This window comes from Rickettsia australis str. Phillips (assembly GCF_000273745.1).
GTDB lineage: Bacteria > Pseudomonadota > Alphaproteobacteria > Rickettsiales > Rickettsiaceae > Rickettsia > Rickettsia australis.
Genome location: NZ_AKVZ01000020.1, coordinates 1 through 81,386 on the forward strand (window position 1 = coordinate 1; position 81,386 = coordinate 81,386).

Consider the following 81,386-nt stretch of genomic DNA (forward strand, 5'->3'; position numbering starts at 1 on the left):
GTTAAAGGGGTTTTAGAACAAGATGAAAAAAATAGCAAAACTATAAAACAACAGTTTGTAAATTATGGACTAGAAACAACAGATGTTACAAAACTTACGCATGTAATGCCTATATTACTTGATAATCCTGAGTCATTAAAAAAGGTTTTTGATGGATTTATTAAAGGTGATTATACGGGAATAGCTAAAGAATTGGTAATGTTCACTAAGGATAATCCCGAAATCAAAAAATATTTAAACGATAATAAGGAAATATTAACAGGTATTTTAGATAAAACTTTAAAAGATGTACCCGATATAAATAAGCTCGATAAGAAAGAATTATATAATATACTAACACCTATGCAATCCACCGGATAAGTTGGTTCACATCTTAGAAAATATTGAAAATAAAAAATATATTAATGTCGCTACTAGTATAGGTAGTTTAGTTTGGCAAAAAGGTCAAACGCTGAATATTATACAACAAATACCAAATGTCGTTAAAGCGGGAGTTGGTTATTTTAAATCTGAGAAGTACCTGTAGAATTAGAAAATAAAGTTTAGGCTGATGTATTACATCGTCTCAAATTTAAATAGTAAGATTAATATTGTAGGATCTAAAACAAATACACTTGCCATTACTCCTATTTCTAATAATAAAAAGAAAGACGAAATGCATAGATAAACTATACTCGCTGCATCCCCAAATTGGTATCGTCTACCAACTTTTATAGTACCATACGTTTTTTCAAAAATCCTCAATGTCATCCATGCGAAAGCAGGGATCCATGCTAAAAAATCTTTAAAATTAAAGATTTTTTATTAGATCATTTTTTTCAAATAAAGATTTAAGGAACTTTATTTGAGTGGATTCCCGCCTCCACAGGAATGACATTTAATATTTGTGCAAACTCTTCTTTGTTAGAATATTCCAATGTGGTTTTATCTTGTATCTGATTTTTAAACCAAGTAACTTGTCTTTTAGCATACTGACGGGTTCGTATTTGAGCTGCATTTAAAGCCTCATCTAAAGTGAGATTGCCATCTAAATAAGCTAAAATTTCTTGTATTCCTACAGCTTTTAAATTCACATAATCTTTAGGAGCAAATTGCTTTTTTATTAAAGCTATTTCGTCAATTGCCCCTTCTTTAAATATCTTATCTAAACGCTCATCACAAGTTTTATATAAAAATTTTCGCTCAGGATTTAAGAAGATAATTTTGAAATTAAAATCAGATAAAATTTGTTCTTTTGGTAAAGTGTGAAAGGAAAAAATAGATTTACCGGTTTGCAATAATACTTCATAAGCTCTAATTAAACGCTGAGTATCATTTTGGTTTATTTTAGAAGCAATAAGCGTATCAAGCTCCTCTAATTTATTCCATAATTCTATATTACCTATTTCAGTATGTAAGTTTCTTACTTGTTCTCGTAAATCTTCTGATATATCAGGAATATTATTATAGCCGAAAACTAAAGAATTGATATATAAACCCGTTCCACCTATTAATATAGGTAATTTGCCTCGAGCAGTTACTTCTTTTATTTTTTCTGCAGCAAGTTTGAGATATTTTACTACCGAAAAATCTTCCGTAATAGATAGAAAATTATATAAATGGTAAGTAACTTCAGCTGTATAGCTTTTCGGAGGGGAGGCGGTAATAATAGGAATTTTCTTATAAACCTGCATTGAGTCGATATTTATGATTTCGCCTTTATATGCTTTAGCCAGTTTATGCCCTAAATAAGACTTGCCGCTAGCAGTCGGCCCGCATAAAATGATTATGTCTTTAGTTGTCACTGATATATAGTTTAGTCTATAATTGTTGGATTGTTGCATGGTTCGGTTTTCCGTCATTGCGAGGAAATTACAGAGTAATTGACGAAGCAATCCAGTAAAAAATGCTGATTTACAGAATTTTTTTTCTGGATTGTCACGCAGCCTACGGCTGCTCGTAATGACGGGGTGGTATCCACATTGGCAACACCTCGCAATAATGACATCGTACAATTAAACGGTTTCAGTTTCATCAGGGTTAGTATTTCCTAAGGCCTTAGCCTCATCCACCGGTTCACTAAATGTTACGCTACTAAAGTTTTTATCATAACTAATAGTTGGCACACTAAATAAGCCTGCATCCCTGTAGTCAACTCGCAGACTCTTTAAACCGTTAGATGCTGCTACATCATCTTTAAGTTTAAAAACAAGAGAATCATCATTAGTATGCTCAAGGTCATTACGGTTTATTACTAATGGTACCTTCTGGTGAATAATATTAATATTTAATGTATTTGCACTTGGCGTCGGTATTGTAACTAATTTAGTATCAACAGAGTTATCGATTAGGTCTATTGTATATGAGTTTTGACATATTATTTCTCCTTATATTAATTTATTAATATGAGAAAAATATATAAAATAATATTTTAGAAAGCAATAATTCTTTAATTATTAATTAATAGCCCGTATTTTTCAAGATATTTATTAATTATAGCTATTATTTTCTCTAAGCTATTTTTACTAGCTGATTCAGCTCTTGCAACTATAATAGACTCGGTGTTAGAACTACGCAGTAACCACCAACCATGCTCGGTATTTACCCGTACACCGTCTATATCATTAAACTCTATTTTCTCTTCTAATAATTTTTCTTTAATCTCTTTAATAATTTGTAATTTTAACCTAGACGGAACAAATATTTTAATTTCTGGTGTACTATAGCTTTTCGGTAAATCCTCTATTATTTCATCCAGAGTCTTACTTGATTTGCTAAGTAAATCTAAAAATCTAAGTGCTGCATAAATTGCATCATCAAAGCCAAAATATTTATCGGCAAAGAATATATGCCCGCTCATTTCACCGGCGAGTAAAGCCTTTGTTTCAAGCATTTTGCTTTTAATAAAAGGATGACCTGTTCGCCATATTATAGGATTTCCGCCAAATGACCTAATTCTATCAACTATTAACTGACTGGCTTTTACATCGACTATTATGGTAACACTCGGATTTTCCTTTAAAATATCCTCAGCAAATATACATAAAATTTGATCACCGAATAATATCTTACCGCCCCCGCTTACAATACCGATTCTATCACCGTCACCGTCAAAAGCTATACCAAGGTCACAATTTTGTTCTTTAACCACTTTTATTAGCTCTTGTAAATTAGCAGGGTTGGTAGGGTCAGGGTGATGGCTTGGAAAATTACCGTCAATCCTACTATTTATGATTATGTTGTGATTAGTTAAATGCTTTTTTAACTCTTCAGTAATATTGCCCGTTGCTCCATTGCCGCAGTCCCAAAGCACTTTTAACTTTGGATTAATATTTATTCCCTCTAAAATACGTCTTAGGTATTTATGTTCTATATTATGCCCATAATATATGTCATGCCCGCGAAAGCAGAAATCCATATCTCCACTTGTATTAATCTGGATTCCTGCTTTCGTAGGAATGACATAAGGGGTGGTGGGCATGACATGACTATTCAAAACCTTTGCTAATAAATCCTGTATCTGATCACCGAAAAAAGATTTACCGTGTTGCAGCATTTTAAAGCCGTTATCGTCACGAGGGTTATGCGATCCCGTAACCATAATACTACCGGCAGGCATAAATTGTTTATCGACAAAATATAGTACAGGCGTTGGAACTACGCCAATATTTATGATTGCAGCCCCTGCATCAGTTAGTCCTAATTCTAAAGCTTTACAAAGGGTAGGGGAGCTGAGCCGACCGTCTAAACCAATACAGATTTTGCTATTATCTTTTGTGATAGTCATCTCGGCGAAACAAAAGCCGATTTTATAAGCTACTTCTTCTGTTAAATCCTTAAGGCTATTGCCTCTTATATCATAAGCTCTAAAAATTTCTTTGTTAATTTGCATAAAAAACCCTTTATGTCATTCCCGCGAAAGCTGGAATCTAGAAAATAATCTTAATAATTAATAATTATAAACATATAAAAACAAGTTTTTATATGTTTTACTGGATCCACGCTTTCGTGGGAATGACATAAAACGACCCATGCAACAACATCTACGACTACTCGCAATGACGCGTTTGCATAGTATAAAAACTAAAGCTTTCACCTAAATACACTTCCTTAACCTTTTTGCTGTTTGCTATTTCCTTAGGTTTTCCTTCTAGCAATACTTTGCCCTCAAAAATAACATAAGCACGGTCAACTATATCTAGAGTATCACGTACATTATGGTCGGTAATTAATATACCTATATTAAATTCACGTAAATAAGTAATTAGATTTTTGATATCGGAAATAGCAAGCGGATCAATACCGGCAAGCGGCTCATCAAGCATAATAAATTTAGGCCCTATTGCAAGTGAACGTGCAATCTCAAGCCTACGCCTTTCGCCGCCTGATAAGCTAGCAGCGGATAAATCTTTTAAATGAACTATCGAAAATTTCTCTAGTAAATTATGGGTTTTTTGTTCAATTACTTCTTTATCATTTTCAGATATCTCAACTACCGCTTTAATATTATCCTCAACCGATAATCCTCGAAATATCGAAGGTTCTTGAAGAAGGTAGCCAATTCCAAGCCTTGCTCGTAAATAAATAGGCAAGTTGGTAATATTTATATCATTTAAAAGTAATTGCCCTGAGTCCGGTTTCATTAAACCGATAATAATGTTAAAACAAGTTGTTTTACCGGCTCCGTTAGGACCAAATAAACCAACTATCTCTCCTTGTTTTATATTCAGAGATATATCAGTTAATATATTCCTTTTTTTATAGGATTTTGATATATTTTTAACTTGTAAGCTATCCATCTTTTTTATTTGTGTTTTGTTGTTGTATGTCATTCCCACGAAAGCGGGAATCCATTATTCACTTGTATTAAGATGGACTCCTGCTTACGCAGGAATAACATAGGTATCCATGCTGGCAAATGCTACACAATAACGTACTAAAGAACTCTATTTCTTAACAATATCTACATAATAGATTAGTTTATTAGTTTTTAAAACATTATCGTCGCGTTGTAATATTACATTACCAAGTAGAATAAGTTGTTTGTCATCAAAAAAATATTTAACACTATCTGCAAGTAATAATTCATTATTTATTCTTCTTTCTACAGTCAATTTGGTCGGAACAACTATATGGTCAATAGTTTGCTTTTCATCTATTGTTTTATAAAAAATATATAATTCTTTCGTTCTAAGTATCGCATTATCGAAGTAAACGACGACATTTCCAAGATATTCTGCCTTTTGTTTAGTTCTATCAATAATTAAAGTATCAGATGTAATATGTAAATTTGAAATATCTTTATCACTAGCATATATAGATATACTAACAGTAAGAAATACTACAAGTTTAATAATCCGATAAATCGATGATTGTAGAGACATTGCCTTTAAAAATTATAATATTATTTTCATCCCTTGTATTAAAACTATCCGAAGTAATTGCAGAGTTTTTGTAAAATAATTTAGCAGAGGAGTTGCCGGTTATATTCTTATTTACTAAATCAATCCTTGCATTGTTAGTGTTAAATATAATCTCATCAAAAAAAAGTTTTACATCATTTTTTAAATCTAATATGTTTGATCCTTCATCTAAAAAGCCTTCTTGCGCATTGATAATAAGAGTTTGGTCTTGATTTACGTTATAAATAACATTTATTATATCTAGTTTATATTTGTTACCCGACTCTTTTATAGCTCGCTCAGTTTTAATCTTATACGCATTTAAATTTTTATTTACTCCTTCAAAAATTGAATCTTTTAATATAATATTATATTGAAAATCAAAATTTTTAGTATCTTTTAAACTGTTTTTTGTAACGTTAATATTATTTTCTTCATTAATATAACCGCTTTTAATTAATATATACCCTATATACAAAATTCCAACTATTATTAAAAGATATACAGATTTCCAAATTGTTTTTCGCCGTTTATAAGAAGAGGGCATAGATTTTAGTTAACTCCCATACGTAGTAAATCATGAATATGAATAATGCCTATAATAATATTATCATCAACAATTGGTATATTAGTGATATTTTTGGCTTTCATTAAATTTAAAGCCTCTTTTGCAAATATTTCCGATGAGATATAAATAGGATTTTTGGTCATAATACTTGATGCTGTTTTTAGGTGGATTTGATCGTTAATATGACGACGTAAATCCCCATCGGTTATAATCCCTATCAAATTTTGGTTTTTATCCGTGACAAGTGTACAACCTAAACGTTTTTTATTCATAATAATTATAGTTTTGGCAAAGGAAGTATCTTCATATACTAAAGGTATTTCATCACCGCTACGCATTAGGTTTTTAATTTTTGTTAAATTAGCACCGATGGTACCTCCCGGATGATAAATTTTAAAATCATCTTTAGTAAAGCCTCGTTTTTCATGTATAACAGTCATTAAAGCATCACCTAGTGATAACATTATTAAAGATGATATAGTAGGAGCTCCAATTAAAGAAGCTTCCTGGTACTCAGGTAATATTAATAAAAAATCACTTCTTTTAGCTAAAGTAGAATTTTTATTCATTGTCATTGCAGCAATTTTTATGGAAGAGTTCTTGCAATATTCAATTATATTAAATAGTTCTTTAGTTTCACCGGAATTAGATAGCATAATTACTAGATCATTTCTTGTCACCATACCTAAATCACCGTGACTTGCTTCTGCCGGATGTAAATAAAAAGCAGGCATACCAGTTGAAGAAAAGCTAGCAGCTATTTTTCTTGCAATATAACCGCTTTTGCCTATGCCGGTTAGGATTATCCGTCCTTTGAAAGATAATAAAAATTCTATAATTCTGTTGAAGTCTTCAGGGATATTTTCAGATAATTTTTCTAAAGCACTTGCTTCACTAAAAATAACCCTCTTTGCAATGATTTGGTAATTATTTGTGTGGTTCATTATGTGCTCATTTGTGAAAATCGTCATTGCGAGCAATTAAAGGCTTTGTTGTATGGCTCATTTTATGTTATTTTTGTATGAAGACCGATGTCATGCCCGCGTAGGCGGAAATCCAGAAAAATAACTTCAAGTATCGATATAGAAGTTATAAATTTGATGAAATAAATCTAAAAAACAAGTTTTTTATAGGTTTTTACTGGATTTCCGCCTACGCGGGCATGACATCAATTGATCCACACGACAATGACATTTAATTAAAATACTTACGTTCTGTAATGGCTTCAGCAGTTTCAGCATGATTATCTTCATACCAAGCTCGTTTTTTACTAGAATCACGCCGCTCAGGTTCTGAATTTTCCTTAGAATTATTAACATTATCTTTTGGCTTTGGATTATTTGAAGATTTATCCTTATCGGCATTTTTAATAGTTAGTTTTGCTTTGCCTTTATTGTCAAAGCCTATTAGCTTAACTTTTACTATATCGCCTTGTTTTAAAACACTGCTAACCGTTTCTATTCTTTCTTCTGAAATTTCACTAATATGAACAAAGCCATCTTTAGTACCTAAATAATTAATAAAAGCACCGGAATCTAAGACTTTCATTACCGTACCGTTAAATATTTCACCGATTTCAGGCTCAACGGCAATAGCTTTAATTTTATCTAAAGCGACTTTTAGCTTATCTCTATCCGAAGCATAAACAGAAACCGTACCGTCATCGCTTATATCTATTTTAGCATCGCTAGTCTCACAAATTTCCTTTATTACTTTACCGCCCGGTCCTATAATATCTCTAATTTTATCCTTATCTATCTTTATAGTAGTAGTAGAAGGAGCATTTTTACTTAGTTTGCTATTTGGTTTACTGATAACTTTATTCATTTGCTCCAGTATATGCAAACGACCGAGTCGTGCCTGCTCTAAAGCTACTTTCATTATTTTAAAATCTACTCCGGATATTTTGATATCCATTTGTAATGCAGTAATCCCTTCGCTAGTTCCTGCAACCTTAAAGTCCATATCACCGAAATAATCTTCATCGCCGAGAATATCCGATAATACGGCAAATTTTTTGCCTTCTTTAATAAGTCCCATAGCAATACCCGCAACCGGTGCTTTTATCGGTACGCCTGCATACATTAAAGCAAGAGAACTACCGCAAACAGTTGCCATTGAAGAAGAACCGTTAGACTCCGTAGTTTCAGCAACGACTCTAATAGAATAAGGAAATTGTACTTTATTAGGTAATATTGGATTAATAGCACGCCATGCGAGTTTACCGTGTCCGACTTCACGACGACTAGGTGCTTTCATCGGCATTGCTTCATTTACAGAGTAGGGCGGGAAGATATAATTAAGCATAAAACGCTCTTTATACTCACCATCTAAACTGTCAACTAGCTGCTCATCTAAACTAGTACCGAATGTAGTGCTAACTAAGCTTTGCGTTTCCCCTCTAGTAAATAAAGCTGAACCGTGTACGGAAGGTAGCAAACCTATTTCACAAGCAATTTGTCTTATATCCGTAGTACTTCTTCCATCGATACGTCTATTTTTTTCTAAAATCTCGTTACGTAATATATCTGATTCAATAGATTTTAAAGCCGATTCGATTTGATGATTACTATATTGTTTATTTTCTATATCGCTTACAAAATGTGTAAGAACTTTTTCAGGTATTAAATCTAAATTAGTACTACGTTCCTGTTTAGATTTAATCGCAAAAGCTTGTTCAATTTCTTTTACAAATAACTTCTCAATTTCTTTCTTTAATGAGGCAGGATATAAATCTTGCATTTCAAACTTTGGTTTTTTAGCTTCTTCTGCTAGTTCTTTAATTATCTTTATTACCGGCTGGAAGCTTTCAAACCCAAATTTTACGGCTTCTAACATTTGTTCTTCAGAGAGTAAATGAGCTTCTGATTCAACCATCATTACCGAGTCTGCTGTTCCTGCAATTACTAAATCCAGCTGACTTGTTTTTAATAACTCAAGTGTCGGGTTTAAAACAAATGCACCGTTGATTAAACCTACTTTACTTGCAGCAACTATTTCTAGATAAGGAGCAGGGGATAGACTAAGTGCAGCCGATGCACCGATAATTGCAAGTATATCTACTGGAGTTTCAGGATCATATGAAAGAACAGTACAAGTTACATGAGTTTCATTAACAAAAGCCGGATGAAATAACGGTCTAATCGGTCTATCTATTAAACGAGATACTAAAACTTCTCTATCTGATGCTTTTCCCTCACGTTTAAAAAATCCCCCTGGTATCTTACCGGCAGCATATGCCATTTCTCTATAATTAATTGTTAAAGGAAAAAAACCTATACCCTCTTTTGCTTTGTTAGCTACTACAGCCGTACATAATAAAACGGAATTACCCATTTTCACCATAACTGCGCCGTCAGCCTGACGTGCTATTTTACCTGTACTAAGCTCAAGAACTTTCCCATTCCATGTAATACTCTTAGTTATTTCGTTAAACATCTATTTATCTCATTGCATAATTTATATTTTATTTTTTACTCTGAATCTTTTATTATGTCATTCCCACGAAGGCCGGAATCTATTACTTTAAAGCTTTTTAAAAGCTTGATTTATCTTGCTTTATCTTGGATTCCCGCTTCCGCGGGAATGACATAGGTACACTACTTCACCTTCCTAATGCCTAGCTTACTTATTAAATCTAAATATTCGCTAACATTATTCTTTTTAATATAGTTAAGTAATCTACGGCGGCGTCCAACTAAAATTAATAATCCACGTCTGGAAGTATGATCTTTATGGTTAGATTTAAAATGCTCGGTTAAATTATTGATTCTTTCAGTTAAGATAGCACATTGCACCGCACTTGAACCGGTATCATTTTCCGTTATAGCATATTCTTTAATTAATTGTTGTTTACGTTCTGTAGTAATCGACATCGATAATTTCTCCTTAAAATTGTTATAATAAATTAAATACCCGTAAAGAATTAAAGCAACTCTTGTTTAAGCTACCTATTGCAAGCAGAGTACCCTTATAGCGAACCCATAAAAGACTAATGTCGTCTTCATAATCAAATAGGCATTTCTGTCCATATTTAATTTGCTGTGCTTGGCTGTCAGTTGCATCAAGAACCAGGATGTCGTCCAGTATTGCTTCTATCTTTATGCTGTTTTCCTCTAGGAAATTTTTGGTAATTTCGTCAGGCGATTTAATTCGGATAGCATTTTCTTCTTTAAATATTCCAACCTGAGTACGGCGTAATTCTATCACAAATCCTAAACTTTGCAAGGACAATGCCAAATCTTTTGCTAAAATCCTTATATAAGTACCTTTTGAGCATTCCGTATAGTATATAGCGATAGCATTTTTCTTATCAAAATTTAAACATTTTAAATTATAAATAGTTATATTTCGTGGCTTTAATTCTACTTCTTTCCCCTCTCTAGCCAATTTATAAGCTCTTACACCGTTAACTTTAAGAGCTGAAAAAGCCGGCGGTATTTGTGTTACTTTACCGATAAACTTAGAACATACGGTATAAGCCTCTTCTTGAGAAGGGATATAATCTTTCGTTGCTATTACAGTGCCGGCATAATCGCCACTATCGGTTTGCAATCCAAATTTTACAGTAAAAATATAGGTTTTTCTAGCATCAATTAGCAGCTGTATCAGCTTTGTAGCTTCACCTACGGCAAGAGGTAGTATCCCTTCCGCTTCAACATCTAAAGTACCGGCATGTCCTACCTTAACTTTTTTACCGAGTTTTTTTTTACCATGCTAACCAGTTTAGCAGAACTTATACCTACTGGTTTATAAAAATTTAACCAATAATTACTCATTAATATACTTTTATAAAATAAATGGTTAATAACTTGAAACTTTTTCATCATTGTGAGAAGAATTACGTAGTAATTTAACTAAGCAATGACGATATCAACTCTTTTTAGTTAATACCTCAAATTAAACGAGTATATCCTTGACTTAAGTTTAGAAAATCTTTAATATATAACTCTAACCAATAGCAAGATATAGGTTAGACCAAATAATGACGATTAACCCCAGTAGTATAGAAAATTCTTCCTCTAAAATCAATAGCCGTTTTTCCAAACTTACCGATTATATCTGGCCTATAAAACGCCACGAAGTTTCTAAATTTTTATTCATCACCTCATTAATGTTCTGTATTTTATTTATCCAAAATCTAATCAGAGCCTTAAAAGATAGTATTGTTACTACTATGATAGGTGCCGAGACTATCTCATTTTTGAAGTTTTGGGGAGTGATGCCGTCAGCTTTCTTAATGACTGCTATATATGTAAAGCTTGTTAATAGGATAAAAGCAGAAAATATATTTTATCTTATTATATCAATTTTTTTAACATTCTTTGCTTTATTTGCCTACGTTATTTTTCCAAATCATGAAATACTGCATTTAAGCCCTGTAACCGTTCAAAATTTAACGGTAAGCTTACCTAATTTAAAATGGTTTATATTGCTTTTATCAAAATGGAGTTTTTCGCTATTTTATATAATCGCCGAATTATGGCCGAACGTAGTTTTTGCATTACTTTTTTGGCAGTTTGTTAATAATATTACTACCGTAGAAGAATCTAAAAGATTTTATCCGTTATTCGGTTTACTCAGTCAAACAGGTATTTATTTAGCAGGGCAGTTTTTAGAAAATCTAAGTAATATTAATGATTACGTAACTAATAAATTTGCATTGCAATCGTCTTTTCATACACTTTCTATACAAATTATACTAACTATAGTATTAATTTTAGGCATAATAGCTATTAAAACTTTTTGGTTGCTTAATCATAAAGTACTAGACAAAGAGCATATGGCGTTACTCAAATTTAAAGCAAAGAAAAAATCTATGACTATTGCCGAAAGTTTTCAGATGATTCTATCGTCAAGACATATTAGATTAATTGCAACTTTACTTATCTGCTATGGCATTGCCATTAATTTAGTAGAAGGTCCTTGGAAAGCAGCAGCTACTAAAATTTATAAAACTCCAACCGAATATGCAGCTTTTATAGGAAGTTATTTGAGCTACACTGGAGTATTTACTATTTTATTTGTCGTACTTGGTTCAAATATAGTTAGGAGACTTGGCTGGTTTACGGCGGCTGTTATCACACCTTTAATAGTTTTTATTACCGGTATATTATTTTTTGCTGTTAATAACTTTGAAGGATTTGCCGGCTTAATAATAGCAAATTTTATTCTAACTGATCCTGCTTTAATTGCTATAACAATAGGTGCTATTCAAAATGTACTGAGTAAATCAAGTAAATATACCTTATTTGATTCAACAAAAGAAATGGCTTATGTTCCTTTAGATCCGGAAATAAAAATAAAAGGTAAAGCTGCTGCCGACGTGATAGGTACAAAACTAGGTAAATCCGGTAGTGCATTTTTACAATCATTGGTATTTATAATATTACCTTCCACTAGTTACCAATCTATTTCCATCTGTTTAATGATTATATTTATAATTACTTGTTTAACTTGGCTTTGGGCAACTAAAGAACTCAATAAAGCATATAAAAATTCCATTAAATTTTTTCAATAATAATATCAGTTTTTTCTTGATATTACTAAAATCTATATATACTATCCTTGACAGTATAACACAAACTGTGAAAAACGCAGTGTTATTTGTTTTAATGTCATTGCGAAGAAATTACGAAATAATTGATGCAGCAATCTCAGGCAAAATTCCTGAGATTGCCACGCTCCTTTTAGTCGCTTGCAATGATGGCTCGGTATTCACGCGGGCAATAACATAATTACTTACAGTTTGTGCTAATTAATTTTTGGTTAAATTAGAGGTTTTATGAGTAAAGATAATACTGGATATGAAAATGATGAAGAATATGAGTCCGATATAGATGAAAAAAAACAAGAGAAAGCTGCTCCTGCTCAACCTACACTAGATACAGCTGATGATGGTTTTAGCTTTACCCCTGCATCTTCTACTCAATCTACCCCTTCCATTAGTACTTTATCGGACACTATTTCCCATGACGGTCAGACATCAGACCCAATAACCAAGGCTGTAAGAGAAACAATTATACAACCACAAAAAGATGAGATAGCAGAACAAATATTAAAAGACCTGGCAGCCCTTGTAGACCGTGATTTAGCTGAACAAAAAAGAAAAGAAATAGAAGAGGAAAAAGAAAAAATAAAACGTTAAGTGCTTTTTTCGGTAACCCGGCTAATAGAGAATTGATTGATAAGGCTTTAGAAAAGCCTGAACTTAAAAAGAAATTAGAAGCAATAGAAATAGCAGGTTATAAAAATGTTTTCTTAACATATAGTGCCGCTAATGGATATCAGGGTGGATTTAAGCCGGTACAGTGGGAAAACCAAATAAGTGCAAGCGATCTTAGAGCCACGGTCGTTAAAAATGATGCAGGCGATGAACTCTGTACCTTAAATGAAACAACTGTTAAAACTAAGCCTTTTACTGTAGCTAAACAAGACGGTACTCAGGTTCAAATCAATTCATATAGAAAAATAGATTTTCCTATAAAACTTGATAAAGCCGATGGGTCAATGCATTTGTCGATGGTAGCATTAAAATCTGATGGCACAAAACCATCTAAAGATAAAGCAGTATATTTCACTGCTCACTACGAAGAAGGGCCAAATGGTAAACCTCAACTTAAAGAAATAAGCTCACCGAAACCTTTAAAATTTGCCGGAGATGGACCGGATGCGGTAGCTTATATTGAGCATGGCGGAGAAATTTATACACTTGCGGTAACACGCGGTAAATATAAAGAAATGATGAAAGAGGTAGAACTACACCAAGGGCAGAGCGTTGACTTATCACAAACTATAGCTAAAGATTTAACAAAGGTACAAGGTCGATCTCAGGAAACACTTCAACCAATAATAACTCCGAATCAAGAATTAAAATCATCTATTGAAACACCTACCACTACACAAGTACCTCCAATTACTCCTGCCAGCCAACCACTGCAAACTGAGACTGCACAAATGCCACAGTCGCAACAAGTGAATCCAAACCTTCTTAATGCAGCTACAGCTTTATCAGGCAGCATGCAAGATTTATTAAATTATGTAAATGCAGGTTTAACAAAAGAAAAAGATGGTAATACACAAATTGATTTAATTAACGCAGCAGCTACGGCAATTCTTAATAATGAGAAAGAAAAGCAGGCTAATATCATTGTTTTAACTGAAAATACGGTCAATAACAACGCCCTCACACCGGATACAAAAGTAGCTGGAGTAAACGCGGTATTAGAAAACATAAAAAATAATCAGAATACCCCAGACCTAGAAAAATCAAAAATGCTTGAAGCTACAGTAGCTATCGCATTAAATTCAGAGAATCTTGCACCGAAGCAAAAACAGCAAATGTTAGAAAAGGCAGTAGATGTCGGTTTAAATCTTAAAGATGATACAAGTAGAGCTGTGGCAATTGACGGTATTACGGATACTGTAATAAAAAGTAACCTTTCTACTAAAGATAAAGGGACAATGCTTATAGCAGTAGGTGATAAGGTTAATGCCTCTGAATTAAGCAATGCGGAAAAACAACAATTATTAGGTTCTGTATTAAAGAAAGGTGTAGAAACCCAAGTCCTCAGTCCGGAACAACAACAATTGATGCAACAGAATTTAGATAAGATTACAGCGGAACAAACTAAAAATGCCAAAATAACAGAGGTGCAAGGTATTTTAGCTAACCCTGCATTTAATACTATCGCTAAAACTGAAGCAATACAAAATGTTACTACAAAGGTTTTAGATAGTCCGATTAAAGCAGAAATAAAAGGTGAAACGCTTGAAAGTATTACTAAGGTAGTTGCTGAGAGTCCTTTGAACGGTCAAGATAAAGTAGACATTGTTAAAGGTATGGGAGAAGCTATAGCTAGTCATAAAACTATGTCACCTACAGAAAAAATTTCTGCTATAGAATCCGTAGAAACAGGGGTAGCCGAAAGTATAACAGCTTTGGAAGATAAAAAGTTAATGACTAAAGGGTTAGTAGATGGTATTTATGAAGACAAAGCAAATCCTGAAATGACGAAAGCTGTTTCTAGAGGGGTTGATAAGAGTACTGCTAGACCGGAAGATAAACAAGCTCTTAAAGATGCAGCGAGTGAGGTAGCTTTAGATAGAGAAACTCAAAATTTCACTAAAGGGTTAAAAGAACAGAATTTAGAAAAACCTAAGCCTCGCGATGATATATATAATAAAGCTCAAGATGTAGCTGAGGCATTAAAAAATGTTATTACCCCTGTTTTAGATGCGCATCCTGAAAAACGTGAAGTCTCAGAAGAAGAAGTTATGAAAAAAACTTCCAGTATATTAAATGATATCTCTAATCTTACAATTGAAAAAGTTAATAATTTTCGTGCTATGCTCTCTCCAGATAGTAATCTTAAAACTCTTGAAGAAAAAAAAGCTGAAGCAACAAAAAAAGTAGATGAGCTGGTAAAGGAATTTGGTACTAAATCTTCTACTGAAGAACAGCAAAGTTTCATTAAAGCTAATTTAACTGATGATAAAACTTTATCTAAAGAGGTACGTTTACAAACTATAGATAAGTTATTACAAGAACAAGCACAAAAACGAGCAAAAGCAATTGAAAACCCTAATGTTAAAACAGAAGATGTAAGGGTAGTATCAGAACAGTCCGAATTAAAACCTATAAGTAACGATGAGCCGGGTATTGAAAAAACTAAAATGGTAGTAGGAAGAGATCGAGTTAATATTAAAGATAATATAAAAATTATAGGAGCATTAATGAATGCAAGAGATAGCATTATTCAGTCGGAAAATTTAAATAAATCAATACCTATTAAAAAAGAGTCTTCCTTGCCGCCACGCTAATCAAGATTTGTATGCTGTATGTTATAATGGCAAGCAATGTTCATTCCTGCGAAGCATTGTTACGTGGATCGGTTTTACCTCTGTCAATCCCATGGCTTGTCCACGGTATGACATCGAATGCGTTTTGTGGTCCACGCAACAATACCTTTCTGCGAACGCAGGAAGCATGTTTTTTATATGGTTATTTTATCAATGATGGTTATACTTTTGCTAGATTCCTACTTTCGCGGGAATGACATTGAGATAGCTCCATAAAGCTGCTTTTAGCTAAGAAATAATTATATGGACTATTTGGTCGAAGCTTGTGCCCTATGTGTACTTTCAAATCATACTGGCTATGGCTATTTTTTCTTAACTTCTTATATCTCTTTATAAATTCGTTACCAAAGTAACTTCATTATATCTTCCCTTCACCTAAAGGCAAGGGATTTTGTATCCCCCATAGGAACATTAAATATTTTATGAGCTAGCTTTTAGCTTATCTTTTCCGGCTAAACATTTTACTAGATTATTAACGGCTTGTTGTTCTTCCGTGCTATTAATTTTCATAAAATTTCTTGAAACTTCAATGCACATACGTTGATGTTGAGTATGTACAGGCTGCGGTTTATTAGCTTCTTCTAAACCTTCAAAGAAATAATCAATATTCCTATCTAAAGCTTCTGCTATTAGTACTAGCCTTCCTACAGAAATTCTATTAATTGCTTTTTCGTATTTTTGTAATTGTTGATGAGTAACATCAATTACTTCAGCAAGTTGTTGACGAGATAACCCCTTAGCAAGTCTTAAAGAATAAATTTTCTTACCGATAAAACTATCAATTTTTTGTATAATATCGTTTTTTCTACCCATTACTTTCTCCTTGGTTACTAATTATATCTATATTTAAAAATTTTCTTTAAACAAAAATGATATTATCATATATTATTATAAAATATGTGGTTATCAATAATTTTATACTATTAAGCTTATCCAATTGTAAGTAGAAATAATACCATAAATTAATATTATAAGCAACTATAAAATAATATTTTGAAGTTTTTTGTAATCATTTGGTAAATCATTATTAAAGAATCGTGCAAAATTATTTCTTATCAAATAAAAATAGCATAAGAGCTTTACAATTATTTTAAAGATACAATATGAATATCTTATGTTTTAAAAACTTATTTACTGAGGTATAAATTACAATTTATACAAAAATAAATTTTGGTGCATTATAGGAAAAATATAAAACTAATGCAAGAAAAAATTTCATTTCTATATCAATATTTCAAATTAAAGATAAAATATAGTTTCATTTTAATTATAAATTAATTATTTACAGCGAACTTATTTAAGGTTAAATATAAAATTAATAATAACAACTAAAGCTTATAATGAGAAAAATTTTTAATTGTCTTTACGTAGCCTTATTTAGAATAATAGAAGATGATGGCGTTGAACATTCGGGATATATGTCATTCATGATACTTTTATCTATTTTCCCTTTCCTAGTATTCTTATTAGCTTTAACAAGCTTTTTAGGAGCTTCAGAACTTGGTCAAAATTTTATACAAATTTTTCTAGAGAGTCTTCCGGAACAAGCAACAGAATCAATAGAAAAGAGAATACGAGAATTACTAAGTGCTCCTCCTCAAAGTTTAATGAATCTTGCCATAGTAGGCAGTATTTGGACTGCTTCTTCTTTTGTAGAATGTTTAAGGACTATTTTAAATCGTGTATATCAAATAAAATCTCCCCCACCTTATATAAGAAGAAGATTACTTAGTATTATACAGTTTCTTATAATTAGTGCCTTGATTACTTTTACTATGTTTCTTTTAGTGGTGATTCCAATATTATTTACAAAAATTCCGATAATATTAGAGACCATTGAAAAATATAAGATCATTTTAAATTTTACAAGATATTCTTTAATTTTAATTTTATTATTTTTAGGTGCCTCATCTTTGTATTATATATTACCTAATGTAAAACTAAATTTTATTGATGTATTTCCAGGGGCTTTATTAACTGTGATATTATGGGTAATAAGCGGCTATTTACTTTCAACATATATAGTCTACTATAATCAACTAAATCTAATGTATGGTTCCCTTGGTAGTATAATAGTTACATTAATATTCTTCTATATTATAAATATGATATTTATCTATGGTGCGGAATTTAATTATCTAATGAAAAATTATGAAAATATAGAGTGAAGTGCGGCTTAAAACACTTCATAAGTATTTAGTTCTATAAAAATAAAATAATTAATTGAAACAATTTCGGCAGTTTTATATTTAAAACTTTATATCAATCTTTATTTTAGTTGTAAAAAACAATTGTTTTTAGTTTTAGGTTTTATGAACAAAGTACAATTTATTTAAAAAAGTCCGGTTTAAATAACATAAAGCTCTCTTGAGCTGACGCCGGTAATGGAGTTAAATTATATTGCGGATCGAAAGCGTTCCCGTAAATTTTTTCTATTTTTTGGAGCGAACTTGGAGATTTTAAAGCCAACAATATTGACTTTAAAATAGTAAAAATTGCTATATATTGATCGGTTTCGGGAGAAGATAAGCGATGCTCTAAACGTTTGGGAAAAGAATGAGGAGTTCGTACTGCTACGCTTCTATTATTTCCACCGTACGATATATGAGTAGGAGCCATAAATTGTTTATTTATTCGTAAATAATCTAGAGTAGTAGGCATAAAAGCGAGTAGTGTATCTAGCATATAGTGACATAGCCCTTGTGCTGCTAAAATTATATAATAATCATTGAACTCAGGATTAAAATTAATATGAAAATGCATACTATTACCATAATCATCCAAAAATGGCTTAGGAGAAAAATCTATATATCCTTTTAACTGCTGTGCAATTTTTTTTAAAATATTTTTAACCTCTAATATATTTTTTATATATTGTATTAAGTTTACAGAAGGAGGGAGATCTATTTCAAATTGGTTATTGCCTTTTTCTTTTTTTATTTTAGCAATTTTGAATCTAGCTAAGTATTTGCTTGAAAGTATTTCAAATTTAGCTATATCAATATTGTGACTTAAATAAAACTCTATTTCTACGCCTATAATAGGAATTAGGTTATAGTCTTGGTGAAATTGTGCTATTATTTTTTCCAACTGTTTATTTTTTTGTAAACGTTTGGATAAAGTATTAATAAAACTATTATAATTAATATATGGTAGTTTCATGGAAAGATTAATCAACAAATCAGTTTATTATAAAATTTTTGATAAAACATTCAATAATTCTAGTCATAGATATATTAAAAAAAATAACTCTATAAATGAAGCAGAAATAGTTGAAAATAAAAAATCTATTACTACTTATTTTAAAGCACAAGATATTTTAATTTTAAACCAAGTACATAGCAATCAAATTGTTAATGCTGATAAGTCCATAATTGCCGTACCTGAAGCAGACGGCAGCATTACAACTAAAAAAAATTTAGTATTAGCTGTACAATCGGCAGATTGTGTACCGGTACTACTTGCAAGCGGCGATGGTAAAATAATAGGAGCGGCACACGCAGGTTGGAAAGGAAGCATAAACAATATTATTAGTAATATAGTTACTAAAATGACAGAAAAAGGAGCAAAGAATTTAATAGCAGTGATCGGTCCTGCTATAGCTCAAAGTTCATATGAAGTTGATGATGAATATTGTAAAACTTTCTTAAGTAAAGATATTAACAATAAACAGTTTTTTATAAACTCGATAAAAGAAAATCATTATATGTTTGATTTACCGGCTTTTGTAGAGTTAAAACTTAAAGAAGCAGGCGTTAAAGATATAAAAAATATTGCTGAAAATACTTACACAAATCCATTAAAATATCCAAGTAAAAGACGCTCATATCATTTGCAAGAACCTTACAATCAGAATATATTATCAGCTATCGTAATTAAATAACAGTATTGTTAAATAAATATTGATGGTTTGAAAAAGCTACATCATTGCCAGCGGACATAAGCTACGTGGATACCACTCCGTCATTGCAAGCAGAAACTGCAAATTTCGACGAAGCAAGGAAGAAAAAAATTCTGTAAATCAGAATTTTTTAATTATTTTTCTGGATTATCACGTTGCTTCGCTCCTCGCAATGACGATATCTATCTTTATTTAGCAATGCCAAAATAATTCTTATTTATCCGTAGTATATTAATGAATCAAGGGAAACATTACTATCAAATAGTTTATGCACCAAACGATATTTTTAAAAAACAAGCAGAATATATAGACATTGTTGATGATAATATTCGTACTATTGTCGATAAAATGCTTCAGACTTTACATATAGAAAGGGCAGTGGGACTCGGTGCTAATATGGTAGGAATATTAAAGCGTATAGCGGTAGTTGACCTACATGAAAATAATAAATCATCGCCTATAGTTTTGATTAATCCTGAAATAACTTATTTTTCGGAAGCAAAACAAACTTTTATTGAGGGTTCTTTATCATTTCCAGGCATTGAGGCCTCTATTACACGATCAAAAGTAATCAAGGTAAAATATTTCGATTATGACGGTAATAAACAAGAACTAGAAGCAGAAGGCTTTTTAGCTACTGTAATTCAACATGAAATAGATTATTTAAACGGCAAAACTTTCTTAGATTATTTATCAAAACTTAAGCGTGATATGCTCCTTAAAAAGATGCTAAAGCATATAAAACTCCATCCTCCACATATTCACGGTAGTAGTTGTAGTCATTAATTAATTTTTAAAATAATAAAACTTTCTTGACTGTTAATAAAAAGTATAATTTATTTACAATTTTATTTTTTATTAATAGATATGAAGAAAATATTTTATGTATCAACAACAACTAAATATATCTAATCAATATCCGGAAGAATGTTATATAGATCAAGAGGCTGGAATACTTAAAACACCTTGTAATTTATATAATTACTCATTGAAAATCATACATAATACAGAATCAATAAAATCTAGAGAAGGTGTAACAGGAACAATAATATATGGATAGATATGGGTAACAAAAGATTTACAAAAGGCTTTAGTATTTGGAATTGCCGATGCCGCACTACCGCTAGCATATCTTTGTTATAATAGTTTTGGTGATAAACGAAATATAGATAAGGTAAAATTATATATAGCGGTGGGAAAAAATTTAGGCAGTGAAACATGTAAACAACTCATGCATGGTCAAAATAATGAAAACTTTGATCTTAGTGAATTTTTACAAATTAATCCAAAATACTCTCAAAATCTTTTAAACAAAACCAAGCAATTTGCTAGTATATGTAAATCTAATGCAACAAATATTTCTAATGATACTGTATATTATAAATGATACAGTTTTAGAAGCTTACCGTCCATGTCTTAGAGCGGATTTGCTTGATATTTTTAAAATTCATTTAACATTATAAGATAAAATAGTGTATTATGGGCATAGAGGAACTATAAAGTATATAGGAAAACGCGTTATTGCAAAAGTGTCTGATTTTGGTGAAAAAATTCATGAATTTATTGATACCAGTAACAATAAAAATGTTAGTATAATGTCAATACTAGTAAAGTTACCACTACTTTAATAACTACTACTACAATTTATTCAAATAATCATACAGCTTATAAAATTACTGAAATCAGGAACGAACATAATAAATGTTACGATGAAATACGTGAAGAAACAATAACAACCCATATAAAATTTAGATTAAATAAACATTATCCAATAACAATTATAGAATATAGATCACTTTCTCTTCTTGATAAAATAATCCCTAGATGGTCTTTTGATTTTAAATTTGTTCTTAGCAGTCCTAACGGCGATAAGATGGAGGCAAAAGATAATGCGTATCTAGGAATTAATTATAATCTTGAAGGTAAAATATGTAAATTAACTGTACCAAATCCTCCCGTAGTTTCTTAAAACCCTCTTTGGCCTGCTTTAGTCATGTATCATGGTCAAATTTATACATTACCTGTAAATAAGTGGACATTATCACTACTTAGTGCAAAAAGTATATGAACATAGCGGAATGGTAACAATAGGGTATGAAGACCCGCCTTATTCTTTAGAATTGATAGGTTGATATTTTCAGTGTTCTAATGGAAGTATGGCTAAATTACAAAAATGACAGTAAAACAAAAATCATATCTTTACAAGCCTTAGCCAAGCTTCCCAGTCACGTTTGCCTAAATCTTCTTCAAACGATAATAAGTCTTTTACCGTCTGCTTACATATTTCTACGGAAGGGATTATAATCTCTTGTTCTTTTGTAGAATTTAGCAAACATTGTGTTTTACAAGCTTGTTCTAAATGGTAAGTATAAAACATAGCTTCATGAATAGTGTTGCCGCAGGTAATAGCACCATGATTACGAAGTAACATCACATAATTTTGCTTAAGGTCATTAACGAGTCTACTACTTTGCTTGTCAGTATCTAGCACTAGAGAATTATAATCATGATATGATATTCTGTCATAAAAATGTAATGCCCATTGACTGAGCGGTAAAAGCCCGCATTTTAAAGCAGAAACTGCTATACTTGCTGGAGTATGATAATGAAAAACGGCAGAAATATCAGGACGTACTTTATAAATACTACCATGAATAAAGTAACCGGTTTTATTATATTGATATTCTTCCCCTTCTAAAATTTTTCCGTCTAAACTAACTTTTAAAAGATTCTCCGTAGTTACTTCTTCAAACCTTAGTCCAAAAGGATAAATATAGTAAAAATTGGCATTTTTAGGTCTTGCGGATAGATGCGTATAAGTATGATCATCCAGCGATAAATATGCCATTATCCGGTAAGCGGCAGCTAAATTATATTTTATATCCATAATTGTTAAAATCTATATTGGTTTTATGTCATTCTTGCGTGGCTTTGACCTTGTTTATGTCATTCCCGCTTTCGCGGGAATGACATAGGAGCTATACAACAAATCTCCAAAAGCTATTTAAAGGGAGCGTATACTGCTTCTTCCTTTATCTCTATCGTTGCTTCTTTAGGAGCTTTTATACATTCTTGTAAAGATTTTTTCCCTAAATACGGTGCTAGATTATAATTTAATATATAACATTGTAAATTATCTTTCTTACCGCCAAAATTAAATTCTATTTTATTGCCTTGTTCCAATAGCTTTTTAATCTCTGTCGTTTTTTGAATAAAATTCTTTTGTTCTACATTTAAGTGTTTGATTCTTAGTATATTTTTTACTACGGAAAATGTAGAAATAACAAGAAGCAGAAGGAATATAAATAATTCTTTATTACTTTGCTTATTTAAGAAAATACTATTTTGAATATATGAAGCTGCAACCATTCCGATAGCTATCACATAACATCCAAGATATCTAAGTAACGATGCTCCTCTAATTGCCTCTTCATAACTAAAGTTAAAGAAATATAAATATAATCGCCATAAAGCAAAAATTATAAAACATCCAAACGTACTTATCAGGAAAAATTTATATTCTTGCAGCAAATCCGGTTTATATTTATGAATTCCGTACCATGCAGCTATACAAATAGTATATACAACTAAACTGCCTTCTTTTACTAAGAATAACAAGAGAAATTTACCGTAATTTAGTAATAATGCTCTATGCTGTTCATTAAAATTTTCAGCAATATATATCAAATTGCTAAAACTATGTTCGCCTCTGTCAAAAAAATCATGAGTATTTTGAAAATAACTCATCCAAATAAAATTACACAAAATTGGTAAGGTAAGTAGAATTAGATATATAATGTAATCACTTGATTTTTTAGTTTTTTATAAAAAATTGTATAATGAGCTATAAGAATTATCGAAGCAAAACTTGCAAACCATGTTCCAATTTCTCGAAAAAGTGCAAGCAATATCGTAATAGGTAAAATAAGTAATAATGCTTTTTTCTTGTCTTCCTCAAGGATATAAATCGTAAAAATAGCTCCGAACATTAAGCCAATAGTACTATCATTATATATAGAGCGAATTCCTGTCGTATATAATACTACGCTGCAAAGTAAAAGTGAAAACAACATTCCGGTTTGCCAGAGCTTCTTATTTGCGGCTAAAGGAGCTAGAAATGATAAATGTAATAAGAAATGAGCAAATAATACGTTACCGTCCGAATAACCTGAAAGTGAAAGCATAAAGTAATGATAAACGGCAGCACCTCTAGGATAATGTGCATGAGTAGTAATAATAGAAGTGAACGAGTTTTGACTTTCAAAAACACCGAAATATAGCAATTCCTTAGTAAATATCCCCCAGTGCGAGAAATCATCATAAGCATGCAACGATGCTGCCCTTGTATACAGAAAAAATATGAAGATTATTAAAGCGAATATGATGATTTCAATTATATTTTTTCTAGATTCCTGCTTTCGCAGGAATGACATAAAGGGTGAGGATGACATGAAAGCTAAAAATATACCGATGAAATAACTTACATGTGTTGTAGCCGGTAATAGCTTTAACATAGCAAAGCAATACAAAATCGGTACTAATATGCTGATTGTTACGGGAATAGTGAAGGTCAATTTTGTTTTGAAATATTTAGCAAAAAAAGACGAAAACCCAAAAATGCTTAATATCGGTATTATAATCATATTAATTTGTAAATAATTTTTTGGTCATTGTGAGGAGCTATAAAACCCACTCTGTCATCACGTGATCAAGCCACGGGATGACACAGAGTGGAAATTGAGCCAACGAGGGCGAAGCCTTTATCACCCGTGTTTAATCTTAGCTTGTGCTGCGGCGATTCTTGCTATAGGGATACGGTATGGAGAGCAAGAAACATAGTTTAAATTCATTCTATGAAAAAATTCTATAGAAGCAGGGTTTCCTGCATGTTCCCCGCAAGCTCCGAGTTTCAAATTAGCATTACTGCTTTTCCCTCGTTTTATAGCAATTTCAATTAATTCTCCTACTCCTTCTTCATCTAGAGTAGTAAATGGATCGGATTCAAAAATCTTTTCTTCTAAATAACATGGAAGAAAAGAGGCAATATCATCTCTAGAAATTCCATATGTAGTCTGAGTTAAATCATTAGTACCAAAACTAAAATAGTCAACTTCCTTGGCTATTTTCTTACTATCCAGTGCTGCCCTTGGTAGTTCTATCATAGTACCGAGCGTAAAAGAAAATTTATATCTATAACGTTGCTCTAATTCCTCTATTACCTCATAAATATCCATTTTAAGCTTTTTTATTTCACCTACATTGCTAATTAAAGGAATCATTAGTTCTAAGTTACATTCTATATGTTCTTTTTTATGTAGCTCAAAAATAGCCGTAAAAATTGCTTCAATTTGCATTTGGTAAATTTCCGGTGAACATATACCAAGTCTACATCCACGGTGACCGAGCATAGGATTTACTTCATGCATAGCATGAAGACGTTGATTAATCATAGATAAAGGTAGATTTAAGCTGTTTGCCAAATTCTTTTTATCTTCTTCAGTAGTAGGTAAAAACTCATGTAACGGCGGATCAAGTAATCTAATATTTACCGGTTTATCTTTCATTACTCTGAATAAAGCTTTAAAATCCTCAGTTTGCAGAGGTAATAATTTCTGCACGGCAAGCTTTCTACATTCTATATCAGGAGCAATAATCATTTCCCTTACTAAAGGAATTTTATTTTTATCAAAAAACATATGTTCGCTACGACACAAACCTATACCTTGAGCCCCCAATTTTACAGATACTAAAGCATCGTTAACCGTTTCGGCATTTGCACGAACTTTTACGCTACTAATCTCGTCTGCCCAATCTAAAATTAACTTGGATTCCTCACTGAAAGTAGGTTGAATTAACGGCATTTCACCTAAGAAGATTTTACCACTACCTCCGTCAATCGTGATAATATCACCTTGCTTAATAACTATGTCACCTGCTGTTAATATTTGTTTTTTCTCATCTATAGATAAATTACTTGTACCACAAACACAAGGCTTCCCCATACCTCTTGCCACAACTGCAGCATGTGAAGTCATTCCGCCTCTAATAGTTAAAATACCTGAAGAAACATGCATTCCGTTAATATCTTCGGGACTGGTATCATGACGTACTAAAATTACTTTATGATGATGAGATAATTTTTCAGCATCATAAGGCGAGAATACTGCAATACCCGTTGCAGCACCCGGAGACGCAGGAAGCCCGTCGGCAATAGAAGTAAGCCCCTTACTGTAATCAATGCTTGTATGCAATAATTGATTTAATGATTCTGGATCGATTCGCATTAAGGCTTGTTCTTTAGAAATAAGCTTTTCTTCTACCATTTGTACGGCAATATTAATAGCAGCGATGGCTGTTCTTTTTGCAGTACGTGTTTGTAAGATATATAGCTTATTATTTTCTATAGTAAATTCTATATCCTGCACATCTAAGTAATGTTCTTCAAGCTTTTTCGCAATTTGTGATAATTCCTTAAACACTTCCGGCATTATTGCTTGCATAGAATTTGAATCATTTGCAATAATAGGCATAGGTGTTCTAGTTCCCGATACTATGTCTTCACCTTGAGCATTTATTAAAAACTCTCCAAAGAGCTTTTTTTCTCCTGTAGAAGGTGATCTAGTAAAAGCAACTCCCGTAGCTGAAGTTTTACCTAAATTACCGAAAACCATTGCTTGGATATTAATAGCCGTACCGAAACCATCCGAAATATTATTAATTTTTCTATATATAACCGCTCTATTACTCATCCAAGAATGTAGCACCGCTTTAATTGCCGATTCTAATTGTTCATAAGGATCATTAATTAGTTGCTTAGTATACTTAATATGCAACCGTTTGAAATCCTCAATAATTTTTTCTAATAATTCTACGGTAATATCACTATCTTTATGAATATCAGCTTGAATCTTGTGCTTTTCATAAATTTGTTCAAATAGATCACTAGGTATAGATAATACCGTTGAACCATACATTTCTAGAAATCTTTTGTAACTATCAAGAGCAAACCGTTTATCACCACAGGAATCCGCAAGAGCATTACACACTTCGTTATTCATTCCAAGATTAAGGATAGTATCCATCATTCCAGGCATTGAAATCATAGAACCTGAACGCACCGATAATAATAGGGGATTGCTTGTGCTGCCGAAAATTTTACCGGTAGTTATTTCAAGTTTAGTGATAGCTTTTTTTAAGTCGTTTTGAAAATTTTTAGGCAAGTTATTATTATGGGTATAAAAGTAATTACATAGCTCCGTAGTTATTGTAAAACCATCAGGAATAGGGAGTTTTAGATTAGACATTTCAGCAAGACCGGCACCTTTGTTACCAAGTACATTCTTCATGCTAGCGTTTCCGTCACTACCATTACTGCCAAAATAATAAATTAATTTTTTCATATCATATATCAAAATTTGCTAAAAATTTATGTGTTTAGAAGCATTAAATACATATTTATACAGTATGAAAAAAATAGTAGCAATGTTAAATTTAAGAATATCTTTAATAAAATAGTTGAATTTTTAAATTTGTTATTATACTTATTAATTTAATTATATTCTGTGTACAAAAGTCAAATTTTCAAAAAAATCTTATTAATTTTTGCTAAAAAATATCTCAAAATAGCAAATCAATTAGAAACTTTCACAGAACCTAATAAGTGCATTGAACTTCTTCTAGATGTTATTGACTAATTTAAGAAAATTGACCATAATTCTAAACGGTCGTGCAGTTGCGTGATGATATAGCAAAGCTATAGATCACGAGGAAAGTCCGGACTCTATAGAGGTATGGTGCCGGTTAACCTCCGGCAGAGTATTATTACTTTAGGGAAAGTACCACAGAAAATATACCGCTGAATTGTACGTAAGTACTCGGTAAGGGTGAAAAGGTACGGTAAGAGCGTACCGGTAAGTTGGTAACAAATTACGCATGGTAAACCCCACCAAGAGCAAGATCAAATAGGCGTTACAGAACTTATCAAGTTCCCGGGTTATCTCTAGCCGGCTTGTAATGCGGGTAGATCGCTTGAGGTAAACGGTAACGTTTATCCTAGATAAATAACTGCAATGAATTTCTATTCATACAGAATCCGGCTTATAGACCTTATTGTCATATCCGTGGTCCGTATGTCATTGCTGCGAAAGCAGGAATGACATACGAAATGTTCGTACACCATAGGGCAAGACCATGGAATGACCTAGAACTTACTATGACACAAATATTAATGAAAAAGTTATATTATAATCCTATTTGTCCTCTTTCAAGACAAGCTCGTGTCTTCTTAAAAGAATTAGATATAGAATTTACTACGATTAAAGAAGATTATTGGCAATTCAATAAAGGTTTCTTAAAAATAAATCCTGCTGGAACATTGCCTATTTTAGAAGAATCATACGGCTTATTTGTGGTAGGCATTTATCCTTTTGTTGAATATCTTAATAGTAAATATCCGAATTTTAATTTTTTAGATGAAGATATTGATATTTGTTGCGAAATTAGACGATTATTCTTTTGGTTTAACGATAAATTTTATCGTGAAGTTACTAAGATTATTATCGATGAAAAAGTTATAAGATCAATTGCTAAAATGAGCAGCCCACGAACCGAGTTTTTACGTGCTGCAAAAAATAATTTAAATTATCACTTAGAATATATAACTTCTTTACTCGAAAAAAGAAGTTATCTCGTATCGGATTCACTAACTATTACCGATATTGCCGCAAGCTGTCACTTATCGGTACTTGATTATTTCGGTGAGATTTATTGGGATAAATGGACGCTTATCAAACATTGGTATTCACTAATTAAATCAAGACCGACTTTTAGGTTATTATTACAAGATAGAATACCAGGCTTTACCCCTCCGAGCTATTATACAGATTTAGATTTTTGAATATATAATTTAATAATTTAGTTCTTTCCGTATCATGAGCTTTTAGTATTTTACGAATATTATTAAGAGATTGATTTTTTATGAGTGCAGGCTCATGTTCAAGATGAACTCCACTTAAAATAGCTGTTCCATCGCCGTAGGTACATTTTATTATTGCAGGTTTATTATCTTCATAACTTGCTATTATTTCAGTATCTTTAGTATTTTTTGCATCAACAAAATATCCACCACCATTATAAAAAGCATAACAATCCTTAATATTTAAATTAAGTGTTGGATTTATTTTTAGGTAAGCGGCTCTTGCTCCTCTATTTGAATTATAGTAGTAAGGAGCAAGTAATGGCCCTCTAACCGTTCCATTGAAAATCCTTAATTTTCTTTCACCTATAATCTCTATATTTGTTCCTTTAGCAAATGCTAAATAATTGCCGCTATAATAACTACCCGCACATATTCCAAGAAAATTACCGCCATTTTTTAAATAATTTTTTATATTATCATTTCCTTTGCCTTGCAATTTTTGTACATAGTATAAATCTCTTCCACCGAGTAAAATAAGTAATAAGGTGTTTTGAAAACACTTTTCCTCTATAATTTCTTGTGCAGTAATATAATCTACCTTATACTTTGGAGCATAAAGTTTTAAGGTATGCACGCAATGCTTAATACTTTCTTTTGAAACTCCTAAATCATTATAAATTTTTATTTTCATTTTTATATTATTGACAAGAACATTATATAATTCTATTTAGTGTAATTACTTAAAAATAAATTATGAAGTAATTTTATGCAACTTAATTCAATCTCGTTACCGTTAACCAAAAGGCAAGCAATAAAAATAGTTTTAGGAGTAGCATTACTTACTATTTGTTCACAAATAGTAATACCGTTTAAGCCTGTTCCCATAACATTACAAACTGTTGCAGTGCTATTTATCGGGCTTACTTATAATAAGGTCAGCGGTACTCTAGCAGTATTATCTTTTGTAACGCTAGGAGCTGCAGGTGTGCCGATATTTGGTCAATTTTCTAGCGGGTTACCAATATTATTAGGTATTACCGGTGGATATCTAGCAGGTTTCATAGTTGCCGTATATATTATGGCTAGCTTAAAAGATAAAATTTTTACTTCTAATAAATTGTTAAACCAAATTACTTTATGCTTAATCGGTAATATGATTATTATGGGTTTAGGCTGGTTATGGTTATCCAAGTTTTTAGGATTAAAAGAAGCATTTTATAGTGGTGTACTATTTTTTATAATACCCGGAATAATTAAATCAGGCTTATTAATCGGACTTACCAACGTAGTAAAACCAAAAACTCGATGAACTTCTGTATTGCCTAAAAATTTTGATATCATTCCCGCGGAAGCGGGAATCCAGGAACATTTAGTGTCATACCGCGACTTGATCACGGTATCCAGTCTTTATTAATTTTTTTCTGTGTACCCCGTGGTCAAGCCACTGGGTGACATAGTAGGTTTTACTGGATTCCCGCTTCCGCGGGAATGATATCGAGTGTTGATATATAACTCTATTATTCATGCAAAAAATCAATAACAATGCTAATGCCGCATTTTCCGGTGCCGACCTGGAAAAATAATATTAAATATAATCTTGAAAATATAGCAAGACTTTTAAAAGCCTTAGGTAACCCTCATTTAAGGCTTCCTCCCGTCATACATATAGCAGGTACAAACGGTAAAGGTTCAAGCAGTGCTATGCTTAAAAGCATCTTTACGCTTGCAGGTTATAAGGTACATTGCTATACATCTCCTCATTTATTCGAATTTAATGAACGAATCGTAGTAGCAGGTGAGAAAATCTCGGATAATGAATTATGGCAGGTTTGTGAGGGGGTAAGGGTAGCAAGCGAAAAATTTAATATCGAACCTAGCTTCTTTGAAGGTACTACGGCAGCAGCATTTGTAGCATTTGAGAAAACAAGAGCCGATATATTAATTTTAGAGACAGGACTAGGCGGTCGGTTAGACGCAACAAATATAGTAGAACGACCGTTAATTACTTTAATTACACCTATTTCATATGATCATATGAATGTACTTGGGTCAACATTACCCCTAATAGCAGTTGAGAAATCCGGTATTATGAAATCTTGCGTTCCTTGCGTTATAAGTATACAAGCTTTAGAAGTTTATGAAACATTATTTGCAAAAGCCGAAGAGCTAGATGTACCTACTTTTTGTTATGAATATGATTTCGGTATTAAAAAGGCGGAGAATGGGTTTATTTATTCATCACGAAATTTTAGTTATGAATTTCCAACTCCTTCCCTACTTGGTGATCATCAATTAATAAATGCTGCAAGCGTTATTGCTTTAATAAGTTTGATAAATAAACAATTTAATATTAGCAACGAAATTATCTCTAAAGGACTGAAAAATACTATTTGGCGGGCTAGAATCGAAAAAATAGAACCGACAAAATATTCTAGATTAATAGGTGATAATGTTCAAATTTGGGTAGACACAGCTCATAATAATAGTGGGGCTCAAGTTTTGACAAATTGGATTCGTGATAACTTAAAATCACCGATATATTTAATACTCGGTATGACTAAAAATAGGAATATCGAGGAGTTTTGCTCCTACTTTAAGGGTTTGACAATTAAAGGTTACGGTGTTAAAGTTTTATCCGAACCGCTAAGCCATAGTGCAGAAACAATAAATTTGGAAGGCAGAAAGAGCGGTATTGATTTTAGCGAAAGCGATTCACTCGAAGAAGCGATTAGTGATATAAAGAAGATAAACGGTGATAATAAAGCAAATATTATAATAACCGGATCGCTTTATCTAGCTTCCGATTTTTATAAATTGCTGTCTACTCGATGAACTTTAAAAATTGGCTACGTCGTTCTACAAGAACGAGGGTGCTCACCGATTATTATACGCTCCGCTCCTCGTCTTGTGAACTCCTTGCTCTTTTTAGAGTTGAGCTTCGTATACCCAGCAACAACAACAAACCTAAAACCCTATCTAGGAGAAAATAACATGACCTATTGCAACAAATCTAATCAAACCTCATATCCTTTTATCTTACCTGATTTACCTTATGACAAAGAGAGTTTTAAACCACATTTTACTCCTGAGACTTTTGATTATCATCATGGTAAACATCATAATGCTTATGTACAAAATCTAAATAACTTACTCAAAGATAAAGAAGAATTACAAAAAAAAGATTTAGAAGAAATAATAGACTGGTCATCTCAAAACTCAAATGCAGCTATTTTTAATAACGCAGCCCAAATATGGAATCATACCTTTTTTTGGCATTCAATAAAGCCGCAGGGCGGAGGTAAGCCAAGTGGTAAAATATTAGAACAAATTAATAAAGATTTCGGTAGTTTTAAAGGATTTTGCGCGCAGTTTAAGCAAGAAGCAGTGGGGCAGTTCGGTAGCGGCTGGGCATGGCTGGTATATCACGATAATAGGCTACAAGTTATAAAAACTGCTAATGCCGGCACACCTATAGCAAACGGTATGAAGCCGCTTCTGGCATGTGATGTATGGGAACATGCTTATTATATTGATTATCGTAACAAACGACCTGATTATGTTGACATATTTATTAAGCATATGATTAACTGGAAGTTTGTAGAAGATAACTTAATTAACTAAAATTATGAATTTAGAGGATATTAAACAGGCTCAAGAAACTCCTATCGAATATATAGCCTTTAGTGGAGGTGGAGCTAAGGTAGCAATATATCCCGGAGCTTATGAGGCAGCAAAAAAGCCGGTATTTTAGATAATGTCAAGGCGGTAGCAGGGTGTTCTTCTGCCGGTGCTATAACTGCAGTGGTAGCTCTTGGAACACCGCCTGAGCGATTTGAAGAAATTTCTAAAAATACAAATCTGCAAACTTTGCTTGGGAAAAAAGGATTTTCTGCGGGTATAGTACAGTTAAATAAAGACGGTAAACCTTTATATGATCTATTAGAAATTGTTATTAAAGAAAATATAGGAAATTTTTTACAGAGATCAGATATAGTAAATGTTAAAGATGATAAAGCTCTTGATGAATTAAGAGAACGATACAACCACAAAGACGGTAAAATATATTTTAAGGATATAGCGTTACTGCGAAAATACGATCCAGTGCAGTATAAGGATTGAGTAATTACAGCAATGCAGCAAGAGACAAGTGCACTAACTATTTTCAAGAGTTTGATACACCAAATATTGAAATTGCTTTAGCTTGCCGTGCTTCTGCTTCTATACCCCTTGTTTAAGCCGGTAGAAATTGACAGTAAAAAATATGTCGACGGTGGATATAGAGATAATATACCGACCAAATATTTTAAAGACAATGAACCGGAATTTGATACAAAAGAAGTAACTGATAATATGGAGGAAATTACCTTAGCTAAAAAGCAAGGTAGAACTCTAGCTATGGCTTTTGGCACAGGTATGGAAGCTGATGCAAATATTGCTATATATAGTGCAAAAAAATTTGAAAGCCCAAGTGATATCGTAAAGTTTTTAGCTGATGTATTATTTAAGACTCTTGCAAAAGTAGGAGGAAAATTTAAATATACCGAAACTCTAAGAGAAACTAATGAGCAGTTACGTGAAAATGCTTTAAACACTATTGTTTTAGATACTGCCGGAATAGATACTTTGGATTTCAAAGATGCACAAAAATATTCTGATTATTTGCATATTAAAGGATATTGTCAAACTAGAGAACATTTGAATAATCATGACCTTGGCAAAGAAGCAGATAAAACATTTGACCATCAAAAATTTCTACTAAATGTTTATGAAGTTTATGATAATAAAAATCTACATAAAACTTTTGGAACCAAATTATTAGAAATGTTTATTCCGTCAAAAGAAAATAATACTTCTAAATGGTAAGAAGGAGTTATTGAAAATCATGATGATAAAGCAAAAATGTTATTATCATTTTGTAAAACCGGAGCATTAAACGAAAAAGAATTAAATGAAAAGCTTAAAGAATATGTAATTATTGCTGCAACTAGTCGTAATAATACACTAACAACCGATACAAACTCATTGAAAGCTTTGCTGCATACCTTAAACGATCCAGCTGCTTCAAGTAAAATAAAAAATGGTTTTATTGAAGTACTTGGAATAGATAAAAATAAAGATGTACTATTTGATAAAACTAAAACCTTTGATGAAAATATTGCTAAGTTTAAATTTACTAAACAAGATTTAGAAAGCTTTATAACTAAAAGTAAAAGCGAAGCACCAAAAATTCAAAGCAAACATAGTAATACTGTGGCTAGAAGTAATGCAAGTAGGGGATAATTATTGTCATTGCAAGGAGCGAAGCGACGTAGCAATCCAGACAAAATAATAAAAAATTCTGTAAATCAGAATTTTTAACTGGATTGCTTCGTCGAATTACTGTGTAATTCTTCTCGCAATGACTGAAAATCAGTCTACGCAACAATATCCGCTCGCAATGACGATTACTAAAAAAATGAACATCGGTAAATTTAAACTAATTGTTTTTGATAAACTAGACAGTACAAGCTCTGAGGCTATGAGAATTGCTAAGAATTCTAAAGTTGATTCAAACTATGCAGTACTAGCCAAATCTCAAACTAGCGGACGTGGTAGAAACGGCAAAAACTGGCAGTCTAGGTCGGGTAACTTACATGTAAGTTTACTAATAAAGCCTGATAAAGAGCTAGAATTATTACCGCAATTATCTTTTGTTACAGCACTTGCCGTTTATGATTGTATGTCATCCCGTGGCTTGACCACGGGATCCAGTAAACCAACAACCAATGATGCTGTAAGCTGTTTTCTGGATCCCGTGGTCAAGCTACAGGATGGCATTATACAACTAAAATGGCCTAACGATGTTCTCGTGAACGGTCGGAAAATTGCCGGTATACTTCTTGAATCTGTTAAAATAGAAAATAATTATTACCTTATTATCGGTATCGGTATTAATATTACCTATCACCCTGATAATATAGACCAGCCTACTACTAGCTTAATAAGCGAAAACCTACCGCCTATAGAGCTGCAAGCTTTACTTGAAAAATTAATAGAGAATTTTGAAAAATATTATCAAATCTGGCATAATAACGGTTTTTCTTTTATTAGAAAAAAATGGTTAGAACATGCTTATAAGTTACATGAAAATATTAGCGTCAAACATCAAAATGATATAATAACCGGTCTTTTTAAAGATATCGATAATACTGGTAGAATAATATTGCAACTACCTTCCAAAAAAATACTCTCTTTTTCCACTGCCGAACTTTTTTTTAGTAAAAAAATTACTAAATTTAAATTGTAGATTTAATTTTTGTTAACCTCTACTTAAGCTCTAATTTAACAAGGTGATCAATATATGCCCCAAGAGAACAGCGCTCCAAGTTATGCGTCTCAGGCATTTTTAACAAATGCATATGAGCAATTAAAGAAATTTAAAAGTCTTTCTCACAATAATATTTGTACTTTAACACAAAATTTCTTAAAAATTGTAAAAACTTTTAAATGCGTGTTATTTACCGGTAATAATAAGGCATTTAAAGGTTTAATAGAACTATATGACGAAGCAATAAAAAAAATACCTTAGTATGAACTTCAAAATACAAATATAACACGATTTAGAGATATTATGGTCTTAATCGGAAGAGAATTTGAGAATGAAAAATGTATAAATACCTCTTAATAGCCTGCCATGATCATCATAATGATATCCTTGTTAAATGAGCTGTTGCAAATGCTTCTCACCATAAAACGTAAAATTTCTTTGGCAACATGATAGTAAAAAACGTATAGGGATTATCACGCACCTTGCCGAAGATGATCACGGTTTAAAAATGGAAGCGGTGATAAATAATAAAGTCAAAGCAGGAGTAGAAGCGATAGAGCTAATAAAGCAATGAGCAATAGATGGATTATCTATAGGCTTGTATATAAAAAACTTGGTTTATAATGATGCAAGACAGAGAATAATTACCGAAGCAGAGCTTTTAGAGATAAGCATTGTTACTTTTCCTGCTAATCAGAATACTAAAATCTTATATATTACTAAAAATCAAGGTGTAGAATATAACAATAAAATCAATGAATTAGAAGAAAAATTCTATAATATGCAAAATATTTTAGAAAGACCAAATAGTATAAATATAGAGGAACAAGAACAAAAGACGGCTGTCATTAATGATGTGCGTAAAGGCGAAGATAATGGGCTTATGCAAAAGTCATCTCTGAATAGTAGAAGCAGGTGGTGTTTTAATATTACAGACTTTATACAACAGTATCATTAACGAAATAAATACTAAATCATCAATGAGGCAGTTAGCTTCGATTGAAACGATCTCTACAAATACACTTGATATAATAAGCGAGGATGGCAAATTTAGCAGTGGCTGGATTGGTGAGGTAGAAGCACAAGAGGAAACCCCTGCAGCAAAGTTAAAGCAGCAGCGTATTTTTGTTCATGAGCTGGCACAGCCGAAAGCTAGCCAAGCACTACTTGATGATGCGACTATTAGGGTTGAAAATTTGTTAGGTGCAAGATTGCATGATAGTTTCGTTAAAATGGAAAATAATGCGTTTATAAACGGTGACGGTATAAAAAAACCTAGAGGTATTTTATCGCCTGAACATGATAAAATCGAGAAAGTTAAGATGGGTAATAAAATTATCACCGATGGGCTGCTTGATTTTATCAACGCACTTAAGGAAGAATATTTAGCAAATGCAACTTTGCTAATGAATCGTATTACCTTATCGAAAATACAGCAGCTTAAAGATCATCAAGGTCGTTTTATTTGGCAACAATCTTTATCGGATTCCTTTAAACAAACTATATTTGGAGTACCGGTAATTTGTAGCTCCGATATGCCTCCTATAGATAAACAGGGAAATGCTATAGCGGTATGTGACTTTAAAGCAGGTTATAAAATAGTAGATAGAAGCGATATTAATATCATGCGTGATCCTTATACAGAAAAGCCTTTTGTGAAATTTTATGCAGTGACGAGAGTAAGGGGCGATGTTGTTAACCCAGACGCTATTAAAGTTGGGGTTTTTAATTAGATACTGTGTCATCCCGCGACTTGATCGCGGGATCTATAAAAAATTTAAAGACCAAGAAAATGACTTAGCGGCAGATGATTATTCGATTGAGCAAAATCTTTTAACTCTAAATAAAGCATTAAGTAATGCAGAGCTGACGGTAGAATATATAAGCGGTTACGATAAAAACAATATTCCGCACGCTATAAAACACGGGATTATCTTACATATTGCCGAGATGTATGATAGTCAAGCTACAAATTGTATAGGGCTTTCCAAAGAGGTAAAAATTTATATTTGCCTTATCGCAATATACAAATTTAGGAAATACGGTTCTTATAACTGTGTAGATACGAAGTCGTCATTGCAAGGAGCTGTAGGCGACGCGGCAATCCAACAAAAATAGTAAAAAATTCTGTAAATCAGAATTTTTTACTGGATTGCTTCGTCAAAACTTACAGTTTTTCCTCGCAATGACGGAAATTATTTAAAAGGTAAACACATGCAAAAAAACAGTCGTGAAAAATTTTCAGCATCAAATTAAGTTTTTAGAAAATATCGCAGGAGAGGGGATGGAGGAAGATAGATGGGTAGAGAAATTAATAAGCTATGCCGAAATTAAGCCGTTATGCGATAGTAAATTCCTTGCTCTAAAAAATATAAGCTTCGGACATATAATAACGGAAGGGTATTTTCTATTTAAAATAAGATTTATTCAAAATATCACTACTAAAATGCGTATTTTATTTAAAGAACGGGAATTTGAAATATGGATTTTTACTAATGATAAAAATCGTAATATTGCTCTAAGCCTTGCTAGTAAAATAAGCGATAAAATAGAACATCACTCATTTAAAAATGTTGCAGGGATAAAAGCAAATAAAATAGAGTTGCAAGCTAGCAAAGATTTAGTCAATACAAAACTGGTAATGAATTATCAGGCGTTGTTGAAAAGCCCTCTGTGTCATCTAGTAGCGTGACAGGTGTTGTCTGTATGGATATCCAAGTCGTCATTGCGAGCGACCTTTGGTCGTGCGGCAATCCAAAAAAACTTGTAAAAAATTTGGACAAGCTTAGTAAAAATATTAATGTCATTCCTGCGAAAGCAGGAATCCAGTAAAACACACATGTAATTTTAGGTATCTTATGAATTTTCACGATATACGCATGCCGGAATTTGTTGAAAGTTTTGCGGTCGGAAAAATGGAATTGTCTACATGCTATCACTAAATCAGGTAGAGAAGCAAGACATTTAGACTGCAACTATGGCTGTCAGAAATATTTAATCAAAAATGCAAAGTTAAGCAGTACTGAATTTGAGCAATTTAATAGCTTCTTTAAAGCAAGACAAGGCAGTAATTTTGCTTTTAGATTGAGGGATTATGGCGATTATAAAGTAACTAACGGAATGATCGCTAGAGGTGACGGCAATTTAAATAAATTTCAGCTAAGGAAGATATATAGCGATGCTATTGCTCCTTATGAACGAGTAATTACTAAACCGGTTAATAATAGTGTAGTTCCGTATATTAATAACGCAAGGACTATATGGGTATAGTCGATTATAATGACGGCAATATAACCTTACCGAAGCCTTTAGGACAAAATACAACTTTAACTGCTGATTTTATTTTTGACGTAGCAGTGAGATTTAGTATAGATAGTTTTGAATATTCTTATTGTAATGACGGTTCTATAGAATTATCAAACATAGAGTTGATGGAGGTAATTATATGAGTATTGCCATTGAAGAAGTAATAACAAAGCTCTCTAATTTTGTTTATTGTTTTCAAATTAAGTTAGCTAGCGGTGAGGCATTAAACTTAACAAATAGTAATCATGCTATAAAAAGTGAAGAGAGAGTTTTTTCACCGAATTCCGGTTTAGATGTCAAAGAAGCGGAATTTAACGATTCTGCACAGAATCATATAATTTTGGAAGGTATTTTTGAAAAAAACGGCATTATGACGACAATGGATTTAAATAATTCTATTGTTAAAATAATAATATATACTGACAAGCTTTTTGAGCATTTCGTTACATATTATTGCACTTTATATACACAATATGATTTAAACTTTAAAATATATTTAAAACCTGAAACGGTAAAATATAATCAGACTATAATTAACCAATATAGCAAAATATGTAAAGCAGTTTTTGGAAATAGTAAATGCCAAATAGATAAAGCTTTATATAGCGGCATATATAAGGTTAAAGAAATGCTCAAGGAAAGTTTAAGAATACTAGATTTAGATAAAGAAAACTGCTATTATAACGGCGGTCAAATTATATTCGGCAAAAATCATTTTAGCAATAAAGTTCTAAGCAATTTCAGTGATGATTATATTAGAAGATATTATACCAAATTATGCTAAAGATACCGAGGAAGTAAAAATTATTGCCGGATGTGATAAAAATTTTATAAGCTGTTGCAATAAATTTAATAATGCTATAAATTTTAGGGGCAAACCACTAATACCAAAAAAAGATTTTATAAATTTAGTATAATCAATGAAACAAAGCTTTATAAAACTAGTATATGCAGAGCTAAAGAATATAATAAATATGAAAAGCGCCAAACAACAGCAAAAAAAAGAAATGCAATTAATTGATTATTTTAAAATAGTTGAAAGTAATATATTATATACATTTCAAAAAATAAAAAAGGAATATGAAAGAGACTAAACGTTTTTTTAACAAAAATAATAGATTAAATAAAGGTTATGCTAAGACTTTGAGTATCAATGAGCCTGATAATAATTTTTACCGTAAAAAATTTGAACATATATTACCGCCAATTGATTTAATCAGTGAATATGAGAGTATTTATCCCGGTACTTTACAGGAATTAATGCATATGGCACAAAAAGAACAAGCTCATAAGCATGCTATAGATCTAAAAAACTTGAAAATACAGGAAAGAGTCGCTAAATTAACACGAATCTGTTTATTAATATTTGGCATTTGCCTTGTAGTTTCAATTTTTTTAAAACTTTCTAAATAAAATTAAAGATAAAATATTTTATTTACTTGTAATTTTAAATAAAATAAGTTAAATGCAATATATATTTATTTATAAACATAATACGGAGAAATTTTATTTCTAAAAATAATTTTCCTAAGGCTAATAGAGAAATCAGAGCTAAAGAAGTTCGTCTAGTAGGCGAAAACGGCGAAATGCACGGCGTTGTAAATATTAGAGAAGCATTAGATATAGCAGAAAGAGCAGGTCTTGACTTAGTCGAGATATCACCGAATTCTGTACCCCCTGTCTGTAAAATTCTAGATTTTGGTAAGTTTAAGTACAAAAGCAAAAAGCGTTTGCATGAAGCACGCAAAAAGCAAAAAATCGTCGTACTTAAAGAAATGAAATTTAAACCTAATATTAGTATAGGTGATTTTGAAACTAAGCTAAGAAAAATAAAAGAATTTTTAAAAGACGGAGATAAAGTAAAAATTTCTTTATGGTTTAAGGGACGAGAGATTCTTCATAAAGAGGTTGGTCAAGAACTATTTAAACGTATAGAAGTAGGACTCGAAGGACTCGTTAAAATCGATCAGCATGCTAAAATGGAAGGTAAGCAGATGATAATGATAGTTAGCCCTGATATTAAGGTGTGATAGCTACTCAAATCGTTATGAGCTACGTGGCTGTGTGTTGTTGCATGAATCGGTCAAACCTACTCGATTTCATTCCCGCGTGTAGGCAGGGATCCAGTAAAATATATAAAAAACAAGTTTTTTATATATTTGTTTTATCAAATATGTAACTTCTATATTAATATTGAAGTTATTTTACTGGATCCCCGCCTACGCGGGAATGAAATAAAATGAGCCATACAACAACGCCTCCTCGCAATGACATTAAGAACAACAATAATAAAAAATCAAATCTAAACAAATTATGCCGATTAAAATTTTAATGCCTGCTTTATCTCCGACTATGACGGCAGGAAATCTAGCTAGGTGGTTAAAAAAAGAAGGAGATAAAGTTAATCCTGGGGAAGTAATTGCCGAAATTGAAACCGATAAAGCAACGATGGAAGTAGAAGCAGTAGATGAAGGTATACTGGCCAAAATAGTTATCCCACAAAATAGTCAAAATGTACCTGTTAACTCTTTAATTGCCGTATTAAGTGAAGAAGGAGAAGAAAAAGCGGATATTGATGCGTTTATTACAAAAAATAATAATGTATCACCGTCACCAAAAACAGATGCTAACCTTCCAAAACCCCACGAGAATATAGCTAAGCTAGAAGAGCAGGTAGCAGTTATAAAACATGATGCTAGTAAAATATTCGCCTCACCTCTTGCAAAAAGACTTGCAAAAATGGGAAATATTAGACTTGAGAGCGTGAAAGGTAGCGGTCCATACGGTAGAATAGTCAAACAAGATGTCTTATCATATACTCCTAGCACTGTTCATAATAAAATAGTTAGTAGAAATCCTGAAGAATATCGTTTAGTACCAAATAATAATATCCGCAAGATTATAGCCAAGCGTCTACTTGAATCTAAACAAACAGTTCCACATTTTTATTTATCTATAGAATGTAATGTTGATAAATTGTTAGATATAAGAGAAGATATTAATAAATCTTTTTTTGAAGATAAATCAACAAGGATATCGGTTAATGATTTTATTATTTTAGCAGTAGCCAAAGCTTTACAAGCAGTACCAAATGCCAATGCTAGTTGGGGGGAAGATGCAATTAGATATTACAATAATATCGATATTTCAGTAGCGGTAGCGATTGAGAACGGGCTTGTTACGCCGATAGTTAAAAATGCCAATCAAAAAAACATTATAGAGCTATCTCGTGAAATGAAAGGATTAATAAAGAAAGCAAAAGATAATAAATTAACCCCTGAAGAATTTCAGGGCGGAGGGTTTACCATTTCTAACCTCGGTATGTACGGTATTAAAAATTTCAATGCTATAATTAACCCACCACAAAGTTGTATAATGAGCGTCGGAGCTAGTGCAAAACGTGCTATAGTCAAGAATGATCAAATAACTATAGCAACAATTATGGATGTAACTCTTTCTGCCGATCACCGAGTAGTAGACGGAGCAGTCGGTGCTGAGTTCTTGGCAGCGTTTAAGAAGTTTATAGAAAGCCCCGCTTTGATATTGATATAAGCCGTCATTACGAACATTGCCCATGTGGATCAATTTCATCTCTGTGTCATCCCGTGACTTGACCACAGGATCCATAAAAACAACTTAAAATACTAATATTATAGTATTTTAAGATGGATACCGCGCTCAAGTCGCGGTATGACAATAATCAAAACAAATCAAAATAAAATAACATGAGTTTTTCAGATAATTTAGCAAAAATTTTAGATAAATATGAAAATTTAGGCAAAAAACTATCTTCCGGCATTATAGGAGACGAGTTTGTGAAGGCATCTAAAGAATATGCCGAACTTGAAGATGTTGTAGTAAAAATTAAAGAATATAATAAAGCTAAATCTGAGCTTGAAGAAGCAAATAATTTTAAGCTAGAAGTAGGACTTGATAATACCACTTTAGAAATGATTGAAGACGAAATACATACTCTTGAAAATTCGTTACCAAAACTTGAAAGAGCTGTAAAAATTGCTTTATTACCGAAAGATGATGCGGATAATAAAAGTGCTATTATTGAAGTTAGAGCAGGAAGCGGCGGAGAAGAAGCCGCACTTTTTGCTGCCGTACTTTTCAATATGTACCAACGATACGCCGAGTTAAAAGGATGGCGTTTCGAGATATTAGCAATTTCCGATACTGGCATAGGCGGTTATAAAGAAGCATCGGCGTCGATAAAAGGCAAAGATGTATTCTCTAAGCTCAAATTTGAATCAGGCGTTCATAGAGTGCAGAGAGTACCGGAAACGGAATCACAAGGACGTATTCACACTTCAGCAGCAACAGTTGCAGTACTTCCTGAGGCTGAAGAGGTTGATATTAAAATTGAAGATAAAGACTTAAGAATTGATACTTATAGAGCTTCAGGGGCTGGTGGACAGCACGTTAATACTACCGATTCTGCCGTACGTATAACCCATATCCCTACCGGTATTACCGTAGCCTTACAAGATGAGAAGTCACAGCATAAAAATAAAGCAAAGGCGTTAAAAATTCTACGTGCTAGAATTTATGAAGAAGAACGACGTAACAAGGAACAAGAAAGAGCCGATAGTAGAAGAGGGCAGGTAGGTTCGGGAGATCGTTCGGAACGGATACGTACTTATAATTTCCCACAGGGAAGAGTATCAGACCATAGAATAAACTTAACTCTTTATAAGATAGACGAAGTAGTTAAAAACGGACAATTAGATGAATTTGTTGAAGCTTTAATTGCAGATGATGAAGCTAAAAAACTTTCAGAGATATAGAGGCGATGTCATCCCGTGGCTTGACCACAGCATCCAGTAAAAACCATTTAAAGTATACCAAATTATTTTGGCATTTTTAATTGGATTTAGTGATCAAGCGAATTAGGTAATACCGAGATATTTTTTAGTATAAAAAGATGGATACCGTGGTCAAGCCACGGGATGACAATGTAAAATGAAAACACAAGCATCTGTAAACGGTAAAATCTGGCAGCAGAAACTAATTAACGAAGATATAGTCACCGAGTTATGTCGTAGTTTCAAAATTAGTGATTTACTGGCTAGGATAGTATCATTAAGAGTAAATAATCTAGAGGAAGTAGAAAATTTTTTGATACCGAAAATCAAAAATTTATTACCTGATCCTTTTCATCTACTCGATATGAAAAAGGCTGTAGATAGAACCGTTAAAGCTATTTTAAATAACCAAAAAATATGTATCTTTGCCGATTATGATGTAGACGGTGCTACTTCAGCTGCTTTACTTAAAAATGTCTTTAGAGATTTAAATATAATATGTGATATTTATGTTCCTGATCGTATAGCTGAAGGATATGGTCCTACTCCTTTTGCTATGCAAAACATTAAAGATAAAGGTACAGAACTATTAATTACGGTTGACTGCGGTGCTATGGCACACGAAGCCCTAAAACACGCAAAAGATCTTAACCTTGATGTTATAGTAATCGATCATCATATAGCTACGGAAATATTACCGGATGCAGTAGCGATAGTCAATCCAAATCGTATTGATGAAAAAAGCGAATATAAACATTTGGCCGCCGTAGGAGTTGCTTTCTTATTTGCAACTGCAATATTATCGAATTTAAAAAAGCAAAATTATTTCACGCAAACAATACTTCAGCCTAACCTAATGAAGTATCTAGATTTAGTAGCTCTTGGTACTGTTTGCGATATGATGACATTAACAGGCTTAAATCGTGCATTTGTCGCAAGCGGTTTGAAAGTAATGCAACAAAGACAAAATATTGGTATTAAAACATTATATGATATGGCAGGACTTAATGAAATACCGAAATGTTATCATTTAGGTTTTATTTTAGGTCCACGTATCAATGCAGGCGGTAGAGTAGGAAAATCAAGTTTAGGGGCTAATCTCCTCTCTACTAGTTGTTCTAATGAAGCAAGTAAATTAGCTGAAGAACTCGAAAAACATAATAATGAGCGTAAAGTAATTGAGTTATTAATGATAGAAGAGGCAACAGAAATTGCTTTAACTCAACAAGATAGTAGTTTATTATTTATCGTAAAAGAAGGATGGCATCCAGGCGTTATAGGAATCGTTGCCGGCAGATTAAAAGAAAAATTTGATAAGCCGGTAGCGGTTGTGGCTTTAAATGACGGGATTGGTAAAGCTTCATGCCGTTCTATTTTAGGTATTGATTTCGGTGCTGAGATTATCAATGCTAAAAGCAAAGATTTGCTAATAGCAGGCGGAGGTCATGCTATGGCTGCAGGTTTTACCGTAACTGCTGAAAAATTACAAGAATTGCAGAATTTTTTTAATAATGCTTTTAGAATTAGTATAAATAAACTAGAAAATCATAAGCATGCAGAATATGATATTGATTTAACGGTTAATGGTGTGAATTTCCATTTAATGGAGGAATTAAACACTTTAGAGCCTTTCGGTCAAGGAAATCATGAGCCTATATTTAAATTTGATGATTTATTTGTATTAAAAGCAGATATCGTTGGAAGTAAGCATATTAAATGTATACTTGTTCCAAATAAGCGAAGCTTTGGTAATAAAGCCTTATCTGCTATTGCTTTTAATTCGGTAGGAACTTCATTTGAAGATGTTTTATTAAGCCCTAAAGCAAAAAATATTGCCGCAATAGGAACGTTAAAAACCAATAATTGGCAAAATAATTATACTATTCAATTAATTATAAAAGATATACTTCTTAGAGAGTAGATAACGTTGCCCGCATGGATACCTGAACCATCATTGCAAGGAACCGTAAGCGACTCAGCAATCTAGAAAAATAATGACAAAATTCTGTAAATCAGAATTTTTTACTGGATTGCTTCGTTAAAACTTACAGTTTTTCCTTGCAATGACGGTAAACCGATCCATGCAACAAAGCCGAAAATAGATAAGCGATTACATAATAATAACTTAAAAAAACAATAATATTTATGAACGATTCAAAGAAAACAACAATTTCCAAAGACTTAGCAGAAGTACAAGAGCATTATCAAGATTATCCGTATCCTTTCAGAGACCCAAATCAAGAAAAAGAACGTTTACTTGCAATTTGCGGTGAGTTCTTAGGAGAATTAAACCATTTTCTATATAAAGGAAAAGAAAATTTTAATAATAATTTTAGATGCTTAATAGCGGGCGGCGGCACTGGTGATTCAACTATTTATCTTGCCGAGCAGTTAAAAGATAAAAAAAATGCTGAGATAATATATCTAGATTTTAGTAAACCTAGCATGGAAGTAGCACAAAAACGTGCAGAAGTACGAGGACTTAAAAATATTAAATGGATTAATGATTCAATATTTAATATACCTAATTTAAAACTTGGAAAATTCGATTATATAAATTGTACCGGTGTGCTCCATCATTTAGTAAATCCCGATGAAGGTTTAAAAACTCTAAAAGATTCTTTAAAGCCAACCGGCGGTATGGGTTTAATGGTATATGCTAAATACGGACGTACCGGTGTTTATCAAATTCAGGATTTAATGAAAATGATAAATAAAGATACTAAAAACCGTGTCGAAGAAGTAATGAACGGGAAACTAATTCTAGATAATTTGCCTGCTACTAACTGGTATAAAAGAGGTTGGGAGTTATTTTCAGATTACCAAAATTTCGGTGACGTCGGAGTTTATGACATGTTCCTGCACAAACAGGATAGAGCCTATTCCGTTCCTGAGTTATATGAATTCGTAAAAAAAGCAGGCTTAAATTTTGTTGATTATCTTGATCCTTTAGAAAAAATTTTATTGAGACCGGAACATTATATAAAAGATTTTTCACTGCTGCAAAAAGTTCAAAAGATGGATAAAGTAACTAGAGAAGCAATTTCCGAAATACTTACCGGTAATATTATTAAACATTCATTTTACGTATCAAACCAAAAAGATAGTGTAGCCTCTCTTGATGACCTTGATAATATACCGTACTTCCATAATATTGCCAATTTTGCTAAACAAATTTACGAGCATTTGGAATCTAATCCTTCAGCAGTAAATAATGCTATTAATTTTACTATTAATAATGGGATATTAAATAATGTTAACATCTCAATGTCTATATTTAGAAGCACTAAATATATTTTTAAATATATGGTAGAAGAGAAAAGTTTAAGAGAAATATTTGATGCGGTACGTAGCGAACTAAACCAAGAAATAAGTAATAAAGCATTATTAAACGAAGTGAAAAACATTTTTACTCCATTACTTAATTCAAATGTGTTATTATTAAAATCAAATGATTTGTAGAGTATACGTGGATTGGTTTATCCAAACGTCCTTGATGTCATACCGAGGCTTGTCCACGGTATCCAAGAAAATAATAAAATTATTAGTACTTTTATTGTTTTTATGGACCCCGTGCCACGGGGTGACACAGTGAGTTTTACCGGTCTATGCAACACAATACCTGCTCGCAATGACGATTTGAGTTGACAATGTGCTATTACGTTGTTAATATGCTTTTACATATATAAACAGCTCTTATAAGCTAACAAGATAAATAATTCTTCAAACCACAAGAATAAATAAAATTTTCTAAAAATCTAATTTGATTCCTAATTTTAAATAAGTATATTACTTACCTTTAAACTTAATTGCTAACTCAACTTTTCAATTATAATCTATTAATAATAAAATAATGAACACAACTAATAAAGAATCTACAGAAGAACTTAACAATACCGAGTCCAATAATAATCATAATAATTTTGCAGAGAACGGTAATATTATTAATTTAAAACAATTAAAACGTAAATTACCGGAGGAACTACAAGCTCAAGCAGAAGCATTAAAAATCGAAAATATTAATTCATTACTTAAACAAGAATTAGTTTTTGCAATTTTAAAAAAATCTGTAGAGCAGGGAGGTTTAATAGTGGGAGAAGGGGTACTTGAAGTACTACCTGACGGATTTGGTTTTTTACGTTCGCCAGAAGTAAACTATTTAGCAGGTCCTGATGATATTTATATTTCTCCTAGTCAGATTCGTCGCTTTGGTCTGCGTACCGGTGATACTGTAGAAGGTCAGATCAGAGCTCCAAAAGCCGGAGAACGTTATTTTGCTTTACTGAAAGTCAATAGAGTAAATTTTGAAGACCCTTCTAAAGCTTATCATCGTGTTCATTTTGATAATTTAACTCCCTTATATCCTGATGAAAAATTAGGATTAGAACTTGAAAATAATAGTAAAGATAGTAAGGATTTTAGTACACGAGTTATTGAACTTGTTGCCCCTATGGGTAAAGGACAACGTGCATTAATAGTAGCACCACCTCGTACAGGTAAAACCGTATTATTACAAAATATAGCACATGCAATTACAACCAATAATCCGGAAGTATTTTTAATAGTACTGTTAATAGATGAAAGACCTGAAGAAGTAACCGATATGCAACGTTCTGTGCGTGGAGAGGTTGTTAGCTCTACTTTTGATGAACCAGCAAGTAGGCACGTACAGCTTGCAGAAATGGTTATCGAAAAAGCAAAGCGTTTAGTAGAACATAAAAAAGACGTAGTAATTTTAGTAGATGCGATAACACGTTTAGCTCGTGCTTATAATACCGTAGTGCCGTCATCAGGTAAAGTATTAACGGGCGGTGTTGATGCCAATGCACTACAAAGACCGAAAAGATTTTTTGGAGCAGCAAGAAATATCGAAAATGGCGGTTCGCTTACTATAATAGGTACAGCTTTAATTGAAACCGGTTCTCGTATGGATGAGGTAATTTTTGAGGAGTTTAAAGGTACAGGTAATTCCGAGATAGTTCTAGATCGTAAGATTGCCGATAAACGTATTTATCCGGCTATTGATATAACGAGATCAGGAACTAGAAAAGAAGATTTATTAGTAGATAAAATAATATTAAATAAAATGTGGGTTCTTCGTCGTATTATCGACCCAATGGGTAGCAGTGAAGCAATAGAATTTTTACTCAAAAAACTTGAAACTACTAAAACCAACAATGAGTTTTTTGAGATGATGAAGAGTCCTGAACGCCCTAAGAATGGTTTGTAGTTGTCATGAACTACGTATCCGTGTAGGTTTTTTATTGGATAACTCTGATGTCATTCCCGTGTAGCCTTGTTATGTGGACGCCTTATGTTCATTCCTACACAAGCAGGAATCTCCATCATAAAGCGAGATAAATCGAGCTTTTACATGCTTTAAAGTGCTGGATTGCCCGCCTACGCTGGGATGACATCGAATTGGATAACTAAAAAAACATAAGAACCAATGAGTATAACACCTGATTATTTAATTGAAAGAAGACAAATAAAATCTCGTTTGTTAATTTGGAAGCTAGCAGCTATTATTTTAATTGCTATCGTATTCTTACTAGTTGGTAAAGATTTTGTTCTACAAGAAGTTTTACCTATTAATATTAATGAAGACTATATAGCTTCCATATTAATAGACGAAATAATTCTTGAAGACGAAAAGCGTGATAAAAAGCTCAAAAAAATAATCAATGATTCTCATATTAAAGCGTTAATAGTTAACGTAAATTCTCCTGGCGGTACGGTAGTCGGCTCTGAAAAAATTTATACTATCTTACGTAAAATATCCGAGAAAAAGCCGGTAGTAATCGTTATGGGAACAATGGCTGCAAGCGGAGGTTATTTAATCTCTCTCGGAGGCGATTATATTATTAGCCATAACGGCACTATTACGGGTTCAATAGGTGTAATACTACAAACAGCCGAGGTAACGGAGCTTGCTCAAAAATTGGGGATTAAGTTTAATAATTTCAAATCAGGTGAATTAAAAGCTGCCCCAAATCTTACCGAAAAACTGACGGAAGCAGTGCGGGTAGCCATTATGGAAAATATAGAAGATACTTATAATTTTTTCCTTGAACTTGTTTCAGAGCGGCGTAATCTTCCTATCGAAGAAGTAAAAAAGCTCGCAGACGGACGAGTATATTCAGGTCGTCAGGCTTTAAAGTTAAAGCTTGTGGATGCTATAGGCTCGGAAGATACTGCATTAAAATGGTTGCAGGAAGTTAAGAAAATTAATGCTAATCTACTAGTTAAAGATTATCAATTAAAACCAAAACCAAAATTAATGGACATAATACTTGAAGATTTTGATAGTATAGCACCTAGTTTTTTTAAAAATAGTTTTAATGGAATCAAAGCAATTTTTTAATAATGGTTACTAAGAATTATTTAATAGATAAAGTACATGATAAACTGAATTATCTTTCCAAAGAAGATGTTAAAGATTCAGTAGATTTAATCTTAGATTATTTAAGTCGGTCTCTCAAAGAACAAGAGCGTATCGAGATTAGAAATTTTGGTAACTTCTCCATACGCAAACGCAAATTCCCTGCAAGCAATAAATTCTATAATATTGTTTATTACAGAATGCCTAAAAATTTATTTCACTATATGGAGTAGATAAGTTATGGAATGGTCTAAATATAGTGTTATAGAGAAGTGGAAAATAATAAAAAGTATGGTACTACATAATAATATTTTGTCCATGGCTCTTCATATTGAAGATTTAGAACTTTTCAAAAAAATATTATCGATAAACGGACAATTGGTTATTCAAGCACTTAATATAGACCATCTCATGTATCACGATATTATAAAAATATGATTTTTTTGAAGCATTATATAATTAATTAAATGATAGTAAACCAACAATCATGCTTTTAGTATCTAATAAGAAAGAATATTATCATATTTTTGAAGAAGTATGTAATGAATCTTTAAAGGAAAAAATATCATCAATAATGACATATTTAGAAAAAGAATCTGTTGATCACCCTAGATGGGAATATGAAGAAACTTTAGAATACTATTTAGAAACTAGAAAAAATTATGATAAGTCTAAATCTGAACCCAAAATAGAAAAAAGCGAAGAGAAACTTAATTTAAATTATGCAAAATTAGATTTAAAATATTATGAAGAATTTTTAGATTATTACTTAAACGTTATAGGATAGGTTAATAAAATTTTCCTCTCACTTGACATTATAATAATAGGCAACTATCTTAAGTGTAGAATTAAAACAGGGTATTTATTATGATAAGATCTTTAATAGTTTTATTTGCTTCTATAGCTTTAATTGGTTGTACGGGTCAAAAAACTACGAAATCAAAAAAAGTAGTAGAACTTGACGGTGATCCAAGTTATGCAATTATGAAAACAATTGATAGTACTCACAGAAATATTGCTACTACCACCTCATCTCTTCCGGGTACTCCGGTTAGATAGAAATGCTTGTTATTATTTCTTCTGCTAAAACTCTTAATTTTGAGAAGCTAGCTCCCAAAACATGGCTAACTTCTCTTATATTCCCTAATTTAACTAACCAGTTACTTTCTACACTCCAAAGCTATTCTGAGAATCAATTATCGGAAATAATGAATATAAGTACAAAACTTGCACATATAAATAAAGAAAGATTCAAGGATTTTAATAATCAAGAGAGTAAAGCAGCTATTTTTGCTTATGCAGGAGAGGTTTTTAATAATATACATGTAGAAAAACTAACTAATCATGAACTAAATTTCCTGCAATCACATTTGCTTATTATATCAGGTCTTTACGGAGCCTTAAAACCGCTAGATGCTATTAAGCCGTATAGATTAGAAATGGCAACAAAACTAAATGAAATAAATTTAACAAGCTTTTGGCAAGATGAAGTCACTAATTATATTAATAAAATTCTTGCTAAGCATGAAAATAAATATTTACTCAATCTAGCATCACAAGAATATTCATCTGTAATAAACCTAAATAAGCTTAAATATCAATTAGTTAACATTTATTTTAAAGAGAATAGAGACGGAAAATTATCAACAATTGGAATAAATGCTAAAAAAGCTCGGGGGACGATGGTAAAGGTTATTGCTCACAACCTCATTGATTCACCTGCACTACTTAAGAATTTCTCATATTTAGGTTATGCATTTAGTGCTAAGCACTCATCCGATAGTGAATTGGTTTTTATTAAGGAGTAAAATTAATTTATTGTATATTATATCCCTTATAAGGACATCAAAACTATATCTGTCGTTTGATACATTTGTGAAAATACCAAAAACTGGGAAATGGTGGGTGATAGTGGACTCGAACCACCGACCTTTACGATGTCAACGTAATGCTCTACCAACTGAGCTAATCACCCTTAGAGCCATCAGTAAATAAATTTTAATTAGTAATTAAAATTTATTTACTGATGGCTCTAATAATTTTAAATTCTATATTTATTGCATAATGTACTAGATTTCAAGCTTTATTTCCATTATTTATAATACTTTATTATTTAGTCTATAATTTTATGGTGGATTTAAAAACTAAAGTCTTTGATATTTCTAAAAATTTTACTATTTCTCTTGACGGCCCCGCTGCTTCAGGTAAAGGTACTATCGGTTTAATACTGGCAAAAAAATTTTCTCTTCAATATTTTCAGTCAAGTATTGTTTATAGGCAGCTTGCTTTTGACTGTATTAATCAACAAATAGATGTCACTGATATAGATACAGTCATTGCTTTATCTAAAGAATTAAAACTCAATAGTCATCTTGACTTGGAGAATGAGAGTATAGGAAATATAGCATCGCAAATTGCCGTAATAAGTGAAGTGAGAAATAATCTAAATAAATATCTGATTAATCTAGTAAAAACAACACCAAGAATCATTATGGAGGGTAGGGATATAGGTACTGTTGTTGTACCTGAAGCAGATTTAAAGATTTTTATCACCGCAAATCCTCAAATTAGGGCTGAAAGACGATATAAGCAGTTGCAAGCAAAAGGAAAAACATGTATACTCGATGAGATTTTACGGCAAATAATTTTGCGAGATAAAAGAGATAAAGAGCGAAAAGCCGCACCGTTATTACCTGCTTCAGATGCTTTAATTATCGATACTTCAAAGCTTTCGGCTATGGAAGTCGTAGAAGAAGTAACAAATTACATAAAGAATAACATAACTTGAAAAAGTGCTAAGTTATTTTATTCGATTCTATGGCGTTGTTGCATGGATACCTGAAGCGTCATTGCAAGTGACTAAAAGGAACGCGGCAATCCAGAAGATAATTAAAAAAATGCTAATTTTTAGCATTTTTTACTGGATTGCTTCGTCGAAATGACAGAAAATCGAGCCATGCAGCAGCATCCAATTTTATTAACCCTTTAAAAAATCTTATTAGCTTAAGCACTTTAGCTAATATTATGAGAATAATATGTCAATAAAACTAAAACAACGATTTGTTCCACAACTTGCAGCAATTAATCACGAATCTGAAGAAGATTTTTCTAAAATGCTTGAAACCGTTGATACAAGTCATATAAAAGAAAAAACGGTAGTTAAAGGTCAAGTAATCGAAATAAAAAACGATATGATTATTGTTGACGTCGGGTTAAAAAACGAAGGTAGAATACCTAAGTGTGAATTTCTAGCTTTACCTGAAGTTGGAGACGTAGTTGAAGTTTTCATCGAAAAAATTGAAGGACGTAACGGCAGAACGATATTGAGCCGTGAAAAAGCAGTTAAAGAAGAATTATGGGGACAACTAGAAATCATGTGTTCCAAGGGTGAATTTGTCGACGGTACGATTTTTGGTCGTGTGAAAGGAGGCTTTACCGTAGATTTATCCGGTGTAGTAGCATTCTTACCGGGAAGCCAAGTTGACGTTAGACCTATTAAAGATCCTACTTCTATAATGAATATCAAGCAACCGTTTAAAATTTTAAGCATGGATAAAAAGCTTGGTAATATAGTTGTTTCAAGAAGAGCTATCTTAGAAGAATCACGTTCCGAAGCTAGAGATGAGATGCTATCTAAAATTAAAGAAGGCATGGTATTAGAAGGAATCGTAAAAAATATTACTGATTACGGTGCGTTTATCGATCTTGGAAGTGTTGACGGTTTATTACATTTAACCGATATTTCTTGGGGAAGAGTTAACCATCCTTCAGAAGTATTAGAATTTAACCAAAAGGTTAAAGTAATGGTGATTAAGTTTGATGAAAAAACCAAAAGAATATCACTTGGTATAAAACAACTTGATTCTAACCCATGGGAAGCAATTAAAGAAGAGTTCCCAGTCGGTACAACAATGACCGGTAAAGTTACAAATTTTGCTGATTACGGTGTATTTATAGAATTAAAAGACGGACTTGAGGGACTTGTTCATGCAAGCGAAATCAGTTGGTTAAAATCTAATCAAAACCCTAGAAAAACACTAACTATAGGGCAAGAAGTCGAATTCGTAGTTTTAGAGGTTGATACTGAAAAGCATCGTGTTTCTTTAAGTATTAAACAATGCCAAGAAAATCCTTTAATAAAGTTCGCTGAAAATAATCCTGTCGGTACTATAATTAAAGCACCGATTAGGAATATTACGGATTTCGGTATTTTTGTTGCACTCGGTAATAATATGGACGGCATGATTCATGAAGGTGATATTAGCTGGGAAGATAAGGGAACAGATTTATTAAAATCATACAAGAAAGGTGACGAAATAGAATGCAAAGTTCTAGCCATTAATATTGAAAAAGAACAAGTTAGCTTAGGTATAAAACAATTATTGCCTAATCCATATCAAGAAATCAGTGACGAATATAAAAAAGGCACAATAGTTAAAGCCCTTATAACAGAAGTTAAAGATGATGGACTCGAAGTACTATTAAACAATAAAGTAGCAGGTTTTATTAAAAGAACTGAACTATCGGATGAAAAAGACGAGCAGAAGCCTGAAATGTTTAAAATAGACGAAGAAATAGAAGCAAAAGTTGTTTCTATCGATAAATCAACCGGTAGAATTTTATTATCGGTAAAAGCTCATAAAATAGCAGAACGTCAAAAAGCTCTCAAAGAATATGGTTCTAGTGATAATACCACCAATATGGGAGATATACTTGCTAATGCTCTAGAAGATAAGAAGTAAGCAATCATCACTGCGAGCAGGCGCGTTGCCCACGTGGATATCTAATCGTCATTGCGAGCGACCGGTAGGGAGCGTGGCAATCCAGTAAAAGTAATTAAAAAATTCTGATTTACAGAATTTTTTACTGGATTGCTTCGTCAAAACTTACAGTTTTTCCTCGCAATGACGAATTTCAATATCCACGCAGACCACGTTCGCTCACAATGACGAAACATCATATAATCAATCTCAGGAGAAAATATTAATGTCGCATGTACCGATAGTAATTGAGCAAACCTCTCGCGGGGAGCGTGCTTATGATATATATTCAAGATTGCTAAAAGAGCGTATAATCTTTGTATGTAGCACTATTGAAGATCATATGGCAAACTTAATTGTTGCACAATTATTGTTTCTTGAAGCAGAAAATCCTAAAAAAGATATATATATGTATATCAATTCCCCTGGAGGAGTTGTAACCGCAGGTCTTGCAATTTATGACACAATGCAATATATAAAACCTAAAGTGGCCACGCTTTGCATAGGTCAAGCTTGTTCTATGGGTTCATTTTTACTTTGCGGAGGCACGCAGGGGATGCGTTATAGTTTACCTCATAGCCGTATTATGATCCATCAACCGTCAGGAGGTTATAAAGGGCAAGCTACCGATATAGAAATCCATGCTCAAGAAACTCTAAAAATCAAAAGGTTACTTAACGAATTGTATAGTAAAAATACTGGACAAGAGTTAAAACATATAGAAAAAAGTATGGAACGTGATAATTTTATGTCACCGGAAGAAGCAAAGAAATTTGGAATAATCGATAATATAATTTCTTCTAGAGATGCTATGACAATGTCAGCAAAATAAAGAATTGGTATTGCTAACCCAATATAGATTCGTCATTACGAAGCCACAAAGTGGCTGTGGCAATCCAGAAAAATAATAAAAAGTGCTAATTTTAATATTTTCTTACCGGATTGCTGCGTCAAAATTTTTAATTTTTCCGTAGCTCAGATGTTAATTACTAATTAATCTATACTTAGTTAGCAATACTCAAAGAATTTTATAAAAAAATCTTATAGATTTAGTTTTATTATTATAGTATAAGAGAATTAACTTGTTATTGGGGTCATAGCTCAGTTGGTAGAGTGCTTGAATGGCATTCAAGAGGTCGAGGGTTCGATTCCCTCTGGCTCCACCATGTATTATTTCTATTTCAATTTATAAACACTTCAAACAATAAACATATTATAAACTAAGAACTTTTTACTCTTCAAAAAAGTTAGATAATGTTCAATCTTTATCATAATTCCTTTTTAGATTAGTTTTCACTTACTTAGTGAATTTAAGAGGCTATAAAATGAATAAAGTAATTACACAATTATCAGAAATTAAATTAGTTGGTATTACACAGCCCACGCACCTCAAACGCCGCAGAAATGAATGCTGATACTGCAAGAATCGGAACAACAATGTAGTGACTTTTTGCAGACAAATTACAAGACAAAATCCTAAATAGAAGCACTACGGAAAAAATTTTTGCATTTGCAGTTTATACAAATAATGAAAGTGACGCTACCGGGGAATATACTTACTTTCTTGGAGAAGAAGTTACTTCTTTTGAGAACATAGATCAAGAATTTTCAACGCTTACTATTCCAATGCAAAATTTACATCAGGTCCCGATCAAATGCCGAAAGTCGTTATTGATATGTGGCACAAAATATGGAATATGAATACGGCAATGTTAGAAGGTGAAAGAGCTTACATAGCTGATTTTGAAATATATGATAAAAGAAGTAGTGATTTAAATAATGCTATAGTTGATATTTATATTGGTATTCAAAATACTTAACAGTTAAACGAGGCTATATGCTTTATCGGCAAGTTTCAAAAATAACGCATTTTCTATTCCATCCTCAAGATTCTAACAGATAGCTTAACATATGCTGGATAAAAACCAGCTTCTAACCTCTTGTAATTTAAAGCCAAGATAATTTGCTGCGAATTAGGTATCTTTTTTTTATATCCATAATAAATGCACATACTTCATTTATAGGATATCCAATTACTCCCTTAGGGTCATTACTACCCATTGCTTATCATTTTGTAATATATTCTCATGATGTCAATCAACGTGAAGTAAAATTTGAGGCTCAGTATTTTGAAGAATTTCATGCCTCAATTTTCTTGCCTTTTTTAAGTAAGTTTTAGGCAAATCTCATTCTTTATCTAAAGCTTTCAGCTGATCCTAGATATTAGGGAAGTGATGAATTTTTGGTATAGATGCTCTGTACAGCTTGCTCATAACAGAACAAGCTATAGCAATTTTGTTATCTGATGAATATTCTTTTAAAGAAATACTAGGATGGGATCGCTCAAGCAGTAAAGCTTTATCTTTTTGGGCTAGAATAGTTGCAGCACCAAACCCTGAAAAAACTTTTAAAGCTGCCACTTCGTTTGTTAGGTCTTTAGCAGTAAAACTTAGTTTCAGTATAATAGGCTTATTATTTTTGATACCCTGATAGAACATAATTGAAAGATAAATTATCTATAGGTTTAAGCTTAGATAGATTCCATTCTCTAGTTAATTCTGATACAATTTCAGGTATTTTTTCAGGCCAGATTTCCCCTTGCTCTTTATATATACTAATTATATTATTTCTAAAGCTATCCATGTTATAGATTATATATGAATATACATTTCGAGCAAGCTAATTTAACTCATAAAGAAATTATTTTTAATTGGTTAGAAGAGACACATATAAAAGAATTTTGGGACAATAGTCAAGAACATCAGAATGATATAATGAACCGTTGTGTTTCATTGTGTCGGACATTCTTCAAAAGGATCAAGATTTATCAGAAATTCAACGGAAGTGGAGTTTAGAACTAATCGCACAAAATATTCAAGCTATGTCAGAGGGGTATACGCTAGAAAATAATAGATATCTTTCCAAACCAACTTATAGAGAGAAATTTAAAGGAGACACGGAACACAGCACCGCAGCGTACATAGAAATACGTGAGGATGCAAGTCTAGGCTCGACGTCTAAAGTACCTCTAGAAGCGAAGTTTGAAAAAATATCTCATGAAGCCTAAAAATATACAAGCTTATATTATGAAGCAGACCGTACTCCTATAGGATATATCCAAATTTATAATGCTTACGTTCAGATCCATTAATAAACTTACCTTTAAAACTTGCAGCAATTGATTATTTCTTAGGTGAGCCTGAATATTTAAATAAATGCGTAGGTATACTTACTCTAAGCACTTTTTTAGAAAATTTTATAGATAAGAAATATACTCATATTTTAGTTGATCCCAATAGAAAAAATATCGCTGCTATTAAAACTTACGAAAAAGCAGGATTTAAAATAATTCAAAATAATAAAAATGAAACCTTAATGCTTCAAGAATTATTGATCTAATTCCTATCATCTTTAACTAAAAATCTCTTCTTTTTTGCTTACAAAAGGACGGACATCATAAAATAATTCTATACGAGAAATAAGCCCATCATTAAAAGATAAATAGTACAGCACCTCGAAAAATATTGATAGGCTTCTGGGCAGTCAAATTCAATATCTTATAATTTGTGTATTTCTTAAAGCCTAATTTTTTAGCAAGTGACGTTGCCATCGGTGAAATTTGAATTATTGCCTTATCTATCCCCATTTCTATTAATATTTTAAACCTAGCTCTATATAAATCACTTGCAAGACCACGATTTTTATATTCCGACATCGTTGAGCCGTTATAAAAACCTGCTACGCCGTTTGCAAAAATTATAGAAGCGGTTGCAACAATTTTACTTTCTTCATATGCTGCAAGCGGGATAAAGGTTTTATTATCTCCAATAAATTTTGATAATTTATCAAAATAAAGGTTATAAACATCATCACTAAACCCAAATGACCCCATTAATACTTGAATCCATTTCTTATATTCTTCTATTTCAGTAATAATTTTAATATTTTTATTATCTATAATTTGCTCATGATAATCTTTAAGCTCGTAAACAATTCCCGGTACGTCGCCAAAATCAACATATTTACCGTTTCGGAAACGGCTCAAGCATTTCAGAAGATAGATTATTTCCATCAACCCACCAAGCAAACGGTAAACCCTTTAGCTTAAACACTTCTTCCATTTTATCCATTTAAGATATATTCACCTTATCAGGCAGTAAATCATATTCCATAAAGGCTGATTACACCCTGTATGTATCAGATGATAATTTACCTTATCTATTTGCATTTCTTGCAATCCAAAATATCTAAATGTTCTTATCAAACTTTGATCTACTAAATCAGCATTATTACTCATAAATTTATCTACCTTTATTAATTATATACCAAAAGTTATAATCAGAATTCAGAAATAGTCAAAGAAATATACGATATTGCTTAAAAAATTATTTGGAATAGCTTAATACTTCATGTCATTCCGGCTTTGGTATTGTTGCATGGCTCGAAAAACATCCTCGGTGTCATCCCGTGACTTAACCACGGTATCTAGCAAAACAGTTTAAAATGCTAATAATTGTATTATTTTAAACTGGATCCCGTGGTCAAGCCACGGGATGACACCGAGGATGTTTTTCGAGCCATGCAACAATACCAAAGCCGGAATGACATGAAGTATTACCTTTTTTAAGGCAATACTAAATATATTTTGTAAAGCTAGGGATATTGATATAGATTAACTGTAAAGAAGAATTAGTAAGAAAATGCCGAAAGATCAGAATTTAGATATAGAAAGAAAGCAAGACCATATTGAAATTAATCTTACAAAAAACGTTGAATCTACACTTAAAAGCGGTTTTGAATCTATTCAATTTATTCACAACGCATTACCGGAAATTAACTATGATAGCATAGATACTACTACTACTTTCCTCGGAAAATACCTACAAGCACCTATCCTAATTTCTAGTATGACCGGAGGAACGGCGAGAGCTAGCGATATTAACTATAGGCTTGCACAAGCCGCCCAAAAAGCCGGAATTGCTATGGGGCTTGGCTCTATGCGGGTTTTGTTAACGAAGCCGGATACGATTACGACATTTGCCGTAAGGCATATTGCGCCCGATATCCCATTACTCGCCAATATCGGAGCAGTGCAGCTTAATTATGGAGTAACACCAAAAGAATGTCAGTATTTAGTTGATGTCGTTAAAGCTGATGCCTTAATTTTACACTTAAATGTGTTACAGGAATTGACTCAACCGGAAGGTAATAGAAATTGGGAAAATCTTTTACCGAAGATACAAGCATTGGTTAATTACCTCTCTGTCCCTGTAGTCGTTAAAGAAGTAGGATACGGTTTGTCTAAAAAAGTTGCTGAAAGCCTTATAAAGGTAGGGGTTAAGGTTCTTGAGATTGCAGGGAGCGGCGGAACATCTTGGAGTCAAGTAGAGGCTTACCGTACTACAAATTCATTACAAAACCGTATAGCTAGTAGTTTTATTAGCTGGGGAATCCCGACTTTAGATTCTCTAAAAATGGTGAGAGAAGTTTCGGGAGACATTGCGATTATTGCTAGCGGCGGGTTAAAGTCCGGCATTGACGGAGCAAAAGCAATCCGTATGGGAGCTAGTATTTTTGGACTTGCCGGTCAATTATTAAAAGCGGCAGATACTTCAGAAAACTTAGTTTCCGAAGAAATACAATTGATAATCGAGCAGCTTAAAATTACCATGATATGTACTGGATCACGTACTTTAAAAGATTTAGCAAAAGCAGAGATTAGGCTGTAGTAAGATTTACTAAATTATATTTTCCACAGCAATTTAAAAAATTCTTCAGAAATTTGAATTATAGTTTTCCAATCACTAATAACTTGTGAATGAAATACACAAGTTCTATGATTTTCTCTATCAGAATGTCTCATCCAAGGTATAAACTTACCTAAAGAGTTTAATTTTTTATCAATGCTTTCATACTCATCAAAATTATAATTTGTAAGAGCAATTATTTGAGCTTTTTGTAGTTTTCGCTCTTGGGCTAACTCTTCTTCATTTAAATTGTATGGAGGAACATAATCATGGTATCCTATGTGCTAAACTACAGGCAAAAAAAGTTTAATTAACATGCTAGGATATACATTAATCTCAAATTCTTTTAATACATCTGGTATTTTTTCGTAATTATAATAACGTTTTATTAAATCTTTGATTTGTTCTTCTGTTAAATGTGATAAATCTTTATGAGCCACAACTTAATTGATTATTAGGTATATAATTGTAACTTATAAAAGTACAATTATAATAGAGAAAATAATATAAATATACAACTATTTTTATCATAAAAGTAAAAATAGAAATTAAAAGACTATCAATATGGGGTAATTAGTAGACGATAAGCTTTTAGACTTTATAAATGTAATCACAAATGCGTATAAAACTTTTAAAGGTTTAACAACCCTAAATTTGAGAGGCGAAGACCTTGGTTATATCTTGGTTTTCCTGTTCAATAAACTACAAGAAGTCGCGAGCTTTCTAGAGCTGGTGGAGAGAGGGGGATTCGAACCCCCGACACGTTGCCGTGAACACGCTTTCCAGGCGTGCGCCTTAAACCGCTCGGCCATCTCTCCAAAATTTTTAGCGTTATGTGCACGATCTAAGAAATTTACCAAAAACGTCATTGCAAGCGGGCATTGTTGCGTGGACCAATGCTCTTTTGTCATTCTTAGCTAAAAGCGGGAATCCAGAAAAAAGTATAAATACAGCAAATTTTTGAAATTAAAAGCTCGCTTCATACTGGATTCCTGCGTTCGCAGGAATGACATCAGTATACACGCGGGCAATGCCTTGCAAGCGACTCCAGACGTTGCCCACATGACTCAAGAATTGTCATGAGCTACGCAGCCGTAGGCTGTACGGCAATCTCAGGCAATAATAACAAACTCCTGAGATTGCTTAGTCAAAAACTTACAGTGTGTCCTTGCAATGACGATAAAAACGATCCATATACCACAACGCTAAGACTTATTCTTAGAAAAAATATTATTAGCTTCTTCTAGCTCATGTTTAGTATTAACACCAACAATTAAATCATGATCAGTAGATAATAAATATGAAACCTTTTCACCATGATTTTTACATATTTTTACTATTTCAGTTAAATAAACTTCCTTATTACCGTTAGTATTAGTAGCAAATAAAGGCAAGTATTTATTTAAAATTCCGCTACTGAAAGCCATAATACCTGAATTACAAAGTTTGATGTTTTTCTCTTCTTCGCTTGCGTTTTTATGTTCAATTATCTCTAAAAATTCACCATGTTTATCAGTAGCTATTCTTCCATATTGAGCCGGATTTGCTCTCTCAAAGCTTAAAGTAACTAATGCAGAATTAGTAAGGCTTAAGTAAGCTATTAATTCATGCATAAGTTTTGGAGTAATAAAAGGATGATCACCGTATAAAACTAATATTGTTTTATTTTTATCAATTAAATCTATTACTGCATAAGTAGCATGAGCTGTGCCTTTAGGTTCTTCTTGCAGTACAAAGCGACACATATTTTCATAGGGCATTAAATGTTTTTTAAGTTCTTCTGAATAAACTATAATTACATCACTTGTGACGTTAAGCGAATTCTTTAATACCGTTTCAAGCATTGGAACTCCGCCAACTTTATGCATTACTTTTGGTAAATCCGACTCCATTCTAGTACCTTTACCGGCTGCTAAAATAATTATTTGATAATTTGCATCGTGATAAGTCATTCTTCTCCTTGTATTATTTCGTAAACATCATCAGATAATTCATAATTACCGAAAACTCTTTGTACATCGTCGCTTTCTTCTAAAGCTTCTACAAGCTTTAGTAATTTTTCAGCTTTTTCCTTATCATCTATAATTATTGTATTTAATGGAATCCAGCCTATATAAGAGTCTTCAGGTATACCGTATTTACCGGTTAAAAATTCTAGAACTTTAGAAAAACTTTCAACATCCGTATATATTGTATGGAATATTGCATCAGATACGATATCATCCCCTCCGGCTTCTATAGCTGCCTCAAAAATATCTTCATTCGATGCTATGTTTGTTGGATACTGAATAACTCCGCAATGTTTGAATAAATAATTAACACTACCTGTTTCACCTAAGCTGCCACCGTATTTGGTAAAACCGGAACGCACTTCAGCAGCAGTACGGTTTTTATTATCGGTTAAAGCTTCAACTATTATAGCAATACCGTTCGGTGCATAACCTTCATATCTAATTTCCGTATAATTTTCGGTATTAGCATCGTCAGCACTATTGATAGCTTTGTCTATTCTTTCTTTTGGGAGATTGTGACTGCGTGCGGCGGTTAAAGCATTTCTAAGGCGCGGATTATTTTCAGGGATATTAGAAGAGCCAGTTTTAACTGCAGTAACTATTTCACGAATTAATTTAGTGAAAATTTTTGCTCTTTTTTTATCTTGAGCTCCTTTACGATGCTGAATATTTTTAAACTTTGAGTGACCGGCCATATTCTATCTAGAACACAATTAACCTTGTTTCGCTTTAAATCTTTTATTCTTTTTATTTATTACAAAAATTTTGCTTCTTCTTTTAACAATTTGACAATCTTTATCACGTTTCTTTAGTGATTTTAATGAGCTAACGACTTTCATAAAATATACTTAATTACATTTAAGTTGGGCTAATAATAAACATTTTTATTTAATCAGTCAATTACCAATTTAAAACATTTTTAAACAAAATATCATGTTTCGTGGTTTTTATTGACATATATTAATAAGATAATGTATTTATACAAAGATCAAATTATGAAAAAATATTTGTCATATGATTTTAATCAAGTCACTATAAATGAAATCAAACAAAATGGAAGAGAATGGAGTTTAGACAAACCATATGATGATGCATTGCTTGTTGAATTACCGCAATTAGTTCAAAAATTTGATCTATCTGAAATAATTACAAAAGTAGATTATCCAGGTAAACATGCATCCATATTTAATGCAGTAAGAGAGCTAGTATCCTGTGTTCAGCTTGCTAAATGGGATGAGAATGCTATTAAAGATGAGCAACAAGGTGAAAATAAAAAAGCTAATAATCAATGGAAAACTATAAAAGCGGTATTAGAGCATGCTAAAACAGCAGGTATAGATTATTGTAGTTTAAACAAGAGGCTGGGAAAATAATAAAGGGGCAGCATAAGACAATCAGATACTAAAGCTTCTAGAGAAAAATTTACAGGCAACAAAAAATCATCCTATTAAATCAGAAATATTTAATCTCATACTAGAAGAAGTAAATAAAGGAGAGTAGCATTTATATGCTATCCCTGATGATTATAAAAGTAATCCAAATGTAAAACATGCAGCTGCAAAACATCAAGAGTTTATAAATCGTGATGAATTTTTAGTGTTAGGAGTTAGATGGAATGGTATGGAGACAACAAAAGATTCATTTAAAGTTATATCTTCTGATGAAGAATCAAATATTTCTGATGATGATTTTGCTCCACCTGCAGGAATACCAAAAGAGTTGGATTTAAATAATCCTAATTCTGAGCATTGGAATGTTTTATTTAGTCAAGCAACTACCCTTGCTAATAAAACAACTTCAACACCGGAAATTATCAAGCATGGCAAAATCATGCCGGTTCAATATTAAATAATGCAGAATTAGGTGAACAACCTTCTACTAGTTTAAATACCGCTAGCTCATAGAGTAGAGTTTAATGTTAAAGAAAGTATGAATGAAATCAATAAATTAATCAAAAATTACAAAATAGTAATCAGTGAATAATATATAATATATAGTCTTAGAAACCGAAGATGTAGAGATAATAGATCAAGCTTTAAATAAGCCTCACTTCTTAAACAAGAACTTCTCATCATAGTAGGAAATCTTACGAAATCATTAGGTAGTCATTATGCTTCTCTGAATTTTGTAAGTAAGTCTTTATTTGTAGAGTCAGATGAGTTTCAAAATTTAGTAGAATTTATAGAAGATTTACTACCTATATTAGATAAAGAAAGTAAAATGCTAAAATATGCATATTGTAAAGTAATAACAGAAGGAACAAATAATCCATTACAAGTTTTAGGCTCTATGTTTGGTGGAGAACCATTAAATCCATTAAAAACAGCAGCAGAAGCATATATAAAATGGTCTGAAGGAAACTTTTCTAGAAGTGAAAATTTTGAAATTACTGAAAGTAATTTAAACAACCATGAAGTCGATTCTTTAGGCGATACTTTACATGCTGATCTTGATTTATATTAAGTCTTCAAATCTTAAATATCATAACTTTCTTTGCTTCATAATGGAAGTTATGATATTTGCCTTTTTCTTAAAAAGAATTAATAATTTCTATACACAAACCTTATGTTGTATTGACAAAATTTTATTCTATATATCCCCGTTTTCAAAAATTCAGAATCCATATTCCATGGCTTTTAAGATTTTAATTTAAATAAGGATATATTTTGCGAAAGAGTCATTAGTTAAAAAATTAAAAAAGATACAGTAAAACCACTAGAGACGACAGAGAGCATACTTATCGAAATCAAAAAGTTTATTGAAACTAGTAATATTGATAATATAGTGTTAAGGCAAGGCTTGTTGTCCTTAGAGCAAGTTTCAAAAGAAGCAAAAAATAATAATGAAACTATTATAAAAGGTACGGACATATTAGAATTACTTACTCAAAATTTACCGGTTACTAAAAGCGATCCATTAAAAGCAGAAATATTTCACGTAATACTAAATGATTGTAGTGATTATTATAGAAATAATGAAGATGTTAATAATACGTATCAATGGCTTAAAGAAGTTGGTGTAAGATTTAGTGTAGTTAGAACTGCAAGTTTAAATGAAGAAACATTAACCTTAGAAAACTTTAACTTTAATAACAAGTCAGCTGAGTTAGAGTAGTAATAGAACTTGAACAAATATTAGAAACATTAGGTATTATACTAAAGATAATTTTTACACTAATGACTTATAAGTAATCTTGTTTGTTTCTTATCTCATAACTTCCATTGCTTCATCAGATAAGTTATGGTAGACTAGTTTATCTTATTATAACTCAAGTTTATTTTAGCGTTGCCGGTATGGTTTGGGAATTGTGCCAAATTTTTCTATGTCATGCCCGCGAAAGCGGGAATGACATAGAAGAGTATAGGAATGATGTTAAAACTATATTACTCCTATTATTATCCTTTCTCTTTTTTTCAAATCCAGCTATTGCCGATCCTGAAATAGCTGAATCCTTTAAATGTTCAAAACTTTTTCCTTACTTTGAAAAAAAATTTAATATCCCATCTAATACGTTACATTCAATAGCTTTAAAAGAATCTGGAAAAAAACATACAACCCGTAAAATTAGAGTAGTATGGCCTTGGACGGTAAACGTTGAAGGAAAAGGCTATTATTTTAACACAAAAAGAGAAGCCTTAAGTTTTGTTAGAATAGAGCTTATAAGAGGGCGAGAGAGTATTGATGTCGGATGTATGCAGATTAACTTAAGACATCATTTAGGAGCTTTTAATTCCCTTGAACAGGCATTTGATCCAAATAATAATGTTCGTTACGGAGCAAAATTCTTGCGTTCAAAATATGATCAGCTAGGGAGTTGGCACAAAGCTATAGCACATTACCACTCATCCACTCATTCTTTAGGGTTTAAATATAAGCAAGATGTAGTTAAAATAGCAAGTAATATGGCTCTTTATAAAGCCTCCTTACATAGTTATCTAAATAATAATGAAGGGGCTTTAGAAGATACAATACCGGTAAATAATAATAAAGTTCAAAAAAAATCACTTTTTAGTAGCAATAAAAGATACAGAAGTAGTATTATGATACCGGTTCCTGCTAAAATTAATTAATTCTATGAATATACTCGTTGAACTTAAAAAATTAGCTGCGTCATCCTACAAGTTCTGTGGTGTTCAAATTATACGCTCCGCTCCTCGCCTCGTGGATTCCTTGCTCTTTTTCAAGTTGAACTGCATATCACAGCTATTAATTTGTTTTTTAATATTAGTAAGTATGGTAAAGGCAAATGCCGATTTTAACAATATTCAAGATAATTTTGAATATCAGGAAGAGCAGTTAACAATAGAATTACCTTGGAGCGATTGTACCGAAATTCATAAATTATTAGAGGAAAAATTATCCTTCTCTGAACAACAAATAAAAAAAGAAAATAAAATTTATGAGAAATATAAGCAATTTTATTTAAAACATAACAATCTTACTAATTTTTCTATGCAATTTCTTGAGAAAAAATCTGAGACTAATGGAGTCGAAACTTTAATATCAGGTTTTTTAAAATTTTGTGAAAATAATTTCCAAACCAGTAAAAGTAAATCTAATTCTCTAAATTATTATATTAAAAAACAACAAGACCAATGGTGTAATGATATAAGAAATGAGAATTACAAAATATATTATAGAAAAAAATACGAGGATAATATCTTTAGAAAAAATTAATTTATTTCAGTACTTGATTCATGTATTATTTAATTTATATTAGTATTGTTGTGTATAAGTAGTAATAAGACCGAGAACAATGTTTCAGCGGTAGAAAAAAAAAGTTCCTAGTAATGATAAACAACTAAAACCTGTCTACTTAGAGCATTTGGATCTAACTTCGGATTAGAATCCTTCAGAAAAAGGTCTGTTGAGTTGAAAACCTTTATCGCCTAATAATCAAAATACAAAACCTATAGTTGTAGGTATTCAGGAGAATTTTGCAGGATTAGATAGAGTTAAATAGGATGATATTCACACTGCAAGACAGAGAAAACTTATTCAAAATAGCTGGCTAAAAGATGATTCTTTGAATTATCAGTCAGCAAAAGATGGAAAAACTATAGGAATAGAAGACCTAATTAAGGACTTTAATTCTAAACAACAAATGAGAGAATTATATATTCAACAGATTAAAACTAAAAAATCACCGAAATAACGCAGTAGCGGGAATAAATAACAGCTTATTTATCAAGCATGCAGCTAATGATATAATAAGTCGATTAGGGATGATTGATAAGGATGTTTCAGATATTCTAGAAATATCGGCTAAGTGTGGTTATCTTACAAGCTTACTAAAAAATGCTTATCGAAGTGCCAATATTACCGTAACAGATATGTCGCCTTTATTGCTTGATTCTTTTGAGTATAATCACAAATTGTTAATTGATGATGAAGATTTAGAATTTCCAAAAGACTCTTTTGATTTAATTATTTATTCATTAGGGTTACACTGGATAAATGATGTGCAGAGTTTTCTGTCTAATATAAAAACATTTTTAAAACCTGAGGGTATTTTTATCGGTAATTTTGTCGGCGGAAATAGCTTAAAGAATTTACGTAAATCTTTAATAGATGCCGAAACAGCAAGTGGTTTGAAACACTATCCTCATATTTCTCCCTTTATTCATTTTGACCATGTCCCAATGCTATTATTGCAAGCAGGATTTGCCGAAGTAATTATTGACTATGAAAATATAGAGCTAAAATTTGATAATCTTGTAGCTTTAATGAGGGAAATAAAAAATATCGGTGAGTCAAATTCACTAAATTCTAGTCATAATTACGCTATTTCTAAAAAGATGTTTTCTTTACTACAAAATTATACAAACGGCTTTGAAGATAATATTAATTTAATTAGCTTTATTGCTTCACCCAATAAGAATAGTATAAGATTAAAGTTGTTATAGGGTTTATAATATTGTATTGTTGCCATGCCGTGGTTTGAATATTGTCATCCCACGACTTGATCGTGGGATCCAGTCTTTTTTAATTTTTTTCTGGATACCGTGGTCAAGCCACGGTATGACAAAGAGAGGATAATATAAGGTAAACATATGCAAGAATTTGATTTAGTGGTAATAGGTAGCGGTCCGGCCGGTTATACAGGTAGTATTAGAGCTGCTCAGCTTGGTATGAAAGTAGCGTGTGTTGAGAAAAACGATACTCTCGGTGGCACTTGTTTAAATATAGGATGCATACCGTCGAAAGCTTTACTTAATTCCTCTGAAAAATATGAAGAAGCTTTAAAGCATTTTGAGAGTATAGGTATTACTGCAAATGTAAAATTAGACTTACAAAAAATGCTAGCTAATAAAGATAAAGTAGTTTCTGACCTTACAAAAGGGATAGCAAGCTTATTTGCTAAGAATAAGATTACTAGGATAAAGGGTGAAGCTAAAATTATCGCGAGCAACATTGTGGAAGTAAATAAGGAGCCAATTAAAGCCAAAAATATCCTAATTACTACAGGTGCCAGCGTCATAGAAATACCAAATATCAAAATAGATGAAGAGTTTATAGTTTCATCTACCGGAGCTTTAAAGCTTTCTAAAGTACCTGAGACCTTAATAGTTGTCGGGGGAGGATATATAGGCTTAGAACTCGGTTCAGTTTGGCGTCGTTTAGGTGCTAAAGTAACGGTTATTGAGTATGCACCAAGCATTGTGCCTATGCTTGATAAGGAAATTGCTACGCAGTTTATGAAGCTACAGCAAAAACAAGGTATAGAGTTTAAACTAAATACTAAAGTGCTGTCTGCTGAAGTAAAGTCAGGAAAAGTAAATCTGACAATAGAGGAGGGCGGTAAGAATTCGGTAGTAACTAGCGATGTGATATTGATGGCAGTAGGTAGAAAAGCCTATACGCAAAATCTAGGGCTTGAGTCTGTTGGTATTATTACAGATAAGCAAGGTAGAATTGAGATTAATGACCGGTTCCAAACAGCAATTTCAAATATTTACGCAGTCGGGGATGTGGTAAAAGGAGCTATGCTTGCTCATAAAGCCGAGGAAGAGGCTGTAGCTGCTGTGGAAATTATGGCAGGGCAGGCAGGACATGTTAACTATAATCTAATTCCAAGCGTAATATATACTTATCCTGAAGTAGCAAGCGTCGGTGAAACGGAAGAACAGTTAAAAGAAAAAGGCATTAATTATAAAGTAGGTAAGTTTCCGTTTTTAGCAAATAGTAGAGCAAGAGCAATCGGTAGTACGGAAGGGATGGTTAAGATCCTTGCCGATAGTAAAACCGATAGGGTTTTAGGAGCTCATATTATAGGAGCCAATGCAGGTACACTCATTGCCGAGCTTACGGCTTATATGGAATTCGGAGCAGCTTCAGAAGATATAGCAAGAACCTGCCATGCTCACCCGACTTTAAGCGAAGCTATAAAAGAAGCAGCTCTTAGTGTGGATAAGAGGACTATCAATATGTGATATTGTTCTACTCCAATGTCATTCCCGCGTAGGCGGGGAATCCAATAAAACATATAAAAAACTTGTTTTTATATGTTTATTTTTCAAATATTGAATGTAATTTTTATACTAATATTAAGGTTATTTTCTGTGTTCCCGCCTACGCGAGAATGACATAGAGGAGTGCTGAAATGACAGTAACAATGACCAAACAAGAGCTGCGTCTTTATTTCAAAGAATTTTTAATAAAAAACCAAGATAAGATTAATTACGACTTATTCAAAAACTCCCTAATCAATAAAATTAACCTGTTATTAAAGGAGTTAAAAGTACAAACAATTGGTCTCTATTATCCTCTAAAATACGAAATTAATTTACTTGAAATAACAAACTTACAGCCTGAAATAAAATTTTTCCTACCAAAAATTATAGCAGATGAAATCAAATATTGTTCATATAAATCCAATGATGAACTAGTGCTAGGTGAATTTAAAACCTATGAGCCTCTAAATAATGATTTTTTTATTCCTGAGTTAGTTATTATCCCAGGGCGTGCGTTTAGTAATGAGGGTTACAGACTTGGATACGGCAAAGGACATTTTGATCGATATCTTAATAATAACCGAGATATATTAGCTGTCGGAGTTTGTTTAAAAGAGCAGTTAATAGATAATTTTCCTGTTGAACCTCATGATCGTAAACTTGATTTTGTGATTTCGGTATAATAACCTTAATTTTTTTAATTGTATAAAATATTATATTTGTATATTATTATTACAAAAATCAACTTAGGGTAAAATAGTTGATATAATAAAAAAATTGTCATATTGCTCAGTGTACTTTTTGCTTTTTTTGCACAAGCATTTGGAGCTTGGCTAAAAACAGGACAAGTATCCGGTGATACTCAGACTGGAGACATTTGCTTTCAATTAGCATTGATAGGAGTAGGGATACTTATCATCGATCAGGCATTTATAGTAACTTGCCTGATTAGGTATACAGTGAATATGTCAAAATAGTACAAGATATTGAGTACAAGTTACATTAGTTGGCTAACTTTTTTGTATTCATATATAGGCTACAAATTATTTGATTTATAGCTTTTTTCTTATAAGTTATTACACAAACTTATTATTTCATCTTTATATTTTTGTTTGTGTAAATATTTACTTTTTAAATTTAGATTTTTAAAATCCTTGTGATTCAATGGCGGGTATTTACTAAGCTTTATTATATCTTCATCTAAAATAAAATGCTTACGAGGAATATTTATAGTTTGTACATTCTCTTCACGATAAGCTGCAAGTGCTTGAATTTTACGGTTAAAACTTTCATCATCACTTCTATATTTTATTTTTTTCCACGCATCTTTCGGCTCAACCTTATAATTTCTAACGTCTAATAAAGAACTAATAGTAGTTTGGTATTTATTAGTTAAATTATTTCTAATAATTATATTATTTAGCTCTTGATATATCTTATACAAATACTCCACGTCTAACATTGCATAATTTAACATATCACTAGTGATAGGGCGTTTTAGCCAGTTAGATTTTTGGTGGGTTTTATCAATAGTAATACCGATTAGCTTATAGCAAAGGTCATCATAGCTTAGCTGTTTACCGAATCCGCAAATATTTGCTGCAATTTGTATATCAAAAACATTAGAAGGTAGTATTTTAAATAAATTATAGAAAATCTCTAAATCTTCCCGAGGAGCATGAAATATTTTAGTAATATTATTATCTGCAAGTAACTTATTAAAAATATTCAGATCTAAATTGCTTAATGCATCAATTATTCCGCAATATTCTTCTGCTTTAACTTGAATTATACTAAGCTGAGCATAATAGGTATAGCGACGCTCAAATTCCGTATCTATACTTAAGCATGTCTTATTTACTAACCTGTTACAAAATTCTTCTAATGTTTTTTGACTATCAATAATTTGCATAGAAGGTATTTTATAAAGCTCCGATAATTTTTAAGAAAAGATTAGTATGAGACAACGACAGGACAACTTCAAGACCGATTAAAATAATAATAATCCACTCAAGTTTGGTAGAATGTTTATAATTAAGGTCATTTGAAAGAATGTCCAAAAGCTCGTGAATCATATTAAGCCGGTGATTCATTATATTTTGCCGTATTTCTATGTCTTGAAACTCTGCTGTCATCAGATATAGAGGCTCGTAGCTCGGACGACGCCAAAAGAATTCAGGAGTATCAAATATATCGCTATGCAAGCTAATAGAATAACGCTCGTTAAATAATATACCTATTTGCTGTAATATCTCCTTTTTAGACAGCGACACGCTACCGGTCCTAGCCAGTTCCTGTTGTATAGGAGTTGTCTGAACAATCAAGTTACTAACAGACTGCTCAAGAACACTAAGTTTAACCGATTGTGCAAGAGCATGGGAAATAGAAAGTTTAACAAAAACTGATTTATCTGCTAAGATTATTTTATTTTTTTCTTCATCAATAAATGTTTTCTTGACTTCCGTATTATATTCAAAATAAATATAATCAGATACCGGCTCTTTAAGCTTATTTACTGTTACTAAATCAGTATCGCTTAAAACTATTTTTTCTTGAATTTCATCACCGCCCCAAATAGTTACACAGCCAAACGGAAAGAAAAATATCTCTATAAAATCAGAATCTTTATTTATCTCTTTCCGAATATATAAAACATCATCAAAATGTTGAGGTTCAAGACCAATCTTTTTTAAATTAGTAACTAGATCACTCATCTTATATTCGGAAGCAGTACAGTAAGATGAACATCTCATGATTATTAAGTTTAATTTATATAAATTTAGAGTATAATAGTTAGGCACCTATAAAGTCAATAATATTATAATTATGTATGAAATATTAAGTAATAGAGAGATTATCAAAATAATAGGTTTAAATTCTGTAAAGTTCCTACAAAATCTTGTTACTAACGATATTAAGAAAAATCAGTATTGCTATACATATTTACTTACTAATCAAGGAAGATATTTATTTGATTTTTTCGTGTATGCTCGCAACCTTGAGGAAATTTACCTTGATATTGATAAAAGTAATAAAGCTGCTTTGATAGAGCATTTAAACTTCTATAAATTGCGCTCTAAAATACAAATAATAGATTGTAGTGACGAATATAAAGTTATCTACTCACTTCAAAAATTAGATATAGACACACTAGTTACGTCTCGTGATCCGAGATATTCTATGCTTGGTTTTCGTTCTATAAATAAGTGCGGTACCATACCGTGGTTTGACTACGGTATCCAGAAAACAATTAAAAAAGACTGGACCCCGTGGAGAAGCCACAGGGTGACAGAGATGGAATCGATCCATGCAACACCCTACCCCCCATGTCATTCCCACGAAGACGAGAATCCAGCCTCCTTATATCTAGAAGATAAATATAATTTCGCGATAATAGACGGTGTGGAAGATTTAAGCACAGATAAATCTATTCCAAATATGTACGGTGCTGAGGAGTTAAATGCAATTAGTTTTGACAAAGGCTGTTATGTCGGGCAGGAAGTTATTTCAAGAGCTAAATATCAAGGTGTTATAAGAAGAAAGATATATAAAATTACAGCAGATGAAGATTTATCCTCATTAGTTAAAGATGAAGAAATACTCGCAGATAAAGATAAAATCGGTGTAATATGCTCAAGTTACCGTAATAAAGCAATCGTCCTAATCAGAGAAGAAAAATACCTTGCTTGTAAAGACGCTGATATTACTGTTAAAGGGATTAAAATAAACTTATCTCTCGCTCCTTGGTATTAGATAATAGTTAAGCTTTTAATAATTTCTAGACCATATAATTTTGTAGTTTATTTTATATTAATACTTTTTTATAAAAAAATTTTTGGAGCTATGATGTCAAATCCTTCTCAACTTATACAAGAATTTAAATTTACTGAGGCTGTTGGGGTATTAGCATCAACTAATGTAAATGAGTGAGGCAATATAATTTTCCAGCTAAAAAACCTGAAGGTACCATATCTCCTTATGCAGCAATAAATGTTAATGCTTTAGAAGCTTTATGATTTATGAATTCTGTACTCACTTTAACGTCTAATAATCAGCAGCAGATAAAAGATATGGTAATTTTATTAAAAATTGTATTAAAACTGCATATAATAAAATGGAAAATTATAGTAGTACTATTTGGGATGGAAGAGACAATAATGGTAATACTACAGCTCGTTGGCTTGCTTGGAACAGAGCTACCGAAGAACTTTACGGTTTATTAAATAAACACCCTTATAGAATATGAAAAAAACTTTCACGTAATGTTTTTGATGTCACAATGGAAGTTGAGCATTTAAATGTAGAACAGAAAAAAGAACTAGCTAAAGTTTTAATGCCTTTAGGCATACAAATTAATAACTTAAATACATATAATATTATTTTACAAAATAATGAATATTTAGAGTATCTAAAAAGTATTACGGAAAATGCTAGTAATTGATCTTTAGAAATATTCACAGAGTTTACAAACAATGCGATAACAAAAATAGGTTATTTAATTAGTAATCTAAAAATAATAAAGTAGATATTTCTACTACTAAGAAATTATATAGAAAAAGGTTATGAGATAGTTGATAGTATATTTAAATCTCAAGATAAAATAAACATTGAAGAATTATTATACAAAGATTTAACTTCTTCAACAACTTATGTTTCTTCATTTCTACATTGGTTATTAGAGCTTAGAAATACTAATTTAACATCTCTTTTACAAAATTATGATCAAAATAAAGAGCTTGATTTTTACGTAAAAGACTGGAATGACACAGCACAGCGCAGTGTATTAGAGTGTATAGCTAATTATAGACTTGATATTTTAAAGGATGGAATTCTAAAACCTTACTTAAATCCCTGTAAAAAAGAAAAAAATGAGAAGATACTAGTAAATTTAGTAAGTAATAATAGTAAGGTAAATAGTAAAAAACTAATATTACCTTTCTTTAAGAAATTGTTGGAACATAAGCCGCCTTTATTTAATGATAATCTTAAGGATACAAAAATAGCTATTGCTAATAAAATTGCTCAAGAATCTTTAAATGCTAAAGAGATCCCTACAGATGTTTATATAACTCAAATAATGGACTTTGCTTCATGTTTCATTTCGTTGCAGCAATATGAAAAAGAAATGGTGAATAGTCTAGGTGTTGCTAATCTTAATTTGTACGATTAAATTATCAAAAGATTGATGCAGTAAAGCAGGGTATCATAGCTAACTTAACCTTGTGTTGTATGAACGTTCAGGATATTATTTCCGCGTAAGCGGGAAGGCGTTGTTGCGTGGATACCACCCCATCATTGCGAGGAAATTGCATAGCAATTGACGAAGCAATCCAGTAAAAAATTCTGTAAGTCAGAATTCTGGATTGCCGCATCCCCTATGGCCCCTCGCAATGACGGGGTTTTTTATTATTTTTTGGTATCCACACGGGAATGACATAGAGTCTTATCACGCTCATGTGCATTTAGTTAAGAATGACATACTTTTTTCACTCCACAAAAATATTGTTTGTTTCTTTTTTTATCTTTATTATTATTTGCATAGAAAATCCCTATAGCGTAACTCTATGCCAAATATAGATCTCCTCATTTTTACTAGCTTTTTAGCGATTAATTTGCTAGTGGGAATTCTAAACATCAAAAATATAAAAAATATTCGTGAATATGCGGTAGGAAAAAGGAATTTTTCTATAGGTACAATAGTCGCAACTCTTATTGCTACTTGGATCGGTACTAGTACTTTTTTAATTGATAATTCAAGAATACATACGGACGGGTTATTTTACTTATTACCTAGTATATTCGGTAGCGTCGTTAGTTGGTTATTAATTAGTTACTTTATAGCTCCTCGTTTTGAGAATTTTTTGGGTCGCTTATCAGCAGCGGAAATAATAGGGGAGGCTTACGGTAACAAAGTTCGTATTCTTACGTCGATAGTTAGTATATTAATGTCTATAGGTAGGATTGCCATGCAATTCCACGTAGCAAGTTTAATATTACAGCTATGCTTTAATATTTCAAATTTTTACATAGATTTATGTATCGCCACCGTAATAATAAGCTATTCTGCTTTTGGCGGTGTAAAATCGGTTACTTTTACCGAAGCCGTACAGTTTTTTACCTATAGTGCAATTATTCCGGTCACAGGAATTATCGTATGGAATGTTTTTAGCAATCCGCATATAGTTATAGACCCAAACGTACAGACCCGTCTAACTGATTTACAAGGATTGTTTCACTATACTAGTCCTAAATTTTGGATTTCTTTAAATATTTTTATATATTTTGCGATTCCGTCGCTTGGTCCTTCAATTTTTCAAAGAATATTGATGGCAAAAGACACAAAGCAAATATCAAAAACTTTTTTTATTTCGTCAATTATTTGTCTTTGTTTATCCGCCTTATTTATTTGGATTGTAATATTATTACTATCTCAAGATCCAAGTGTTAACACTAATGCATTGTTTTTACAGATTATTAAAAGTTATATAGGATTTAATGGGTTAATTGTCGGTGTTATTATGGCAATGATAATCTCAAGTACTAACTCTTATATTAACGTTGCAGCGGTAACTTTTACTAATGACATCATTAAAAAAGCTTCATTAAATTATAATTATATAACCGCAATTACTATAGGATTAATAGGTTTTATTATATCACTCTATACGAAAGATTTAATAAATCTATTTCTATTGTTAACTAGTATCTATTTGCCGCTAATCACTTTGCCGTTAATTTTGTTAATATACGGTTTTAAATCAAGTGCCAAAAGTTTTTTTATCGGTATGATTGCTGCAATATTAACTATTATATTGTGGCAAATATTTGCTTTAAGAGCAGTTCTAGGTATTTATCCGATACTACCCGCAACTATTGTAAATTTACTCTTTTTCCTTGGAAGCCATTATATTTTAAAGCAACCAGGAGGGTTTAATTCTTTAAAAGAGCCGTTAGCCGTTAAAATAATCAGGCAAGAGAGAAAAAGAAAATTTTTGACTTTATTTCGTGATCTTAAGAATTTTAACATCTTTAAATATTGGGAAAGTACCCTACCAAATCAAGAAATTACTTATAGTTATGTCGGTATATTTATTTTAATATCGATGTTCTCATCTTTATATACCACATCAGGTAGTAAAATAATGACCTATTTGGAGATATATAATATTATTTACCATACCACCCTTATCACTGCTGCAATATTAATCACTTATCCTTTATGGTCTTTAAAATTTAAAACACATTATATTATATCTTTATTTTGGTTTGTTGCTACTTTCGTTATATTAATATTTTTCAGTAGTTTACTTGTTATATCAAATAGTTTTGATCAGTTGCAATTAATGTGTTCGATAATTAACTTACTTATAATTGCAACGATATTCAGGTGGCAAGCTACTTTACTTATGACCGTTACAGGAGTGTTTGCAAGTATAGAGTTTTATAAATATTTTATGGATGAGAAGTTATTAATTAGCATAGATAATTTTCAATTCAAAGTAGTATATTTCCTAACCTTATTTAGTAGCCTTTTAATAGTATTCTTAAAACCAAGGCAGGAGCAAGAAAGATTAGTTAACCTAAAAAATACTCATTTAGGTAATAGAGTTAATTATAGAGAGCAGGAATTAGAGAAGTTACTTGATTTAAAACATGAGTTCTTACGTAATATAAACCATGAAATCAACACGCCGCTAACCGGTATTATTAGCCTTGGTGAAACCTTATGGGCTAATTATGATAAATTTAATGAAGATCAGCGTCGTGGTGCCGTAGAGATTATAGCTAAAAGCTCTATTAGATTAAATAGCTTGATAAATAATATTCTAGATTTTTCAAAATTATCCAGTCTTAATTATGAATTAAATAAAAAAGATATCAACTTAAGTGAATTGCTACATGACAGGATTAAAATATGTAAGCAATTATATCTAAACGGCAAAACCTTAAATTTTGTATCTGATATTGAAGAGAATATAATATTTAACTGTGATCCTCATTATATTAAACACACATTCGATAATTTAATAATTAATGCTCTCAGCTATTGTAGTGAGGGAATGATAAAAATTGATTTACAAAAGCAGAAAGACAGTATTGTATTCAGTATAAAAGACGATGGAATAGGAGTACTGAAAGAGGAATTGCAGAGTATATTCGGCGTATTTGTCGTAAGCTCTAAAACACGTACACCGGCAGGAGGTAGAGGAGTAGGGCTTGCTCTCTGTAAGAAAGTAATAGAACTGCACGCCGGAAAAATTTGGGCAGAAAATGATAAACAGGGCAAGACTCAGTTTATTTTCACGATGCCTTATACTCGGTAAATTTCAAAAATTGCGTCTAGCAAGTTCTGCGGTACTCATGTATTAAGTATAAGATCAGCTCCTCACCTCGCAGACTCCTTGCTCTTTTTGAAATTTACCTTCGTATAACCATCATAATCTTAATGGCATGGTTGCTATGTCATTCCCGCACAGGCGGGAATGACATAAGAGGACAAGAGTATAATATTAACATCCTTATCTATGAAAAAAATTATTTTTAACAAACAACAAGATTTGATATCAATTATAGCACCAGCATCAAGCTGTCCGGATGAACAAGATAAATTAAAGGAAGCTATTAAAATGCTAGCTTTACATGGTTTTAAAACTTTAGTAGATGATAAGATTTTTTCAGGTGATGAATTACCTTTTTTCGCTTCTCCTAAAGAGGAAAGACTGAGAATGTTCAAAGAAGCTATGGAAAATAAGCAGGTTAAAATAATTTGGGCTTTTCAGGGTGGATATGGATGCAGTGAATTTGTAGAAGATTGTTTTAATATAACTCAAAAAGGTGATAAAATCCTGATAGGCTATAGTGATACTACCGTTTTGCATTTATTACTAAATAACCATTATAATATCCCAACTATTCACAGTTCAGTATTAACCTCGTTACTACCGCCTACTAATCAGGCTATTATGCCTATAATAGATATTCTTGAAGGGAAAAAGAGTGAAATACAACTTATATCTATAAATAAAATTACTGAGGAAAATATAACAGGTACAATAACAGGCGGCAATTTAACGGTTTTTAGCAAGTTAATAGGAACTTCTATTGACCTAAAAAATGGTAATATATTACTGCTTGAAGACGTTAATGAACAAGCCTATGCCGTGCATCGTAATCTAGTTCAATTAAAAAATGCCGGTATATTTGACGATATAGAGGCAATAATTTTCGGTAATTTTACTAAAGGGGATGAGTTTGTAGAACAAGCTATAAAAAGTTTTTGTTTAAATCATATTCCGCATATAGAAGCTTATAAAGCTGACGGCATAGGACATGGAGAGGTAAATCATCCGGTTATTATGAATCATGAAGTAATTATAAACAGTAATATTTTAAGTTTTACTAGCCCTTTTGAAATAGTAAAAAACAAATGATAAATTCTATCAGAATAGGTACAAGAAACAGTCCACTTGCTTTAATACAAACTAATTTAGTTATTCAGCAAATCAAACAATTTTTTCCTGATATTAATTGTGCAATAGTACCCATTATTACTAGCGGTGATTTAATCCAAAAGAAACCATTATACGATATAGGAGGTAAAGCTTTATTTTTAAAGGAAATAGAGCAAGCCTTGCTTGATAAAAAAATTGACTTAGCTGTTCATTCTTTGAAAGACGTACCGGGTAGAATACCTGAAGAGCTAGTAATTGCCGCTGTTTTAGAGCGTGAAGACCCCAGAGATGTTTTTGTATGTTTAAATTATAAATCCATAGAAGAACTGCAGCAACATTCAGTAATAGGCAGCTCGGCAGTGCGAAGAAAAGCATTTATCCAAAAAATAAGACCAGATTTAAAGGTAACAATTTTTAGAGGGAATGTTAATTCAAGAATAAAAAAGCTAATGACCGGCGAAGTTGATGCAACAATTTTAGCATATGCGGGTCTGAAAAGGCTGGGAGCGTTTAATCCGGAATATTGTCATTTGATAGAATATTCGCAGATGTTGCCGTGTGTAGGGCAGGGAGTCATTGCAGTTGAGATACGACAAAATGATAATTCTATGCTTGAGATATGCAACCAAATTAATCATCTTCCTACCTGTGAACTAATAAAACCCGAAAGAGCGTTTTTAGAATATCTAGACGCTAATTGCCGTACACCGATTGGTGCTTACTCACAATATCTAGATGCGGATAATATACAAACCGATTTTATGCTTGGTAACCTCGATTGCAGTAAAATAACCTTCCACACTGAAATTACCAATATAAAAACCTCAAAAGAAGGCGGCATCAAAGCCGCTAAAATGATGTTGAATCAACTGAAAAAATAGATATTTCAGGAGTATATTCCTTAAATATCGGATATTTATGGAATATACTTAAGGATTTTTAACCAATACTTATGTAATCATAATTCATTTATATCTTTGCTAGTCCTGACAATTCTTCATTAATTCGATCAAAACAACTCAACCAAGGAAAGTGTCCTGTATCATATAGCTCGATTATTTTTATGTTAGAACGAGACCATTTTGTATTTTCTGAAAATAGTTTGATAGGAAGCGACTTATCATCGTGGCTTCCAATAATTAATGTCGGTAATTTATTGGGTATCCAGCTATATTTATAAGAGTTATAAAAATTTTGACTAGCCCATATTCTTGTTTTTATATTATATGAACAAAGTTCTAATAATTGCTTTCCAACTGGGATTTCATGTTCACAAAATATATATGGAATGTTTGCATAAAAAAATGTCTTTAATGATTATTCGGAGTGCTACTCATTATAACTAAACCGGTTAATATATTTTCTAAATTATCTATAGTTAACGAAAACATACCACTAAAGGAATGGGTAAAACGAGTATACAAGGTGCTAATCTATTTACTACCTCTATTAAGCACTCTTTCCAATCTTCATAATTTATTTCTTCAGTATTACGATTATTGCCATCCCCAGAAAAATACCCTATAAATAATGAACCTTGTAAGTCTAATCTTGATACAAAATCAAGTAATTAGCTCACATACCAGGACCGCCGGGAAGAAAAAGCCAATTAAGTTTACAAACACTATCTTGTTTTAATTTATTTAATCTATAATTTTTTACGAATGAATAATTATCTTTTATTCCTTCCTCTTTCATGTAAATTCCTTATGTTGCCTTAGGTTTTGTGGATATCTCTCAAAAGATTTAATTTTGGCTATTTTTTGCTGCAAATTATAAGATTTTGTTGAAATATAAGTAAAGAGAGTATAGAATTTTTTAAATCAGAGGCCGCTCGTAGTCATGTTTCTTATCAAAAAGTAATTAGAGTGTTATTAGATAAGTATACTAAAACATTACAAAGACATATCAGAGTATAATCTCATAAACTGAGCTGGCGGATAGGGTGGGATTTGAACCCACGGTACGGTTGCCCGTACGCCAGTTTTCAAGACTAGTGCCTTAAACCGCTCGGCCACCTATCCAAGAAGATTCATACCAAATAATCTTATATATTTCAAGGGAAATCTTGAAATATATAAATTTAAATCACAAATCCAAATTGTTCTTTCACTTCGTTAACCGTTTCAGAAGCTCTAATTCTTGCTTTTTCTGCTCCACTGCGTAGTATTTTTAATAAATATTCTTTATCATTCATTAATTCTAAATATTTATCACGTATCGGTTGTAGATTTGTAATAATAATTTCTGCTAAATCTTCTTTAAATTTTGTAAAACCTTGGTTCTGATAATTATTGATTATTTTTTCTAAACTTTCTTCGGATAAACTTCTATAAATATCTAATAAATTACTAATTTCCGGTCTTGTTTCTTTATCATAGCTAACAAAGCTTAAATGATCAGTTTTGGCTTTTTTTATTTTTTGATGAATAAGGTCATTATCATCTTTCAAATTAATACGAGCGAAATCAGATATATCAGATTTACTCATTTTCTTTAATCCATCCCGTAAGCTCATGATTCTTGT

At 31.9% G+C, this 81,386-nt stretch carries 75 protein-coding genes, 4 tRNA genes, 1 other RNA gene and 9 pseudogenes; 60 read left to right on the top strand and 29 right to left on the bottom strand.

Annotation, left to right across the window (positions count from 1 at the left end; genetic code table 11):
* A pseudogene (locus A452_RS11915) lies at positions 1-502 on the top strand (uL10 family ribosomal protein); the annotation flags it as partial.
* 328 nt (positions 503-830) lie between these two features.
* On the opposite strand, the gene miaA reads toward A452_RS11915, so the two are convergent.
* From miaA to truB, 9 genes and pseudogenes are all read right to left on the bottom strand, one after another.
* Entirely contained in the window at positions 831-1,784 is a 954-nt protein-coding gene (gene miaA, locus A452_RS0103070) for a tRNA (adenosine(37)-N6)-dimethylallyltransferase MiaA (RefSeq protein ID WP_014412743.1), read from the bottom strand.
* 644 nt (positions 1,785-2,428) lie between these two features.
* Positions 2,429-3,871 carry a phosphomannomutase/phosphoglucomutase gene (locus A452_RS0103080; RefSeq protein WP_014412741.1) on the bottom strand — a complete coding sequence of 481 codons (1,443 nt, stop codon included), beginning with the start codon at positions 3,869-3,871 and terminating at the stop codon, positions 2,429-2,431.
* A 157-nt stretch (positions 3,872-4,028) separates the two neighbouring features.
* A complete protein-coding gene (gene lptB / locus A452_RS0103085; protein WP_014412740.1) occupies positions 4,029-4,778 on the bottom strand; it encodes an LPS export ABC transporter ATP-binding protein in 750 nt (249 codons plus the stop codon).
* A gap of 147 nt (positions 4,779-4,925) precedes the next feature.
* Entirely contained in the window at positions 4,926-5,363 is a 438-nt protein-coding gene (locus A452_RS0103090) for an LptA/OstA family protein (protein ID WP_014412739.1), read from the bottom strand.
* Entirely contained in the window at positions 5,329-5,928 is a 600-nt protein-coding gene (gene lptC, locus A452_RS0103095) for an LPS export ABC transporter periplasmic protein LptC (protein WP_014412738.1), read from the bottom strand. The genes A452_RS0103090 and lptC overlap by 35 nt, the downstream gene beginning before the upstream one ends.
* Before the next feature lie 5 nt (positions 5,929-5,933).
* Positions 5,934-6,893: a KpsF/GutQ family sugar-phosphate isomerase gene (locus tag A452_RS0103100; protein WP_014412737.1), complete on the bottom strand. Its 960-nt coding sequence runs from the start codon at positions 6,891-6,893 to the stop codon at positions 5,934-5,936.
* Positions 6,894-7,143: 250 nt separating this feature from the next.
* Complete coding sequence (gene pnp / locus A452_RS0103105; protein WP_014412736.1) at positions 7,144-9,387, bottom strand: polyribonucleotide nucleotidyltransferase; 2,244 nt, start codon at positions 9,385-9,387, stop codon at positions 7,144-7,146.
* Positions 9,388-9,548: 161 nt separating this feature from the next.
* Complete coding sequence (gene rpsO, locus A452_RS0103110) at positions 9,549-9,824, bottom strand: 30S ribosomal protein S15 (protein WP_014412735.1); 276 nt, start codon at positions 9,822-9,824, stop codon at positions 9,549-9,551.
* A 22-nt stretch (positions 9,825-9,846) separates the two neighbouring features.
* Positions 9,847-10,727: pseudogene (gene truB / locus A452_RS08200) on the bottom strand (tRNA pseudouridine(55) synthase TruB).
* Positions 10,728-10,933: 206 nt separating this feature from the next.
* On the opposite strand from truB, the gene tlc4 reads away from it, so the two are divergent.
* A complete protein-coding gene (gene tlc4 / locus A452_RS0103120; protein ID WP_014412733.1) occupies positions 10,934-12,469 on the top strand; it encodes an NTP/NDP exchange transporter Tlc4 in 1,536 nt (511 codons plus the stop codon).
* Between the two features lie 264 nt (positions 12,470-12,733).
* Positions 12,734-15,771, top strand: a pseudogene (locus A452_RS08205) (Sca4 family spreading effector).
* 459 nt (positions 15,772-16,230) lie between these two features.
* Here A452_RS08205 and A452_RS0103130 read toward each other — a convergent pair.
* Positions 16,231-16,623, bottom strand: coding sequence for a helix-turn-helix domain-containing protein (locus tag A452_RS0103130; protein ID WP_014412731.1), 393 nt, complete (start codon positions 16,621-16,623; stop codon positions 16,231-16,233).
* A gap of 527 nt (positions 16,624-17,150) precedes the next feature.
* Here A452_RS0103130 and A452_RS0103135 point away from each other — a divergent pair.
* Complete coding sequence (locus tag A452_RS0103135) at positions 17,151-17,978, top strand: YihY/virulence factor BrkB family protein (protein ID WP_014412730.1); 828 nt, start codon at positions 17,151-17,153, stop codon at positions 17,976-17,978.
* Between the two features lie 160 nt (positions 17,979-18,138).
* Here A452_RS0103135 and A452_RS0103140 read toward each other — a convergent pair whose 3' ends face one another.
* Positions 18,139-18,972, bottom strand: coding sequence for a type I glutamate--ammonia ligase (locus A452_RS0103140; protein ID WP_014412729.1), 834 nt, complete (start codon positions 18,970-18,972; stop codon positions 18,139-18,141).
* Between A452_RS0103140 and pgeF the strand changes: the two genes are divergently transcribed.
* Positions 18,971-19,693, top strand: coding sequence for a peptidoglycan editing factor PgeF (gene pgeF / locus A452_RS0103145; RefSeq protein WP_014412728.1), 723 nt, complete (start codon positions 18,971-18,973; stop codon positions 19,691-19,693). The genes A452_RS0103140 and pgeF overlap by 2 nt on opposite strands.
* A 252-nt stretch (positions 19,694-19,945) precedes the next feature.
* A complete protein-coding gene (def, locus tag A452_RS0103150) occupies positions 19,946-20,497 on the top strand; it encodes a peptide deformylase (RefSeq protein WP_014412727.1) in 552 nt (183 codons plus the stop codon).
* A 1,405-nt stretch (positions 20,498-21,902) separates the two neighbouring features.
* On the opposite strand, the gene A452_RS0103170 is transcribed toward def, so the two are convergent.
* Positions 21,903-22,598 (bottom strand): class II aldolase/adducin family protein, encoded by a 696-nt coding sequence (locus A452_RS0103170; RefSeq protein WP_014412724.1) that lies wholly within the window; start codon positions 22,596-22,598, stop codon positions 21,903-21,905.
* 113 nt (positions 22,599-22,711) lie between these two features.
* Positions 22,712-24,225 (bottom strand): annotated as a pseudogene (locus A452_RS08215) (hypothetical protein).
* 28 nt (positions 24,226-24,253) lie between these two features.
* Here A452_RS08215 and A452_RS12785 point away from each other — a divergent pair.
* Positions 24,254-24,370, top strand: coding sequence for a hypothetical protein (locus A452_RS12785; RefSeq protein WP_020372895.1), 117 nt, complete (start codon positions 24,254-24,256; stop codon positions 24,368-24,370).
* 104 nt (positions 24,371-24,474) lie between these two features.
* Here the strand turns inward: A452_RS12785 and ppdK are convergent, their stop codons facing one another.
* Positions 24,475-27,111 carry a pyruvate, phosphate dikinase gene (gene ppdK, locus A452_RS0103180; protein WP_014412722.1) on the bottom strand — a complete coding sequence of 879 codons (2,637 nt, stop codon included), beginning with the start codon at positions 27,109-27,111 and terminating at the stop codon, positions 24,475-24,477.
* A 316-nt stretch (positions 27,112-27,427) separates the two neighbouring features.
* Here ppdK and rnpB point away from each other — a divergent pair.
* Both rnpB and A452_RS0103185 read left to right on the top strand, forming a co-directional pair.
* An RNA gene (rnpB, locus tag A452_RS09030) (RNase P RNA component class A) lies at positions 27,428-27,827 on the top strand.
* A gap of 111 nt (positions 27,828-27,938) precedes the next feature.
* The gene (locus tag A452_RS0103185) at positions 27,939-28,607 is read left to right on the top strand and encodes a glutathione S-transferase family protein (protein ID WP_014412721.1); all 669 of its coding nucleotides are present in this window, start codon (positions 27,939-27,941) and stop codon (positions 28,605-28,607) included.
* Here A452_RS0103185 and A452_RS0103190 read toward each other — a convergent pair.
* A complete protein-coding gene (locus A452_RS0103190; RefSeq protein ID WP_014412720.1) occupies positions 28,570-29,319 on the bottom strand; it encodes a BPL-N domain-containing protein in 750 nt (249 codons plus the stop codon). The genes A452_RS0103185 and A452_RS0103190 overlap by 38 nt on opposite strands.
* Positions 29,320-29,394: 75 nt before the next feature.
* On the opposite strand from A452_RS0103190, the gene A452_RS0103195 reads away from it, so the two are divergent.
* The 26 genes and pseudogenes from A452_RS0103195 (at position 29,395) to A452_RS0103330 (ending at position 51,242) form a co-directional block, all read left to right on the top strand.
* Positions 29,395-29,937, top strand: coding sequence for a biotin transporter BioY (locus A452_RS0103195; RefSeq protein WP_014412719.1), 543 nt, complete (start codon positions 29,395-29,397; stop codon positions 29,935-29,937).
* A gap of 233 nt (positions 29,938-30,170) precedes the next feature.
* Positions 30,171-31,460: a folylpolyglutamate synthase/dihydrofolate synthase family protein gene (locus A452_RS0103200; RefSeq protein ID WP_014412718.1), complete on the top strand. Its 1,290-nt coding sequence runs from the start codon at positions 30,171-30,173 to the stop codon at positions 31,458-31,460.
* A 159-nt stretch (positions 31,461-31,619) separates the two neighbouring features.
* Positions 31,620-32,249, top strand: coding sequence for a superoxide dismutase (locus A452_RS0103205; RefSeq protein WP_014412717.1), 630 nt, complete (start codon positions 31,620-31,622; stop codon positions 32,247-32,249).
* Between the two features lie 19 nt (positions 32,250-32,268).
* A pseudogene (locus A452_RS12965) lies at positions 32,269-33,908 on the top strand (patatin-like phospholipase family protein); the annotation flags it as partial.
* 175 nt (positions 33,909-34,083) lie between these two features.
* Positions 34,084-34,914: a biotin--[acetyl-CoA-carboxylase] ligase gene (locus A452_RS0103225; protein ID WP_025999559.1), complete on the top strand. Its 831-nt coding sequence runs from the start codon at positions 34,084-34,086 to the stop codon at positions 34,912-34,914.
* A 54-nt stretch (positions 34,915-34,968) separates the two neighbouring features.
* Positions 34,969-35,196, top strand: a complete 228-nt coding sequence (locus A452_RS0103230) for a hypothetical protein (protein WP_014412714.1) — start codon at positions 34,969-34,971, stop codon at positions 35,194-35,196.
* 211 nt (positions 35,197-35,407) lie between these two features.
* Positions 35,408-35,893, top strand: a pseudogene (locus A452_RS11940) (HK97 family phage prohead protease).
* A gap of 4 nt (positions 35,894-35,897) precedes the next feature.
* Entirely contained in the window at positions 35,898-36,668 is a 771-nt protein-coding gene (locus A452_RS11945; RefSeq protein WP_231290017.1) for a phage major capsid protein, read from the top strand.
* The gene (locus A452_RS0103240; protein ID WP_014412713.1) at positions 36,652-37,053 is read left to right on the top strand and encodes a hypothetical protein; all 402 of its coding nucleotides are present in this window, start codon (positions 36,652-36,654) and stop codon (positions 37,051-37,053) included. The genes A452_RS11945 and A452_RS0103240 overlap by 17 nt, the downstream gene beginning before the upstream one ends.
* Before the next feature lie 112 nt (positions 37,054-37,165).
* On the top strand, positions 37,166-37,627 hold the full coding sequence (locus tag A452_RS0103245; protein WP_014412712.1) for a head-tail adaptor protein: 462 nt from the start codon (positions 37,166-37,168) through the stop codon (positions 37,625-37,627).
* Between the two features lie 166 nt (positions 37,628-37,793).
* A pseudogene (locus tag A452_RS12790) lies at positions 37,794-38,384 on the top strand (phage distal tail protein, Rcc01695 family).
* Entirely contained in the window at positions 38,381-39,025 is a 645-nt protein-coding gene (locus tag A452_RS0103255) for a baseplate hub domain-containing protein (RefSeq protein WP_014412711.1), read from the top strand. The pseudogene A452_RS12790 and the gene A452_RS0103255 overlap by 4 nt, the downstream one beginning before the upstream one ends.
* Complete coding sequence (locus A452_RS09620) at positions 38,988-39,158, top strand: phage BR0599 family protein (protein ID WP_014412710.1); 171 nt, start codon at positions 38,988-38,990, stop codon at positions 39,156-39,158. Before A452_RS0103255 ends, A452_RS09620 begins: the two co-directional genes overlap by 38 nt.
* Positions 39,159-39,321: 163 nt before the next feature.
* Entirely contained in the window at positions 39,322-39,654 is a 333-nt protein-coding gene (locus A452_RS0103270; RefSeq protein WP_014412708.1) for a DUF2335 domain-containing protein, read from the top strand.
* 131 nt (positions 39,655-39,785) lie between these two features.
* A complete protein-coding gene (infC, locus tag A452_RS0103275) occupies positions 39,786-40,271 on the top strand; it encodes a translation initiation factor IF-3 (RefSeq protein WP_238533854.1) in 486 nt (161 codons plus the stop codon).
* Positions 40,272-40,554: 283 nt separating this feature from the next.
* A complete protein-coding gene (locus A452_RS0103280) occupies positions 40,555-41,793 on the top strand; it encodes a pyruvate dehydrogenase complex dihydrolipoamide acetyltransferase (RefSeq protein WP_014412706.1) in 1,239 nt (412 codons plus the stop codon).
* A gap of 173 nt (positions 41,794-41,966) precedes the next feature.
* Complete coding sequence (gene prfA, locus A452_RS0103285) at positions 41,967-43,034, top strand: peptide chain release factor 1 (RefSeq protein ID WP_014412705.1); 1,068 nt, start codon at positions 41,967-41,969, stop codon at positions 43,032-43,034.
* Between the two features lie 175 nt (positions 43,035-43,209).
* A complete protein-coding gene (gene recJ, locus A452_RS0103290; RefSeq protein WP_014412704.1) occupies positions 43,210-44,973 on the top strand; it encodes a single-stranded-DNA-specific exonuclease RecJ in 1,764 nt (587 codons plus the stop codon).
* A gap of 224 nt (positions 44,974-45,197) precedes the next feature.
* The gene (locus A452_RS0103295; RefSeq protein WP_014412703.1) at positions 45,198-46,514 is read left to right on the top strand and encodes a class I SAM-dependent methyltransferase; all 1,317 of its coding nucleotides are present in this window, start codon (positions 45,198-45,200) and stop codon (positions 46,512-46,514) included.
* Positions 46,515-46,905: 391 nt separating this feature from the next.
* Positions 46,906-48,282: a transcription termination factor Rho gene (gene rho, locus A452_RS0103300; RefSeq protein WP_014412702.1), complete on the top strand. Its 1,377-nt coding sequence runs from the start codon at positions 46,906-46,908 to the stop codon at positions 48,280-48,282.
* Between the two features lie 219 nt (positions 48,283-48,501).
* Positions 48,502-49,416, top strand: a complete 915-nt coding sequence (sppA, locus tag A452_RS0103305) for a signal peptide peptidase SppA (protein WP_014412701.1) — start codon at positions 48,502-48,504, stop codon at positions 49,414-49,416.
* A 2-nt stretch (positions 49,417-49,418) separates the two neighbouring features.
* Positions 49,419-49,667 (top strand): HU family DNA-binding protein, encoded by a 249-nt coding sequence (locus A452_RS0103310; protein WP_014412700.1) that lies wholly within the window; start codon positions 49,419-49,421, stop codon positions 49,665-49,667.
* Positions 49,668-49,674: 7 nt separating this feature from the next.
* A complete protein-coding gene (locus tag A452_RS10435) occupies positions 49,675-49,872 on the top strand; it encodes a hypothetical protein (protein WP_014412699.1) in 198 nt (65 codons plus the stop codon).
* A 49-nt stretch (positions 49,873-49,921) separates the two neighbouring features.
* Complete coding sequence (locus A452_RS0103320) at positions 49,922-50,221, top strand: hypothetical protein (RefSeq protein WP_014412698.1); 300 nt, start codon at positions 49,922-49,924, stop codon at positions 50,219-50,221.
* Between the two features lie 80 nt (positions 50,222-50,301).
* Positions 50,302-50,493: a hypothetical protein gene (locus A452_RS0103325; RefSeq protein ID WP_014412697.1), complete on the top strand. Its 192-nt coding sequence runs from the start codon at positions 50,302-50,304 to the stop codon at positions 50,491-50,493.
* Between the two features lie 2 nt (positions 50,494-50,495).
* Positions 50,496-51,242 (top strand): YaaA family protein, encoded by a 747-nt coding sequence (locus A452_RS0103330; RefSeq protein ID WP_014412696.1) that lies wholly within the window; start codon positions 50,496-50,498, stop codon positions 51,240-51,242.
* 91 nt (positions 51,243-51,333) lie between these two features.
* Here the strand turns inward: A452_RS0103330 and A452_RS0103335 are convergent.
* A tRNA-Val gene (locus A452_RS0103335) sits at positions 51,334-51,409 on the bottom strand.
* A gap of 153 nt (positions 51,410-51,562) precedes the next feature.
* Between A452_RS0103335 and cmk the strand changes: the two genes are divergently transcribed.
* The 5 genes from cmk to A452_RS11950 all read left to right on the top strand — a co-directional run bounded on the left by cmk (position 51,563) and on the right by A452_RS11950 (position 56,014).
* On the top strand, positions 51,563-52,222 hold the full coding sequence (gene cmk, locus A452_RS0103340) for a (d)CMP kinase (RefSeq protein WP_014412695.1): 660 nt from the start codon (positions 51,563-51,565) through the stop codon (positions 52,220-52,222).
* Between the two features lie 247 nt (positions 52,223-52,469).
* Positions 52,470-54,176: a 30S ribosomal protein S1 gene (locus A452_RS0103345; protein ID WP_014412694.1), complete on the top strand. Its 1,707-nt coding sequence runs from the start codon at positions 52,470-52,472 to the stop codon at positions 54,174-54,176.
* A 244-nt stretch (positions 54,177-54,420) separates the two neighbouring features.
* The gene (clpP, locus tag A452_RS0103350) at positions 54,421-55,026 is read left to right on the top strand and encodes an ATP-dependent Clp endopeptidase proteolytic subunit ClpP (RefSeq protein ID WP_014412693.1); all 606 of its coding nucleotides are present in this window, start codon (positions 54,421-54,423) and stop codon (positions 55,024-55,026) included.
* A gap of 258 nt (positions 55,027-55,284) precedes the next feature.
* Positions 55,285-55,360: transfer RNA gene (locus A452_RS0103355), tRNA-Ala, on the top strand.
* 489 nt (positions 55,361-55,849) lie between these two features.
* Complete coding sequence (locus A452_RS11950; RefSeq protein WP_014412692.1) at positions 55,850-56,014, top strand: transcription activator; 165 nt, start codon at positions 55,850-55,852, stop codon at positions 56,012-56,014.
* A gap of 396 nt (positions 56,015-56,410) precedes the next feature.
* On the opposite strand, the gene A452_RS11065 is transcribed toward A452_RS11950, so the two are convergent.
* Positions 56,411-56,692: an aminoglycoside phosphotransferase family protein gene (locus A452_RS11065; RefSeq protein ID WP_231289941.1), complete on the bottom strand. Its 282-nt coding sequence runs from the start codon at positions 56,690-56,692 to the stop codon at positions 56,411-56,413.
* The gene (locus tag A452_RS11070) at positions 56,667-56,837 is read right to left on the bottom strand and encodes a hypothetical protein (protein WP_017208544.1); all 171 of its coding nucleotides are present in this window, start codon (positions 56,835-56,837) and stop codon (positions 56,667-56,669) included. The genes A452_RS11065 and A452_RS11070 overlap by 26 nt, the downstream gene beginning before the upstream one ends.
* A gap of 268 nt (positions 56,838-57,105) precedes the next feature.
* On the opposite strand from A452_RS11070, the pseudogene A452_RS12795 reads away from it, so the two are divergent.
* Positions 57,106-57,249, top strand: a pseudogene (locus tag A452_RS12795) (palindromic element RPE1 domain-containing protein); the annotation flags it as partial.
* A gap of 435 nt (positions 57,250-57,684) precedes the next feature.
* On the opposite strand, the gene A452_RS0103380 reads toward A452_RS12795, so the two are convergent.
* Entirely contained in the window at positions 57,685-58,239 is a 555-nt protein-coding gene (locus A452_RS0103380; RefSeq protein ID WP_014412690.1) for a GNAT family N-acetyltransferase, read from the bottom strand.
* A 655-nt stretch (positions 58,240-58,894) separates the two neighbouring features.
* On the opposite strand from A452_RS0103380, the gene fni reads away from it, so the two are divergent.
* On the top strand, positions 58,895-59,923 hold the full coding sequence (gene fni / locus A452_RS0103385) for a type 2 isopentenyl-diphosphate Delta-isomerase (RefSeq protein WP_014412689.1): 1,029 nt from the start codon (positions 58,895-58,897) through the stop codon (positions 59,921-59,923).
* 302 nt (positions 59,924-60,225) lie between these two features.
* Here fni and A452_RS11075 read toward each other — a convergent pair whose 3' ends face one another.
* The 5 genes from A452_RS11075 to ykgO form a co-directional block, all read right to left on the bottom strand.
* On the bottom strand, positions 60,226-60,381 hold the full coding sequence (locus A452_RS11075; RefSeq protein ID WP_014412688.1) for a hypothetical protein: 156 nt from the start codon (positions 60,379-60,381) through the stop codon (positions 60,226-60,228).
* Between the two features lie 290 nt (positions 60,382-60,671).
* Positions 60,672-60,759 (bottom strand) — tRNA-Ser (locus A452_RS0103395).
* Positions 60,760-61,146: 387 nt separating this feature from the next.
* Positions 61,147-61,893, bottom strand: coding sequence for a sugar phosphate nucleotidyltransferase (locus A452_RS0103400; protein WP_014412687.1), 747 nt, complete (start codon positions 61,891-61,893; stop codon positions 61,147-61,149).
* Positions 61,890-62,648 carry a YebC/PmpR family DNA-binding transcriptional regulator gene (locus tag A452_RS0103405; RefSeq protein ID WP_014412686.1) on the bottom strand — a complete coding sequence of 253 codons (759 nt, stop codon included), beginning with the start codon at positions 62,646-62,648 and terminating at the stop codon, positions 61,890-61,892. The genes A452_RS0103400 and A452_RS0103405 overlap by 4 nt, the downstream gene beginning before the upstream one ends.
* An 18-nt stretch (positions 62,649-62,666) precedes the next feature.
* A complete protein-coding gene (gene ykgO / locus A452_RS09635; protein ID WP_008579439.1) occupies positions 62,667-62,792 on the bottom strand; it encodes a type B 50S ribosomal protein L36 in 126 nt (41 codons plus the stop codon).
* A 156-nt stretch (positions 62,793-62,948) separates the two neighbouring features.
* Between ykgO and A452_RS09640 the strand changes: the two genes are divergently transcribed.
* The 11 genes and pseudogenes from A452_RS09640 to A452_RS12800 all read left to right on the top strand — a co-directional run bounded on the left by A452_RS09640 (position 62,949) and on the right by A452_RS12800 (position 70,421).
* Positions 62,949-63,326 carry a hypothetical protein gene (locus A452_RS09640; RefSeq protein WP_014412685.1) on the top strand — a complete coding sequence of 126 codons (378 nt, stop codon included), beginning with the start codon at positions 62,949-62,951 and terminating at the stop codon, positions 63,324-63,326.
* Between the two features lie 247 nt (positions 63,327-63,573).
* Complete coding sequence (locus A452_RS0103415) at positions 63,574-63,801, top strand: hypothetical protein (RefSeq protein WP_014412684.1); 228 nt, start codon at positions 63,574-63,576, stop codon at positions 63,799-63,801.
* A 372-nt stretch (positions 63,802-64,173) separates the two neighbouring features.
* Positions 64,174-64,416: a hypothetical protein gene (locus tag A452_RS0103420; protein ID WP_014412683.1), complete on the top strand. Its 243-nt coding sequence runs from the start codon at positions 64,174-64,176 to the stop codon at positions 64,414-64,416.
* A gap of 339 nt (positions 64,417-64,755) precedes the next feature.
* Entirely contained in the window at positions 64,756-65,067 is a 312-nt protein-coding gene (locus A452_RS0103425; protein ID WP_014412682.1) for a hypothetical protein, read from the top strand.
* A 179-nt stretch (positions 65,068-65,246) separates the two neighbouring features.
* Positions 65,247-66,023, top strand: coding sequence for a lytic transglycosylase domain-containing protein (locus A452_RS0103430; RefSeq protein WP_014412681.1), 777 nt, complete (start codon positions 65,247-65,249; stop codon positions 66,021-66,023).
* A 163-nt stretch (positions 66,024-66,186) separates the two neighbouring features.
* Positions 66,187-66,630: a DUF2532 domain-containing protein gene (locus A452_RS0103435; RefSeq protein ID WP_014412680.1), complete on the top strand. Its 444-nt coding sequence runs from the start codon at positions 66,187-66,189 to the stop codon at positions 66,628-66,630.
* 349 nt (positions 66,631-66,979) lie between these two features.
* Positions 66,980-67,108 (top strand): hypothetical protein, encoded by a 129-nt coding sequence (locus tag A452_RS12525; RefSeq protein ID WP_017208547.1) that lies wholly within the window; start codon positions 66,980-66,982, stop codon positions 67,106-67,108.
* A 31-nt stretch (positions 67,109-67,139) separates the two neighbouring features.
* Positions 67,140-67,859, top strand: a complete 720-nt coding sequence (locus A452_RS0103445) for a methyltransferase domain-containing protein (protein WP_274517398.1) — start codon at positions 67,140-67,142, stop codon at positions 67,857-67,859.
* Between the two features lie 147 nt (positions 67,860-68,006).
* Positions 68,007-69,386, top strand: a complete 1,380-nt coding sequence (gene lpdA, locus A452_RS0103450) for a dihydrolipoyl dehydrogenase (protein WP_014412678.1) — start codon at positions 68,007-68,009, stop codon at positions 69,384-69,386.
* A 182-nt stretch (positions 69,387-69,568) separates the two neighbouring features.
* On the top strand, positions 69,569-70,090 hold the full coding sequence (locus A452_RS0103455; protein WP_014412677.1) for a 5-formyltetrahydrofolate cyclo-ligase: 522 nt from the start codon (positions 69,569-69,571) through the stop codon (positions 70,088-70,090).
* A 102-nt stretch (positions 70,091-70,192) separates the two neighbouring features.
* Positions 70,193-70,421 (top strand): annotated as a pseudogene (locus A452_RS12800) (hypothetical protein).
* 52 nt (positions 70,422-70,473) lie between these two features.
* On the opposite strand, the gene A452_RS0103465 reads toward A452_RS12800, so the two are convergent.
* Both A452_RS0103465 and A452_RS0103470 read right to left on the bottom strand, forming a co-directional pair.
* Complete coding sequence (locus A452_RS0103465) at positions 70,474-71,319, bottom strand: ribonuclease D (protein ID WP_014412675.1); 846 nt, start codon at positions 71,317-71,319, stop codon at positions 70,474-70,476.
* 10 nt (positions 71,320-71,329) lie between these two features.
* Positions 71,330-72,121: an RMD1 family protein gene (locus tag A452_RS0103470; RefSeq protein ID WP_014412674.1), complete on the bottom strand. Its 792-nt coding sequence runs from the start codon at positions 72,119-72,121 to the stop codon at positions 71,330-71,332.
* A 112-nt stretch (positions 72,122-72,233) separates the two neighbouring features.
* Here A452_RS0103470 and ygfZ point away from each other — a divergent pair, with 112 nt between their 5' ends.
* The 7 genes from ygfZ to hemC all read left to right on the top strand — a co-directional run bounded on the left by ygfZ (position 72,234) and on the right by hemC (position 79,740).
* Positions 72,234-73,160, top strand: a complete 927-nt coding sequence (gene ygfZ, locus A452_RS0103475) for a CAF17-like 4Fe-4S cluster assembly/insertion protein YgfZ (protein WP_014412673.1) — start codon at positions 72,234-72,236, stop codon at positions 73,158-73,160.
* Positions 73,161-73,521: 361 nt separating this feature from the next.
* The gene (locus A452_RS12530) at positions 73,522-73,653 is read left to right on the top strand and encodes a hypothetical protein (RefSeq protein ID WP_269208701.1); all 132 of its coding nucleotides are present in this window, start codon (positions 73,522-73,524) and stop codon (positions 73,651-73,653) included.
* Between the two features lie 33 nt (positions 73,654-73,686).
* On the top strand, positions 73,687-73,848 hold the full coding sequence (locus tag A452_RS10805; protein ID WP_017208549.1) for a hypothetical protein: 162 nt from the start codon (positions 73,687-73,689) through the stop codon (positions 73,846-73,848).
* Positions 73,849-74,358: 510 nt separating this feature from the next.
* Entirely contained in the window at positions 74,359-74,577 is a 219-nt protein-coding gene (locus tag A452_RS0103500; RefSeq protein ID WP_017208550.1) for a hypothetical protein, read from the top strand.
* 394 nt (positions 74,578-74,971) lie between these two features.
* The gene (locus A452_RS0103505) at positions 74,972-77,731 is read left to right on the top strand and encodes a sodium:solute symporter family transporter (RefSeq protein ID WP_014412670.1); all 2,760 of its coding nucleotides are present in this window, start codon (positions 74,972-74,974) and stop codon (positions 77,729-77,731) included.
* 201 nt (positions 77,732-77,932) lie between these two features.
* The gene (locus tag A452_RS0103510; RefSeq protein ID WP_014412669.1) at positions 77,933-78,838 is read left to right on the top strand and encodes an LD-carboxypeptidase; all 906 of its coding nucleotides are present in this window, start codon (positions 77,933-77,935) and stop codon (positions 78,836-78,838) included.
* Entirely contained in the window at positions 78,835-79,740 is a 906-nt protein-coding gene (gene hemC, locus A452_RS0103515; RefSeq protein ID WP_014412668.1) for a hydroxymethylbilane synthase, read from the top strand. The genes A452_RS0103510 and hemC overlap by 4 nt, the downstream gene beginning before the upstream one ends.
* Positions 79,741-80,434: 694 nt before the next feature.
* Here the strand turns inward: hemC and A452_RS12535 are convergent.
* From A452_RS12535 to A452_RS0103530, 3 genes are all read right to left on the bottom strand, one after another.
* Entirely contained in the window at positions 80,435-80,557 is a 123-nt protein-coding gene (locus A452_RS12535) for a hypothetical protein (protein ID WP_014412667.1), read from the bottom strand.
* A gap of 236 nt (positions 80,558-80,793) precedes the next feature.
* Positions 80,794-80,883, bottom strand: a tRNA-Ser gene (locus tag A452_RS0103525).
* A 59-nt stretch (positions 80,884-80,942) separates the two neighbouring features.
* The coding region (locus A452_RS0103530; protein WP_025999563.1) for a hypothetical protein at positions 80,943-81,386 on the bottom strand (444 nt) is incomplete at its 5' end.

Bases quoted from the DNA above. Each gene is read 5' to 3' on its own strand.
- A452_RS0103080 (WP_014412741.1), bottom strand. From the start codon at position 3,871: ATGCAAATTAACAAAGAAATTTTTAGAGCTTATGATATAAGAGGCAAT.
- lptB (WP_014412740.1), bottom strand. From the start codon at position 4,778: ATGGATAGCTTACAAGTTAAAAATATATCAAAATCCTATAAAAAAAGG.
- A452_RS0103090 (WP_014412739.1), bottom strand. From the start codon at position 5,363: ATGTCTCTACAATCATCGATTTATCGGATTATTAAACTTGTAGTATTT.
- lptC (WP_014412738.1), bottom strand. From the start codon at position 5,928: ATGCCCTCTTCTTATAAACGGCGAAAAACAATTTGGAAATCTGTATAT.
- A452_RS0103100 (WP_014412737.1), bottom strand. From the start codon at position 6,893: ATGAACCACACAAATAATTACCAAATCATTGCAAAGAGGGTTATTTTT.
- pnp (WP_014412736.1), bottom strand. From the start codon at position 9,387: ATGTTTAACGAAATAACTAAGAGTATTACATGGAATGGGAAAGTTCTT.
- rpsO (WP_014412735.1), bottom strand. From the start codon at position 9,824: ATGTCGATTACTACAGAACGTAAACAACAATTAATTAAAGAATATGCT.
- tlc4 (WP_014412733.1), top strand. From the start codon at position 10,934: ATGACGATTAACCCCAGTAGTATAGAAAATTCTTCCTCTAAAATCAAT.
- A452_RS0103130 (WP_014412731.1), bottom strand. From the start codon at position 16,623: ATGGGTAGAAAAAACGATATTATACAAAAAATTGATAGTTTTATCGGT.
- A452_RS0103135 (WP_014412730.1), top strand. From the start codon at position 17,151: ATGAGAAAAATTTTTAATTGTCTTTACGTAGCCTTATTTAGAATAATA.
- pgeF (WP_014412728.1), top strand. From the start codon at position 18,971: ATGGAAAGATTAATCAACAAATCAGTTTATTATAAAATTTTTGATAAA.
- A452_RS0103140 (WP_014412729.1), bottom strand. From the start codon at position 18,972: ATGAAACTACCATATATTAATTATAATAGTTTTATTAATACTTTATCC.
- def (WP_014412727.1), top strand. From the start codon at position 19,946: ATGAATCAAGGGAAACATTACTATCAAATAGTTTATGCACCAAACGAT.
- A452_RS0103170 (WP_014412724.1), bottom strand. From the start codon at position 22,598: ATGGATATAAAATATAATTTAGCTGCCGCTTACCGGATAATGGCATAT.
- A452_RS12785 (WP_020372895.1), top strand. From the start codon at position 24,254: ATGCTGATTGTTACGGGAATAGTGAAGGTCAATTTTGTTTTGAAATAT.
- ppdK (WP_014412722.1), bottom strand. From the start codon at position 27,111: ATGAAAAAATTAATTTATTATTTTGGCAGTAATGGTAGTGACGGAAAC.
- A452_RS0103185 (WP_014412721.1), top strand. From the start codon at position 27,939: ATGAAAAAGTTATATTATAATCCTATTTGTCCTCTTTCAAGACAAGCT.
- A452_RS0103190 (WP_014412720.1), bottom strand. From the start codon at position 29,319: ATGAAAATAAAAATTTATAATGATTTAGGAGTTTCAAAAGAAAGTATT.
- A452_RS0103195 (WP_014412719.1), top strand. From the start codon at position 29,395: ATGCAACTTAATTCAATCTCGTTACCGTTAACCAAAAGGCAAGCAATA.
- A452_RS0103200 (WP_014412718.1), top strand. From the start codon at position 30,171: ATGCTAATGCCGCATTTTCCGGTGCCGACCTGGAAAAATAATATTAAA.
- A452_RS0103205 (WP_014412717.1), top strand. From the start codon at position 31,620: ATGACCTATTGCAACAAATCTAATCAAACCTCATATCCTTTTATCTTA.
- A452_RS0103225 (WP_025999559.1), top strand. From the start codon at position 34,084: ATGAACATCGGTAAATTTAAACTAATTGTTTTTGATAAACTAGACAGT.
- A452_RS0103230 (WP_014412714.1), top strand. From the start codon at position 34,969: ATGCCCCAAGAGAACAGCGCTCCAAGTTATGCGTCTCAGGCATTTTTA.
- A452_RS0103255 (WP_014412711.1), top strand. From the start codon at position 38,381: ATGAGTATTGCCATTGAAGAAGTAATAACAAAGCTCTCTAATTTTGTT.
- A452_RS09620 (WP_014412710.1), top strand. From the start codon at position 38,988: ATGATTATATTAGAAGATATTATACCAAATTATGCTAAAGATACCGAG.
- A452_RS0103270 (WP_014412708.1), top strand. From the start codon at position 39,322: ATGAAAGAGACTAAACGTTTTTTTAACAAAAATAATAGATTAAATAAA.
- A452_RS0103280 (WP_014412706.1), top strand. From the start codon at position 40,555: ATGCCGATTAAAATTTTAATGCCTGCTTTATCTCCGACTATGACGGCA.
- prfA (WP_014412705.1), top strand. From the start codon at position 41,967: ATGAGTTTTTCAGATAATTTAGCAAAAATTTTAGATAAATATGAAAAT.
- recJ (WP_014412704.1), top strand. From the start codon at position 43,210: ATGAAAACACAAGCATCTGTAAACGGTAAAATCTGGCAGCAGAAACTA.
- A452_RS0103295 (WP_014412703.1), top strand. From the start codon at position 45,198: ATGAACGATTCAAAGAAAACAACAATTTCCAAAGACTTAGCAGAAGTA.
- rho (WP_014412702.1), top strand. From the start codon at position 46,906: ATGAACACAACTAATAAAGAATCTACAGAAGAACTTAACAATACCGAG.
- sppA (WP_014412701.1), top strand. From the start codon at position 48,502: ATGAGTATAACACCTGATTATTTAATTGAAAGAAGACAAATAAAATCT.
- A452_RS0103310 (WP_014412700.1), top strand. From the start codon at position 49,419: ATGGTTACTAAGAATTATTTAATAGATAAAGTACATGATAAACTGAAT.
- A452_RS10435 (WP_014412699.1), top strand. From the start codon at position 49,675: ATGGAATGGTCTAAATATAGTGTTATAGAGAAGTGGAAAATAATAAAA.
- A452_RS0103320 (WP_014412698.1), top strand. From the start codon at position 49,922: ATGCTTTTAGTATCTAATAAGAAAGAATATTATCATATTTTTGAAGAA.
- A452_RS0103325 (WP_014412697.1), top strand. From the start codon at position 50,302: ATGATAAGATCTTTAATAGTTTTATTTGCTTCTATAGCTTTAATTGGT.
- A452_RS0103330 (WP_014412696.1), top strand. From the start codon at position 50,496: ATGCTTGTTATTATTTCTTCTGCTAAAACTCTTAATTTTGAGAAGCTA.
- cmk (WP_014412695.1), top strand. From the start codon at position 51,563: ATGGTGGATTTAAAAACTAAAGTCTTTGATATTTCTAAAAATTTTACT.
- A452_RS0103345 (WP_014412694.1), top strand. From the start codon at position 52,470: ATGTCAATAAAACTAAAACAACGATTTGTTCCACAACTTGCAGCAATT.
- clpP (WP_014412693.1), top strand. From the start codon at position 54,421: ATGTCGCATGTACCGATAGTAATTGAGCAAACCTCTCGCGGGGAGCGT.
- A452_RS11950 (WP_014412692.1), top strand. From the start codon at position 55,850: ATGCCGAAAGTCGTTATTGATATGTGGCACAAAATATGGAATATGAAT.
- A452_RS11065 (WP_231289941.1), bottom strand. From the start codon at position 56,692: ATGTTCTATCAGGGTATCAAAAATAATAAGCCTATTATACTGAAACTA.
- A452_RS11070 (WP_017208544.1), bottom strand. From the start codon at position 56,837: ATGGATAGCTTTAGAAATAATATAATTAGTATATATAAAGAGCAAGGG.
- fni (WP_014412689.1), top strand. From the start codon at position 58,895: ATGCCGAAAGATCAGAATTTAGATATAGAAAGAAAGCAAGACCATATT.
- A452_RS0103400 (WP_014412687.1), bottom strand. From the start codon at position 61,893: ATGACTTATCACGATGCAAATTATCAAATAATTATTTTAGCAGCCGGT.
- A452_RS0103405 (WP_014412686.1), bottom strand. From the start codon at position 62,648: ATGGCCGGTCACTCAAAGTTTAAAAATATTCAGCATCGTAAAGGAGCT.
- ykgO (WP_008579439.1), bottom strand. From the start codon at position 62,792: ATGAAAGTCGTTAGCTCATTAAAATCACTAAAGAAACGTGATAAAGAT.
- A452_RS09640 (WP_014412685.1), top strand. From the start codon at position 62,949: ATGAAAAAATATTTGTCATATGATTTTAATCAAGTCACTATAAATGAA.
- A452_RS0103415 (WP_014412684.1), top strand. From the start codon at position 63,574: ATGGAGACAACAAAAGATTCATTTAAAGTTATATCTTCTGATGAAGAA.
- A452_RS0103420 (WP_014412683.1), top strand. From the start codon at position 64,174: ATGCTAAAATATGCATATTGTAAAGTAATAACAGAAGGAACAAATAAT.
- A452_RS0103430 (WP_014412681.1), top strand. From the start codon at position 65,247: ATGGTTTGGGAATTGTGCCAAATTTTTCTATGTCATGCCCGCGAAAGC.
- A452_RS0103435 (WP_014412680.1), top strand. From the start codon at position 66,187: ATGGTAAAGGCAAATGCCGATTTTAACAATATTCAAGATAATTTTGAA.
- lpdA (WP_014412678.1), top strand. From the start codon at position 68,007: ATGCAAGAATTTGATTTAGTGGTAATAGGTAGCGGTCCGGCCGGTTAT.
- A452_RS0103455 (WP_014412677.1), top strand. From the start codon at position 69,569: ATGACCAAACAAGAGCTGCGTCTTTATTTCAAAGAATTTTTAATAAAA.
- A452_RS0103465 (WP_014412675.1), bottom strand. From the start codon at position 71,319: ATGCAAATTATTGATAGTCAAAAAACATTAGAAGAATTTTGTAACAGG.
- A452_RS0103470 (WP_014412674.1), bottom strand. From the start codon at position 72,121: ATGAGTGATCTAGTTACTAATTTAAAAAAGATTGGTCTTGAACCTCAA.
- ygfZ (WP_014412673.1), top strand. From the start codon at position 72,234: ATGTATGAAATATTAAGTAATAGAGAGATTATCAAAATAATAGGTTTA.
- A452_RS12530 (WP_269208701.1), top strand. From the start codon at position 73,522: ATGGAAAATTATAGTAGTACTATTTGGGATGGAAGAGACAATAATGGT.
- A452_RS10805 (WP_017208549.1), top strand. From the start codon at position 73,687: ATGGAAGTTGAGCATTTAAATGTAGAACAGAAAAAAGAACTAGCTAAA.
- A452_RS0103505 (WP_014412670.1), top strand. From the start codon at position 74,972: ATGCCAAATATAGATCTCCTCATTTTTACTAGCTTTTTAGCGATTAAT.
- A452_RS0103510 (WP_014412669.1), top strand. From the start codon at position 77,933: ATGAAAAAAATTATTTTTAACAAACAACAAGATTTGATATCAATTATA.
- hemC (WP_014412668.1), top strand. From the start codon at position 78,835: ATGATAAATTCTATCAGAATAGGTACAAGAAACAGTCCACTTGCTTTA.
- A452_RS12535 (WP_014412667.1), bottom strand. From the start codon at position 80,557: ATGAAAGAGGAAGGAATAAAAGATAATTATTCATTCGTAAAAAATTAT.